The organism is Campylobacter concisus, from assembly GCF_002914195.1.
In the GTDB taxonomy this organism is placed as follows: domain Bacteria; phylum Campylobacterota; class Campylobacteria; order Campylobacterales; family Campylobacteraceae; genus Campylobacter_A; species Campylobacter_A concisus_M.
The window spans coordinates 403,701-519,043 of sequence record NZ_PPAU01000090.1 but is presented as its reverse complement, the minus strand read 5'-3'; the positions used below and the strand labels follow the sequence as shown (position 1 = coordinate 519,043).

Sequence of the window (115,343 nt, the reverse complement as noted above, 5' to 3'; positions counted from 1 at the left end):
AAGATGCCTAAATATTCAGTAAATACAAAAAAAATTAAAGAAGATAGGCAAAACAACGAATATGAAAGTAATATAAGTATAGAGATTAGACAATGAGACAAGACGTTTTAAGTAAAATAGATAAATATTTTGACGCAAAAAAACAAAGTGAAACAAATATAATTTTTTTGGGTTCAGCTTTAATTATTATTTATATTGTTTATATGCTTTGTTTTGATCCGTCGCAAGATTTTTATGATGAAAGATTTAATACGCATACTAAAATTAGCAATGATCTTTCAAGAACAAGAGATTATTTAATATCGACTAGCTCACCTAGTGGGGATAAAAATTTTAAAATAAATGAAGAGTCAAAAATACTTGAAACGCTTAAAGGCAAATATTCTAGCGTTTTAAAATTTAATGCTCATTTTGACTCAAAGCTAAAAGAACTATCGTTTTTATTATTTAACGATCAAAATTGGGCAAATTTCTTAGACAATATCGTATCTTTAGCGAAGCAAAATAATATAAAAATTTTAGAGTTAAAAAGTGATATAAAAGAGCCAAATTTCCAAAAAATTGAGCAAATTTTAAATATTGACTTGACATTTTTGGGAGGTTTTAAAGATATGCTTTCATATATAAATGGCCTTGAAGAATCAAAGCTAGTGGTTGATCTTCATAAAATGGATGTAAATTCTACCCAAAAAGAGCTTGGCGCTAAGATCTCAATATCTGTTTGGGGGATGAAATACTAATGAAAATAAAAATTTTATTGGCTTTTTTATTTTTAAATATTACTTTTGCTAATCAGCTTCAAGAGGAAATGGACTCTTATGATAAAATTTTTGAAAAAATAAAGGAAAAAAGAAGCGGTCTTAGTGATATTGAGCTTTCGAGCATAAAAAATCCTTTTAAACAAGAACCTATCAAGACGATAACAGATCAAAATTCATCAATTATCACCCAAGCTTCAAAAGGACTTAGTTTAAAAGCAATTTTATTAAACAAAGCAAATATTGATTCCAAATGGTATGCTGTCGGTGATATTGTTAATGGTTACAAAATAGCCAACATTACTAGAAACAGTGTTTTTTTAGTAAAAGGCGATGAAAAACAAGAGCTAATTTTAAAAAATGGAAGTAAAAATGTTGAGATTAAAATTAAATAAAATATTAATAATAGGTGCACTCATTTGCTTAAATATGAATTATGCTAGTGCTAATGAGAGTAGTTGTTTAAGCAAGAATTTTAATATGAAAATTTCAGATGACGTTGCACTAGTAGATGTGTTAAATCAGCTTTCAGAGATGTGTAACTTCAGTATTGTTGCAAAGGACACTTACAGCAAAACAGAGCTAAAAGATAAAGTTTTTGGCGTTAATATCAGAAATATGAGTCTTAGCGAAGTTTTTGACCTACTTTTAAGTGAGAAAAATTTAAGCTACGAGTTTTCAAATAATGTATTAAAAATTTCATCTTTAAAAACTCAAATTTTTAAACTAGATTATATAACTTCTATTAGAGAAGGAACTGCTGTCACCCAAGCTTCAGTGGATGCTACTCCATCTGAAATTTCTAGTGGTTCAAGTAGTAGCGATAATTCCCAAGATGATAGTTCTCAAGGCTCAAGCAACCTTATAAAAACTACTGAGAGGTTTGACTTTTGGGAAAAACTAGATGCTGAGCTTAAAGCTATTTTAAATAATAGTAGCGAACATATCACAGCGCCTGATCCTATCATAAATCAAAACGCAGGCCTTATCACTGTTACGGCCACTCCTTCTCAACTTAAGCGAGTCGAAAAATATATAGATGAAATGCAAAAAAGACTAAAAAAACAAGTAATTATTGATGTTTCTATTATTTCAGTTGAATTAAATAATGAATATAAGCAAGGTGTTGATTGGAGTAAATTTGAACTTGGGTTTAATACATACATTGGTAATTCAAGAAATAATCCGAGCTCAAGTGCAACTTGGACAAATAAAGGCAATAGCCTAAGTGATGGATTTGGCCGTACATTAAATATTGCAGCTAATTTAAATTTTAGCCTTGATGGAATGATAAATTTTCTTGAAACAAACGGAAAGACAAAGGTTATATCAAGTCCAAAAGTAACAACACTTAATAATCAGCAAGCTCTAATTTCAGTTGGTGATAACATAAACTACCGTGTTCAACAAAAGACTGACAATGGAAACAGCAATAGCGATAGGTTGACAACCACTTACAAACAATACTCTGTTTTTATAGGCATATTATTAAATTTACTACCAGAAGTTTCTGATAACAACAAAATCATGCTTCGAATCAATCCATCGCTTAGTAACTTTAAATATGCTGAAGACGACACAAGACAAAATGCGTTAAGAGAGATTGCTCCAGATACAGTACAAAAGAAACTCTCAACTGTCGTTCAAGTTGATAGCGGTGATACTATTATTCTTGGTGGATTAATAGGCCAGACAAAGGGTAAAAATAATACTTCTGTACCTCTTCTTTCTGATATCCCACTTATAGGCGGTGTCTTTAAAAGTACAAGAGACAATATAAAAACAACAGAGCTTATCTTTGTCATCACTCCTCATGTAGTTGATTTTGACAAAAAAAAGCCACTTAATCAATCATTAAAAGACTTAGGTTTTTCTAAAACGATCTATGAATAACAAGAATATTTATACAGATATAAAAGATATCTTTATCAACGAAGATGAAGTAGCTGATTTTGTTAATTTAGATAATTCAATCACTTGTTACAATAAGATCGTCTCGGCTCTAAAAAAGCCATTAAAGCTTATACTTTTTTATGGCAAGCCTGGTAGTGGAAAGACCTTTTTGCTAAACAAGATAGCCTCTGATCTTCAAAAGGATAAAAAATTAATTTTTTTCCCACATCCTTTTTTTAGCGAGGCTACATTTATAGAAGCTCTTTGTGAAGATATATACGGAAATAAACTTGATAATATAAATAATTTTGAAAGTTTTGTCGCACACTACTCAAAAGAATTTAAAAATAAAGATGAAATTTTACAAAACCAAATAGTCGTTATCCTGGATGAAGCACAACTTTATCCTACTGAATTGATCGAAAAAATAAGGCTAATGGCCGATACAAGATTATTTAAATTTCTATTTACGATTCATAAAACTGAAAATGAAGATGTGTTAGCAAAGGACTATTTTCAAACTAGAATTTGGGAGAGTATAGAGCTTGGAAGTGCAAACACGAATGAAATCATAGTCTATTTGCAAAGAAAAATAGGACAAAAGGGCTACGATAAATACCTAAATTTTCAGAAAAAAGACTATGACAAAGCCTATGAGCTTTGTTGTGGAAATCTACGCACACTAAATAAAATTATGTATAAATTTTATGAAATTTGTGAATATTACGAACAAAATCAGCCATCAAAATTAAGTAGCGAGGACGCAAATATTAAAATTTTGACAATGTCTGCACTTGATACAGGAATAATTCATGCTTGAATTACAAGAAATTCAAAGGCTAGAAAAGCTTTATGAAGAGTACGAAAAAAAGAATAAAAATAGCTTTTTAAAATTATTATCACATAAAAAGCTAGGTCTTTTGATAATTACGATCTTGCTAATTGCTTTTATCTTTGGTACTTTTTTATTTTTCTCAAATACTAAAAACAAAAAAGAAACAACCAATATTCCAACTTTGGTTGAGAAAAATTTGACAATACAAACAGATATAAAAGAAAAGAACATAACCTTTGCTGAAACCAATATCAGCAAAAATATTTTAGAAGATGGCAAACAAAAAAGCGAGCAGGCAAAAGAGAGATTTGAATCAGATAAAAAACAAGATGAGCTTGCTGAGAAAATAGCTAAAAAGCTAGAACAATCCATAAAACTAAATGAAGATAATAAAGAGCAGGCACCAGATAAAAAACAAAGAAGTGGTGGCGGTTGGTTAAAGCTAAATTTACCAACTGAAAATGAAAATATACAAAATGGGCAGCCTCTACCAAATGAAGAGATAATAGAATTAGAACCAAAGGCAAAGCCAAAAATTGATATTCAAATTTCAAGTGAAAACAATGAAATTTCTATGCTAAAAGAAGATTTTAATAAAAATAAAAATCCAGAAATCGCCCTTAAAATAGCAAGAAAATGCTATCAAGATAAAAGATATAGTGACACTATAAAATGGGCACTATCGGCAAATAATTTAGATAGTAGCATTGAGGAGTCTTGGGTCATGTTTGCTAAGGCAAAATATATGCTAAAACAAAAAGATGACGCATTGCGTGCATTAGAAGAATATAATAAAAATAAAAATAAGCCCGAGATAAATGAGCTAATAAATAAGATAAAAAGTGATACGTTGTGAAATTTTTGCTTGTTATATTTTTATCATTAAATGCCTTTGCGCTTGGGATGGCTGATATTAAAAGTTATTTTGAAAAAGCTGAATATCCTAAAATTTGTAATCAAAAAATACAAGATCTTTTAAAAGATTCACAAAATGAAGAATTTCTTAATATCTTTGGCATATCTTGCTTAAAAACAAATGATATAGATAGGCTCGCTATTCCAGCAAGCAAGCTATCAAAAACACAAAGCTCAAGAGAGAATGCAGCATATTTTGCAGATATATTGCTTAAAAAAAAGTTACTGCTTCATGCTATCTTGGATGGGGCTGATATAAGCTATATTAGGCTTCCAAAAAGCGATTATATTCTTTCATTTATATTTGATAAATTTGTCAAAAAAGAATACGTTGAGGAGCTTGGCGTATTTATTTTTGAAGAGCCAAATTCAGATACAAGATATGAGCTTAGTGCAATAGTTGGCTCAAATTTTGCAAAAATGATTTTAAAAATTTTTAAAAATGACGATCTTACTTCGCAGATTGAGTATAGATAAAGAGAAGAGATGAATAATTTAGAAAATTTAACGCTTAAAACATTAGAGCAACTTAATAAACTAAATGATGAGCAAATTTTAAAGATTATAGAGATAAAAAAAATAAATGAAAAAAGTCTTTTGGCTATTTTGCTTGAAGAAAATATGCTAGAAGAAGAGATTTTTTTTGAAATTCTATCTGATATTTATAGAAGAGGACACACTGACATTGATGAAATTTCAACTAGCCTTCAGATAGATCAAAAGCGCTTCATTCAATATGTATGCGATAAATTTAAAATCACTTTTTTTGATCTTGATGATATAGATATCGACTACCGTATCAGTGAAAAATTAAGCACCTCGCAGCTAAAATCATATAACGCCATCCCTGTAAAAGAAGATGAGATAAGCGTTTATGTAGCTTTTAAAAATCCTTTTGATGTGATCATTCAAGATAAAGTTCAAAATTTATTTAACAGAAAGCTATTAAAAGTAGCTTGCGCCGATCCAGCCCAGATAGAAAAATATATAAACAAAATAGCTCTTAATGAAAGCATAAAGGACGTTATTACAGAGATTAGAAAAGAGCTTTCAAGCTCTAGCAGCCAAGGACAAAGCACAGAAAGCTCTGGAATTTTAAAGCTAATTGAGATAATTTTAAAAACATCTATTCAAAGCAGAGCGAGCGATATTCACATCGAGCCAACCGAGACAAACTGCATCGTAAGAAGCAGGATAGATGGCATGCTAAGCGAGACATTTATATTTGATAAAGATATCTATCCGCCGATGGTAAGCCGTATGAAGCTACTTTCAAATATGGATATCGCGGAGCGTCGCCGCCCACAAGATGGTAGATTTTCAGCTCAAATTTTAGATAAAGAGTACGATTTTCGTATCTCTACACTACCTATTTTAAACGGCGAAAGCATAGTTTTAAGAATTTTGGACAAATCAAAGGTTATCATAAACATTGAAGACCTTGGTATGCATCCAGATAACTTTGCTAAATTTAAAAAGAGTATGAAAGCGCCTTATGGCATTATCCTAGTTACTGGTCCGACAGGATCAGGAAAAACGACTACACTTTACGGTGCATTAAATGATATAAAAAGTGTAAAAACTAAGATTATTACCGTTGAAGATCCGGTCGAGTATCAGCTAAATATGATCCAACAAGTACATGTCAATGAAAAGGCTGGGCTTACTTTTATCTCGGCTCTTCGCTCTATTTTAAGACAAGATCCAGACATTATTATGATAGGTGAGATCAGAGATCAAGAGACACTTAGGATCGCAATTCAAGCAGCACTAACTGGCCACTTGGTTTTTTCTACACTTCATACAAATGATGCTATTAGCGCTCTACCTCGTATGGTTGATATGGGTATTGAGCCATATCTAGTAAGTGGTGCACTAGTTTGCATAGAGGCTCAAAGGCTTGTAAGAAAGCTTTGTCCGTATTGCAAACAAAAAGTCACGCTATCTCAAAAAGCTCTTGATGAGATTAAGAAATTTCTTCCTGAAGATTATCAATTTTATAAAAGCGTAGGTTGCCAACACTGCTCACAGACTGGATATCTAGGGCGTGAAATGATAAGCGAAATATTGTCTATCAGTGATCATATAGCAAGTATCGTAGCAAATAACGCTTCAAAAGAAGAGCTTAAAAAGGCCGCCTATGACGAAGGCTTTATAGATATGTTCCACGATGGCGTTATACGCGCAGCAAATGGTGTAACAACCATCGAAGAAGTATATAGAGTTGCCAAGATATGAAATTTTACGAAATAGAATATATAAAAGATGGCAAACGCCAAAAGATGAGCCTAAAGGCCAATAGCAAAAATGATGTAAAAAATCGTGCAAATATTCAAGGCATGATAGTAAAGATAAAAGAAACTCAGGTCTCAAGTATCAACAATGATTTTTTGGACTTGCAAGAAAAATTTAACAAATTTTTCTCTTCTTCGAAAGTAAAAATTCCAGCTCTAGTCGCTACCATAAGGCAACTTAGCGTTATGACTAATGCTGGTATATCAATACATGATGGCATAAAAGAGACAGCAAATGCTACCGAGGATAAAAGGCTAAAAACAATATTTCAAACACTAGATGAAGACCTAAATCAAGGTGCAAGTTTAACTCAAAGTATAGAAAATTTTCAAGAAGAGCTAGGCGATGTCAGTGTCGCTATGATAAGGCTTGGAGAGAGTACTGGTAATATGGCTGATGCATTATCAAAGCTAGCTTCTATCTTGCAAGAAGTCTGGGATAACCAGCAAAAATTTAAAAAAGCCATAAGGTATCCAATAACCGTAATATGCTCTATAATTTTGGCTTTTATTGTGCTTATGACATCAGTTGTTCCACAATTTCGAGAAATTTTTAGCCAGCTTAATGCCGACCTACCACTTCCTACTAAAATTTTACTAAACATTGAATACATAATGAGCAATTATGGTGTATATATAATAGTTGTTCTTGTCGTATTTGCTTTTTTGCTAAAAAGGCAATATTCAAATGATGAAAATTTTAGGGATAAGGTCGATAAATATCTACTAAAAGTCTATCTTGTGGGCAAAATAATATTTTTTGCAAATATGAGTAGATTTAATCTAATCTTTACAGAGCTTGTTCGCGCGGGACTTCCTATCGCTGATGCGCTAGATACTGCCGTTGTAACTGTTTCAAATCAAGACATAAGAAATAAGCTAACTGCTGTAAAAGTACTGGTTGGTCGTGGCATAAGCTTAACCGAGGCCTTTAGGCAAACTGGACTTTATGAGGGTATGCTTATACAGATGATAGGTGCTGGCGAACAAAGTGGTAGCTTAGATGACATGACACAAAAAGTTACTGATTATTATAGAGTGAAATTTAATGATATTATTGATAATATTTCAAACTATATTGAGCCGATACTACTAATATTTATCGCAGCTATGGTGCTTTTGCTCGCCCTTGGTATATTTATGCCAATGTGGGATATGGCAAAAGCTGTTAAAAATTAAATCAACATTTAAAGGAGTAAAATGCCTATAGAAAGAGAATATGGCGTTGATGAGAACGCATTTTTAGTTTCAAAAACAGATACAAAAGGAAGGATTACTTATTGCAACGAGCCTTTTTTAAATATCGTAGGAGTAAAACAAGGCGATCTCTTGGGAAAACCGCACAATATAATAAGGCACACTGATATGCCAAGAGTTATTTTCAAGCTACTTTGGGAACGCATACAAAATAAAGAGGAAATTTTTGCCTTTATTAAAAATAAAACTCTCAATGGTGGATTTTACTGGGTATTTGGCAATATCACAGCCTCGCTTGATCAGCAAGATAATATCGTTGGATACTATTCTGTTAGACGTAAGCCAAATGTAAAAGCAATAGAGATCATAAAACCACTTTATGCAAAATTACTTGAGCTAGAACGAGATGGCGGTATTGAAGCGTCTAAAAAATATTTATTTAAATTTTTGGAAGAAAAATCAACAAGCTATGATGAATTTATAAACAACTTACAAAGGTTCTAGATATGTTTAAGAAAAAATCAAATGCAATAAATGAGATTTTAAGTGTTGTCAAATCGGCAAGCAATGGCATACTAGAGCCTCGCATTGTAAATGTTGGAGAAAAGGACGAGATGTATGAAGTCGCCCTTGGCATAAATGATTTGCTAGATCAAGTTGAAGCGCTTCAACGTGAAATTTCAACCTCAGTCCAAGCTGCACAAAACTCAAAAACATATAGAAATATATTTGTAGAAGGGTTTAGGGGTTTATTTAAACGAAATGCCATATCTATGAGCAAGGGTGTCACAGGTATAAAAGACGGCCAAAAAAGCAAGGTTAGAGGTCTTCTATCAAGCGAGCTTGACAAACTTGGAAACGGTATAAATGGTATAAATTATGTAAGAGATGATCTAAATGAAAGTATCAAAAATTTAAGCCAAACAGCAACAGATGCTAAACAAACTGCACAAATAGCAAGAGAAAATATGTCAAATATCGTCGAACTTAGTCAAAACATGGGAGAGCTTGATGGTCTAGTACAAAGCTGCTCAAATGCTACTGGTATGCTAAGCACTAGGGCTTCTGAAATAAGCTCTGTTTTAAATTTAATAAAAGATATTGCCGATCAGACAAATCTACTTGCTCTTAACGCCGCCATTGAAGCTGCTCGTGCAGGAGAGCACGGACGTGGTTTTGCGGTAGTTGCTGATGAGGTAAGGAAGCTAGCTGAAAACACACAAAAAGCCGCAAGCGACATAGAAGTCAATATAAAAACACTTCAGCAAGAGGTAAATGATATCGATGAAAATTCTAAAAAAATCGATGAAATTTCTAAACTAACGACACAAAATGTAGAAAATTTCAAAAAGGTATTGAGCGAGTTTAATGCAAACGCACAAAATACTGCTCAAACATCAAAATATGTCGAAAATAAAACCTTTGCCATAATCGCAAAAATTTCGCAAATTGCCTACAAAACTAAAGTGTACTCTGATCTTATAAACGAACAAGGATACAGTGAGGAAATACGTAATTTAGCGCAAAGTCTGCTAGATTGGTATGAGAACGAGAGTATAAGCGAACACAAGCAAAATAAAAATTTTGATAAGTCAAAAGAGCTTACAGCATCGCTAAATAATGAAATCAAACTCTTGCTCGAGAAGTCAGCCTCTGGATACAACGAACAAAATTTGAATTATTTTGTTGATAAATCTAAGAAAATAGAAGATCTAAGCGAGCAAATTTTTACTTCATATAACGAAATTTTTAAAGATAAAAAATAAAGTAATAAATTATCTTTGATGTTTTTTGGGGTGGTCAAAAAATAACGCTTTTGCACTACCCTCTTTTAACTCACTAAATTTACATCCAAACTCAACGCAAAATATTCCAGAAGTTGGGATATTATCTATTGATGAATCGCTTAAATACTCGCAAATTTCAGTTATGCTTGGGTTGTGCGTGATGATAAAAATCTCATCCAAACTCTCATCTATATTTTTGACAAATTTTAAAAGATCTTCAAAGCTTATATCATAAAGCTCATCTATAAGATTGATCTCCTCTTTAAATTTTAAAGTTTTGGCGATAATCTTTGCCGTTTGTTCGCTTCTTTTAGCGCTGCTTGAAAAGATGGCTCCTGGCATCACATTATACATCTTTAGCCTATTTGCCATAAATTTAGCGTCTTCTTTGCCTTTTTGACTAAGCTCCCTTAAGGCATCTTTAGCTCCGTCCTTATTCTCATCAACCGCTTTTGAATGTCTTATGAAATAAATTTTACTCACTATCTCTCCTTTGAGAAATTCTTTATCAAGCAAAGCTCTTCTTTGCTAAATCCAGCTTTTAAGCGATCTTGTTCATTAATCTCTCTAACATTTTTAAATGAATTTGGATACAAACTTAAGATAATGTCAAAGTAGCTATTTTCGTCAATACCCTCTTTTTTACAAGCAAACTTAAACCACTTATCGCCTTTATAAACATGAGAGATTTCTTCTTTTAAGATGACTTTCAAGCACTCAATGAGCTCTTCATTTCCGCCCTCACCTTCAAGCCTTTTTATAATATAAGCGTTTGCATCAAGCCCATTTGCTTCCATATATCTTGGCAGTAGTGCCATACGGCTAGTTAGACTACTTGAAGTCTTTTGAAGTGCAACAAAAAGCCCATCATGCACACTTAGCTCGCCATATCTACCGCCTTGTTTTAAGAGCAAATTTTCTATCATGCAAAAGTGTCTAATCTCATCTTCAGCTACTTCTAGCCAGTCTTCATAAAATTCTCTTGGCAAATTTCTAAATCTATAACAAGCATCAAGTGCGATGTCAATAGCACTAAATTCAATATGAGCTACCGAATGGATAAAATTTAAATTTTTATCCTTTGGCTTTACTTTTTTGTTTAGCTCTTTCATACTAACTACTTCACAAAATTTTGCATAGCTAGGCGTTATTAGCTTATTTGGTTTAGAGCTTTCACAAAAATTTATATTAAAATCTCGTTTAAATTTCTCATAAAATAGCTCAAATTTTAGAAATTTAAGCCCGATCTCGCCTTCATTTAAAATTTCCCAAATTTCATCAAAAAAATTCATATTTTCTCTTTATTTAAATCTATATTTACGAATGTAAATTTATATAAATAATGCTTAAAATTTGAGCCTAGTATTTGTTTTAAAAGGTTTTTAGTAAAAATTTCTGATTTATTTTGCTTTGCCATATCCAGCAAATCTATTTGCTGCCAAGCAACTTGAGTTTGAACATCTTACAAGATAACTATTTATCTCTTGATTTCCTTTTAAATGCACGTTTTTTTGTTTTAGATTCATATAGCTATGAATTATCTTTCCGCCAGAATTATGTATAAATTTTACCGTCTCGTCGCCAAGAATAGCTGTAACTATGCCAACATGAGTGATATTTTTCTTATCTTTATTTTTTTGAACGCCCTTGCCAAGAGTATTTGAGAAAAATACAAGATCGCCTATTTTTGGATTTTTATGAGTAATTAAATTTTTACTTTCATAAAAATTATAGATCGCTTTTGACTTTCTACCGCCATTATCGTAGTAGCGATTTATTGTCTTTTCATCAAAATACATATTTTGATACTTTGCATTTACAATAGAAACAAATCCTGAACAATCACCGCCAGCTCTTGTATTTAGGTATTTTTTAAAAAAAGAACCAAATTTTTTATCTTCTCTATCATTATCTTCATCTATGATTTCACCAATCATTTGCTCACTAAAATCAACACTTGAAGTTATGGTCTGATTTGTTTCATTTTGCGGAGTTGTCGGTTGATTAGAGGTAAAAGAACAACCTGTAAAAAATATAATGCTAAGAATAAAAAAGATTTTTTTATTTATTGAATTTGACATATTTATATCCAAAATTTTAGTATTTGCAATTTTAACTTTTAAACGTAAATGAACCGGAAATAGTGCTTTGCTTTCTTTATTCTAAGTTAAAAAGCAATATAATATCGGCAAAAAACATATTTTCTTAAGGCAAAAAGCAATGATGCATTATTTAAAGATAAAAGGAAATGCAAAACTAAGTGGCGAAGTAAAAATAAGCGGTGCTAAAAATGCTGCTCTACCGATCATCGCCCTAACCTTACTTGCAAAAAAAAGTGTAAATTTAACAAATATCCCAAATGTCGCTGATATAAAAACGCTTTGCCAACTGCTAACTAATCTAGGAGCAAAGTGTGAATTTAAAGATGAAAACTCGCTAAGTATCGACACTAGCAGTGTAAATTCGACAACGGCAAACTACGACATTGTTAGAAAGATGCGCGCTTCTATCTTGACGCTTGGTCCGCTTCTAGCACGCTTTGGACACTGTGAAGTGAGCCTACCTGGAGGATGCGCGATCGGACAAAGACCTATTGACCTGCATCTAAATGCACTCGAAAAAATGGGAGCAAATATCGAAATAAAGCAAGGCTATGTCGTCGCAACAGCACCAAATGGCCTAAAAGGCGCAAAGATCGTTTTTGATAAGATCACCGTAACTGGCAGCGAAAATATCATCATGGCTGCAGCTCTAGCGCACGGTACGACAGAGCTTTTTAACGTAGCGCTTGAGCCTGAAGTGGTACAAATTTGTGAAATTTTGGCTAAGAGTGGCGTTAAAATAGAAGGCATCGGCACAAGTGAGCTAAAGATAACTGGAAGTGGCCAAAAATTGCTTGAAATTTGCGATATTGAAGTAATTCCTGATAGGATAGAAGCTGGCACTTATCTTTGTGCTGGAGCCATAACAAATAGCAAAATTTCAGTCACAAAGGCAAATGCTGCACACATGACGGCCATTTTGAATAAATTTGAAGAGATGGGCTTTGGTATAGAGATAGATGGCGACAAGATCACGATATTGCCAGCAAAAGAGATAAAACCAGTAGAGATAAGAACCACCGAGTATCCGGGCTTTCCAACAGATATGCAAGCTCAATTTATGGCGCTTTGCCTTGCGGCAAATGGCGTTAGCACGATAGATGAGAGGCTTTTTGAAAACCGTTTTATGCATGTTAGCGAGCTGGCTAGAATGGGAGCAGATATTAAATTAAATGGACACATCGCAAGCGTTTATGCGCCAGCTAAGCTAAATGCAGCCGATGTGATGGCGACAGATCTTAGAGCTAGCTCAGCGCTGATACTAGCTGCTCTTATAGCAAATGGTGAAAGCTTGGTACATAGAATTTATCACCTTGATAGAGGATATGAAAATTTAGAAGAGAAATTTCAAGGCCTTGGTGCAAATATTATTAGGCTTGAGGAGTAAAAATGCTGCTAAATGACGCATTAGATGCGCTTAAATCCAAATTTAAACTAAAAACAGATAGTGAAATTTTACCTATCAGCATGGCTCTTGGTAAAACATTGGCAAATGATGTAGTGGCGGTAAAAGACTTGCCCTGCTTTGATAACTCAGCTCTTGATGGCTTTGCTGTTAAATTTGATGAAAAAGATGAACCTTATAAGATCATCGCAAGTGCCTTTGCGGGCGATAAAGAGCAGCTAAGTATCGGCAAAAACGAGTGCGTGAAGATAATGACTGGTGCAAAGATGCCAAAGGGTGCTGACACGGTTATGAGAATAGAAGACTGCGTGGTTGAAGGAGAATATGTAAAAGCGCCAGCTAAGCTTAAAAAAGGCGAAGCTTACCGCTTTAAAGGCGAAGAGACAAAGGTTGGTGAAATTTTGCTAAAAAGTGGCGAAATTTTAAACACAAGAAGCGTGATGATGCTTGCAGCTCAAGGCATAAGCTTTATAGATGTGAAAAAGCAGCCTAGTGTTGGAATTTACTCAAGCGGAAATGAGATCATCGAACCTTGGCAAAGAGCTAGCGAGGATGAAATTTACAATGCAAACGCACTTGGTATAGCTGCACTTCTTAGCTCAATCAGCCAAAAAAGCTCATATCTTGGCATCATAAAAGATGAGTTAAATGCCGTAAAACAGGCATTTTTAAACGCTGCAAACTACGATATCGTTATCTGCTCTGGTGGGGCAAGCGCTGGGGAGGCTGACTTTATGAAGATAGCGCTAAGCGAGCTTGGGTACAACGAAATCTTCTCACACCTTGACATAAGACCTGGCAGACCTTGCAAGGCTTATGAAAAAGATGGCAAACTTATTTTTATCCTTCCTGGAAATCCAATGGCAGCTTATGTTTGCATGATGACGCTTGTTTTGCCTCTTTTAAGAGAGGATTGCTTTGTGATACAAAATGCTACAAATGCACAAAATTTAAAGGTAAAATCAGGCAGGATCAATGCAATTTTTGGAAATATTGAAAATAATAAATTTATAGCAACAAATGGTGGAAAATACGGCTCTGGCATGATAGATCATATTTTAAAAAGCACTTTTATGTTTTTAACTAGCCCAGATCAAAGCGAAATTTTGCAAAATAGTGAAATTTCTCTTATAAAACTTCCATAAAATCTTGACAAATGAAAAGCAATCTGATAGAATGCGGACTTCATTTTAACTGCGGGAATAGCTCAGGGGTAGAGCACAACCTTGCCAAGGTTGGGGTCGCGAGTTCGAATCTCGTTTCCCGCTCCATCTTTTTTATACTCTTTTTTTTATTTTCCACAAAACTTTTTGCAAATGAAGTCAACATCTATCCGATGTATTGCGTTCTAAATGATCAAATTTCACTTAGTACTTTTGGCTTTGAAAGCGAAGACAATGAAATTTTAAACCTAGAGGGCAAAAGAGCAGCCAAGATAGATAGCAAAAAACTCTATGAAATTCTAACAGCAAATTTTAAAACATATAGTGACAAAAGCGGTGGAAGCGTTGCTTTTGTAAAAAACTGCTCTATTATGGATGAGATTCAAATGCAATTTTTAAGATCAATTAGCGATGAATATCCTGGTATCAGCATAAGCGATCTTAGCATTAGCCCACAAAATAAGCTTCCAGCAAATTTCAAAGAACTCGTCCTAAAAAATATCTTTTTAAGCGATCAAAATAGTCAAAAAGGTACATTTAGAGCTTCATTTGAGGATGTTGATCTGAGCCTAAAAAGTATCTATTTTAAATTTAGCTTTAATGCTAAGATGCCAGCCTTCATAGCAATAAATTCAATGAATACAAACCACATTTTAAGCCTACTTGACTATCAGCCAACGATGATCGAGTTTGGCAAATGGCCAAAAGATGCACTTTCTAGCTCAAATAGCTTGGCTCTTATAACAAAAGTGCAGATAAAAAGCGGTGAAATTTTAACCAAGCGTCAGTTTAACGCCATCAGTTTAGTCAAAAAAGGTCAAATGCTAAATGCGGTTTTAAGCGAGGATGGAGTTAAAATAATAGCTGAAGTAAAGGCACTTGAGGATGGAAATTTAGGTGATATGATAAAAATAAGAACAAAAGATAATAAAATTTTGCAGGCCACAGTTTCAGGCAAAGATGAGGCAGTGATAAGATGAAAAAGATAGTATTTGCAGCCACTGGAGCAAGCGGGGCTGGACTCTTTTTAAAGCTTGTCAAGGCTGCCAAAGATAGTTGCGAGGCGCACGTCATAGTTAGTAAAAATGCCATGAAAGTTTTGGAGGCTGAAGAAAATTTGAAGTTAAATTTAAATGATCTTGGCGTGAAAATTTATGATGATCAAGACCTTAGCGCAGGCCCAGCGTCAGGCTCGTTTGGCACGGATGCGATGATCATAGCACCCTGCTCTACCAACACGCTAGCAAAGGTCGCAAATGGTATAAGTGACACGCTCATCACAAGGGCCGCAAGTGTCGCGCTAAAAGAGAGACAAACTCTAGTTTTAGGCGTTAGAGAGATGCCATTTTCTACTATTGCTCTTTCTCAGATGCAGCTTCTCTCATCTCTTGGAGTCATCATTGCTCCGCCAGTTTTGGGCTACTACGCAGGCATAAATAGTCTTCATGATATGGAAAATTTTATCATCGGCAAGTGGCTTGATGCTTTAAAAATCCAAAATAATCTTTACAAAAGGTGGCAAATTTGAAAAAATCTTGCATCTATCCAGGGACCTTTGACCCCATTACAAACGGCCATTTGGACGTTATCATAAGGGCTACAAAAATTTTTGACAAAGTGATCGTCGCAGTCGCAAAAAGTGACAGCAAACAGCCGATGTTCGCACATGAAAAGCGCATAGAGATGGCAAAAGAGGCAGTTTGTGAGCTAAAAAACGTAAGCGTTCTTGGCTTTGATAACTTGCTTGTTGATTTTGCTAAATCACACGGTATAAACACTGTGATCAGGGGGCTTCGAGCGGTTAGCGACTTTGAGTACGAGCTACAAATCGGCTATGCAAATGCTGCACTTTGGGACGAATTTGAGACGGTTTATCTTATGCCAAGCTTAAATAACGCCTTCATCTCAAGCTCGATCGTTCGCTCAGTCTTACGCCACGACGGCGACGTGAGCAACCTAGTGCCAGCAAAAATTCTTAAAAATTTAAAGGCATAAAATGTATGTTTTGTTTGAAGGCATTGACGGCGTTGGCAAGAGCACGCAGATAGAAATTTTAGCTTCTAAATTTAGTGATGCCATCGTCACAAAAGAGCCAGGTGGCACGCAGCTTGGTGAAAATTTACGTGAAATTTTACTAAACTCAAACATAAAAATAGGCAAAAGAGCTGAAATTTTACTCTTTTTAGCTGACAGAGCTGAGCATTTTGAAAAGCTGGTCGCTCCAAATTTAAGTAGGCTCATTTTAAGCGACAGAGGCTTTATCTCTGGCATCGCCTACGCTTTGGCAAATGATGAAAACTTAGATGAAAACGTGCTTTTAGAGCTTAATAAATTTGCACTAAATGATAAATTTGCAGATAAGATAGTCTTTTTTGAAGCAAGCCATGAGCTAATAAGCTCGCGCCTAAAAAATAGAGGTACAAGCGATAAGATCGAGGCTCGTGGGCTAGAGTATCTTTTAAAAGTGCAAAGCTTTATGAAGCAAATTCTCATCAAAAATGGCTTTGAAACGCTTTTTATAGACGCGTCTAAAAGCATAGAGCTAATTTCAAAAGAGATAGAAAATTTTATAAATTTTAAGTAAAATCACAAAAAAATAAAAAGGATAATGCGATGATAACGGCACTTCGTGGCATGAAAGATATGCTTCCAGCTCGCGCAAAACTTTACGCACAGATAATCAAAACCTGCGAGGAAGTCGCAAAAAACTACGGATATGAGCAAATTTTGACCCCGCACCTCGAGGAGACGGCGCTTTTTAAACGAAGTGTCGGCGAGAGCAGTGACATCGTGGGCAAAGAGATGTATCAGTTTGAAGATAAAGGCGGCAACGACGTTTGCTTGCGTCCAGAGGGCACAGCTGGCGTGGTTAGAGCATTTATCGAGGCAAAGCTTGACAGGGCAAATGTGACAAAACGTTGCTTTTATCATGGCTCGATGTTTCGCTACGAGCGCCCACAAAAAGGCCGCTTAAGGGAGTTTCACCAGTTTGGCTGTGAGTGCTTTGGCGAGGGCAGCGTCTATGAGGATGCGAGCATTATCTTGATGGTGAGCGAAATTTTTAACAGACTAAATATCAAAACAACCCTAAAGATAAACTCGCTTGGTGATGAGAGCTCGATGAAGTCTTACAAAGAAAAGCTTGTAAAATTTCTAGATGAAAACGACGACAAAATTTGCGAAGACTGCAAAAGACGCAAGCTTTTAAATCCTATCCGCGTGCTTGACTGCAAGGTCGAGAGCTGCCAAGAAATTTACAAAAATGCCCCAGTTATCACTGATAACTTAAGTGATGAGGCACAGGCTGATTTTGCAAAGCTGCAAGAAATTTTAACGGTAAATGGCGTTAAATTTGAGATAGACACTAAGCTAGTTCGTGGGCTGGACTACTACTGCAAGACGGCGTTTGAGTTTATTAGCAATGAGATTGGCTCACAAAGTGCAGTTGCCGGTGGTGGCAGATACGATAGGCTTGTAGAGTATCTTGGCGGTAGAGCCAGCTACGGCGTTGGATTTGCGATGGGCGTTGAGAGGATAATGGAAATTTTAGGTGAAGCTGAGGATGAGCGAGCTGGAATTTATCTTTGTGCGCTTGATGCGACGAATTTAGACTTTGTCTATGCGCTTGGCTCAAAGCTTCGCAAAAAATATCAGGTTGAAATTTCATATGAAGCTAAAAAACTTCAAAAACATCTGCAAAATGCCGACTCTAAAAAGGCAAAAATTTTCCTTTGTGTGGGTGAAAATGAAATGAAAGAGAATAAAATTTGGTATAAAAATTTAGAAACCAAAGATGAAAAAACGATAAATTTAGATGAGCTTGAAAAGGAGCTGGGATGAATGATTTTGGACTTAGCATTTGGGGCAATTCAAATTTTGTTATAGAAGATGGCAAAGTCTGTATAAATGCAGCCAGCAAACCAGCGATCATTGACATCGTAAAAGAGATAAGAGACGATGGATATAGAGGACCACTACTGCTTCGCTTTCCACACCTTATCCAAAAGCAGATCGAACAGATCCACGCAAGCTTTGCAAAGGCAAAGAAAGAATTTGCCTACAAAGGCAGCTTTAATGCTGTATTTCCACTTAAAGTCAATCAATATCCTGGCTTTGTAAAAAATTTAGTGCGCCTTGGCAAACCCTACAACTACGGCCTTGAAGCTGGTAGTAAGGCTGAGCTACTTTTAACAATGGCTTACAATAACGAAAAAGCTCCAATAACCGTAAATGGCTTTAAAGATAAAGAGATGATAAATATAGGCTTCATCGCCGCTGAAATGGGACATAACATCACGCTAACAATCGAGGGTTTAAACGAGCTTGAAGCGATAATCGCCATCGCAAAAGAGCGCTTTAAACCAAAACCAAAGATCGGACTTAGAGTAAGACTGCACTCGACAGGATCGGGACTTTGGGCAAAGAGTGGTGGCATACACTCTAAATTTGGCCTAACATCAACAGAGCTAATAGAAGCTGTAAAGATGCTAAAAAAGGCAAATTTACTCGAAAATTTCACGATGATACACTTTCACATCGGCTCCCAAATAAGCGAGATCCATCCGCTCAAAAAAGCACTCATCGAGGCTGGCAACATCTACGCTGAGCTTAGAAAAATGGGTGCCTCAAATTTAAAAGCGATAAATTTAGGTGGTGGCCTTGCGATCGAGTACTCGCAGTTTAAAGAAGAAAGCAGCAGAAACTATACACTAAACGAATATGCAAACGACGTTGTTTATATGCTCAAAACCATAAGCGAACAAAAAAAGGAGATCGAGCCAGATATTTTCATAGAGTCAGGTCGCTACATCGCCGCTTCTCATGCACTTTTGGTTGCTCCCGTGCTTGAGCTATTTTCTCAAGAATACACCGAAGAGAAGCTAAATTTAAAGAAAGATAATCCAAATTTGATAACCGAGCTAGTCGATCTTTATAAATCAATCAAACCTTCAAACGCCCTAGAATACTTGCACGACGCCATCCATCACACAGAGAGCGTTTTAACGCTTTTTGATCTAGGATATGTCGATCTGCAAGATAGATCAAATGCAGAGGTGCTTTTAAGGCTCATCAGCAAAAAAGCCGTTGTCATGCTTGGCAACAAGAGCAACTCAAGCGATCTGGCTAAAATTCAAAAAGAGGTTCAAGAGAGATACCTGCTAAATTTCTCAATCTTTCAAAGCTTACCAGACTTTTGGGGTCTAAAGCAAAATTTCCCTATCATGCCACTTGACAGGCTCGATGAGCGCCCTACCCTGCCGGCTTCGATCTGGGATATCACCTGCGATAGCGACGGCGAGATCAGCTATGATGACGAGAAAAACCCACTACTTTTGCACGACGTGGACGTGGAGAAGGAGGATTATTTCTTGGGATTTTTCCTAGTTGGCGCATATCAAGAGGTGATCGGTATGAAACACAACCTCTTTACCCACCCGACAGAAGCCACGATAGAGCTTTCAAATGATGGCTATAAGATCACAAATTTACTTGAGAGCCAGTCTATTTTAGACATTATGGAAGACATGGACTATGATATCTACGAGATCCAAGACACTCTAAACGAGCGCTTAGTGAAATCAACTTTGATAAACGAAACACAAAAGAAGCAAATTTTGGGCGAACTTTATCTATTTTTAAATGATAATAGCTACTTAAAGACAATCAACTAAAAAGGAAAATAATGCAACTAGCAAACAGAATGCAAACATTAAGCGAGTCAATAACGATCGCTATCAGCACAAAAGCCAAAGAGATGAAGACTGCTGGCATCGACGTGATCTCGCTTTCAGCTGGTGAGCCTGACTTTATGACTCCAAAAAAGATAAGAGAAACTGTAAAAAACGCACTTGATAACGATAGCAAAAGTGGCAAATATACGCCAGTGCCAGGCCTACCTGAGGTGATTGATGCCATTAGAGCAAAGCTAAAAAGAGATAACGGACTTGACTATAAAGCAAATCAAATCGTCACAAACATCGGCGCAAAGCACTCACTTTTTAATGTATTTCAAGCGCTTATCAACCCAGGCGATGAAGTCATCATCCCGTCTCCATACTGGGTGAGCTACCCTGAGATCGTTAAATTTTGTGGCGGCGTGCCTGTCTTTATCGAGGCAGACGAGAGCACAAATTTCAAAATCACAGCCGAGCAGCTAAAAAAAGCGATCACACCAAAAACCAAAGTCTTTTCGCTAAATCACCCTACAAACCCAACTGGAGCTGTATATACAAAAGATGAGATCGCGGCATTTGGTGAGGTTTTAAAAGGCACTGACATCATCATCACAAGCGATGAAATTTATGAAAAAGTGATCTACGGCAAAGAATTTCACGCAGTAGCCTCAGTAAGCGAGGATCTTTTTAAAAGAACGGTCACGATAAACGGACTAAGCAAGTGTGGTGCGATGCCTGGCTGGAGATTTGGCTATATAGCAAGCTCGATGGACTGGCTCATCGCTGGTATCAAAAAGCTTCAGAGCCAAAGCACAAGCAACATCAGTTCGATCGTGCAAATCGGCGCTATCCCGTCACTTCTTGGCGAAACTGACGACGATATCGAAAACATGAGAAAAGAGTACGAAAAAAGACGTGATGTGGCTGTAAAAATGATAAATGAGATCCCTGGGCTAAGCGTAGTTAAGCCTGATGGTGCGTTTTATCTATTTGTAAAATGTAAAGAGATAGATAGCAACTCACTTAGATTTTGTAAAAAGATGCTTGAAGAGGCAAATGTAGCCACTGTGCCAGGCGTGGGCTTTGGCATGGAGGGATACTTTAGAATTTCCTTTGCAACCGACATCGAGAGCATAAAAAGAGCGATTGAGAGGATTGCAAATTTTCTTAAAAGCTACAAAATTTAATGATCAAATTTACTATTAATGGCAAGATTTTCGAGCTCGAAAACGATATGAGTGTTTATGATTTTTTAGCTCAAAATGGTTATGAGCTTAAATTTATAGCCCTTGAGCGAGACGGAGAAATTTTGCCAAAAAAGCTTTGGCATGAGAGATTTATGAGCGAGGGCAAAGCTTACGAAATCGTCACTTTAGTAGGTGGCGGATGAGGAGAAAATGATAGAAATAGTACTAAATGGCACAAAATTTAATGTGCCAGTAAAAAGTCTTAGCGAGCTAAAAGAGCTTGCACTTGGCGATAAAGAGAGTGAAATTTATAAATTTTTAGAGAAATTTAATGCGACTGAGCCAGACATTTTTATAGTTGATGGCTTTGCTATAAAAGAAGATACCGAGTTACAAAATAGCTCAAATGTTGTTTTTATAAAACGTGGCGTGATGCCTGAGCGTGAAATTTTACGCTCGATGATCGCCTCAAGAAACAGCCCTGAGCTAAATTTAGCCCTAAGTAAAGCAGTTATCGGTGTGGCTGGACTTGGCGGACTTGGCTCAAATATCGCGTTAAGCCTTGCAAGAGTTGGCGTAAAAAAGCTAGTGCTTGCCGATTTTGATGTTGTTGAGCCAAGTAACCTAAACCGTCAGCAGTATTTCGTCCGCCACATCGGCATGCAAAAGACGCAGGCGCTAAAAGAGCTGATAAATGACGTCAATCCATTTGTTGAGGTCGAAACTCACGATATATTTTTAAATGAAAAAAACGTGGCTAGCGTCTTTGGTGAGTGCGAAATTTTATGCGAAGCCTTTGACAACGTCGCTGGCAAGGCGATGATACTAAACGAAGCTGGTGCTAGTCTAAAAGAGAAAAAGATCATCGGTGCCTCTGGTATGGCTGGATACTTTAGCTCAAATCTCATAAAAACCATAAAATTTGCCAAAAATGTCTATCTTTGTGGCGACCTCACAAACGAGGCAAAGATCGGTCAAGGGCTCATGGCGCCACGCGTTGCGATTTGCGCAAACCATGAGGCAAATTTAGCCATTAGACTGCTTATGGGCTTGGAGGCGTAAGTGCAAAGTGATAGTTTGATCCTTGGCGGCAAGGAGTTTCAAAGCCGCTTTATCCTTGGCTCTGGCAAGTATTCGCACGAGCTCATCGACTCAGCCGTAAACGAGGCTGGAGCACAAATTTTAACCCTCGCTCTTAGGCGCATAAACGAGAGCAAAGATCGAAATATACTTGACTTTGTCCCAAAAGGCGTGACACTTTTACCAAACACAAGTGGCGCTAGAAACGCTAAAGAGGCCGTTCGTATCGCCCAGCTTGCACGTGAGCTTGGGTGCGGCGAGCTTGTTAAGATAGAGATCATAACTGACTCTAAATTTCTCTTTCCAGACAACGCTGAAACGATAAAAGCTTGCGAAGCCTTGGCAAATGATGGCTTTGTGCCAATGCCATATATGTTTCCAGATCTAAACGCCGCAAGAGCAATGCTAAGTGCAGGAGCAAGCTGCATAATGCCTCTAGCTGCGCCCATTGGCTCTAACCAAGGGCTAGTTTTTAAAGACATCATCGAGATTTTGATAAACGAGCTTGATACGCAGATCATAGTTGATGCTGGCATCGGTAGGCCCTCACAAGCGTGCGAAGCGATGGAGATGGGATCAGCTGCGATCATGACAAATACAGCTATCGCCTCATCTAAAAATATCCCGCTCATGGCAAGAGCCTTCAAAGAGGCGATCATCGCTGGTCGCAACGCCTATCTAGCAGGACTTGGCGCAAAGAGCAAAAGCGCAAACGCCTCATCGCCGCTCACTGGATTTTTAGACTGATGAAATTTACAAGAACTGATCACATGCAGCTGCTACCTCACATGGAGGATGTTGGCAGTGAGATCATGGATGAAATTTTAAAAGAGCGCACGAGCTACAAACCAGAAATTTATACCGAAGCAGACGTAAAAGCAGCTCTAAATGCAAAGCACTGCTCGCTTGAAAATTTAAAAGCCCTACTCTCGCCTGTTGCAGCGCCATTTTTAGAGCAAATAGCTCAGCTCGCTCAGGCAAAAACAAGGGCAAATTTTGGCTCAAACATCACGCTTTTTACCCCACTTTACATAGCAAACTACTGCGATAATCTCTGCGTTTATTGCGGTTTTAACGCTAAAAATAATATAAAAAGGGCAAAGCTAAGCGACGAGGAGATCACAAGAGAGCTAAGAGAAATTTCAAAGAGCGGCTTAGAAGAAATTTTGATCCTAACTGGCGAGAGCGAGACCAACTCAAGTGTCGTCTACATCGCAAACGCCTGCTCTTTGGCAAAGAAATTTTTTAAAGTCGTTGGGGTTGAAATTTACCCGCTAAACTCTGAGGACTATGCCCTGCTTCATAAAAGTGGCGCAGACTACGTGACCGTCTTCCAAGAGACCTACAATCCCACAAAATACGAGAAAATCCACCTTGGCGGCAATAAAAGAATTTTCCCATACCGATTAAACGCGCAAGAGCGAGCGCTTCTTGGAGGAATGAGAGGAGTCGGCTTTGCAGCACTTCTTGGTATAGATGACTTTAGACTTGACGCCTTTGCTACTGCACTGCATGCGAGCCTCATTCAAAAAAAGTATCCGCACGCCGAGATCTCATTTTCATGCCCAAGACTTCGCCCTATCATCAACAACAATCGCATTAATCCGCGTGACGTGGGCGAGCGTGAGCTTTTACAAGTGATCTGCGCTTATAGAATTTTCATGCCAACAGCCAGCATCACCATCTCAACCAGAGAAAAAGCGAAATTTCGCGATAACGCCGTAAAGATCGCCACAAATAAGATAAGTGCTGGCGTAAAAGTGAGCATCGGCGCTCACGGTGAAGAGAAAAAGGGTGACGAGCAGTTTGAGATAAGTGACGATAGAAGCGTGGATGAGATCAAGACTATGCTAAAAGCAAACGGCCTAGAGCCACTAATGAGCGAGTATGTCTATGTTTAAGATTCTCTGTGTGGCCGACTTTGAAAGCTATGATGGCGATGACTTTTTAAAGAGGATACAGCTACTTTGTAAGGCTGGTGTGGATGAAATTTTACTTCGTGCAAAGGGGCTTGGTGAAGCTGATTTTTACGATCTTGCCAGGGTTGTGGCTCAAATTTGCGAAAACTACTGCAAGAAATTTATCATTAATCAATTTTTTGACGTCGCTTGCAAGCTAAAGAGCGACTTTTGGCTCACTTCAGCACAACTTGATTTTTTTAAAAATCACGGCGTTTTTTTAGATGAATTTAGAAAAACAGCAAAAATTTACGCCCCAGCTCACGACCTAGAGCAGGCTAAAATTTCAGCCTCTATCGCTGACGTGCTCGTAGCTTCTCATATATTTACCACCTCTTGCAAGGAAGGCTTAGAACCAAAAGGGGTAAATTTTATAAACGAGCTAAAAAGTCTTGATAAAGAAATTTACGTACTTGGCGGACTAAATAGTAAAAACTACAAAGAGACTATAAAAGCTGGAGCAAGTGGCGTTTGTTTTATGAGCCTAGCAATGAACAGCGATATAGAGCTTATAAAAGAGATAGCAGAGAGCAAAAACGAGCAAATTTAGCTTATAATGATTAAATTTATATAAAATAATACATAAAATTTTACTAATTTTTCCAGTGATATAACCATTTTATATCGAGTATAAGCAGCGCTATAAGGTCTGGCAACACATATAGCAAAAGCAAGAGAGCATCAATAAACTAAAGAAGTAAACAGATGGTGAAAAAACAAACGCAGTTAAATATGGATATATAACCTGTAATAGTTCAAAATAAGCTAACACACAAAAAGCTAAATTTTAATAAAAAGCCACTGCCTATCCATAAAAGTAGTGGCTTTAAAATTAAACTGATTTAAGAAATTTTCTTTTGTTTTGGACGAAATACTTTCATAACATTTTCGTCAGTCTCGATAAACGCACCCTCAATCAAGTCAATGCAATACGGCACTGACGGAAATACCGGCTCCAAGCACTCTTTTATCGCTTTTGGTTGACCTGGTAAATTTATGATGAGCGCATGCCCTCTTATGCCTGCTACTTGGCGTGACAGGATCGCTGTTGGGACGTATTGCAGGCTTGCAGCTCTCATTAGCTCACCAAAGCCTGGCATCATCTTCTCGCAAACCGCCTCAGTAGCCTCTGGCGTAACGTCTCTCACCGCTGGTCCTGTACCGCCAGTAGTTAGCACAAGGTCGCAGCCAAGCACGTCCACCATGTGCACAAGCCTCTCTTTTATCAGCTCAAACTCATCTGGTATGACCTCGTAAAAATACTCACGCTCGCTCACTATCCAGCTATCAAGCACCTCTTTGATCGCTGGACCTGATTTGTCCTCGTATGTGCCTTCGCTTGCACGGTCAGAAAGGGTTAATATTCCTATTTTTGCTTTCACTTTTTCTCCTTTAATAGTTTTCGTTTAAAATTTTTGCCAGCGTCTCTTTATCTACGCTCTCGTACGCTAGCAGATATGAACTGATCTTTGCAATCTGCTCGTTTGTACCCTTTAAAAAAGACATAATCTCTTCTTTTGCTTGTTTTAAAATTTCTTCTACATCATTTGGATTAGGGACAAATGAACTTCCCATACCGTATTCATAAACCATTTTTGATGCGATCTCTTTGGCTAAATTTAGATCACTGCTCGAGTTTGAAAAAATATCATTCTCGTCTATTTCAAGCTTACACATGCCAGAGATTAATACTTTAATGCGAGATATCATCTGCGACTTTGACTCTATCTCTTGCTCGGTTGCCATAAAGCGGTCTTCAATGAGTGAAATTTTTTCAAATTTCACATCAAACCAGTAAGCACTAAGTGCTTTTGCACCTTGATAGACGGCTTGGATTTTTTTCTCACTCTCGCTGTAGCTTAAAACCTTTTTCTTGCCGAGTAAGACCTTGTTTAAAACAGCCTCAAAGTCTCTTATTTTTAGTATGCTCTCATTATTTCTTAGAGCATTTATGGCTGCTTCATTTACAAGTGTGCTAAGTGCTGCACCTGAAAAGCCAACGCTCATTCTAGCAATATCTTCGGCTGAAACATCGCATTTTTTATCTTTTAAATAGGTATTTAAAATAGCCACTCTGTCGTTGAAATCAGGCATCGAAAGAAAAATTCTCCTATCAAAACGACCCGATCTAAGTAGTGCCTCGTCGATCATTTCGATCCTATTTGTAGCAGCTATTACGATGACGCCCGAGTTATCTTCAAAGCCGTCCATCTCGGTTAATAGCTGATTTAGAGTGGCTTCTCGCTCGTCGTTTCTAGTGCCGCCCCTGCTCTTTCCAACAGCATCTATCTCATCGATAAAGATAATAGACGGAGCATATGATTTAGCTTTGCTAAAAAGCTCTCTTACTCTTTTTGCACCCATGCCAACATAAATTTGCACAAAACTAGCACCATTTTGGTAGAAAAATGGTACATTTGCCTCGCCTGCAACGGCCTTTGCCACAAGTGTCTTGCCAACACCTGGAGGACCTACCATTAGCACACCTTTTGGCATTTTGATACCAAAATTTCTGTATTTTTGTGGATTTTTCAAAAAGTCAACTATCTCACTAAGCTCGCTTTTGACCTCACTAATGCCAGCCACATCACTAAATCTAACATTTGAAATAACTGGCATCACATTTTGATTTAGCACGCTTTCTATCTCTAAAGCACTATCTTTTTTATTAAAAAGGCTCTCGTTTTTTTTGTTAATACTCCTAAAAATGTAAGCGTACCAAAGGATAAAACAAACAAAGATAATAAATCCCCAAACCATACCAGGAGTGATGTATTGCTTCGTCTTTTCAACAGGTACTTTTTTGATAAGTTCTTTTAAATCAACAGCCTCTTTGATAATAGAAAAGCGATTGTTTTGTGCATAAAGTATGACTTCATCACCGTCTATGACTGCTCTATCGACAAAATTTCCCTCCATGAGCTGCATATACTGAGAGTATGTGATATTTCGTGGCTCTTTGCTAACGGCAAAAAGTAACACACCTATTAAAGCAATGGCGGCGATTATTAGGATATTTTTTCTACTAAATTTAAATTTTTGCATAATTGGCATCTGGCTTAACTTCATATTCGCTTACCTCCACCCACTCTTTTGTTATATCTTTTTGGCTTAAAATTTTAGCTTTGTTGTAAAACTGATCAAAGCCCTCGTAAAACTCACCATTTTTTTGCTCGACTAAAATTTTCAAAGCCCCGTTATGTTTTTTTCTAAAATTTTCATTATTTTGCAAAGCTATGCCTTGTAAAATTTTTAGCCTACTTTTTGCCACATCACCGCTAACATCGCTTTTTAGCATAGCTGAGTGCGTATCACGCCTTGGCGAATAGACAAAAGCATGCAGATGCGTGATAGGAAATTTCTTAAAATTTTCCAAAGCCTCTGTCCATATCTCCTCGCTCTCACCAGGATGACCTACGATATAGTCCGTACCAAGTGCAAAGCCAAGTGAGCTAAGCTCATTAAAAAGCTCCAGGTCACTAAATGCATCATTGCGTCTTCGCATGATCTTTAACATCGCCTGACTCGTGTGCTGAAGTGCAATGTGAAGATGGCGCTCCAGCCACTCTTCTTTTAAAATTTCTCTAAAGCTCTCATCTATCTGGCTTGGCTCAATGCTTCCAAGCCGAATGCGTCTAATGCCAGAAATCTTTCCCAAATTTGCCAAAAGCCTACCAAGAGAGCTATTTGTATCTTTGCCGTAACTGCCTATATTTGTGCCAGTTAGTACGAGCTCATTATAGCCGTTTTGGGCTAAAATTCTTGCCTCTTTTAATATCATGGCCTCATCCATGCTTCTAGCCTTGCCACGAACCGAAGGAATGATGCAGTAGCTGCAGCTAAAGTTGCAGCCTTCTTGAATTTTTATAAAAGCCTTTGTGTGATTTTCATAATTTGTAACTATATTTTTATCGACTGAGTTTAAATTTCCAAGCTCAAAAAATGGCTTTTCTTGCTTTAAAAGCTCATTTAGATCGCTCTTTTTGCTAGCTCCTAGCACACCAAATATACCGCTATTAAATAGCTCTTTGCCCTTGCTAACCGCACCACACCCAGTCAGCACCACCTTCGCCCCACGCCTTTTTACGCCGTTTATGTAGTTTCTGACACCACTATCGGCAGAATTTGTAACAGTGCACGAGTTTATGACCACGATATCAGCGCTCTCTTCATCATTTGTGATCTCGTAGTCCTTGATGTAGCTTTTTAAAAGCTCAGTATCGTAGATATTTGTACGACACCCAAATGTTTTAAAAAATATCTTTTGCATTAAGAATTTTCGCTCTCTTGCTCGCTGTGAGCGGTATGGTCGCTTGGATTTTCTTTTTTGCCTATAAACATGGTTTGTGTTGGATAAGCGATCTTTATATCATCTTGAGCCAAAAATACTTCTATTATCTCAGCACTAATAGTACTTCTAAGAGCCAAAGTCGCATAAGAATTTGCCATATACCAACATGAGACATTTATACCATAAGGCTCAAAAAACGTATAAATTCTTGGCTCGACATTTGGATTTTTGATGCTATATTGGCTTCTTAATTTATTCATTTGACGTTTTGCGATATCTGTATAGCCTTTTGAGTATTTTTTAACGACATTTCTTGCTAGATACACAGCTTTTTTATGATTACTATCAAAGCTTATAACGATATCTATACCATCCCAAACGGTCTTCATGCCATAATGAGCATAGTTTGCGATGAGGTCAGTAAAGATATAGTTATTTGGAACAAAGATGATCCTACCTGCACGGCGATTCGTCTTATAAGTCGAGTAACTAACATCCTCAAAAACGGTCAGCCTAAGCAAAGAGATATCGATCACATCGCCCACAAATTCACTGCCATCATGAAGCACCCTTATCCTGTCACCCACATGTATAGAGCCGCCAAACATGATCACCATCCAGCCAAGCATACTCATAAACATATCTTTCATCGCAATGGCGATACCAGCTGAAGCAAAACCTAGCACGGTTACTAGATATGTGACGTTTTCGATATACGAAAAAAGTAAGATTATGATGATAACGGTGATATTTAAAACGTTTAAAAATTTATTGACTGTGTAAAATCTCTCATTGTCAGTAATCGTTCTTTTAACAATAAATTTAGCGATAAATGTTAGTCCGATCGTCAAAAGAATGATGATAGCTGTATAGCCCATACTTAAAAACTGAGCTTTTATGTCAGAGGTGGTTAAATTTATAGCCTCATCAGCTCTTTTTTCATAGACATTATAAGTTGTATCAGCGATCTGTTTTGCCGCTTTAAAGTCGCCTATTTCTTGTTTTACTAAGTTTAGGCTTTCCCTATTTTGTTCATTTTCTTCTATCAAATTTAGTCTATTTAGTAAATTTTCTTTTGTTTCAAGCTTTTCCAAAAGCGTATCAAGCTCTTTTATATGCCTTTGATACTCGATCTTATCGCTCTTTATCTTTTTGATATACGAAAAGCCAGATATAAGTGCAACAGGACTTGTTATCCTTGGTGGAGTATCCATTTCAGGAGCTGCTAACATATTTGAAAATGGCGTTTTTTCATACTCTTTTAGTAAATTTATCTGCTCTTTTAAGGTTTGGATTCTCTTTATGATATCGCTGCCTCTTCTTGAGCTTTTGTCCAGTTTCTTTAGTTCATTTTCATTTTTTTCAAGCTCATCAATAAGCCTTTGATAAGTGTTATAGTTAGCATACCTTGTGATCCAGATATTATTTTTTAGGGAGTTATCTAGATTTGAAATATCCTTTATAAGCTCGTTATTTTGTAAATTTTGCGAGCCATTTTGCTCAAGCGTAACGTTCTCCTCAGCATAAAGGGCAAAGCAAAAAAGTAGTAAAGCTATGATCTTTTTCATTTAAATTCTCTTAAAATTTTTAAAACGTCTTCTTTTTTGACGTCATTTTTGATGATCGCACTGCCGATTTTATCTGCAATGATGAAATTTATCTTATCATCTTTTGTCTTTTTATCCATAAAAAATGCCTCGTAAAATGCATATTTATTTTCTATTTTGTAGTTTACTGGAAGGCCAAATTTCACTAAAACCTGTTTGATATCCTCTGCTTCTGCCTCGCTCATGAGCCCTAGTTTTACACTTAAGCGATTTGCCATATTCATGCCTATTGCCACTGCCTCGCCATGTAAAAATTCTTTATAATTTGTCTCATTTTCTATAACGTGAGCAAAGGTATGTCCGTAGTTTAGGATGGCTCTTAGCCCCTTTTCTTTTTCATCTTGTTCAACCACTTTTGCTTTTAAAATTACCGACTTTTCAACTAGCTTGGCTAAATTTTCATCATCTAAATTTATGCTCTTTAGCCAATCAAACATCTCTTTGTCAAAAGTTATCGCCATTTTTAAAGCCTCAGCCACGCCAGCTGCAAATTCTCTCTTTGGCAACGTCTTTAAGAAATTTATCTCGCAAAAAACTGCCTTTGGCTGATAAAAAGAGCCTATTAAATTTTTGCCAAATTTGTTATTCACACCCGTTTTTCCACCCACACTAGCATCGACTTGCGCTAGAAGCGTAGTTGGGATATTTATGAAATTTATCCCTCTTTCATAGATGCTCGCCGCAAAGCCAGTCATATCGCTTATGACGCCACCACCAAAGGCGATTAACGTAGATGAGCGATCAAATTTACTCACAAAAAGCTGCTCTAAAATTTGCTCTACCGTTTCAAGGTTTTTATACTCTTCGCCGTCAGGCACACTTATGATAAATTTCTCATCGCACTTCAAAATACTAAGTAGCTTTTCAAGATGAAGCCCCGCTACTTTGGCGTTTGTAACGATGCCAACCTTGCCTTTTAGCTCTAGTCTTTCAAGCTCATTTATATAAATTTTATAGCTTGATGCTTTTTCTTTAAGATTTAAATTCATCTGCATTTTTACTCACTTACTGGCACAAAAAGCTGTGCATTTTGGCTTAGTTTTTTATAAAGCTTGTTTAAATTTGTCGATAAAAAGGCAAATGTCCCACCATTTGCCACGCTTTTAGTAAACATTACAAAATGAAGCAAATCTTTTGTATTTTTTAGTTTTACAAGCGGATTTTTTAGATTGTGATTTTCTATCTTTATGCGCTTAGAAAATAGCGCGCTAATGCTCTCAAAATGCTCTCTTAACGCCTCATCATCGCTGTGTTTATTATCAAAATAGTAAAATTTCATCTCCAAATCAAGCTGTGCACAGCAGTCAGTTATCACAGCTGATTGATTCTCCACTTCTTGACTTTGATCGCCTAGTATAACGCCCTCTTTTATATTTGAGAGTAAAATTTTACCTGTTTTTAGCACTGGAAGTTTTAGCTCATAAAATAGCTTTTTAAATTTAAAAAAGTATTTATTATCGCTTAAGATTAGACCGATATCGTGCTTTAAAACATCATGTTTTATAGATTTGTTATCACTATTAAAATAATCCATCAAAACGATGATATTTTTCTCTTTTATCGCTTTTAAAGTATCTAAATTTTCACCTAAAGTTGGATTTATCACTCTAAAAAAAAGGCGTTTATTATTTAGCTTTGAATGCAAATACAAGCTATCCTTTATGAGCTTGCTAACACGTTCTTTATCCATTGAGATCATATCGATCAGCACATAGATGTTGCTACCAAATGGACTTGGAAACTGCCCACTTTCACGCTTGATCGAGCGATAAACATTTTGAAGCACATTTGGATCACCAACGATTAGTAATATATCGCTTGGCTGTATCATTACATTTGGCTTTGGCAAGATGATCTCACTGCCTCGATATATGAGAGCTATTCGCCATTTTTTCTGAGCTACTGAGCTGATGTGACGATACATATAAGAGCTGCCTATTGGCACCTTAACCTCCATGATCTCGCCCTCACTAAGTCCGATATTATCAGCTAAAACCGGCAAATCTGGTAAATAGTCCATAAGCCTTGATGCTGCAATATCTCTGATATCAACCACGCTTAAGTGTTTATCGCTTGCAAATATTTCTTTACATTTTTCATCAAGCTCCCATGAGCTCATAAAAACGGTCTCGGTCTTTGTGCTGATCTGTCTTAAATTTTCATAAACAGCAATCGCCTCATTTTTATCATCGCAAACTATACAAAACTGACTAAAATAGCCATCGCTCACGCTTTTTAACTTTGAGAGGCTAGTTGGGTCAAACTGGTAAAATGTAAAATTTTCATAATTTGATTTTTGGCTGTAATCTTCGCTTGAAACAACGATATAGTGATGTAAATTTGATTTTGTTTCAAGTAGTCTGTTTAAAAAATTTCTTGCAAAAGTTCCATCTGCGATTATTAAAATTTTCTTCATCAATTCTCCGTATTTTAAAGCTCACATTATAACAAAAGGTCTTTAAAATAAGCTATTTTGGCTATAAATTTAGAAATTTACAGCCAAGAAAATTTAAGAGATTATTTCAGAGATTAGTGTGTCGATTGCTAAATTTGTAGCCTTGTTTATCGTATCAAAAATAGTACTTGAGCTTGGATCTGGGCAGAAAATTTCTTTTGTGATCATGCCTGATTTTAGTGAAGTGTTTGCATTAAATAGCTCATAAGCTAGCGAAACTTCGGCCTTGTCACCTCTTATTTGAAGAGAGATGATGCTTACTTTTAGTCTAAGATCTTTTGCATTTGGTGAAAATATCGGCTTAGCAGCACAGTTTGAATAAAGCCCTTTTACAAGTGATTTATAGACCATTTCGCTTGGCTCAGAGACAAATTTAGCATCGCTTAGGTATCTGATTTTATTATTTTCAGCCACAATCAAAATTTTTCTAGTATCAACCATGTCAAGAGCACTCACGTTTTCTATGAAGACATTTTTTAGCTCTTTTTGCTTGTTTTCAGCTGAGCACTCTTTGTTTGAATAGTGGATTTCATACATCGTAGCTTGCGGCACATCTGTCTTTAGTGAGCAACCAAGAAAGAAAAAAGCAGCCGCTATGTATATCAAATTTCTCATTTCTTATCTCCTTTGTCGTTTGAGACCGGATTTGTGAAGAAAAACTCGTAAGGATTATCTTCGAGTCTTTGAAGCGCACCTCTAAACTCCCGAAGCGTCTTGTCAAATCCATTTAAAAAATCACTCGCTTCTCTTAATAACGGCCCAACTGTATTTCTAAGGTCGTACTCGCCGTCTTTTGCTTTTGCGGTGATAAATTCTTGCAACGAATTATATCCAACAATAGCCGAATTTGCCGTTACAAAAACTTGATTTGCATTTGAAATTAGAGTGTTTAAATTTTTAGCAAGCTCTTTTGTGTCGGTTTTGTTTAAAGTATCTGTAAAATTTCTCACATTTTTAACGATACTATCAACCTCACTTAGTCCCTCTTCGTCTGTTAAAACTTGTGTAAATTTATCAATATTTTTAAGGACTGACTCTACGTGAGCAATATTTTCAGGTGAGAAAAAGTTATCGACTTTATCAAGTGTTTGATTTATCTTTAAAGTAATGTTTTCAGCGTTGTTTCCAAGCTTTGAAAAGAGGCTCTCTTCAAGCTGCAAGATAGGCTTTTGACCTGATGTAAAGTCTTTTGTGCCACGGCTTATATTTATACTAGCAACGCCGCTAATAGCCTGAACTTCTATACTTGCCACGCTATCGGCCTTTATCGGCAGATCTTCTCTAATTTTCATCGTGATGTTTATAAGAGCGTTTTTGTCATCGACAAAATTTATATCACTAACACTTCCAGCTGGCACACCGATAAATTTAACCGTAGAATCAACCTTCAATCCGCTTGGCAGCTCGCTCGTGTGGATGTAATACTCTTTAAAATCAACCTTTGTGTTATTTTTGCTAGTCATCCACCAGATAAATATGGCAAACGCTGTAAGGCAGGCTATGAAAAACATGCCAACAATGGTATAAGAATTTCTATTTTCCATCTACTTTTTCCTCATTTTAAATAGCTCTTCAAGCGGGTTGTTTTCAAGATGCTCAAGCTCTTTTATATCTCCCTCAAAGGCTATCTTTTTGTTATCTATTATCAAAAATCTATCCAAAATATCAAAAATGCTATCCGCATCATGCGTCACCATGACGACGGTCACGCCGATGCTATCACGAAGCTCTTTTATGAGCGCGTCCATCTGCCGCGAGCTAACAGGATCAAGACCGCTGTTTGGCTCATCTAAAAATAGCACCCTAGGACTTAGCACCAAGGCTCTTGCGAGTGCAGCACGCTTCTTCATACCGCCACTTAGCTCGCTTGGATAGAGCATTGATACCTCTTTTTTTAGCCCCACTTTTTGTATCCAAAACATCGCTATCTCATCGATCTGTCGCTTGTTAAATTTAGAGTACTCATGAAGCAAAACACCCACATTATCAAGTATCGTCATCGAGCTATAAAGCGCTCCAAACTGAAACATCGTCCCACTTTTTAGCTTTATCTCTTGCTGCTCTGCTTGACTACTTTTCCACATATTGACGCCATCAAAAAATATATCGCCCTTGTTTGGCTTTTTTAGATATATCATCGTCTTCATTAGTGTGGTTTTACCAGCGCCACTACCGCCTAAAAAGCCGTAAATTTCAGCCTCTTTGACGCTCCAGCTCACATTATCGTGCATTATCTTATCGCCATAACTTGTCGTTATGTTTTTTCCAACTATTATCTCGTTCATATCTTTAGCCACATAAAAATTATCGCAAAAAATGCATCAAGCGCGATGACCCAAAATATCGCATTTACAACACTAACAGTTGTCATCGCTCCAAGGCTTTGGGCGTTTTGACTAACACCAAATCCCCTCATGCAGCCAATGATCGCTATTACAGCGCCAAAAAACGGAGCTTTTATCATGCCAACAGCAAAGTGCCTAAGCTCGACCATCTCGCGAAATCTATTGAGATAGTCGCTAAAGCTGATATCAAGTATCGTTTGGCAAATGATCATCTGTCCTAAGATGCTTATCGCGTCAGCTATAAAGATAATGACAGGCACACAAAGAACCATCGCGATGATGCGTGGCAAGACCAAGAAGTTAAATGGCTCAAAGCCCATTGTCTTCATCGCATCTATTTCCTCAGTTAGCTTCATAGCGCCAATTTGAGCAGTAAAACTAGAAGCCGACCTACCTGCGATAACAATAGCTGCAATGAGCGGAGCTACTTCTCTAAGCGTTAGCATACCCATGATCTCAACTATAAATATACTTGCCCCAAAGCTTGCAAGCATCGCACTGCCAAGATATGCAAGCACGACGCCTATCAAAAAAGCGGTGAGCGAGACTATGAAAACGGCATTTACACCGCCATCTTTTATGTAGTTGCTAAATTCTCTAAACCTTAAATTTGCAGGATTAAGTAAAATTTTGATGCTTTTTATCAAAAACTCACCCAAAAACGAGCCAAACTCAACTAAATTTACAAAACCCTCGCAAATTTTCTCTCCCAAGCGTGAGAAAAAATTTAGGCTATTGTGCGGTGGCATGTAGTTAAAATCGATCTTCTCGTCATTTAGCAGCTCACCCATCGCCTTTATCTTGGCGTCATTTGTGATGATCTCAAATTTCTTGCCATTTAGCGTGTTTTTTAAAAGGATCAAAACAGCGTAATCAATGCTCTTTAGCTCGCTAAAGTCAAATTTAACATTGCCGTTAAGCTTTTGGATTTTTTTAAAAATGCTTTGTAAATTTTTAGCCTCTTTGTAGCTAAACTCACCTGCAAATTTTATGGTCGCAGTGCCGTTTGCTTCGGTAAAAACGATATCATTTCTCTTTTGCAAAAAGTTCCTTTGCCTTAAAATTTCTGGATTATATTATAAATTTTGTTAAAATAAAAAATCAAAAATTTTAAGGACTTAGATGAAATTTGAAGTTATAAAAAAAGATGGAAATGCAAGGCGTGGTATCATAACAACTGCCCATAGCGTTATACAAACGCCAGTTTTTATGCCAGTTGGCACGGTTGGTGCGGTTAAAAGCTTAGACGCCTTTGATATGAGTGAAATTTTAGACGCAAAGATAATCTTAGCAAACACTTACCACATGTATCTGCGCCCCGGAAGCAAGGTCGTGCGCGAGTTTGGCGGACTTCATGGATTTTCCAAATTTGAGCGCTCATTTTTAACTGATAGCGGCGGTTTTCAGGCATTCTCACTTAGATCAAACACCAAAAACGACGATGGTGGGATAAAATTTAAAAGCCACATCGACGGCAGTACGCACTATTTTACGCCAAGATCCGTCCTTGACACGCAGTACGATCTAGGCAGCGATATTATGATGATACTTGATGATTTGGTCGCCTTGCCTGCTGAGCCAAAAAGAATCGATCTAAGCATAAAGAGAACGATAAAATGGGCAAAAGAGGCGATTGATTATCATAAATTTATGCAAAGCAAGGGCGTTGGCTTACAGCAAAATATCTTTGGTATCGTTCAAGGAGGCACTGATTATGAGGCACGTAAATTTTGCGCCAAAGCTTTAAATGAGATGCCATTTGACGGCCTTGCCATAGGAGGTCTTAGCGTTGGCGAGAGCAATGAGGCGATGTATGACACAGTTGAGGCGGTTATGCCATTTATGGATGAGCTAAGACCGCGTTATCTAATGGGCGTTGGCACACCTGAAGATCTCGTGGAAAACGTGGAGCGAGGCGTTGATATGTTTGACTGCGTAATGCCAACAAGAAATGCAAGAAACGGCACGCTCTTTACTAGCTTTGGCAAGATAAATATAAAATCAGCCAAATTTATAAACGACCACGCGCCAATCGACCCACAGTGTCAGTGCTATACCTGCAAGCACTACTCCAGAGGCTACTTAAACCACCTTTTTAAGGCTAGAGAGCTAACGTTTTTTAGACTAGCAAGCCTTCACAACCTGCACTACTATCTAAATTTGATGAAAGAGATGAGAGAGGCGATAGAAAGAGGCGAATTTGCCAAATTTAAGAAAAATTTTTATGCTAAAAGGGTAAAAAATGAGCTATAAAAGTTCAGTTTGTGGATATTTTTATGGCGATGAATACGACTATATTTTGCTTGTTTCTTTCACGCAAAAACAAAGCTATAAATTTTTATTTAAAAATGGCAAAATTTACAAAGAAGACTTTGATCACGAATGCGATAAAAACGAGTTTGAAGCGGCTCTTAAAAAACTATGTAATGAATATGCAAACAAAATTTTAGAGCATCAAGATGAGCTAAATGAGTATGAAAAAATTTATGCTAGTCGAAAAAACTTTAATCAATTTATCAAAAGACACCACTTTTTAAAATACGAGATTAGAAAATTTCAAAATAAGATATCTCATTTTTATGAAACCCTTTCGATTTGTCAAAGCGAGCAACAAAATTTAAAAAATGAGCTTAAAAATAGTACTCATGAGGCAAATGTTTTTAGAACAATGGCCAATGAATATGCCTGCAGAATCGATGATATTTATACATTTATACAAAGTATAAAAAATGACAAAATCAATCAAAACATTTACATTTTGACAATGATATCGGCTGTAATGCTACCACTAAATCTAATAACTGGCTTTTTTGGTATGAATACACAAGGCTTACCATTCAATGAAACCAAAAATGCTACTATGATAGTTGTATCAATAATGTTTGGAGTAATTCTTTGTTGTGTTATTTTTTTATTTTGGTATACAAATAAGAAGAAGTAGAAAATAAATAAATTTAGTATATAAGGTATCTGAAACTTTATATAGAAATTTTTTATATATTTTAAATTTTTATAGCCTAGCGGTAAAAACAATAAAAATAAATAGATATTTTAATATTAAAAAACAAAAAAAATTAAAAAAATTAAATTTAAAAAGAAGATTAAAAGTCCTGAATAGACTTCAGGACAGATAGTAGAATTATTTTCTAAGTTCGCGGATTTTAGCAGCTTTACCACGAAGGTCACGTAGATAGAATAATTTAGCTCTTCTAATACGACCTTTTCTAAGAACTTTTATCTCTTCAATTGAGTCACTAAAGATTGGAAAAATTCTCTCAACACCAACACTGTTAGCACCAATTTTTCTAATGATAAATGTTTCGCCGGTACCGCTACCACGTCTAGCTATACAAATACCTTCAAAATTTTGAATTCTAGTTTTATCGCCTTCGTGAATACGAGTAGCAACACGCAATGTATCTCCTGCACGGAAGTCAGGAATATTTTTACTAGCAATTTGAGCATTTTCAAATGCTTCAATGTATTTATTTCTCATGTTTTTCCTTATTTATGTGGCTTAAGCTTTTGATATAAATCAGGGCGAAAGAACCTTGTTTTGCAGTGAGCCATCTTATTTTTTAAAGTGTGGATTTTAGCATGGTTACCCTTTAAAAACTCTGAAACCACAAAGATTGATCTAAAATTATCAGGCTTTGTAAAAGATGGGGCCTCAAGCAAATTATCCTCAAAACTCTCAACTTCAAGGCTCATATCGTTTCCTAAAACTCCAAGTACATTTCTTGATATTGCATCACTCATACAAAGCGCAGGAAGCTCTCCACCAGTTAAAACAAAATCGCCTATGCAAAAAACTTCGTCCGCCCAAAGCTCAACAACTCGTTCATCAAGGCCTTCATATCTACTACAAACAAAACAAATATGATCTTTTTTAGAGAGCCTCTTTGCGTCATTTTGATTAAATTTTTTACCAGCTGGCGTTAAAAATATCACATGAGCATTTTTATCTTTTTCTTTTAGAAATTTGATCGACTCATCCAAAGGCTGTGGAAACATCAAAAGCCCTGCTCCACCTCCGATCATATAATCATCAACTTTATTATGCCTATCTTTAGTAAAATTTCTTGGATTTATAAAATCAATTTCAATAAATTTATTACCAATTGCACGTTTTAAAATAGAATCACAAAAATAAGGTTTAACTAAATTTTCAAAAAGTGTAATAAACGTAAATTTCATGAATTTTCTAAAATAGCTCTAGCACCTTTTACCAAAATCTCTTCATTGTCTAAATTTACACTTATAATAAAATGCTCTAAGTATGGAATGTAAAAATTCTTTGGTTTACCACCTAAGGTAAGCTCTTCATCAGTTTTTATGTATAAAAGTGAATTTGCAAAATTATCTTGGATATCTTCTACAATACCCAAAATTTCACCATTTTCTATAACTTTTAAGCCAATAATATCAAACTGAAAAAATTCATTTTTTTTTAATTTGCAGTTTTTTCTAGTGAGCTCTTTTGTGGTGTATATAGTTATATTTACAAGCGTTTTAGCAAGGTCTAAGTCATCAAAATTTTCAAACAACACCAGCCCTTTTTGTCTATTGTAGTCTTTTATGGTCAGCTGATCATTGTTTTTATCAAAAAAGGTTGCACCTTTTTTAAACTGTTCTGGGAAGTCGCTCTTATTGTGAAGCTTTAAGTAGCCCTTTAAACCAACACATCTTCCGATGGTAGCGACTTCAACAATATCACTATTCAATAGCTTTTACCGTTACTCTATAACTTGTATTATCTTTAGCTTTACAACCAATAATAACGGTCTTTATAGCGTTTATCATTTTGCCGTCTTTGCCGATAAGCTTTCCAGTATCAACCTTATCGGCACTTATAATGATCTCGACAAAATTTTCACCAAGTTCCTGACGATCAACACTTACTTTATCAGGAAAATCAGCAATCAACTTGGCATATTCGTATAAAAAATTTTTAACCATTATTTTGTAATTTGTGCAACTCTGTCGCTAAGTTTAGCACCGACGCTTTTCCAGTAATCCAATCTCTCTTTATTAAAATTTATAACATTTGGTTCAACCATAGGATTGTAATAACCAATGCTCTCTATCCAACCGCTATCGCGTCTTTTTCTGCTATCTGTAACAACTATACGATAAAAAGGTCTTTTTTTACGTCCCATTCTTGTTAGTCTTACTACTGTTGCCATATTATATTCTCCTCTTGTTTTTAAATAAAGCTTAAATTTAGATAACAAATATCCAAATTTAAGCCCTTTTATCAAACAGGTCTTTTTAAATTTACTTGAGAAAGCATATTTGCAAGTCCTTTTGCTCCACCTTTTCCTGAAAATTTCTTAGCAAGTTTTGAGGCATTTTCAAACTGCTTTAAAAATCGATTTACCTCTACCTGAGAAAGCCCAGAGCCAGTCGCTAAACGTCTTTTTCTACTATTGTTTAAAAGGTCTGGATTTTCACGCTCTTTTTGTGTCATAGAGTTTATCATAGCCTTAATATGCAAAATTTCTTTTGAATTATCAAGGTCTATATCTTTTATTTGATTTGCAATATTTGAAAGTCCAGGTATCATCCCCATCAAAGACTTCATGCTGCCAAGCTTTTTAACGCTTTCCATTTGATCTAAAAAGTCGTTAAAGTTAAACTGACCTTTTTTTATCTTTTGATTTAGGCGTTTTGCCTCTTTTTCATCAATTATAGTCGATGTTTTCTCAACCAAAGTAGCTAAGTCACCCTCGCCCATTATACGACTTACGATGCGGTCTGGTATAAAGCTCTCAATGTCAGCTACTTTTTCGCCAGTACCGACAAATCTAAGTGGGATATTTAGCTGTTTTGCGATACTAATAGCTACGCCACCCTTTGAATCAGAGTCAAATTTAGAAAGAATAACTCCAGAAATTCCTAAAATTTCATTAAAACTTGCAGCTGTTTTGACAGCGTCTTGACCACTCATAGCGTCAGCTACGTAGAAAATTTCATGTGGATTTATCGCATTTTTTACATCTTTTATCTCTTGCATCAACTTTTCATCGATCGCGAGACGACCGGCAGTATCCACTAAAAGCACATCATAAAGCCCACTTTTTGCTTTTTCTAATGCTTCTTTTGCTACTTTTATAGGATTGTTTTCATTTTCTATATAAAAAAGATCGATCTCGTTTGCAACGCAGAGCTGTCTTAGCTGCTCAACCGCTGCTAATCTTTGCAAGTCACAAGCCGCAACTAAAACTTTTTTCTTTCTTAGCTTTAGATAGTTTGCAAGCTTGATAGTTGTCGTTGTTTTACCGCTACCTTGTAAACCAGCCATCAAAACAATAGTCGGTGCAACTGGTGCATAGACAAAGCCTTGGTTGCCAGGAGCTGTTAAAATAGTCGTTAAATTTAACTTGATCGCATCTAAGAAATTCTTTTGACCAACACCAGTTTGCTTTAGTTCGCTTTCGATAGATGCAAGTAGATCTTTAGTGACTTTGTGATGGACATCAGCTTTTAAAAGAGCTTTTTTAAGCACGTCAAGTGCGTTTTTTAGAGCTTTTTCGTCATCTACAAAACGTATCTTACTAACGGCTAATCTAAAAGACTCGCTAATTTGTTCGAACACTAATCACCTTTCTAAGTTGTTATTAAAGGGCGTATATTACTAAATAATTTCTTTATTGCTCTTTAAATTTCAAATTTATTAGATAGCTCAAATCCAAGAGAGTTAAATTCTTTTGGGATCGGCGCCTTAAATTTATAGTTTAAAAGAGCGATAGAATAGGCATGCAAAAACATTCTATTTGCCCTATTTTTGCCGTATTTTTCATCGCCAACGATAGGTAAATTTAAACTAGCCAAATGCACTCTTATCTGATGCGTCCTGCCTGTTTTTATGGCAACTTTTACCAGCGTTTTTTTACCCACAACCATGAGCGGTGAAATTTCGCTGATCGCCTCTTTGCCATCTTTTGAGATCTTTGAAATGGCGCCATTTTTATTTTTTATCGTTAAGATCGGCTCATTTACGACCACTTCCTCGCTCATGACGCCCCTAACTGCGGCCACATAAATTTTCTCAACCTTCATCTTTTTAAATTCATTTATAGCAAGCGCCGCAAATTCATCATTTTTTACAAGAAGCAACACGCCGCTTGTATCCTTATCGAGTCTGTGAAGGAGTGGAAATTTATACATTTGGCTGATTTTTTCGCTAGTTATGGCAGCTGGTTTACTAATGGCTATTAAATTTTCATCTTCAAAGATAACACTTGGCTTTGGCATCTCTTCGACGTTAAATTTAGTATTTTCACTCATCAAAGCACGAGCTATCATCACCTTTTGCCCTTTGGCATAGACTAGGCCACTGTCGATTAGCTCCTTTGCCTCGTTGTTTGAGATATTTTTTTGTTTGGCTAAAATTTTATACGCTTTTTCTTCACCCATAAAGTGCTCCTTATGTCTTTTATGATCGCATCAGCGCTTGCTTGCACGGCTATTCTGCTCTTTTTGGCGCCACTATCTATTATACCGCCTATCTCGCTAGCCTTTGCGATATAGATGTTTTCAACTAGGCTAAATAACGCCTTTTGGTTAAATATAAACTCTCCGCTAATTACCACTGGATTAAATTGCGCACACTCGATTGGATTATGCCCACCGATATTTGGCACAAAACTGCCTCCAAGCACGACTATGTCGCTAATAGCATAGACATTTACAAGCTCGCCTAAAGTATCAAGCAAATTTACTTTAGCATCAAATTTATGCGTTTGACTAAATTTAGCAAAGCTAAAATCACGCTTTTTAGCATACTCGCTTGCAAGCTTTCCAACCTCTGCAAATCTCTCAGGATGGCGTGGCGCGATGATTAATAGATCGTTTTCTTTTAAATTTAAATTTTCTAAAATCATCTCTTCTTCGCCAGCATGCGTGCTTGCTAGCACTATCACTCTAGCTTTTGGCTTTTCATAAATTTTACTCACACTTGGCAAAAACGCAGCTTTTATGTTGCCAACGACCTGGGTTTCACCTGCTCCAAGTGACTTTAGCCTCTCTTTATCAAGCTCACTTTGGGCGTAAATTTTATCTATGAATTTAAAAAGATATCTGTAAAAAAAGCCAAATTTTAAGTAGCTTTTGTAGCTTCTATCTGAAATTCTCGCATTTATTAATATCACACGGCTGCCTTTTAGCTTTGCCATGAAAACTAGCATAAGCCAAAGCTCAGCCTCAAAAATAACTAAAATTTTGCTCTTTTTTAGCCAAAACGGCAAAAAAATTTCAAATGGCAAAAATCTCGTGTTAGAGCAAATTTTACTTGCCGCTTCAAAGCCTGTATTTGTCACCACACTTATGGCTTTACTATCAAATTTTTGTATCAAAGGTTTGAGTGCTTGCACCTCGCCAAATGAGCAAGCGTGAAAATGCACATCTGCATCTTGAAATTTAGGATTATTAAAGAGGAAAAAACGTGCTGGAATCGACTTATGATACTTTTTTTCAAAACTTAAAATAAATAGAAAGATAGCCCCAAATATATAGAGTATTGAGGCTAGAAAGTAATATATTATTATCACGAAATATGTTATTGCTCTTGTTTGTATAAAATTCTGCCACAATGCGGACATGTAACGATATCTTCGCCCTTGATAACAGCAGAAAAAGTTTTGTCATTTATCTGCATAAAGCAACCATAGCAAGCTTGCTTTTTAACAGGCACAACAGCTGTATTGTGAGCCCATTTTCTTATCTTTTCATAAAATGCGAGAATTTTTTGATTCATTGCAGCAACAAGCTTATCTTTTTTCGCATAGACCTCTTTGCGTTCTTTTTCAATACTTTCAAGCTCAGATGAAGCATTACTTTTTATCTTTTCTAAATTTCCTTCAAGCTCGGCTTTTTTGGTATTTAGCTCATCCTTTTGACTGTTTTTACTATCTATTAGTTTTTCAAGTCTAGCTATCTCTTCATTTGCTGCTTCAAGTTGCTCTTTTGCAATATCTTCTTCAAGGCTTAGAGCTTTTATCTCCTTTTCACTTTTTGCACTTGAACTTTTTTTAGCTACATCTTTTATCTTTGCACTAAACTCAGCAATATGGGCATTTGTGCCTGATTTTTGAGTCTTTAGATCACTCATTTCTTCATCTAGTTTTGCTACATCAGCTGATATAGTGTCACACTCTTCTTCTATGCTTTTATAGGCTTTCTCGACTTCTTGTATGCGTGGCGTAAAACCATCTATTTGTCTATCAAGATCAGACAATTCAACTAATTGTTGTAAATATTTATTCATAATGTTTCCTTTTTTGTTAGCAATATGTAAATGGATTTTTAGAATTGCTTATTATAACTTCAATTTTTAGATTTTGCAAATACTTTGCCAAAAAATCACTAAAATAACGCTCACTCTCATAGTGGTTTATGTCTATCAAATTTAGGCCATTTTCCTTTGCGTAAAAAGCTTGGTGATACTTTATATCACCTGTTAAAAAGGCATCTGCCCTGACATCTTGGATGAGATCTGCGCCGCTTCCAGTGCAGATACAAATTTTAGAAATTTCATATTTTGCATGAACCGCTCTTAAATTTTCTAGCCCAAGTTTTTCTTTTACAAATTTGCAAAGCTCGCTAAATTTCATCTTCACATCAGCATAGATCAAAAAGCCATCTTTGCTTGAAATTTCAAGCCCCAAAATCTGCGTCACAAATTTTTCATTTAAAAAAGCAAGATCAGCATTTGTGTGAAGCGAGATGAGCGAGATATTTTTTATCATCATCTCTCTTATGAGCGAGCTTGGATAAAAATTGTAGTCTAAGCTCTTTAACCCCTTAAAAATGAGCGGATGGTGGGTGATGATCAGCGAGTTTGGCAAGACATTTTGCAAAAGCTCGCTATCTAGATCAAGGCTTAGATAAATTCGCTCAAATTCGCTGTCAAATGAGCCAACTTGCAGGCCGCTATTGTCCCAGGACTCTTGGCTCACAAAGGGGCAAATTTCATCTAAAATTTTATAAATTTCAGCTATTTTCATCAAATTTTACTTTTCTTCCAAACTCTCTTTGTAGGTAAGTGCACACTCTTTTGCAAGCTCACGAATTTTTAAGATGTAGTCTTGCCTTTGTGTTACACTTATCGCTCCACGTGCATCAAGGACATTAAAAGTATGTGCCGCTAGCATGCAGTAGTCATACGCTGGCAGTGAAATTTTAGCCTCTAAACAGCGTTTACACTCGCCAAATGCATTTTCAAACTGATTAAAAAGCATATCAACATTTGCCACTTCAAAGTTATATTTACTCCACTCGTACTCGCCTTGTTTGTGTACGTCAGCATAGGTTACTATATTACCATTAGAGTCATCCCAAACGATGTCGTAGACACTATTTACGTCTTGGAGATACATAGCTAAACGTTCAAGGCCGTATGTTATCTCACCGGAGATCAGCTCGCATGCGATGCCGCCCACTTGCTGAAAATAGGTAAACTGCGTCACCTCCATGCCGTCTAGCCAGACCTCCCAGCCAAGCCCCCAAGCACCAAGTGTAGGGCTCTCCCAGTTGTCTTCGACAAAGCGGATGTCGTGATTTTTCAAATTTAGACCAAGCCTTTCAAGGCTTTTTAGATAAAGCTCTTGGATATTTTCTGGGCTTGGTTTTATGAGTACTTGAAACTGATAATAAGCGCCTAGGCGGTTTGGGTTTTCGCCGTATCTGCCATCAGTAGGACGGCGGCTTGGAGCTACGTATGCAGTCGCCCAGGGCTTTGGCCCAAGGCTTCTTAAAAATGTTGCTTGGTGATATGTGCCCGCACCAGCTGGCATGTCGTATGGCTGAAGTATAACGCAACCTTGCTCTTGCCAATAGTTTTGAAGGGTTAATATTATTTGTGAAAATGTCATTGCTTTCCTTTTAAAATTTTACTTTACATAGTGTATAACTGCACCAGGTCCTAGCGGTAGATCAAAAATGTACCAAAACGACATTAGCGCTGTCCAAGAAATTAAAAATGCAACCGTATAAGGAAGCATAATAGAAACAACTGATCCGATTTTTAACTCTTTATTGTATTTTTGCATAAAAGCTACTATCAAAACAAAAAATGGCATCAAAGGCGTTATGATATTTGTAGTGGAGTCGCCTATTCTAAAAGCAGCCTGTGTAAGCTCTGGTGAGAGTCCAAGATTCATAAACATTGGTACAAAAATCGGAGCCATCATCGCCCACTTTGCAGAATCAACAGCTATAAATAAATTTATAAAAGCGATCAAGAAAATAAAAACCATGATAAGACTAAGTCCAGTTAATCCGACCTCTTTTAGAAAAATAGAACCTTTTATAGAAAGCACTAGCCCAATATTTGAGGTATTAAAAAGATATGTAAACTGGGCTGCAAAAAATATCAAAACCAAAAATCCTGATAGCTCAGAAATAGATTGCTCCATAAATTTTATGGCATCATTACTGTTTTTTATGGTCCTAGCGCCTACACCGTAAGCTACGCCTACCACTATAAAAAGCAACATCATAAAAACAACAATAGAATGCATAAAAGTAGACTTCATAAAGCTTTCATTGCCTTTTGCTCCAAATAAAGAGCCTGAAGGTAAAATAGCCACAAGCAATAAAATTACAAAAACAATCAATGCTATTAGCGAAAATTTTAAGCCACGTTTTTGCTCTGCACTTATCTCACTATGCTCCTGTAAGCTAAAATCACCCAAAAAATCAAATTTACCAAGCCTAGGCTCTACGATTTTATCTGTTACAAACCAGCCAACAAATACGATCAAAAATGTCGAAGCTATCATAAAGTACCAATTTGCAGTTGCTAATACTACATAATCTGGATTTAACACGCTAGCTGCTTGCATAGAAAATGCCGCAAACATCGGGTCATTTGTGCCGATTAATAAATTTGCCGACCAGCCACCGCTAACACCAGCAAAAGCAGCAGCTAGTCCAGCAATTGGATGGCGACCAAATCCAGCAAATAAAATAGCTCCAAGTGGGATTAGCACAACATAGCCAACCGAGGAAGCAACATTTGACATTACACCAAGAAAAATAACGATTGGAGTTACCCATATTTTGGAAGATTTTAAGGCAATCTTTGTCATAAGTGCTGATAAAAGTCCAGACTTGTCTGCAATACCAATACCTAGAATAATCGCAAAGACTACTCCCAAAGGATAAAAATTAGTAAAATTTTTAAGTACAGACAAAACAAAAGATCTAAGACTATCAGCAGAAAGCAAATTTATAACATTTGCATTAAGCTGTGATATTTGTCCGTCTTTGATAGCCTGATAGCTTACGCCAACGCCCATCTTTTCTAACACAAACGATATTATTATCGTAATAATCGAAAGATAGATAAAAAGCATAGTTGGATTTGGTAATTTGTTACCAAAATTTTCGATAAAACTCAAAATTGAACTATTGTTTTTTTTATTCATTTTTTCTAACCTAAAATAGATATAAAAATTTTTATCTCATCGCTGCCGTAAAACTCAAAATCCGTTTCGTAGGCTCTTTTTAGCTCGCTACTTTCAAAATATCTCCAAATTTTACCCCAAAATTTTGCAATATTTTGTGGCTCTCTTGCAAAACTAAAAACGGCATATTTGCCACTTTTTATCTCTAAAATTTTATCACTTTTGTGGCTTGATCTTGTGCCGATGAAGTTATCGTAATGTCCATCAAAATCGCTTTCATAGTTGCAGTAAACGCTATAAATTTCACTCTTGCCATCATAGTATTCACTCATAAATTTAGACCATAGAGCTGGAATTTTACCCTTGACGCCTATCTCATCTTCATTTTTAGTGCGAGTTTTTACTCCGTAAATTTCAAAGCTATCCTCTAAATTTATAATCTTCATAAACTACTTTTGCCCGTTAAAATTTTCAACCGCTTGGTTCCACATGAGCTTGTATTTTCGTTTTAAAAATTCAACTTCATCTTGTGAAATTTTAAGCTGTTTTGTAAGAGTTTCTACCGTTTTTCTATCTTCGTCATAGAGCTCTTGCATAGAAATGAGAGCCTCTTTTAAAAATTTATTCTCATTTCTTAAGGTCCCAAGGGTCTCATCTTTTGCGTCAAGCACCTTTTCATGTAAATTTAATATCGTTCCAATCGTCTTTTCAACAAAGCTGATACCATCTTGGCTTTGCGGCTGCAAGGATAAATTTTGCGAAACACTAGGCACCACGCTCATCGTTCCTTCGCTCGCTTCTATCAAAATTTCTCCATTTTCCTCTTTGGTTTTCAAAACGCCACGATTTATCATATCTTCGATAACTTCACGCTCCAAGTGCACAAGTTTGCAAAATTCATCAACACCAAGATAGGTCTGCACCGCTTCTCCTTTTTACAGTATCACTTCAACCTTTGAAGAGTCTTCCTCTAAAGCCTTTATTTTCACCTCTCTGTCAGCTTTTAGAGCACTTGCTAGCCCCTCATCTTCAAGTGCTAAAATTTGCACCGCCAAATAGGCTGCATTTATCGCTCCAGCTTTTCCGATAGCTAAGGTCGCCACTGGCATACCACTTGGCATTTGTACCGTTGAGTAAAGTGCATCAACGCCGCTTAGAGCTGAGCCAGCCATTGGTATGCCGATCACTGGTTTTGTTGTATTTGCGGCGATCGCTCCGGCTAGGTGAGCCGCCATACCAGCAGCTGCGATGAAGACTTTTGCGCCTTTTTTCTCAGCATTTGCGACGTACTCGCTCGTTCTTTTTGGGCTTCTGTGAGCTGAGCTGATTATCAGTTCATATTTTACGTCAAATTTTTCAAGAGTCTTTGCCGCCTCACTAACTATCTCATAGTCACTCTTACTTCCCATTATAATAGAAACAAATTTCATATCTTCTCCCTTAAAAAACTAAATTTTGGCAGCTTAACGCCGAGGTTTATCTCATTTTCATTGCCGCTGTGAATTTCACTCATAACCTTGCCTTTTTTGGTAATGAGCTGCTTAAATTTGATAAATTTCTTGCCATCTTGTGAATAAACCTTTGAGATTTCATTCTCGCTACCATCTATATGTGAGCCGGTAGGAGCCACGATCTCATAGCTATTGCCTGGAAAAATTTTATATTTACACTTAAAAAACTCGCCATCTTCGCTTATTGCATTTACCTGATGTGTGCCCTCTTCTAGGCTGCTAACGTGATTTTGCGTATCGGCTCGTTCATAAGGCCTATGTACCAAATATCCATCCGTAAAGCCGCGATTTTTTAGCGTATTTATCTCATTTTCATAAATTTGTACGTCAAATTTATCATCCATGGCATCATCTATCGCCATTTTGTAGGCTCTTGCTGTGCAGGCTGCATAGTACTCGCTCTTTGTGCGACCTTCTATTTTTAGGCTATCTATTACGCCACTATCAACGATCTCTTTGATGTGAGAGATGAGGCAAAGATCCTTTGAGTTCATAATATGAGTGCCGTTTTCATCCTCTTCTAAGCGAAAAAGCACACCACTCTCTTCGTTTTTAGCGTAAAGTTCATACTTAAACCTACAGTCATTGGCACAGCTGCCGCGATTTGACATACGTCCGCTTTGCACTGAGCTTACTAAGCACCTACCAGAGTAGGCAAAGCACATCGAGCCATGTACAAAAATTTCAATGTCAAGAGTTGGAATTTCTTCTTTTATCTTTATGACATCTTTCAAGTTCATCTCGCGTGCTACGACGATACGTTTTGCGCCCATATCGTGATAAATTTTTGCATCAAGCACATTCATAACGTTTGCCTGAGTTGAGAGATGTATCTCGATATCAGGAGCGATGGCTTTTGCTAGACTCATAACGCCTGGAGTTGCGATGATAAAGGCATCTGGCTTCATTGCCGAGATAGTCTGCAAGTGCCTTTTTAGTGGCTCAATCTGAGAGTTAAAAGGAAAAGCATTTATGGTCGCATAAAATTTCTTTCCCTTTGCATGCGTGTAGTCTATCGCCTCTTTAAATGTTTCAAGATTAAATTCCCTGGCTGATCTAGTTCTTAGTGAAAAGCTCGCCACCGAGCCGTAAACAGCGTCGGCTCCATACTCAAGGGCGATTTTAAGTTTTGTTAAATTTCCAGCTGGAGATAAAAGCTCAGGCCTTTTTAGCACTATTTTTTACCTAAACTTTCTATCAAGGCTTCGATATCGTCGTTGCTGACAAGATTTTCAGTCGTTGTATCACCAGCGATGTGAACAGCAGAGCTAACACGCTTATCATCGTCGATTTTACCTTCAAACAAGGTATTCATATATTTACTTAGCGCTCTCATAACGTTGATAACACGCTCTATCTTTTGTCTATGGATGTCTTGATACTGCATCATATCCATAGCCATCATTATCTCATCTTGTCCCATTTGTAAATTTCCGATGATATTATCGATCGTGCCAAGAAGTGAGTTGTTTTTCTCCAAAGCCTCACTAAATGCAGCAATATTTGGAAATTTCTCACTTAGCGTCGTAAATAGCTCGATATTTGAGTTTATTGTGTCTTTTAGGCTATTTGAATCACTCTCAGCGTCCATAAAAAAGTTATTTATCGTCTCAAGCTTATCAAACATCTGAGTAGCTTTTTCTTCGCTATCTCTTGTTACGTCATCAAGCTGATGAACCATTTTGTGGTCTTCCGTTGGTGGTGGCGGTGGCCAAACGCCATCTGCACTCACTCTATAATTTTCCGCATTCTTTGAATTACTTTCTAATTTTGACTGTGGCTCATCTTTAGTATCGATTGCTTCTGCAACTTCTGTTACCTCGTCCGTATCCTCTTTGACGTCCGCAACCTCTTGGCCAGAATCTTCTTTAGTATTATCTAACTCATCATCTAGTCCACCTGCCATAAGTGCGTCAAGTTCCTCTTGGGTCATAAAAGCTCCTAATAAAATTTGGCTTGATTATATAGGATTTAAATAAAAAGTAAGTTTAAAGGCAATGCTTTTATCTTTAAATTTATAAATTTTTAGATAGCATTTTTAAAAATAAACGACCTTAAAAGGCTAAAAATGACCGTCGATCTTCACAACCACACGCCACTTTGCAAACACGCAGTTGGCAAGCCAAGAGAGTATGTACAAAACGCAATAAAAGCTGGCACAAAATACTTTGGCTTTAGCGATCACGCGCCGATGAACTACGATGAAGCTTACAGAATGAGATTTGATGAAATGCAAGGCTATGAAGATGAAATTTTACGTTTAAGAGATGAATTTAGCGGTGAGATAGAAATTTTACTTGGCTATGAGATGGATTTTTTAGATGGATTTATGGATGAGCGAGTTTTTGCTAGAAAGGTTGATTATCTAATAGGCTCTGTGCATTTTTTTAATGGCTGGGCATTTGACAATCCAGAATTTATCGGTGGCTACGATGGCAAAGACTTAGATCAAATTTGGCAAGAATATTTTGATCATGTAGAAAGATCAGCCAAGCTTGGAAAATTTGACATAATGGGGCATATTGATCTACTCAAAATTTTTAAATTTTTACCCAAAAAAGATATTAGAATTTTAGCGCGTGATGCGATCAATGCGATAAAGGAGGCGAATTTAGTAGTTGAGATAAATGCAGCTGGCTTTAGAAAGCCTATCGGTGAGCAATATCCAAGCGTAAATTTACTAGAGCTTATAGCCGAAAAAGATATAGCTATCACTTTTGGCTCAGATGCTCACACAAAAGAAGATATCGGTAAAAATGGTGAAATTTGCGAGCAAATAGCTAGAGATTTAGGTTATTCAAAATGTGCTATTTTTAAAAATAGAGATAGAGAATTAGTAAAATTTTAGATTGGGTTCAAATAAAATATAAATTTAATCTTAAATATTAGGTTTTATGATAGAATACGAAAAATTTAAAAATTAAAAGGAGAAAAAAGTGGGAAAATTCGTCCAAAATATAGATCATTTTTTTGATTTTTGTAAAGAAAATGAAGTCAAATTTGTAGATTTTAGATTTACTGATTTAGGTGGTGCTTGGCACAGCATTAGCTACAATATAAAAGCTGTTACGAAAGAAAATTTTATAAATGGCATTCCAATGGACGCTAGCTCTATGCATGGCTGGCAACCAATCGATAAGAGCGACATGATAATGAAGCCAGAAGCTACAACTGCATTTTTAGACCCATTTACTTCTGATATTACAGTTGTTGTTTTTTGCGATATTTACGACATTTACAAGGGTCAAATTTATGAGAAATGCCCTCGCTCAATAGCCAAAAGAGCAATGCGGTACGTAAAAGATAGCGGTCTTGGTGACGAGGCGTATTTTGGCCCTGAGAATGAATTTTTTGTCTTTGACAACGTCAAAATCATTGATAGCCCAAACTGTGCGATGTATCAAGTAGATAGCGAAGAAGGCGAGTGGAACGATGCTGCAGACTTCAAAGATAGCTACAACACAGGTCACCGCCCACGCAGAAAAGGCGGTTACTTGATGACTCAGCCAATCGACAGCATGGTAGATCTAAGAGCCGAGATGATGCAGGTTTTAGAGCAAGTTGGCCTTGAAGTCTTTTTAGGACACCACGAAGTCGCTCAAGGACAAGGTGAGATCGGTGTAAAATTTGGTAACTTAGTCGAAGCCGCCGATAATGTCCAAATTTATAAATACGTCGTTCGCATGGTTGCTCACCTAAACGGCAAGACAGTTACATTTATGCCAAAACCACTTTATGGCGATAACGGAAGCGGCATGCACGTTCATCAATCAGTCTGGAAAGATGGTAAAAATTTATTCTATAAAGAGGGCAACTACGCAAATTTAAGTGACTTTGCAAGGCACTACATCGGCGGCGTTTTAAAACACGCAAGGAGCGTTGCAGCCTTCACAAACCCAAGCACAAACAGCTACAAACGCCTAATCCCAGGCTTTGAAGCGCCATCTATCCTCACTTACTCTAGCCAAAACCGCTCAGCGAGCATCCGCATACCTTACGGCGCTGGCGAGAAGTCAGTTAGAGCTGAGATGAGATTTCCAGATAGCACAGCAAACCCTTATCTAGCCTTTTCAGCGATGTTAATGGCAGGACTTGACGGCGTTAAGCACAAATATGAGCCAGTTGGTCCTATGGATGAAAATTTATTTAAACTTCATCTTGATGAGATCAGAGAGCGTGGCATCGAGCAGCTTCCACACACACTTCGCGGTAGCTTAGAAGCACTAATTCGCGATAATGAATACTTAAAACCAATAATGACCGATCTTTTCATAGATACCTATCAACACTTTAAATTTGAAACTCAAGTTTGGCCTTACGAAGCGCGCCCAACCGCTTATGAGTTTAAAACTTGCTTCTCTTGCTAAAACGCAATCTCCAAGCTCATTTTGGGCTTGGAGACTTTTTTAATCAAATTTAAAACATAAAATCTCCGTCGTACATATCAATGCATCTTACATTGATAATATATAAATTTTTAATACATATAAAAATACAAAATATTTAGCGTAAAATTTTATGTATTTTATCTATACTTTGGTAAAAAGTAAACTAAAAGCGATTAGAAGCATAATAATCCCAACAAAAATTTCTAAAATTTTCCATGAAAATTCTTTTGCAAAAACTGGAGCGAGAACTCTTGCTCCATATCCTAAAGAAAAGAAGAAAAATAGCGATGCAAGACTAGCACCGATGCCAAAAATTATATTTTCATCTCCAAATTTTGTTGAAATAGATCCTATTAAAAGCATCGTATCAAGATAGACGTGAGGATTTAGCCAAGTAAAAGCAAGCGTCAAAAGCACTATTTTGCTAAATTTGGACTCGTGTTGCGCACTAGGAAGAAGGCTTTTGGGATTTTTAAATGCACCATACAAACTCTTTAGACTATAGACAAATAAAAAGATAAAGCCACCATATATGGCAACCTGTTTAAAAAACTCAAATTTTTGTAGCACTTTTGCAAAACCAAAAACTCCAGCAAATATAAGCAAGGCATCACTAAATGCGCATATTAAGCAAACTGAAAAAACATGTTCCTTTTTTTATACCCTGCTTCAAAACAAATGCATTTTACGCGCCGATAGCCAATATTAAAGATAAACTTGTAAAAAATCCACTCCAAAATGCAGACATTTTCATCCTTTTTAAATTACCAATTATCTAAAATTTAACTAAATGCAACCTAAAAACATAAAAATTTTAACCCAATTTAAAGATATAAATAATCATAAATTTATGCCTTTTTTTATAAAATCCTTGAACTTTATAAAAAGGATACCGCATTGCAAGCACTAGCTTTAAAATATCGCCCTAAAAATTTTGATGAACTTATCGGTCAAGAAGCCGTTAGTAAAAGTCTTATACACGCACTTGACGAGGGTCGCATAAGCCACGCATATCTATTTTCTGGGCTTAGAGGCAGTGGAAAAACTTCAAGTGCTAGGATATTTTCAAAAGCTTTAGTGTGCGAAAAAGGACCTACTTCAAAACCATGTGAAGTATGCCCACAATGCATAATGGCAAATGAGTCAAGACATATGGACATCATCGAAATGGACGCTGCTAGCCACAGAAAGATAGATGATATAAGAGAGCTAATAGAGCAAACAAAATATGCTCCAGCAATGGCAAGATATAAAATTTTTATAATCGATGAAGTGCATATGCTAACTAAAGAGGCATTTAACGCTCTTTTAAAAACGCTTGAAGAGCCACCAAGCTATGTAAAATTTATCCTAGCGACGACTGATCCATTAAAACTCCCAACAACGGTGCTTTCAAGAACGCAGCATTTTAGGTTTAAGCAAATAAGCAGATACAGCATCATTAAACATCTTGAGTTTATTTTAAGCAAAGAAGGCATTAGCTACGAAAAAGAGGCACTTGAAATTTTAGCAAGAAGTGGCGGAGGATCGTTAAGAGATACTTTGACACTTCTTGATCAAGCTATCATTTACGGGGCAAATAATGTCACGGCAAATGGCGTAGCATCGATGTTAGGACTTCTTGATCCAGAAAAGATCGAAGAGATAATAGCTCATGTTTTAAATCACGATAAAAATGCGATCAGAGTGCTTGTAAGCGAGCTTGAAAGCTACGATCCTGAGATGATAATAGATGAAATTTTGGCAAATTTAAAGCAAAAATTTATAGAAAACGACTCAAAAATTTCACTACTTGTTTATGAGAGATTTTTTAGGATTTTGGCACAAGCTAAAGGTATGCTAAATGTAAGTAGTGACAATGGCTTTGTGCTAATGCTAATGCTTTTTATGATGATAGAAGCGCTAAATTTACAAGATATTGATGATGCTATAAATGAAGTGATCTCAAAAAATAGTGAAAATTCCACTCAAATCACAGAAGTCATCACTCAAAAAAGCCAAGTAGCTCCTACTAAAATGCAAGGTCCATACGAACTCTTCTTAACAAAAATTTATGATAGAAATTACGATCTTGGCGAGTTTTTTAAAGAATTTGTAGAATTTAGCTTCTTTAATAACAATGAACTTGGACTGATAGTAAATGCAAAAGATGAAAATCTTGAATATTTTAAGAAAAATTGGAAAATTTTAAATGAGATATTGCATACGCTTTTTGGACAAAATGCGAAAATAGTAAATGCAAAGAGTGATGAGCAAAAAGTACAAACTAAGACGCCTAAAGCCTCTTTAGAAAATAATGAAAAAAGCGAACTAGACGAGCTTGATGAGGAAATTTCAAGACTAAATGCAAATAATGTTGAAACTAAAAATGAGCCAAAAGCAGAGATAAAAGGCGAGCTGCAAAACGAGAAAAATAACTTTGCTTTGATGCTAAATAAAGAGCCAAAAACGCCAGAAGAGCTTCAAAGACAAAGAGAACAAGGGGTTCTAAAAGAGGCCAATAGACTTTTTGGCGAGCCAACGATTGAGAGCTAAATTTTATCTTTATTAGATTTTGCTCTTTTTTTTAGGGCTTCTTTTTTGCGAAGCTCTAGCTCATAAGCTTCATTTAGTGCATCTTCATCGTCCAAATTTGCTCCGTCTAAAAATTTTCGGTAGTCTTCAAATTGCTTATTTTTTATCCCCCAAAGCACGCCAAAAAGCAAAAATGCTCCCATCAAAACTGAGATAAAAACTAGCATCGCAAGTGTCGCACTATCCATTATTTTTCCTTAAATTTTCTAACAATATAAAGTGAGTTTAAGATAACACTTAGCGAGCTAAGCGACATAAAAAGTGCAGCAAATAGCGGAATGACATAGCCACACACAGCAAATGGCAGAGCAAGAACATTATAAAGAAGACAAAAGAGCAAATTTTGCTTTATCGTTTTGTAAGTAAATTTTGAGATTTTTATGGCCTTTGCTAGACTTTTTAAACTATTATCAAGTAGCACTACATCGCTTCTTTCTAGGCTTATTGCCGCCCCGCTTCCCATACAAATGGCAACATGAGCAAGGCTAAGCGCTGCTGCATCATTTATGCCATCTCCTACCATTAGAACCTTTTTGCCCTGCTCTTTTAGTTCGCTTATAAATTTAGCTTTCGTTTCAGGCAACATCTCTGCTCTAAACTCACTCACGCCAAGCTCATCTGCCACATTTTTTACCACTTTTTGCACGTCGCCACTTAAGATACACACTTTCATGCCAGCGCTCTTTAGCTCGTCTATCAAGGTCTTTGCTTCGGGCTTTACACTATCTTTTAGGTAAAATTTCGCCACTAACTCACCATTAAGCCCCACAAAAAAGCTCACATTTTCTTCAGCTTCATCAAAGCTAATACCATTTTCAACTAAAAATCGCTTGCTTCCTGCATAAAATTTTTTACCCGAAATTTCAGCCTCAACACCCTTTGCCACGCTTAAATTTGTATTTTTAAGCTCTATTTTCCTTGCACCTTTTTGCTTTAGAAATTTAGCCACTGCCACGCTTATTTGATGATTTGATATAAGAGCTAGCGAATAAATTTCATCTAAACTTATGCTCTCTTTTATGAAAAAATCACTAACTTTAAATTCTGCCTTTGTAAGCGTGCCAGTCTTATCAAATACCGCTACATCGCACTTTGCAAGGCTTTCAAAAAATTTAGCCTCCTTAAAAAGCACTCTATTTTTAAAGGCCACACCAAGGGCACAGACACTACTAACTGGCGTGGCAAGCGCAAGCGCACAAGGGCAAGCGATCACGATGACGCTAACAGCCGTGACAATAGCTTCTGAAAAGCCAAATTTAAAGTACCAAAACCAAAATGTAAAAAATGCCAAAGTTAGCACGCTAAGAGAAAATTTAGAAGCGATTTTATTGACTACTAGCTCGATATTTGGCTTTTTTAGCTCTGCAGTTTGGAGCAAATTTATAAGCTGATTTAGATAAGAATTTTTAAAAATTTCCTTTGCTTCATAGATGATTTGTCCATTTTGGCAAATGACACCACTTTTCACCTCTTGCCCCACTCCCAAGGTCACAGGCAGGCTCTCTCCAGTTAGACTTGAGCTATCCACACTTGCCTCACCACTAAGCACCGCTCCATCAAGTAGCGCCCTCTCGCCTGATCTAAGCACGATCTTTTCGCCCAAATTTAGATCTCTTGGCTCTTTTAAAACATCCTTACCATCTTCTAAAACGCACACTTTTGCAAGCAGCATATCATTTAAGAAATTTGAAGTCTCAAGTGCCTTTTTCTTACCCAAAATTTCTAAAAATTTACCGATAAAAACAAAGGTGATAATCATTGCAACCGAGTCAAAATAGCTCTCGCCACTCCTCGTAAACATCGCAAAAATGGAGTAGATATAGGTTATGCTAGCTCCGGTGATAACGAGCAAATCCATATTTGGCGAAGCGTTTTTAATGGCTATCTTTGCTCCTTTGAAAAACTCGCTACCAGTATAAAAAAGTACAGGCGTTGCTAATACAAACTGCGCAAAGCTTAAAATATCTTTTATATCGCCTCTTATGCCACTAAAATACCCGCTATATTGAGCAATAGCTAGCCACATAATATTCATCGTAGCAAAGATACCAACTAGCGCTTTTGTGTAAAAATTTCTTCTTTTCTTAGCTAGCTCATCCTCTTTTTGACTCGTAGCATAGGGCTTTGGGACGTAGCCAACGGCATAAATTTTTTCAATTATTTGCTCTATTAAAAGCTCTTGCTCATCAAAAACAATGACCGCCTTTTGATTAAGCGAGTTGATATTTACCTCCAAGACGCCAGGCAAGCTAAAAAGTGCCTTTTCAAGTAGCCAGATGCAAGCTGAGCAAGTGATACCATCGATTAAAAATGAAATTTGACTAAAGTCGCCCTCTTTTGTCACAAGCTCGCTAAAATTTGCCGCTAAATTTTTGATATTTACACCGTTGCTTGCCGGTGTAAGTGTATTTTTACCAAGACGCTCATAAAACTCACTAAGCCCATTTTCATTTAAAATTTCATAAACACCTTTGCAACCAACACAGCAAAATTTAAGTCCGCTTTCATTTGAGATCATCACGTTTTCATCAAATTTTAATCTACAATGAGCACATCTACTTTGTGGCATTTTTACTTTCTTTTATCTAAAATTTTTACCAATATTATTGCATCACATGCCTATTACACGCCATATAAATTTATGGTAGGCAAACTGCAAAAATAGGCACAAATTTCTTATTTTGTTACCGTTATAAAATGGCGAGATTATAGCAAATCAACCATTTTTGAGCAAAAATTTTATTTTATACCATTTCTTGACAACAAAGTTTTATTTTTATAAAATGCCAAAACTTTCAAAAACTTCTTTTTGAAACTTAGAAATTCTGCAAAATTATCCCCGCATTTAAAGAGGAAATATGGAAAATAACCAAACCGAGCAAAGTGCTGCTCAAAGCACAAAAACTACAAAAAAACACCAAGTATCAAGAACACACATACCAGTAGACGGACACAAGATCGAAGAGCTAAGAACGCTTAGTTTAGATGAGCTAGTGCAGATCGCAAATAGCGTTGGTGTCGAAAATCCACGCGAATTTCGTAGGCAGGATTTGATATTTGAGATACTAAAAACCCAGACAAAACAAGGCGGCTTTATACTATTTACTGGAATTTTAGAGATCACAAACGAGGGCTACGGCTTTTTAAGAGCTGTTGATGCGAATTTAAGCGACAGCTCAAACGACGCTTATGTTTCAAACTCTCAAATCCGTAAATTTGCACTTCGTGTGGGCGACATCATCACCGGCCAAGTAAGAGAGCCAAAAGATCAGGAAAAATACTACGCTCTTTTAAAGATAGAAGCGGTAAACTACATGCCTCTAGCGGATGCAAAAGAGAGGCCACTCTTTGACAACCTAACCCCACTTTTCCCAACTGAAAAGCTAAATTTAGAATATGATCCGATGAAGCTAACGGGACGTGTGCTTGATCTTTTTACGCCTATCGGTAAAGGTCAGCGTGGCCTCATCGTCGCACCTCCAAGAAGCGGTAAAACTGAGCTTATGAAAGAGCTAGCTCACGGCATCGCCAAAAATCACCCAGAAGCCCAGCTCATGGTGCTTTTGGTCGATGAAAGACCAGAAGAGGTTACCGATATGCAGCGCTGCGTAAAAGGCGAGGTGTTTAGCTCGACATTTGACCTACCAGCGCTTAACCACGTCCGCGTGGCAGAGCTTGTCATAGAAAAGGCAAAACGTCTAGTTGAGATGGGCAAAGACGTCATTATATTGCTTGATAGCATAACCCGTCTAGCACGCGCCTACAACACAGTGACCCCACCAAGTGGCAAGGTACTAACAGGCGGCGTGGATGCAAACGCACTTCACAAGCCAAAACGCTTCTTTGGCGCAGCTAGAAATATCGAGCACGGCGGCTCACTAACCATCATCGCGACAGCACTTATCGACACTGGCTCACGCATGGATGAAGTAATATTTGAAGAATTTAAAGGTACTGGAAACAGCGAGATCGTGCTAGATCGCAACATCTCAGACCGCAGAATTTACCCAGCTATCAACGTACTAAAATCAGGCACCAGAAAAGAAGAGCTACTTCAAAAACCTGACGAGCTTCAAAAAATTTGGGCTATCCGCTCTGCGATTGCTACAATGGACGATGTCGAAGCACTTAAATTCTTATACGCAAAAATGTTAAAAACAAAAGACAACAAAGAGCTTCTCTCTATCCTAAACGAGTAAATTTACTGAGCTTGAAGCGCTTGCTTTGAGCTCAAATTTTTTCACCTAAAATATCCAGCTAAAAATATCTTAGAAATTTTGAATTTTCTAACTCTTGCTATTATAAAAGAGATTACAATTTTTAAACGATTATTTACTAAATTTTTCTATGTCTTGATTGATCAAATTTTCATATTCACAAAGCTCGTTGCAAGTCTTTTTGCTCTGCTCTATAAGCTCATCAAATTTAAATCCAAGCATCACAATACGATAAAGGTTTGGCTTGTGTTTTCGCCAATTGTAAAGTGTTGCGACATCAACGTCTAAATGATAAGCCATATCACGTTTTGTCATCTTAGCCACTTTACACTCCTTTTTTCGAGTGATTTTATAAATTTTATTCTGATAAGAAAACAATTGAATTATTTTATGTTTTTTATATATTTAATTGAATATTTAAACTTTATTTAATCCAATAAAATTTAGAATACCAGCCAAACATTTTTAAAATAAGGAGTAAAAATGAAAAATGTAGTTTTAAAAGTTGCTTTAGGATTAAGCCTGGCTAGTGCTACTGCTTTAGCACAAGGAGCATTCATTGGGATCGAAGGAGATTACTCTTTTAATTCAAAATTAACAGCAAAAAGCGACAATGACACAACAAAAGTGAAAAAAGCTCAACCAGGTATTGGGCTAAAAGCTGGCTATGATTTTGACGTAGCTAGAGTTTATGGAGCTTACATATATGACTTTCAAGCCAAAAAATCACTTGGTGATGAAGATGGCACAGTAGTAAAATGGAAAACACATAAATTTATAGTTGGAGCAGACTACACTCCAAGCGTAGCAAAAGATCTTAAATTAATTCTTGGTGGCTACACTGGCTACTCAAAGCTTAAAATGGATGTATTTGACACTCATGATGGCTCGGAAAAAGCTAATACAAATGGCTGGATACTAGGTGCAAGAATTGGTGCTGAATACTCTATCAACGAAAATAATGCGGTTGAGTTTGGTCTAAAAGCAGATAGAACAAAATATAGCTCTATAGCAAAATATGATAATGCAAAAATAAAAGAGACAAACGTTGGTCTTTATATGGGATATACATATAAATTTTAATCGCTCACAAGCTCAAATTTCAAAGCAAATTTGAGCTTTTAGCCAACTACTATACTTTAAAATAAGCTATAAATTTACCAGCTTTTCTAAATTCTCGCCGTCCAAACGATAATTTCTCCACTCAAGTGATTGATTTTTAGCACCCAAGCTTTCATAAAATTTAATGCTTGGCTCATTCCAGTTTAGGCAGCACCACTCAAGCCTTTTTAAATTTTCATCCTTACAAATTTGAGCTAAAAATTTAAAAAATGCCTTGCCGACACCTTGATTTCTAAACTCTTTTTTGACGTAAATGTCCTCAAGATAGATCCCGCCAAGCCCCAAAAATGTAGAAAATGTGTAAAAATAGATAGCATATCCTATCACCCTACCCTCGCTTTCGCAGACAATGGCTTTTGCGTGATTTTTATTAAAGATAGAGTCTGCAAAAATTTCATTTGTAAAAGTGACTTGATCGCTCATCTTTTCATAGCTTGCAAGCTCTCTTACAAGCTCGCAGATCACGTCTATATCGCCCTCAGTCGCTTTTCTTATTTGAAATTTCATTAGTTATCACCAAAAAGAGCTTTTAGATCTTTAACCATTTCGCCATTTTCGCCACTGCTGCTAGTTTTTGAGCCAAGCTCATTTAGCTCGATCTCATAGCCAGTTAGCATGCTTGCTAGGCGGATATTTATGCCGTTTTTACCGATCGCCTTGCTCTTTTGCTCGCTCGCAAGCGTTACAATTGCCTTATTTTCTTCAATCTTTACAGATGTGATGATCGCAGGTGCCATAGCGCGAGCTACCAAGATCGCTGGCTCTGTGGTGTATTCGATCGCGTCGATACTCTCACCGTGAAGCTCTTTACTTACAGCATTTATCCTAACGCCCTTTGTGCCAACAGTTGCACCGACCGGATCAATGTTTGGAGTGGTTGAAATGAGCGCTACTTTAGCTCTTTCGCCAGGAATTCTCGCACTTCCTTGAATTATGATGCCACCATCTTTTATCTCAGGCACTTCAGAAGTCAGCAGTGCTTCAAGAAATTTTGGTGAAGTTCTTGAAAGCTCTACCTTTATGCCTAAATTTTTATCTGTAAAAACTTTTCTAATGACAGCTTTTACGACGTCTCCTACTTTAAATTTCTCGCCTTTTATACGGTTTTTACGTGGTAAAACAGCGCGAAGCTCGTCAATTTCAATAAATGTATTTTCATCATTATCGACTCTGACAACTGGCCCAAAGACCATGTGACCGCTCATCTCATTATATTTTTGTAAAATTTTCTCTTCAACTAGGCGCTGGATATGATATTCAAGCTCCTTATGAAGTGTTTGGGCTGCGGTTCTTCCAAGGTTATCAAGGCTTAGCTCATATGTGAGCTCATCTCCGATCTCTACGCCACCATCTATCTTTTTAGCCTCTTTTAAGCTTAAAAAATGCTCATTATCCTCTTCAAGCCTCTCATCGTCGTTTGCTACGATTGAAATTTTTTGATAAAGCTTTAAATTTTTATTTGCATCGATACTCACATCATACTCATAATTTTCGCCATAAACTCTTTTTGCAGTATTTATCAAGGCTCTTATAACGCGCTCTTTTACATCTTCTATCTCTAAATTTTTCTCATTTGCAATTGACTCGATGATATCTGAAATTCTTTCCATTTTTTCTCCATTGTAACGATAAATTTCGGGGATTTTTCGTGAAGTTTTGAAATTATACATAAGCCATACTTTTAATAACTTTAAGCTTATTATTAACTTTTATTTAATCCTTTTTTTATGATGTTTTGGATATATTGACCGATTAAAATTTAAGATTTTGAAAGGATTAAAAATGGAGCTAAAACTTGCAAGAGCTGAATTAGACGCAAAACCAAAAACGATTTCGCTAGAAAAAATAGAGGCAGCTGTCGAAAAAGAGGGTCAGAAAATTTTCTATTTTGATAAAGAAAACACACACAAACAGCTAATCGCCTTAGTCGAGCATTTTGAAGAAAAAGGGCTAAGTGTTTATCACAGAACCGTAAAATACGGACTTGATGATAGCGACTACATGTATGAAGTGCATATACTTTAATGAGTAAAAAACTCTTTATCCAAACTTTAGGCTGTGCTATGAATGTTCGTGACAGCGAGCATATCATAGCCGAGCTCTCACAAAAAGAAGACTACTCCTTAACACAAAACATCGAAGAAGCTGATTTAATCCTTATAAATACCTGCTCAGTTCGTGAAAAGCCAGTCCATAAGCTCTTTAGCGAGGTCGGAGCCTTTGAAAAAGCCAAAAAAAGAGGTGCAAAGATAGGCGTTTGTGGCTGCACTGCAAGCCATTTGGGTAGTGAAATTTTTAAGCGCGCACCTTATGTTGATTTTGTCCTTGGCGCAAGAAATGTTAGCAAGATCACAAAGGCGGTAAATACGCCTAAATTTATCTCAACCGACATCAACCACGACGAGAGCGAATATGCATTTGGCGAATTTAGAGGCTCGCCATACAAAAGCCACATCAATATCTCGATCGGTTGCGATAAAAAATGCACCTACTGCATCGTCCCACACACCAGAGGCGATGAAATTTCTATCCCTTCAAGCCTCATCCTAAAAGAGGTAGAAAAGGCTGCAAAAAGCGGTGCAAAAGAGATATTTTTACTAGGACAAAATGTCAATAACTACGGTAAAAGATTTTCAGGCGTGCAAGAAAATATCGATTTTAGCGATCTTTTAGTAAAGATAAGCGAGATAGATGGCGTTGAGAGGATAAGATTTACAAGTCCGCACCCACTTCATATGGATGATAAATTTCTTGAAATTTTCACCAATAATTCTAAAATTTGCAAGTCTATGCACATGCCGCTTCAAAGCGGAAATACCAAAGTTTTGCGCGAGATGAAGCGCGGATACACAAAAGAGTGGTTTTTAGACCGCGCGCTAAGACTTAGAAAGATGTGCCCGGACGTGAGCATCTCAACTGATATCATCGTCGCATTTCCGGGCGAGAGTGATAGCGAGTTTGAAGACACAATGGACGTGCTTGAACAAGTTAGATTTGAGCAAATTTTTAGCTTTAAGTATTCGCCTCGTCCTCTTACAAAGGCAGCTACTTTTACAAATCAAATAGATGATAAAATCGCTTCAGCAAGGCTCACGCGCCTGCAAAATCGCCACAATGAAATTTTAGACGAGATCGTGGCGGCACAAAAAGATAAAATTTTTGATGTATATTTTGAAGAGCTAAGGGCAAACGGCGGCGTTGCTGGGCGAAGTTTTAACAACTTTTTAGTTCAAGTCGATGGTAGCGAAGAGCTTCTTGGCACTACACAAAAAATTAAGATCACAAACCCAAAACGAATGGTTTTGTATGGCGAGCTGCAAATTTAAAAACGTCTTTGAAAAGGTCGCCCTAAGCGTTGGCGTCTTTTTCATCTATATTTTGATGTGGCTCATTTTTCTAACCTGCAAAAAGAGTTACACTCCAAATTTCTTACCACAAAATGGTTGTGTAGTCGTCTTTTGGCACGGCAGACTTAGCTTTATGAGCTTTGCTTACAGGCGCTGGTGGAGCAGTCAAAACAGAAAACAAGGCAAGGTGATAATCAGCGATCACAAGGATGGCGAGTTAATCACTAGAATAATCAAATTTTTTGGTATCGGCACCATTAGAGGCAGTAGCTCAAAAGGCGGCGCAAGAGCACTGATAGAAGCTTTAAGAGAGATAAAGCAAGACCACGACGTCATCATCACGCCAGATGGCCCAAGAGGGCCAAGGCACAGCGTGGCAGATGGAGCTGCGGTGATCGCACAAAAGTCATCTTGTGAAATTTATGCTCTAAATTTCGAAGCAAACTCGTTTTGGGAGTTTAAAAGCTGGGATAAGATGATACTTCCAAAGCCATTTTCGACTATAAAATTTAGCCTCTCAGCTCCTTTTAGTGTGGAAAATTTGGAGCAAAAAGATGCAAAAGAAAAGATACAAAACGAACTTTGGCAGGCCTCGCAAAACGATGGTGGTAAGAGCGTGGAGCAAAACCAAGAGGACTTTAGAGCAAATTTAGAAATTTGGTGGAAAAAATATGCGCATAAAAATCCGCAAATAAGCGACGAGATAAGAGAAATTTTGGACGAAATTTATGAAAAATAAACTATCTATCTTTATAGCCATCTTTCTAATTATTTTATTTGGACTATTTTTTTACAGCGGCAACTCCTATAAGCTCGCTCTTGAAGCAAAATTTTTATACGAAAACAAAGAATATGAAAAAGCCTTGAATTTAAGCCAAAAAGCACTTGATATAGATATTTATAACAAAATGGCAAATACTGTGCTAAACCAAAGTAAGGCTGCTATCAAATTTAGCTCATACATAAAAAATGGCAAAGAGTATCTTGAGCGTATCAAAAAAATGAGCCAAAGTAGCGTCAGCAAGGCTGATAGCGAACGCATTAAGATGATGTGTGATGTGATGATAGAGGATTTTGACGACCTTAAAAACTCGGCCCTACTTGATAATGAACTAAAAAATGAAGCTTTAAACACAAAAGAGATTTTCGTTAAGCTTAAAAACGAGCTGTTTTAAACTTATTTAATCCCTTTTTAGCTACCATAACGAAAATTATGCACTAAATTTAGGAGATTTATGTCTTTTAGCGTCAAAAAGCTTTTTTCTAACCTTTTTTTAAGCGTCGTGTTGGAGGGCAATGAGTGCATATTCTTCGGTCAGGTCTTTAGAAATGGTAAACTTTTAAAAACCATAAACGCTAAATTTACAGATATAAATATCGATAATATCGATGAAAAAATCATAAAATACATAGAAGAGCAAGAAAAAACATATTTTGGTGTGTATGTTTCAGTTTTTTTTAATGACGACTCGCAAGGCGCGCTTCCTAGCACTAGCTTTGATGAATATAAAAAATTTAATATAAATACTAAAAATCTTACAAGCCTTATCATGCAGGATAGCTGGAGTATTTATGCAAATTTAAATGCTATAAAAAAATATAAAAATTTATTTGGGCAAGATAGTGTAGATCTCATCTACTCACCTATTGCCCTACTCTTTCACGAGCTTTTAAAACGCGGAATTTCTCCAAAAACTACACTTTATCTTTATATCCATGCACATTCGTTTACGCTTGCGATCTTTAAAGATAAACAAATGAAGTTATCTACTTTTTTAAATATGTCTGGCATTGAAGAAACCAATCAGGAAGCTGAAAGCCTAAAAGAAGAAGATATAACAGATATTGACAACTTAATCATTAAAGAAGAAAATGACGCAACCTCACTTGATGATTTTAAAAGTTTAGATGATTTTTTAAGTGATGATAAGCCAAAAGAATTTGAAGATCTAAATTATGAACTAAATATGCCAGTTTCTACAAATGTAGAAAAATCCGTTGCTATTTTTGGGTATGACATGAAGATGTTTGATTACATCGTAAAGGCTGTAAAAGAATTTTACGAAAATCCTCTCTACGGCGGTGATTTTATTGAGCAAATAATTGTTTTTGAAAACACAAAAACAAGTGCAACCTTTTTACAATATCTGCAATCTGAGCTTTTAGTGGAGACTTCGGTGTATCCAGTGAATACAAATCATATTATGAATGAAATCATGCAAGAAGAGATAATATTATGAGATTTAGCTTTATTGCTCCAGAACCAAGACCACTTATATCTATCTTTAGCAAAATTTGGCTAAGCCTTATAAGCTTTGTGTTTGTAGCTCTTTTGGCAACAAATTTCTTTATACTCTATAAAAATTATTCAAGTGAAAAAAATATAATTTTTTTATCAAATGAGCAAAAAGAACTTAGTCAAAAAATAGTCACAACAGATGAAATTTCAGCTAAACTAGCTGTACAAATAGAATCTGCAAATGATATTTTCACATCAAATTCTATTCTCAAGCAAAGCTTGCACAATCTTTTTGACCTAGTGCCTGACAGCATAACGCTTGAAGAGGTTTTTATGGATAAAAACTCACTCATCATTCGTGGTATAACGCCGACAAAAGATGTATTTAATCAGCTTCTAGCTTCACCTTTAAGATCTATTTTTACAACTTCAAATACCAGCTTTTATCAAAGCAAAAACGGCTGGTATGGCTTTATAAGCACAAATAAAATTGATAATTCTGAGGGATATAATGAGTAAAAAAGATACGAGCTTAGAAAAAATAGATCCCGTCAAGCTTTTACTTTTTATATTTGCTTTTATCATAGTTTGTTTCATTATGATATTTGGTTTTATAGTGCCAAATATAAAAGAATTTAAAAGCCTAACTAGACAAAATTATTCACAGACCTCATCTTATACAAAAGTAAAAAATGAATTTGAAGCTAAATTTAAAGCCCTTGAAGCAACTAAACAAAAAGACGGAGCTATCATTTCAGCTTTTGATACTAAATTTGATAAAGATAAATTTATAGAATTTGCCTCTAAATTTTTCAGTGAAGTAAGCCTTAGCAAGATAGAAGAAGGCGATAATAACGCTAGTGAGAAATTTTTTAGATTTCGCCTAAATGTAACTAGCTCCCTAAGGACACCACAAAAATTTTATGACTTTTTAGATGCGCTTAGCAGCTATGACAGTATCGTAAAGACAGAATTTCCTATCGTCATGAAAGGCGAAAAGGATAAAATCCATACTACTTTTAATATAAAAGTTTTTGGATTGAAGTAAAATTTTAGATTTCATTTAATAAAATGCTACAAATAGATAACATTTCTCTCAAGTTCTTAGTTATAGAAATTATATTTTTATAGACATGAATTTATGTATTTCATCAGTATTGATATAAGCTCAACATCTACAAAAGCAGCAATACTAGATAATCAAGATAATTTTTGTGATCTATTTTTGTTATAAAGTAGTTTTAGTGCCATAAAAATAGTACGCGATATAAAAGAAATTTTAGAACAAAAAGGCTATCAATATGCCTCAATCACAGCTACTGGGTATGGAAGAGCAAGTGTAGAAGCGGATGTAGTAGTTTTTAAAAGCTGTACAGAAACTACAAATTTTAAAAATAATATAAGCGCACAAGGTAACCTTGTAGAAAATATCGCCAAACGTTACTTAAAGACGCCCCTCTTCTGTAATGTACAAAAACAACTCAAGATCTGATATTATTAAAAATTTGTAGATGAATGTAAAACAGATGGTGCAATAGACATCGTTTTAAGTGGCTGTTACGCTTATGCAATAGAAACAAACAAGATAAAAGAAGTCAGCAAAGAAGCTGGTGTAAGCTATATGAGTCTTGAAACTGACTACTCCAAACAAGATGTATGTTGGCCAGATCCGCACACGTTTGAAGGTATTCTTAGAATTTCTCGATTAAAACATAAAATTTTAAAAGGCTCAAAAAGAGCCTTTGTTGATTTATTGCGAATTTTTAGAATGGTATTTTGCTAGTATTACTTTTTATCCACACATTTGCCAAGCTGGCAGGCTCTTTTATAAAGTGTCTCTGCTTTTGCTTCATCGCCGCTTAGCTTTGCAAGCAAAAAGCACGACTGAGCGTATTCAAGCTCGCAGCTCTTTGCCAAAAGCCTTAGCACTCTAGTCTCAGCCTTAGTTCTATCTATCTTATGTGTCTTTAAATTTTCGCTTTCGATGTAGGATTTTAGCCCCATAGCCTCATTATAGCAGCCAACGCCATCGCCACTATCACAAGCTAGTTTATAAAGTTTTAGAGCTTTTTCCATATCTTTTTGCTCATCAATCAGCCCTTGCTCATAAATTTGACCCAAATTTGAGCAAGCCGTCGCAAGCCCAGCATTGCAAGCTTTTTCGTAGTAGCCTTTTGCTTTTACGAAGTCTTTTTCATTGCTAAAATTTACGGCTAAATTATTGCAGTCGATGCTATTTCCGCTCTCGCAGTTTTGCACCATCTTCTCTTTTTCAAGCTCAAGACGCTCTGCCCTCGCCTCTTCATCACTTTGCCAAAAGCCAAAGCTTACCATCTTTTGCCACGACCAGCAACCACTAAGCATAAAGCCCATGGCCAAAACAAGACTAAAATTTAAGACCTTTTTCACTTACATTCCCAGCTTTGTGCCTAGTCTTTTCATCTGAGGGCATGCCTTGCTTAGCCCACGAAAGCAAGCGACTTTATAAATTCCATAAGCCCTTTTTTCATCTTTATTGACACCAAGACCAAGCTCATACATCGCTCCGATATTGGCACAACTTGGCAAATCGCCAGCATTGCATGCATTTGTATAAGCTTGCATTGCTAAGTAATAATCTCGCTTAACGATTTCACCCTTTCTGTAAGCATTGCCTAAATGATAGCAAGCTTGCATGCCTCCGCCATTGCAGCTTTCTTTATAAATTGAAATTGCTTTTTTTGGATTTTTTTTAACTCCGAGTCCAAGCTCATAAAGAGTGCCCAAATTTGCACAACCGACTTGTACTTTAGCATCGCAAGCTTTTTGATAATTTATTAAAGCATTTTCATATTCTTTTAAAAGCTCGTAATTTACACCCAAATCGTTGCAAGCTTCCGCATCGCCTTCTTCGCATTTTGGTATTAAAATTTCGATCGCATTTCTTGAAATTTGCTCTTTATTTTGCACTATTTTTTCATCCTTTGGTTGCTGCCACGAATCATCTTGTTTTTGTCCTACACCAATCACATTTAAGCAGCCAGTGAAAAATAAAGCCGATAAAAGCAATAAATATTTTTTCATTCTTTTCCTTTTAAAATTGTCCAAATAAGTCATTTAGTGCTTCACTGATGCTTGGATGAGTGAAAATTTGATTTTTAAAGAAATTTGCGTTTGCTTTTAAATTCATAGCAATTGCGATTTCATTTATCAGCTCATTTGCATAGATGCAGTGAAAGCTAGCACCTAAAATTTCGCCACTTTGTGCATCAACAATAGCTTTTAGCATACCTATATCGTGATTTAGTACTTTTGCGCCTGGTACTGTTGCCATACTAAGCTTTAGCTCTTTAAAATTTAGCCCAAGCTTGCTAGCTTCTTTTGCATTTACTCCAACTCTTGCTAGTGGAGTATCGGTAAACAGCACATTTGCATGAATGCTTCTATTTTTAGTATTTCTCTTTTTATCACCAAAAATTTGTGAATAAACTATCCTAAAATCATCCAAGCTCGTATAAGTAAAAAGCTCTCCGCCGCGCACGTCGCCTACCGCATAGATATTTGGCACATTTGTTTGAAGGTTTTCATTTGTCTTTATAAAGCCTTTTTCATTTAGCTCAACTCCAGCAGCTTTTAAATTTAAATCATCTACATTTGCTACTCTGCCAAGTGCGATCAAAAATGCATCAGCTCTAAGGCATCTTTGCTCGCCATTTTGCTTGAAATTTAATATATTTTCTTTAATGCACTCTATCTCGCAACCCTCTAAAATTTCAACACCTTGGACTCTAAGAGCCTCTTTTACGCTATTAGCTATATCATCATCTTCGTTTTTAAGTAGTTTTGAACGTCCTACAATAGTCACTTTTGAGCCAAAATTTGCAAACATCGATGCAAACTCTATACCGATAAAACCGCTACCGATAATGACGAAATGCTTTGGTAAATTTTTTAGATCAAGCAAAGTTTGGCTTGAAAATACATTTGAGCTTACAACCTCAAAAGGAGTACCTGCCTCTTTTGAGCCACTATTTATGATGATAAAGTCGCCCTCTATTATCTTTTTCTCACCACTTGGCGTTGTTACAAGGACACTATTTTCGCTAACGAATGAGCCAACACCATCGATCACATCGATATTTTCTTTATCATTTAGCATTGCATAGTTTTTAGCATTCAAGGCCGAGATTAGCTTATTTTTATTTTCCACGCTAAGCGTGTAATATTCGCTTTCAACGCTATTATTTACAAATTTTGCCTCTTTAGCGGCTGTTATTAAGCGTTTGGTTGGTATGCAGCCAACATTTATGCAAGTACCTCCATACATCTTTGGCGATCTCTCTACAAGAGCTACTTTTTTACCAAGTGCGGCAGCTTTAACCGCTAGCGTTTTGCCAGCTTTTCCAAAACCAATAATTACAATATCATATTTCATTTTTAGTCCCTTATCTTTCCCATTAAATAGTAAGTTGTTTCATTTATCTTTTTTAGCTCCATTTTATATTTATTAGCCCAGTTTTTTATGATCTCATCAACTCGCTCTTTTATTTCATTAACGGTAGCTACATTTTTTATCTTTAGTCTATCTTCACTTCCACTCATCGCCACAAAACAAAGGTGCGGCTTTAAATGATCATTTAGTTCAATTATGCTCTTTGGTAAAAGACCATCAGTATTGTTTAAAATTCTACACATTTGAGCAGTGGTCGTTTCATTGACGTTATAGCCAAGCTGGATTAAAAGTGCATTATGATCCATATCGTTCCTTTTGCTTAAAATTTGCGGACATTATAAGATAAAATTGGATAAAATCGCCTAAATTTTCAAGGACAAATATGAAAAAATTTATCATTTTTGTATTTAGTATTTTGCTATTTTGGGGATGTTCGTTAGATCAAATTTCACAAAATTTTGGCCTTAGCGAGCCACCACTTGATCCAGAGGTCGAGCAAATAGCAGACGCCATCTATCTATACAATGAAGGCAACTATCCAAAAGCTTGCAAGAGATTTTATGATTATGCAAAAGATGGAAATGTGCTTGCCATGCAACAAACTGGTGCATGTTTTCGTGACGGCAAAGGCTTTAGTAAAGATATTTTAAGAGCACTTTTTTGGTTTGAAACAGCTGGCAGATACGGCAACATAGACGGATTAAGAAGTGCCGGATATATCTACGAGTACGGCCTTGGTGTAAACAAAAATTTAGAAAAAGCAATATATTTTTACGAAAAAGCTACAAGCCTTAGCTCAAGCGAGGCCAGCTACGATCTAGGGCTTATCTATCTAGGCAAAAATGACTATAAAAAAGCAAGAATTTATCTTGATGAGGCTTGCTTTAGAGGCAAAGAAGAAGCGTGCATGAAGCTAAAAGAGATGAAATTTTAGCTCTCATCTCTTTTTATAAATTTACTACGCCTCAGCCTTTTGAGCGATCAAGACGCCCTCTATCATCTTTTTAATATCGCCATCAAGTATCGCATCAGTTTGTGAGTATGCCTCACCACTGCGGTTATCTTTTACCTGCTGATATGGGAAAAGCACATATGATCTTATCTGATGCCCCCAGCCGATCTCGCTCTTTTCTACGCTGTTGCTCGCCTCTTGCTGCTTCATCAGCTCAAGCTCGTAAAGGCGCGACTTTAACATCTTCATCGCTGTGGCTCTGTTTTTGTGCTGGCTGCGGTCGTTTTGACACTGCACGACGATGCCAGTTGGTATGTGCGTGATGCGGATGGCAGATTCTGTTTTATTTACGTGCTGACCGCCTGCGCCACTAGCTCTATAAGTGTCTATTTTTAGATCTTTCTCTTCGATCTCGATCTCTATATCATCATCTACTTCAGGGCTTACCATGACGCTAGAAAAGCTCGTGTGGCGGCGTCCTGCACTATCAAATGGGCTTGTACGAACGAGCCTGTGGATGCCATTTTCTGCCTTGAAGTAGCCATAAGCATTTTCACCTTTTACTATAAAGCTCACGTCTTTTAGTCCAGCCTCATCACCCTCTTGAAAGTCAAGAGTCTCGACCTTAAAGCCCTCGCGCTCGCAAAATCTAAGATACATCCTATAAAGCATACTCGCCCAGTCGTTACTCTCAGTGCCACCAGCTCCAGGATGGATCGATACGATCGCGTTTTTGCCATCATCTTCGCCACTTAAAAGCATAGAAATTTCAAGATTTACTATCTTTTCATCTAAATTTTTAGCGTCATCAAAAAGAGAATTTATAGTCTCTTCGTCATTTTCAGAATTTGCTAGCTCAAAGAGCTCCTTTGCATCACTTACTGCCTGATTAGCATCGTTAAATTTTGCAAGCATATTTGAAATTTTTGTTTTTTCTTTATTTAGCGCCCCTGCTTTAGCGATATCTTGCCAAAAATCAGGGTCTTGCTCGGTGGCCTCGATCTCTTTTAGCCTAGCCTTTATCTCGTCAGGCTTTACGATAGAGCCTATGTTTTCAACTTTTGTTTGTAGCTTCTTTAAAAGCTCGTTGTATTCGTAACTATCCAAGTTTTTCTCCAAAAATTTTTGCCGATTTTAGCCAAAAGTTGCTTACATTTTTAAATTTACGCCCTTTTAATCCTTTTTTGTTACAATGCCAAGTTAAAATTTCAAACAAAAAGAGTCAAAATGCAAATCATAAGAACTATAAAAGAACTTGAAAATTTCGTCTCTAGCACAAGCGCAAAGATCGGTTTTGTGCCAACCATGGGCGCACTTCATGATGGACACGTTAGCCTTATCAAAAAATGCGTGAGCGAAAATGAGATAAGTATCGTCTCAACATTCGTTAATCCAACACAATTTTTACCAGGCGAAGATCTGGACAAATACCCAAGAAATGAGCAAAACGACATTAAAATTTGTGAGCAAAATGGCGTTAGTGCTATTTTTATCCCAGATGCTAACGAGCTTTACTTTGAAGATGAACCTCTAATCGTCGCTCCAAAGAAATTTTCAGCCATCTTAGAGGGCAAAACTAGGCCAGGACACTTTGATGGCGTACTAAGGGTGCTAAACAAGCTATTTCGCCTAACTCGTGCAAATAGCGTTTACATGGGCAAAAAAGATACACAACAATTAATCATCGTGCAAAACATGATAAAGACATTTTTTCTTAATACCAGCCTAGTGGCTTGCGATATCGTTAGAGAGCCAGACGGCTTAGCACTTTCAAGTAGAAATGTCTATATCTGCGACGAAGATAAATGTAATGCTCTAAGGCTTTCAAGATCGCTAAATAAAGCACAAAATTTGATCCAAAACGGCGAAGAAGACGCGAGCGAGATCAAAACAAAGATGCTTGAAGTGCTAGAGCCGTTAAAGGTTGATTATGTCGCTATTACGGATAGAAATTTAAATGAAATTTCCAAAATAGAAAAAAATAACACCATCATTTTAGTGGCAGCTTATGTTGGCAAAACTAGGCTAATAGATAATATCTGGATATAAAAATGCCAAAACTTCACTTAATTTCACTTGGCTGTAACAAAAATTTAGTTGATTCAGAAATAATGCTTGGTAGATTGCAAAACTACGACATTACGGATGATATCAGTGACGCTGACGTCATCATCGTAAATACCTGCGGCTTTATCAAATCCGCCAAAGAAGAGAGCATACAAACCATACTTGAGATGCACGAAGCTCGTAAAAATGGCTCTTTGCTAGTAGTAACTGGCTGTCTTATGCAGCGCTACAAAGATGAGCTTATGAAAGAGCTACCAGAGGTCGATCTCTTTACCGGCGTGGCTGACTACGATAAGATCGATGAGATCATCTTGAAAAAGCAAAATTTATTTAGCCCGCAAACTTATCTGCAAGCAAATGAAGAGCGTGTGATAACTGGCTCAAACTACCACGCCTACATCAAAATTTCAGAGGGCTGTAACCAAAAATGCAGTTTTTGTGCCATTCCAACTTTTAAAGGCAAACTAAAATCACGCTCACTTGAAAACATCGTAAATGAGGTCAAAAATTTAGTCAAAAAAGGCTACTACGACTTTAGCTTTTTATCCCAAGACTCAAGCTCATATATGCGCGATCACGGTATTAGCGACGGGCTTATAAATTTAATAGATGAGATAGAAAAGATAAAAGGCGTAAGGAGTGCTAGGATACTTTACCTCTACCCAAGCACGACCAGCAAGGAGCTAATTGAACGTATCATCGCTTCGCCTGTCTTTCACAACTACTTTGACATGCCGATTCAGCACATCAACGAAAATATGCTAAAGATAATGAAGCGTGGAAGTGGCGCTAAAAAGATAAAAGAGCTTTTAAATTTGATGAGAAATGCCAAGAATTCATTCTTACGAACTGGTGTCATCGTGGGTCATCCAGGAGAGAGTGAGGAGGATTTTGAGGAGCTTTGTAAATTTTTAGAAGAATTTAAATTTGATAGAATTTCAGCCTTTGCCTACTCAAAAGAAGAAGATACGGCATCTTTTGAAATGGAGCAAATCCCAGCCAAAATCATTTCAAAAAGACTAAATAAAATAGAAAAAATCACCAAAAAATCGATAAATGAGAGCTTGCAAAAAGAGATTGGCAAGCAAATTTATGCTTCTCTTGAGGGCGAGAGTAGCGAGGGTGAGATGTTTTACGCAGCCAAAAAAGACATCTGGGATAAAGATATAGACGGAGAAATTTTAATAAACGAAAGTGACGTAAAAGAGCTTGAGATAGGCTCACTCTATCTTTGTGAAGCAAGCGATGTGGTCGATCAAAAACTAGTCGCACGAATCATCAAAAAAGTAAAATGATAAGCAAAAATGTGCGAGAAAGACTAGGCTCAGGTGCAAATCTACTAGCCTTCTCGCACGGTATAGACAGCACTGCACTTTTTTACATTTTAGAAGAGGTTGGGATCAAATTTGATCTAGCGATGGTTGATTACAATGTTCGAGAGCAAAGTAAAAGCGAGATAAAAAGCGCAAAAGAGCTCGCAGATAAATTTGGTAAAAAAATTTATACTAAAAGCGTTTTTTTAGATAAGTCAAATTTTGAAAAAAACGCGCGCGAGGTAAGATATGAGTTTTTTGGAGAAATTTGCCAAAAATTTGGCTACGAAAATTTAATCATAGCGCATCAGTTTGATGATAAATTTGAGTGGTTCTTGATGCAGCTTAGTAAGGGCGCTGGACTAAAAGAGCTCTTTGGCATGAGCGAGCTTGAAAAGAGAAAGTACTTCTGGCTAGTTAGGCCGCTTTTAAATTTACGCAAAAAAGAGCTTCAAAGCTATCTTGATGAGAGAAATTTACACTATTTTATCGATGATACAAATTTAAAAGGCGAGTTTAAAAGAAGCTTCATGAGGCTAAATTTTAGTGAGCCATTTTTGGATAGATATTTTAGTGGCGTACAAAAGAGCTTTGAGTTTTTGGAAGCTGATAGACAAATTTTAATGCCAAATATCACAAAAATAAGTGATAAAATTTTTATTATAAAAAATGATAGTAATGCGATACGAGGCGTTGATATGGCGGCAAAAGAGCTAAACGTGCTTCTAAGCAAAGCTCAAAAAGATGAGCTAAGCACAAATTTAGCAAAGCAAACAAGCGTGGTGCTAAGTGGTAAGATCGCCGTCGGATATGCAGATACTTACCTTCTAGTAACTCCATTTTGTAAAACCATAATGCCAAATTTTTTTAAAGAGAAGGCTAGAATTTTAAAAATTCCAGCTATAAATAGAGGCTATCTTTTTGCTATAAATTTTGATTTATCAAAATTAAATTCTAATAAATATTGAAAGATTTGGCTTTTGCCTGAAATACTCAAAGCAAAAGCCAAGATTAATTAAAATAAGCTATTTACGCTTTCATTGTGATATACACGGCGTATCACTTCTCCAAATAAAGAAGCCGCACTTAGCACTTTTATGCAAGGAAGCTCCTCAGCTAGAGGGATCGTATCTGTTACTACTAGCTCATCCAAAAAGCCTAGTCTTAGCCTATCGTAAGCTGGTCCACTAAGAACTGGGTGTGTACAAAAAGCCATAACGCTAGTTGCGCCACGCTCTTTAAAAATTTCAGCTGCCTTTACGATCGTGCCAGCCGTATCGATCATATCATCGACCAAGATCACGTCTTTGCCATTTACGTCACCGATTATATTCATCACTTCGCTCTCATTTGCTTTTTCGCGGCGCTTATCAACAATAACCATGTCAAGATTTAAATTTTTAGCTAAAGCTCTAGCACGAGCAACACCGCCTACATCTGGGCTTGCAACGATTGGATTTGGTAAATTTTTAGCTCTTACATAATCATTAAAAATGATGCTACCATAAAGGTTATCAACCGGAATATCAAAAAATCCTTGAATTTGCCCTGCATGAAGATCCATAGTGACGACCCTGTCGATGCCTGCTGTTTGCATCATGTTTGCCACTAGTTTTGCAGTGATCGGCACTCTAGGAGCTGCTTTTCTATCTTGTCTAGCGTAGCCAAAATAAGGTACGATCGCTGTAATAGAGCTTGCGCTACTACGTTTTAGAGCGTCGGTTAGGATTAATAGCTCCATCAAATTTATATTTGCAGGAGCACATGTTGGCTGGATAACAAAAACATCTTTCCCACGCACACTCTCGCCGATCTGCACGCTGATCTCGCCATCGCTAAATCTTTTTATACTTGCCTCGCTAAGTGGAAGCGACAGATATTGTGAAATTTTCTTTGAAAGCTCGATATTTGCTGTGCCTGAGAAAATTTTATAGCCTCTCATAATGGTGACCTTTTTAGTGATTTTTATATTGGGATTTTATCAAAACGAGCTTTAATTTAAATTTATTATTTCAGATATTTTTTTAGAGTTAAAAAACTTATAAGGGTCTATACCGACCCTTGGTTAATTTTTATCTCCACAATCAAAAATTTGTGCTTTTATTCTATAAGATGCTGCAAACTGACTACCTCTAGGGCAAATATCAAGATTTTGTCCATAGTAGCAAAGCGGTAATTCATTTACAATATAAAGTACAACTCTTTTGCGAAGTCCAACGATCTCAATTGCCTCATTTTTTAGATCATTCATTGCGCCTTGTCTAAGCCCTTCAATAGTTGGATTCATTCTGCCATTTGCCTCGTCACTTCCCTCTGCTTCGCCTAAAACTTTACAGTTATAAGGTGTAGAATTTACCATTGCTATGCCTTTTGAATCTGGCAATAATGGCTTTGGCGTAAATTGTGGCGCTACACAACCAGAAAATAAAAATAAGATAGTGCAAAAAACTATCAAATTTGAAATTTTCATTTAACCTCCTTAAATAAATTTTGGCATTATTCTATTTAAAAAAAAAAAAAAAACGCAAGGTAAATTTTAAAAAATTATAAGTTAATCTAAAAAATTTATTCATTAACCTTACAGCATTACAATTACAAACATGTTTAAAGCTTATAGAATTTATGATTTTATCAAAGATGATAGTTTGGATATGAAGGCGGCTTTTGTTGATAGACTCTATCCAAGAGGCATAAGAAAAGAGATATTTTCAAATTTCCTTTGGTTAAAAGATATCACACCAAGCACTGCTTTAAGAGAGTGGTTTCATGAAGATAGAGAAGCTAGATTTGATGAGTTTTGTGAGAAATTTGAGCTCGAGCTTGATAATGAAAAAGCGCAATCTTGCTTTAAAATGCTAAAGAAACTAGAAAAAGAGCATGGCGATATAGCACTTCTAACAGCTAGCAAAGATATAAATCTTTGCCATATCGTTGTGTTATTAAAAATTTTAAATAAGTAGTTTGCCCGCCTATTTTGCAAGAGTGCCAAGCACCTTTTCAAACTGCACACCATACCATGCACGACTCTTATCTTTTAGCGTGACTTTAATGCTACTAAGCACAAAGTTTGCTGCCTTTTTGATGGCATTTTGCATGCTTTCGTCATTTATGAGTGAGCCAAAAAGCACAGAAGCAAATATATCTCCGGTTCCACTCGTGTGAAATGGCAAAAACTCGTGAAAATACTCTACTTTCTCTTTTGTCTTTGCGTCGTAAGCTATGATGCCACATTCATTTTGCTTGTATCTAATACCCTTTAACACAATCTTTCTAGCTCCAAAGCTAGCTAAGCCTTCAAGCAACTCTAAAATATAATCTTGCGTATAGTCACTACCAAAAAACGGCATCCCGCACATAAAGCTTGCTTCAGTTATATTTGGCGTGATGACGTGAGCCTTTGTGCAAAGATCACGCATTTTCATAACAAATTTTTCATCAAATCCGTGATAGAGCTTGCCATTGTCGCCCATGCAAGGATCTACAAGTATTAGTGGAGTAGAGTCATTAAACTCATTAAAAATTTTCTCTATCAGCTCAAGCTGACTAAAGCTGCCTAAAAACCCAGTATAAATTCCATCAAATGCGATATTTTCTTTGTGCCATACTTGTGTTATCTCATCAAATTCATCAGTCAGATCACGAAATGTGAAATTTTTAAAGCCAGTATGGGTCGAAAGTAGCGCAGTAGGCAATATACATGCTTCGATGCCTTGAGCGCTAATTATCGGAAGTGCGACAGTAAGGGAGCATTTGCCAACGCACGAGATGTCTTGTATTGTAAGGATTCTTTTCATTTATGCTCTTAGTTTGTAAAATTTTACTCCAGCAACATCTGCTAGATAAACCACATCTTGTTGCAAGAATTTTGCTAGAGTTTGCTTTGAAGAGTCAGAAAAATTCTCTTCAACATTTGCGATAGTTTGCGGACGACGCCTTAGCATTTCTAGAATTTCATCCTCACTAAAGTTATACTTTTGCTCTATTTTGTGAGCCTTAGCTATATTAACCGGTACGCCACTTATCTGCTTGGCTAGCTCCTCTAGTTTTTTGGCGTCTACACCCTTTACATTATAAGCTGGTGGGCGATCTATCGTGCCAATATCCACTCGGTGCGGAGCTATCTCATTTATCGCTGCATTGAGTGCTATAAATTCCTCTTCTTTGTCGTTAAATCCAGCCACAACCAAAATTTCAAGCACAAGTTCGCCCTTAAATTCCTTGCAAAATTTAGCCATCGCTTTTATAAGCTCATTTACTTCTATGCCACTTTTGTTGCGGTCTATCTTTTTAAATGTGCTTTGCACCGCGCTATCAAGGCTAAATTTCACTATATCAAGCCCTTGCAAGGCTTCACAAATTTTTGGGTCACACACGCCTGAGCCATTACTCAAAATAAGTGTTTTTGCGCTACCTTTTAGCTCATTTACTTTTGCTATCAGCTCTTTTAAGTGCGGGTAAAGAGTTGGTTCGCCATTTGCTGTAAGCGTGATGACGTCGATGTTTTGATAAGTTTTTAAAGCTTCTTTTAAATCGCTTATGATCTCGTCAACACTTGGCGGATTTTCTATCGCATTGACTACTTTAGCGCCACTTAGCTCACAATAAACACAGTCAAAATTACATGATTTTTGTTTAGGACTTAGATCTATGCCAAGGCTCATACCAAAACGGCGAGAATTTATCGGTCCAAAGACGATGCAAGGCTTGTTACCTTGCACTTTTTGTCTGTACCTGTTTTATAAAATATTTTGCATTCTCAACTGGCACATCAGGCAAAATTCCATGCCCAAGGTTGAAAATATGTGGCGCGCCTTTCATCGTGCTTAAAATTTTATCTATGCCCTCATCTATCGCCTTTTTGCTATAAAGCCTTGTTGGCTCCATATTGCCTTGAAGGACGTATCTTGGGCTAAGTTTTTCTTTCGCTAGCTCGATCGGCGTGCTCCAGTCGACGCCAAAAACGTCAAATTTACCTGAAATTTTATCCAGATAGCCACTTATTCCTTTTGGGAAAACAATGACTGGAATTTCTGGAAATTCAGCCTTGACGCTATCAACTATTTTATTAATGTAGTTAAATCCAAACTCAAAATAAGCCTGCTCTTCAAGCGCGGCTGCCCAGCTGTCAAAAATTTGCACCGCATTTACGCCTGCTCTTATCTGCTCTTTGACGTAAAGGATGAGAGCTTGCGTCACTTTTTCTAAAATTTGATGCAAAAATTCTGGATTTTGATAGAGCATTTTTTTGCAGACCGCATAAGTTTTACTGCCACCACCCTCGATCATGTATGTAGCTATCGTCCAAGGTGCGCCGCAAAAGCCAATGAGCGCCTTATCTTTGGCTAAATTTTCTCTTGTAAGCTTGATCGTGTCATAGACGTATGCTAAATTTTTAGTCGATTTTTCGATACTTAGCACGTCAAGTGCAGCTTTATCACGCAAAGGCTCTGTAAAAACTGGACCCTCGCCCTTTTCAAAACATAGATCCATACCCATTTCAAGAGGCACAACAAGGATGTCGCTAAATAAAATCGCCGCATCAACGCCTAGAATTTCAACTGGTTGAAGCGTGACTTCGCTAGCCTTTTTGTAGTCTTTGCAAAGTGACAAAAAATCCCCTGCTTGCGCGCGTACTCGCATATACTCTGGCAAATATCTACCAGCTTGGCGCATCATCCAAACAGGCGTATAAGGGGTAGGTTTTTTAAGACAAGCGTCTATAAAAATCATTAAATTTCCTTTAAATTTTTAAAGGGATATTACCTAAAAATAGCTAAAGAAAAGATGTAGGAGAAATTTTAAGCGTAAAAACGCTTAAAATTTTAGTGATCTCCCTTGTGAAGGAAGTAAAGTCCAAGGCAAAGTGCAAGGATAGAAGACGCAAGATAGGCCATCTCAAGCGGAGTTGTGAAGTTTGCGTGAAGCACCCTTTGGAAGAAATTTACGATTAAGACCATGACGATCACTTTGCCAAGCTTATCTTTTAGCTCATCAAGAGAGTGAACCTCTAAGACTTTGCTCTGCTTTGACTGCTTTAACTGTGTGATCTCTGAGATGAAAAGCTCGTAAATTCCGAAGCTAAATATATAAAGAACAAGCGCCATCAAGTATAGATCGATCGCTCCAACTATCTCACCAACGACTTCTGAGTGGAAATTTTCAACGTGAAAATCTGCGGCGAAGAAATATCTATAAACCTCTAAAAGCACCTTGCCAACATCATAACTTGCGATGATGAAAAGCACGATCGCACCTAAAAGTCCAAAAACTACTGGAAAAAGTGTAAAGCTGTTGCTAGCAAGCAAAATTTTTTCAAATATCTTACGCAATAAAAATCCTTCTTATTTACTCTTGCATCGCAATCCACTTTTGCGCGATCCTGACGGCATTTGTCGCAGCCCCTACGCGGATCTGATCGGCACTACACCAAAGATGAAGCACATTAGGTCTGTAATTATCAACTCTGATCCTACCGACATAAGTCTCGTTTGTATCGCTTGAGATAGTAGGCATCGGATACTCTTTTTTAGCTGGATTATCGACTACGACGACGCTTGGAGCTTTGCTTAAAATTTCTCTTGCTGCATCAGCACTTACATCTTTATCAAAGTGGATGGTGATCGCCTCAGAGTGGCTCCTAAGCACTGGCACACGCACGCAGGTAGCGCTAACCTCTATATCTTTGTGAAGAATTTTTTGCGTTTCATTGACCATTTTCATCTCTTCTTTTGTGTAGTCATTGTCCAAAAAGACATCGATGTGAGGGATCACATTTAGTGCTAGGCGGTGCGCAAATACCTTTGGCTCACACTCATCAAGCTTAAACTCAAAGAATTTTTGCATCTGAATGACAAGCTCTTCCATGCCCTCTTTGCCAGCACCGCTTGCTGCTTGGTATGTAGAAACATCAACTCTATTGATACTAAAAGCGTCATTTAGTGGTTTTAAAATTTGCACCATTTGGATAGTCGAGCAGTTTGGATTTGCGATGATACCGCGATTTTTCCACATAGCAATGTCGCTTGGATTACACTCTGGTACAACAAGAGGAATGTCTTTATCCATCCTAAAATGGCTGGTGTTATCGATGACTACTGCGCCACTATCAGCTGCAAATTTGGCAAATTTCTCTGAGACTGAACCGCCCGCACTAAAAAAAGCAATATCTATCTCATACTCGCTAAAAACCTTCTCGGTTAGCTCTTTTACCTTGTAATATTTGCCATTAAATTCGATCTCGTTACCAGCACTTTTTGCGCTAGCAAGCGGCAAAAGCTCTCCAACTGGGAAATCAACCTCTTCCATAACTCTAAAAAGCTCTTCGCCGACCGCTCCAGTAGCACCAACGACAGCTACGTTAAATTTTCTCATCTGCTCTCCTTATCTTTTTTAATTTTCGTAATTTTACTTAAATTTATGGCTATTTTTTGCTTCTGGCTTGTAAAAATAGATCTTTTGGTAAAATTTCATCGCCCTCGCTTAGTATCGCTGCACGCTGCACGACTGAGATGAGTTCCCTTACGTTGCCTGGGTAGTCGTAGCCCAAAAGCTCCTCTTTGGCTGCTTTTGAGAAATTTTTAGCCTCAAAGCCATACTCTTTGCAGCATTTATCCAAAGCATCCTGCGCGATAGGCAAAATTTCATCCTTTCGCTCGCGAAGCGGCGGGATGAAAAGTGGGATCGTGTTTAGGCGGTAGAAAAGATCCTCTCTAAATCTACCCTCCCTCATAGCAAGCTCTAAATTTGCATTCGTAGCGCAGATGATGCGAACGTCTATCTTTTCGCTCTTTGTAGCGCCAAGCCTTGTTATCTCGCGCTCCTGCAAGGCACGAAGCAATTTTGGCTGTAAATTTATAGGCATCTCGCCGATCTCATCTAAAAATAGCGTTCCGCCATTTGCCAGCTCAAACTGCCCTTTTTTTGTGGTCGCTGCGTCGGTAAAGGCACCTTTTTCAAAGCCAAAAAGCTCACTTTCTATCAAATTTTCAGGGATCGCAGCCATATTTAAAGCAACAAATGCCGCATCTTTTCTTGGTGAGTTTGCGTGGATAAATTTAGCAAAGACCTCCTTGCCAACGCCGCTTTCGCCACTAAGCATTATTGAAGCGTCAGTTCTTGCAGCTTTTAGCGCGATATTTTGCGTGGCTTCAAGCGCTTTTGAAGTGGCTAAAAAGCCGTTATTTTCACTTTTGCTTTCAACTTTTTTTATGCTTTTTGGAGTTTTTTGTTTTAGCGCCTCTACCCTTTTTATCGCCTCATATAGCGTTGAGACGTCAAATGGCTTTGTTAAAAAGTCCTTCACGCCGAGCCTAACGCTCTCGATCGCCTTATTAAGTGTGGCGTTTCCAGTCATTATGATGACGTCAAATTTGCCGTTTAACTCTTTAATGAACTCAAGTCCGTCCATCTTTGGCATGTTTATGTCGGTGATTATTAGATCAGTGTCGTCGCTTAGCTTTTTTAGAGCCTCAACTGCGCTCTTGTAACTCTTGATGTTTAGCTCTTCATACTCGCCAAGTGCGATCTCAAGCGACTTTCGCATATTGATGTCATCTTCTACTATGACGATATTCATTTGATCTCTTTTTCATTGAAGTGTGCCGATGATAGCGGATTTTGGCTTAAATTCCACCATAAATCTAACTGGCAAAATTTTCAAATTTGAAGCGTTTGTGACCTGTGCATTTTTGACATTAAGCTCATTTTTTATCATCACTTTTTTTAAAGCAAAGCAGTCAAAAATTTCATCTTTGTGTAAATTTAAAAAGCCAAGAGTTGTGGTATTTTCATCTTTAAAAGCATCTATCTGGCAAAGAAATTTTGGTTTTGGATTTGGCGAGAGGGTCATCGCCTTTGAAAATGAAATTTCTTCAAAGGCAACTATTTGATTTTTCGTATCTACCTTTGCCCAGAAGATAAACTCCTCTAGGCAAAAGGCGAAATTTAAAAGTATCGTTAGTAAGAAAAGACTTCTCGCCACTTATCTTCGTCTATCTTAAGCTCCATATTTACCTTATAAAGCCCGTCTTTGAAATTTTCATTCACGATCCTTGCATTTTTTACAAGACCTTGAACCTTTGAAGTGATAGATGAATCATTTAACATCGCGTCTCTTACGGTGTCTTCAGCGTTAATCTTTACGCCATAAAGCTTACCAGCAAGCTGAGAATAAGCATCAGCCATCGCTGCTCTTTTTGCAAGAGTGACCGACTGAGCGTATGAGAGCGAATTTAGCGGAGCTATGCCCTCGCCTGTGGCTCTAAAAGTGGTCTCTCTTGGAGCGCTATCATATATCATCTTCTCTTTTTTCATCACCTCTCTAAGATCGTCTTTATCGACCTTTTGGATGACTACGTTGCGGTTTGATGTGCTAGTTGGCTCGCCCATAAAGCCATTAAATGAGCAACCGCCAAAAACAGCGATCATCAAAGCAAAAGATAAAATTTTAACCTTCATAAACAACCTTTTTTATGCTTTTATTTAAAATTTAATAGCAAAATTTATTCCAAAAGCCCCATATCTTCGCTTGGTGCTTCGTCCTCGTCCTCGCCATCATCTGCCTTAGGGCATCTTGCGATACTTACGACATCATCGCCATCGACATTTACGACGATCACACCACTTGTGTTACGTCCTGCTTTGCGGATGCTTTGCATATCGACTCTTATCATCTTACCACTTGATGTTAGAGCCATAAGATCTTGCTCTTCATCAACCATCACAACGCCCACAAGATCGCCTGTTCTACTTGTTAGCTTCATGCAGATGACGCCTTTGCCGCCGCGGTTTGTCAAGCGGTACTCATCAGCGGTTGTGCGCTTGCCGATACCTTTTTGAGATATGCTTAAAATTTCTTGATCATTGCTTTCAATTACTGCTGCACCTACGACCTCATCGCCTGGCTCTTTAAATTTAATGCCAGTTACGCCGCGTGCAGTTCTTCCCATTTGGCGAACTTTGCTGATCTTAAATTTAAGACACATACCCTTTTTGGTAACGACAAATAGCATTGTCTCATCGCTTGAGTTTGCATCCTCTTCGGCATTTACATTATCTTCGTCGATCTCGTTTTGAAGCTCTTCAACTTCAAGCACCTCTGTCTCAACGCTTAGCTCATTTTCTGGGTCAGTTACTGGCATATCATCGTATGTTTGAGCGATGAGCGCAGTTACTAGCTCGTCGTTCTCATCAAGACTTATCGCTCTTACACCAACTGAGCGAATGTTTTTAAACTCACTTAAATTTGTGCGTTTTACGATGCCATTTTTAGTAAAGAATGCTAGCGATTTGCTCTCGTCAAAGTCAGTCGTTGGGATGATCGCTTTGATCTTCTCATCAGGCTGCAACTGGATCAAATTTACAACTGCCTTGCCCTTTGCTGTGCGGCTTCCCTCTGGGATCTTATAGACTTTTAGCCAATATAGCTGTCCGCGGTCAGTCACAAACATAAGCGTATCGTGAGTATTTGAAGTAAAGAAACTCTCTATAAAATCGTCATCATATGTCGTGACCGCTACTTTGCCCTTGCCACCGCGTTTTTGCTTCTCGTACTGCTTGCTTGGCACACGCTTGATGTAGCCGCGGTGAGTTATGGTTACAACCATATTTTCATTTGGTATGAGGTCTTCAATGTCGATATCATCGTAGTCATCAACGATCTCAGTCACTCTTGGTACTTTAAATTTATTTTTGATCTCAAGAAGCTCTTCTTTGATCAAATTCTCAAGCAGTGTCTCGCTCTTTAAAATTTCATCAAGTCTTGCGATCTCAGCCATAAGCTCGGCTAGCTCGGCCTCTAGTTTTTCTCTCTCTAGGCCTGTAAGCTTACTTAGACGCATATCAAGGATAGCGTTTGCTTGAAGCTCTGAGAGGTTAAATTTACTCATCAAGCCTTCTCTAGCAACCGCTGTATCAGCACTATTTCTAATAAGCTCTATCACCTCGTCGATATTATCAAGTGCGATCTTTAGACCCTCTAAAATATGGGCTCTTGCGCGCGCTTTTTCAAGCTCAAATATCGTTCTTCTAATGATGACCGTTTTTCTGTGATTTAGAAATAGCTTAAGTAGTTCGATAAGGTTAAATACTTTTGGCTCTTTGTTATTAATAGCAAGCATAATAACACCAAAAGTGCTTTCCATTGTAGTTGATTTAAAGAGATTATTTAGCACGATATCGCTCATAGCGTCGCGTTTTAGCTCGATGACTACGCGGATGCCGTCTTTATCAGACTCATCTCTAACCTCGCTAATACCCTCTATCTGCTTATCTTTTACTAGCTCAGCGATCTGCTCGATAAGCCTTGCTTTATTTGTTTGATATGGTAGCTCGTCGATGACGATGACGTCTTTGTTTGGCTTTTTTTCTATGTGAGTTTTGGCTCTTAGTTTGACCCTGCCACGACCTGTGCGGTAGGCCTCTATGATGCCTTTTTTACCAAAGATGATACCACCAGTTGGAAAGTCTGGACCTTTTATAAATTCCATTACCTCTTCAAGTGTAGCCTCTTTGTTTTCAAGAAGTAGTAAAAGACCGTCTATTAGCTCGTCAAGGCTGTGTGGTGGGATATTTGTCGCCATACCGACAGCAATACCGCTTGAGCCGTTTAATAATAAATTTGGCACACGGCTAGGCAAAACATCTGGCTCAACCTCTCTATCGTCGTAGTTTGGTACAAAATCAACCGTGTCTTTGTCGATATCTTTTAAAAGCTCTTCAGTAAGCATGGTCATTCTAGCTTCGGTATAACGCATCGCAGCTGCGCTGTCGCCGTCAATCGAGCCAAAGTTTCCTTGTCCATCAACGACTGGATAACGCATAGAAAATTTCTGAGCCATACGAACAAGTGCGTCATAAACCGCTGTGTCGCCATGTGGGTGGTACTTACCGATAACCTCACCGACGATACGAGCTGACTTCATATAAGCACTTCTGCTGCCAACGCCGAGGTTATCCATAGCGTATAAAATTCTTCTATGAACTGGCTTTAGTCCGTCTCTAGCGTCAGGCAAAGCACGTCCGACGATGACGCTCATAGAGTAGTCAAGATAGCTATTTTTTATAGAATCTTCGATATCAACTGAAGCGATATCTTGAGTTAATTCAAGTAGATTGTCTTTCATATTTATCCTTAAATTTAGCTTGTGGGATTTTAGCTAAAAATTGATAAAAACTTGCTAAATAGCAAATCAGCGACTTTGGCAATAGTGCGATAAAAATTTTAGTCTAAAATTTTTACTATCTGCTCTTTTTTAAGAATAAAATCATAGCTAAAAGCATCAACCACGATTCCAGCGTAACTACTCTCTTTTAGCATCGCAAGATACTCTTTTAGCCCTATCTCAATGCTCTCTTGCTCGCTATCGTTTCGCCAAAGCTTCATCGCTTCTTTGCTTGTAAATGCTGGAAAATAGCTAAGCTTCTCGCCTTCATCTTCAAGCAGGATAAATTTGATATTTGAGCCCTCTTCTTCATAAGCCACACCACCATCAGGCTTTGCGAGCGCTTGGTTTAAAAGCACCGGAGCGAAAAAGCTAGCCTTTTTTAAAGCCGCTATCAAATTTACCTCATTTTGCTGGCAAGGATCACTTAAAAATTTATCCATCGCTTCTTGCATTTTAGCTCCTAAAAGCCTCATCTACTGCCTGGCAGATCGTGTGTATGAAAAAGATATGCGACTCTTGAATTCTTGCTGTATCGCTTGAGCTAACGACTAAATTTAGATCACAATCCTCATTCATAGCGCCACCTCCTTTGCCGCTAAGCCCAAGTACCGATACGCCCATTTTCTTAGCACTTTTTATAGCTTCAAGGACGTTTTTGCTGTTGCCACTCGTTGAGATCGCCACGAGTAAGTCGCCAGACTGCGCTAAAGCCTCAAACTGACGTGAAAAGACATAGTCAAAGCCGTAGTCGTTGCCAATGGCCGTAAGTGCCGAAGTGTCGGTAGTTAGCGCGATACCGGGTAGTGGCTGGCGCTCACTTTTATATCTGCCAGTTAGCTCGGCCGCAAAGTGCTGCGCGTCCGCCGCAGAGCCGCCGTTGCCACATATCAGCACCTTTTTGCCATTTTTTAGCGTATCAGCTACCATCTGGCAAGCACGCTCTAAGCTATCCAGCAAATTTACATGCTCGCTAAAGATCTTTTGGTGAGCCTCGAGCTCATTTTTTATCATTGTTTTTAGCATCTTTTATCCTTTTTATTATTCCTGTCGTGCTTTTGCCCTCGACAAAATCAATCAGCCTGACCTCTTTTACGATATCGCTGCCAACGACCTCTTTGTCCTTGTAATCAGCCCCTTTTACAAGCACGTCGGGCTTTATCTTTGTTATCAAATTTAATGGCGTATCCTCATCAAATATCACGACGTAATCGACAAATCCTAGCCCGCTTAGCACGCAGGCTCTATCATCTTGCGAATTTATAGGCCTCGCCTCCCCTTTTAGCCTCTTAACTGAAGCGTCCGAGTTTAGCCCAACGACCAAAAGATCGCCAAGCTCTCTTGCTCGCGCTAGGTATTTTACGTGCCCAGCGTGTAAGATATCAAAGCAGCCATTTGTGAAAACGACCTTTTTTTTATCTTTTTGGCTCAAAATTTCTTCTAACTCCTCAACACTTTTAAGCTTGTGTTCGAAATTTGCTCCAAATGAGCTATTTAACAGCTGTTCGATCTCGCTAAAGCTAGCCGTTGCGCTGCCGATCTTAGCCACTACAACGGCTGCTGCGAGATTTGCTATCTTTATCGCCTCTTTTATATCAGCCCCATTTGCTAGCATGTAGCCAAGTGTAGCAAGCACCGTATCTCCAGCGCCAGTGACGTCAAAGACCTCTTTTGCCTTAGCAGCAAAGATGTGTAGCTTGTCGTCATAAAGCGCGATACCCTCTTCTGATATCGTGATGATCGAATAGGTCAAATTTAGCTCGTCTTTTAGCTGCTTTATCGCCTTTTCAAGCTCGGCTTTGTCTTTTATCTTTAAATTTGTAGCCTCGCTCGCCTCTTTTTTATTTGGCGTTAGAAGGGTCGCATTTTTGTATTTTGAGTAGTCGCTGCCTTTTGGGTCTATGAGCACTGGGATATTTAGCCTCACGCACTCGTTTATGATCTCTTGACAAACCTTTTTGCTAAGCACACCTTTGCCGTAGTCGCTTAACAAGACAGCCTTGAAATTTGCAAGGTTTTCTTTTACTTTTAAGATGAGCTCATCTTCTAAATTTATCTTGACAACGCTCTCTTTATCTATCCTGACAACTTGCTGGTGCGATGCCATGATACGGCTTTTTATCGAGCTTTCACGCCCTTTTTCAGTAAGGATCAGCTCATCTTTTACATTTAGCTCAGCAAGCTTCTCTTTTATCTTCTTGCCAGCATCGTCATCTCCTAAGACGCTAGCCACGCTCACGTTCGCACCAAGAGAAAGGAGATTTCTCACCACATTGCCAGCGCCACCAAGCGTGTAGTTTTCGTTATTTATCTTTACAACCTGCACTGGTGCTTCAGGCGAGATGCGCTCGCAGCTGCCCCATATGTAGTGATCTAACATGAGATCGCCGACGACTAAAATTTTAACTCTCTTAGCCATTTATCTCTTCCTTATAAATTCTCTTTATCTCTGGCAAGTAGTCTTTGATTGCCTCTTCTAAGCTCCACATAGCACTAAAGCCAAATGCCTCTCTAGCTGGGGCCACGTCAGCCTCGGTGTGAAACTGATATGAGCCGATAAATGGGTTTTTTATGTATTCGTTGCCTAAATTTACACCGATCTCACGCTGTAAGATGTCAGCTATATCTTGAAAGCTTCTAGCCTTACCAGTAGCTGCGTTGTAGACGCCACTTGGCGCGTCAAGTGCTTTTATGTTTGCGTCAATGATATCTTTTATGTAAACAAAGTCTCTTTTGATCTGGTCGCTGCCCTCAAAGAGTCTTGGGGTCTTGCCAGCTAAAATTTGCAGACCAAACTGAAGCACCATCGAGGCGGTTTTGTTTTTGAAAAACTCGCCCTTGCCAAAAACGTTAAAATATCTTAGTCCAACCACGCTCACGCCACACTTTGCGTAAATTTTATTGATATTATCCATGCTTAGTTTGCTAAAGCCATAGACGTTATTTGGCGCTTCGCACTCGCCAACGGTTTGTGGGCTCTTTGCGTTGCCATAAGTCGCCCCTGAGCTTGCATAGATCATCTTTGCGCCCAAACTCTCGCAGATATCAAGCAAATTTACAAAGGCATTTACATTGGTTTTTATTAGCTCATCTTGCTCTTTTACGGTCGTATCTGAGATCGCTGCCTCGTGGTAGATGACGTCTGGAGCAAAGCCTTTTATCTTTTCAAGCGTGCTATGATCGTTGATGTCGCCAGCGTAAATTTCACCCTTAAATCCAAGTAAATTTTTAAAATGGCCAAAGCTTTTTAGGTTGCCGTTGCTAAATATCTCGTCGTTTCTAAATTTATCCACGACAAGCACGTGAGCATCTTTAAAATTTTCGTCAAAATAATGTGCCAGCGCCGAGCCGATAAAGCCAGCGCCGCCAGTTATAACTATCTTTTTTCCGTTTAAATTCATAGTGATTTTTCCTTTTTTAGCTTATTTAAAACATCTCTTACATCTTTAAAATTTATCCCATCAAGTAAGAAATTTCTACCCACACCCGCTCTTTTACCAGCCTCGACGTCGCTTGGTTTATCGCCTATCATGAGCGAGTTTTCAAGGTTTAAATTAAACTCTTTGCAAGCATCAAGTATCATCTTTGGATTTGGCTTTCTGCAGGTACATTTTTGCTCTGGAGCGTGTGGGCAAAAATAGACTTTGGTGATGAAAATTTGCTCTTTTTTAAAGCTTTCAAGCATAAATTTGTTTAGAGCGTCAAACTGCTCCTGCGTGTAGTAGCCTCTGCCGATGCCTGATTGATTTGTCACAACAAAGAGTTTATAGCCAGCATCGCTAAATTCTCTCAATGCGTCAAAAATGCCATTGATAAATTTAAAATCTTTTATCTCGTAAACATATCCAGCATCTTCGTTTATTACGCCGTCTCGATCTAGAAAAAGTGCTTTAATAGGCTCATTTTTATTCATTTGGTGATTATAGCCAAAATATTTTAACTAGCTTCTTGCGAATTTACCTTTTTGTACTATAATGCATAAACTTTTTTTACAAAGGATGAAAAATGAAAAAATTACTAATTGTTTCTAGCGTTGCGGCTCTACTTTCAACTGCTGCCTTTGCTGCAGATGGTGCTGCTATCTACAAAAAATGCATCGCCTGTCATGGTGCAAAAGCTGAAAAAATGTTCAATAATAAAGTTCCAGCTTTAACATCTCTTGATGCAGCAGCTATCGAAGAGGCACTAAAGGGTTATAAAACAGGAGCAAATAAATTTGGTCTTGGCGCTATGATGAAACCAATCGCTACTCCAATGAGCGACGAAGATGCAAAAGCAGTAGCTGAATACATCCAAACTTTAAAATAATAATTAGGGGCATTCGCCCCTCCTGCATTTTTAAATTTATACTAATAATCCATAAAACATATAGTAGATAGGAATTTCTCTTTTTATATTTAAAAGTTATGAAACCTTTTTTTACTAATCTTTCTTTTTACATATTAAAACAAAACTATTCTAGTCTTCAAAGCCATAAAACAACGCTTAGAGATAGCTAAGAGCGTAAGTAAAATAGAGGCTCGTAAACTCTTTACTGAAACAAAAGACGACCAAGTGCTTCGTATGACATACTACTGGGTATCTCAAGGGGCTTATGATAACTGCAAAGACCTACCCTTAAACAAGTGCCCCATAACTCATCTAAACCACGATATAGCAAATCGTATGTGGTGGGCTGTAAGAAACCATCTATGATATAAGGGAGAAAACAACACTCACGGATTATACGTATTACGCCATACAGTGGCTTCTAGGTTAGTGAGCTTGAAGGGATTTAATGCTCATAAACTGATGGCTTTTATGGGTCATACAGATATCAAAAGTAGCTTACACTACGTTCATCTCAATGTTGATGATATACGTGATGGCACGGGGGTTGGCGTTTAGTTTTTAAATGATAAAGATACGAGGTATTTGGTTGCGGAGGACGGATTTGAACCGCCGACCTTCGGGTTATGAGCCCGACGAGCTACCACTGCTCTACTCCGCGATAAGTATTATTTTGGATTTAAAAAGTGGATGGGGTAAGAGGATTCGAACCTCTGAATGACTGGACCAAAACCAGTTGCCTTACCGCTTGGCGATACCCCAATGTTTTTAAGAGTTGTAATTATATAGATTTTAATGTGCTTTGTCAAGACTTTTTAGAATTTTAATAAAAATTAAAATTCTAAAATTAAAATAATTTATGACTTTAGCTATAAAATTTCTCTTTGTCCTTTTGCATTCACTGGACTTAAAACACCCATTTTCTCCATTTGCTCTATTATGTTTGCAGCTTTGTTGTACCCTATTTTTAAACGCCTTTGCAGATAACTGATCGACGTTTTTTGCTCACTTAAAATGATCTCTTTGGCCTCTTCGTAAAGTTCATCAAGTTCATCTTCTCCTAGAGGACCAGCAGCCACGCTTCCGCTTGTACCTTCTTCTACTAAAAATTTCTCGTCATAAACTACATCTTGTTGCTCTTTTAAGAAATTTACAACCGTTTCTATCTCTTTTTCGCTAGCAAATGGTGCATGTAACCTTATCACACCAGGGCTTCCTGGAGGTGTAAATAACATATCTCCTCGTCCAAGCAAGCTTTCAGCTCCCATTTGATCCAAGATGACCTTACTATCGATTCTCTGCCCTACTCTATAGCTTATCCTACTTGGCAAATTTGCCTTTATAAGGCCAGTCACGACATCAACGCTTGGGCGCTGGGTTGCCACTATCAAGTGTATACCACTAGCTCTTGCCATCTGTGCTAGACGGCCGATATAAAGCTCCACATCCTTGCCACTAGTCATCATGAGATCAGCAAGCTCGTCAATGATCACAACGATGTACGGGAACTGCTCTCCGCCCTCCTCTTTCATCTTTTCATTGTAGCTCTCTATATTTTTCGTACGAGTTTGGCTCATTATCTTATATCTTCGCTCCATCTCAGCGACCATATTGGCAAGTGCAGTGATCGCCTTTTTAGCCTCTGTAATAACCGGCGTCAAAAGGTGTGGGATGTCGTTATATATGCTAAATTCAAGCATTTTTGGATCGATCATCATTAGACGCAAAGTTTGCGGGCTATTTCTATAAAGTAAGCTTAAAAGCATCGCGTTTATACCCACACTCTTACCTGATCCCGTTGTGCCTGCGATTAGCAAATGAGGTAGTTTTTTAAGGTCAGTCACAAAAGGGGCACCGACGATATCTTTGCCAAGTGCCATAGTTAGCGGGCTACTTGCATTTTTAAAGACTTCGCTCTCTAAAATTTCTTTTAGATAGATTGTTTCTAAATTTTGATTTGGCACCTCGATGCCTACGACATCTTTGCCAGGGATCGGCGCTTGAATACGGATAGTTTGAGCTTTTAGTGCCATCGCTAGATCATCTTGAAGTGTTAAAATTTTACTTACCTTGATATGCGGAGCTGGGCGAAACTCAAATGTCGTGACGATAGGCCCAGTATAAGTTCTAACCACATCACCGTCTATTTTAAACTTACGGAGTTTATCAAGCAAATTAGAAATTTGCTGATCGATTTCAGTTTCATTGACACTGTGCGAGCGTTTTGGCGGATCGTTTAAAAATTTAAGCGGTGGCAAGACAAAATTCTTTGGCTTTTCCACATTTCCTCGCTCTATTTGATCAAGCAACTTCTTGTTTTCAGCCACTTCGTTTAAAATTTCAACTCCGTTTATAGTTGAGGCTCTGCTCTCTTTTTCTGACTCAGGCTCTAGCTCTTCATCTAAATTCTGCTCATCATCATTTAGTACCTGAGCTTCTATAAGTTCTTCTTCTTTTATATCATTATTCTTTTGTTTTTTGCGTTCGATTTTTGGAAGTTGTTTTTGTTTTATCTCTTTTAAATTTCTCTCTTCATGGACTTTTATCTCTTTATCTACAAAAGCCTTTCTTAAAACAATGATAAAATTTTCCCTAAAAGCAAGCCCAAGTGAGATAATAAACATCATAAGTATAGCAACCGCAGTGCCGATAGAGCCGATCACCTCTTTTAAGGCACTAACTATAAAATTTCCAATTATACCGCCATTTATGCTCGAAGCACTCAAGGCTTGAAACATCAAAAAAGCTACAAAAAAGAGGAAAATCCCTACTAAAAACTGTGCAAAATCAAAATCAAATTTCTTAAAATTTTTATAGACAAAATAGCCCAAAATGATCAATAAAAATGGATAAACATACGCTATAAGTCCAAAATACTTGATATTTAAAAAACCAAGGCTTTGTCCAAGCGAGCCAACAAAATCAGCAGTTGGAGCAGCTGTAGCGATACCAAAGTATATAAAAATGCAAACAAAAATTGTAAATAAGATATGTCGTAAAATTTTAGATCCTTTATAAAAAAGGCTTATTATAGCACGCTTGAGTTTAATTTTAAAAAATCAGCAAGCTAGGTGACCTGCTGATTTAAATTTTAATTTAAATAATTTAGCAAGCTTAGTTGATTTATCTTTGCGCTTGCTTGTAGGGTTGCTTGATAAGATAGTGAAAGCTGCGTAAATTTTAGATATGACTCCGCATAGTCTGCGTCAATTACATCATTTTTAACAGTTTGCACATTCACTTTCATTACTTCGGCTCGCTCTTTTGTAGCTGTTAAAAGTTTTGATTGAGAGCCGATCTTTGTAAGCTCTTTATTTGCATGATCTATTAAATGATCAAGCCTTTGTAATGCGCCTTGCATGCCGGTATTTCGTGGGTCATTGCTATTTGCATCAGCTCTATAATATCCCTTTCTAACAGCTTCGATCATATTATCAAGGTCTTGAAAAACGCTCGTACTTGGCTCATCAATAGTTAAGGCATTATTTTCATTAAAGCTAAAGACAGAGCCTTTTCCTTGAGGGTGGCCAGCATTACCAGCCGTATCTCTACCAGTGCTATCTCCATCAAATTTATCACTATTTTTTGCATCATGCATAGTTACTTCTATGTTTGTTACTGATTTTGTCTTATCAGTTAAAACCATTCTGCCCTTATCATCTAAAGTTGTCTCTACTGCACCTTTAGTTTTTGATAGAGCTTCTTTATATGCATTATAGTTTTGATCTCTTTTTACTTTTTCTATATCTGTATCAAAATTTGCATTTTCTGCATGTGGAGGATTTGGGATATTATCACTTGCTGCCATAGCAACTATATCCATGAGCTGCCTATAAGTAAAATCACTAGCGTAAGTTCTGTAACTTCCAAACTCATCTGAGTTATAGACTGTTAAATTTCTAGTTGGAGAAGGCGTACCACCTGGTGGTGTAGATGTTATTTCAAATTGCACTGGAGTATTTGTACCCCCTGCTGTACCCATTTTTACTTTTATGTCATATTTTGTACCAGTGATTGACTTTACTTGTAAATTTATCTCTTGGTTGTCGATATTAAAAAGCTCTCTCTTTCTAGCATCGACATCTTTTGGATATAAATTTCTATCGTAGCTCTCTTTTGTACCAGAAACTTCGCTTAGCTTTGTCTGATCTGTTGCATATTCGCCCGTTCTTCTAGCTACTTGCGGTAAATTTGCTATTAGCTCGTTATCCTTTCTCTCAAATCTAACCTTATCATAGTCAAATGCATTTGTCGCATTTCCATCTTTATCAGTATATTTGCTCTTTACAAATTCAGTGATATGAACCGTTTTTGGAACGTTATTTGCCATTGTTTCAAGATCTTCAAGAGAATTTACTGCATCAAGTGCGTTGTTTTGAGCGATTGCACCGCGATTTGGTGCTACTGATGTGGCTGCAACCATATGAAAGTCAATAGTTTGATTACCTTTAGTAAGATCTTTTATATTAAATTGTCCATCGTTATTTATACTTACATCAACAACTTTTGTTGTTTTTGTATTGCCAAATTCCATGCCGATTTTTTCCATAAGTCCAGCCATTGTTGTATTTGCACTCATCTTAAATTTGCTAGTAAATGTCGTGCCATCTGGCTTTTTGCCTTGCATGAAAAAATACGTATCTGGAAAATTTACATTTGAATTATCTAAAAAATCATAATCTGGATTTATTGTTCCATTGTAAGAGCCATCATTTCTAACCACTGAATCACTAGCGTAATTTAGCCCAATCATATTTTTTATCTTGCTGTTATCGTTTAGAAATTTTGGCGCATAAGAGATGTCGGTTCTAGTTTGATCAGCTAAACGAACATTTGTGGTCAAAATTTTACTGTAATCACCGTCTTTTCCTAAAAATAGATCATATCCTGGGATATTATAAGGAAGCTCAACCTGAGCGCCAGCTGATGTCTTCATATAATCACGGTTGCCTTGATATTTTCCTGCACCATCTATTGGCTTTGTATCAACAGCGCTTCCAGAAAACAAAAACTGCCCATTAACCGAAGTATTTGCAATATTCACAAGGTGATTTTTTATACCTTGAAGATCATTTGCTAAAGCCTCTAGCGATGTCTTACTATGCACGCTGCTAGCTGCCTGGACTACTTTTGTCTTAAAATTTTCAAGCTGTTTTTCAAACTCTTGCAATGCATTATCTGTATTTTTTGAGAAATTTACAGATTTACCAGTGGCATCAACTACTTGAGTGAGAGTAGTCGCTTCATAATCAAGCCTCATCGCATCATTATAAGTCGCAGCACCATCGTATGGATCTTGAATTTTCAAACCATTTGAGAGCTGCTTGTAGCTTTTATTTACACCAGTCATATTTTTTTGGTAGTCATGCAAAGTCTGACTAAAACGTAGTTGGTTTGTTATTCTCATAATTTTTCCTAAATTTTTTATTCACTCTAAGCAAAAATGATTCCGCTTGTTTTTATATCGGTAAAAATTTGATTTTTTTTAGCATAAAAAGTTTATTGTATAATCCAACAAAAATTTATATATAAAATTAGGTAAGAAAAATGGCATTAAAAATTCTCTTTTCTCCAAGCGAAAGCAAAATTTCTCTAAATACGAATAATAAATTTAATGGCAAGGATTTGATATTTCCAGAACTTTTTGACAAAAGAGTTGAAAATTTAAACAGATATGATGAGTTTTTAAAAAACGCAAATTTAGACGAGATAAAAAAGCTTTTTGGGCTAAAAGAGCTTGAAGAGAGCAAGCAGCTGCGAGAAAGCCTATCTCAAAAAGGCAGCATAAAAGCTATTTTAAGGTATGATGGCGTAGCTTATAAGCGTCTAAACTATCGTGGTTTAGACAATGAGGCACAAAAATATATAGATAATAATGTTTTAATATTTTCAAATTTATTTGGGCCTATCTTAGCAAAAGATGAGATACCAGAATACAAACTAAAGCAAGGTGAAAAGCTAGGTGGCTTTGAAATTTCAAAATTTTATGAAAAAAAATTTAGTAAAGCGGTTGATGAATTTTTACAAAATGATGAAATTTTAGACCTTAGAGCTAAGTTTTATGAAAAATTTTACACTATAAAAAAGGAATACATAACTTTTTGTTTTGTAAAAAATAAAAAAATAGTGAGTCATCACACAAAAGCATATAGAGGCGAAGTCTTGCGTCAGATAGCAAATAAGCTTATAAAAAATAAAGATGAACTAATGAGCTTAAATTTTAAAAATTTAAAGCTTATTGATATGAAAAAGATTGGTCTAAAGACCGAGCTTATGTTTGAAATTTGCGAGTAAATTTTTAAAAAAATTGCATTTTTTGTTAAAAAAACGTAAAAAAGAGCTAAATTTGGGGAAAAAGTATTGTATTTTTTTTTAAAAGAGTGTAATATAGCCACATAACTTCTTAAAAGGATGGTTCATGAAAAAAGCTGAATTTATTCAAGCTGTTGCCGATAAGGCTGGTCTTTCAAAAAAAGATACTCTAAAAGTTGTTGATGCTACTTTGGAGACAATCCAAGCAGTTCTTGAAAAAGGCGATACAATTAGCTTTATAGGCTTTGGTACTTTCGGTACTGCTGACAGAGCTGCAAGAAAAGCTAGAGTTCCAGGAACTAAAAAAGTTATCGACGTTCCTGCTAGCAAAGCAGTTAAATTCAAAGTTGGCAAAAAACTTAAAGAAGCAGTTGCTGCTGGTGCTGCTAAAAAAGGTAAAAAGAAATAATTTTCTTTTTCGGGGAGCAACTCTCCCCTTTTTTCCTCTCATACAAAAATTAATTTTCAATCTTAACTTTAGCCCGAGTGGTGAAACTGGTAGACGCGCCAGACTCAAAATCTGGTAAGGGCAACCTTGTGTCGGTTCGAGTCCGACCTCGGGCACCATTTATCCCGAAATCTCAAGTTTAAAAAGCCTGACGAAATTCCCTAATAGACGCATATAACAAATAAAAAAGGTAATGTCAATACATCTAATCCGATAATTATCGCATTAGGTGAAAATACCTCTTTTTACGGTTATTTTTGTATAGATTTGTATAGCTAGTCAACATCTTATAATTAATCTGAATAGGCGAAAACCTATATCTTTTTTTAAGGATGTTTGCTATGGCAAAAACAAAAAACTCTATTATGACTTTTAAACAAGTCGATGAGTGGATTTTAAGGCAAGATACGGGCGGTAAAAACTACACCGTCCGTTATTCAATCCCCGGCTATCCAAAATTTAAATTGGAAGTCTCCCCAAAAGGCAAGAAAGTTATTCGCTTTTACTCTCCGCAAAACGGAAAAGCCGTGTTCGTGAAAATCGGGGAAATACCGTATATAACCTTTGAAGCTGCGTTTAAAAAAGGCGCTAGCTATGTCAATCAAGAGGAAGAGCCGCGAAACGCTCGAACCTTTAGAGAGGTTTGGACGGAGTTTATAAAGAAAAACCCGCTTAGGTTTAAAAACAAAACTATCCATAGTTATAAAGTTCGAACAAATAAACATATCCTAAACACGAGTCTTGCGGATATGGATATCTCCGATATTTCCGTAAGCGATCTTAAACTTCAAATTTTTAACGTCTGCGAGCATATTCCTGCAACTAATGTGAAGCTCTTTTATGTCATCGACAACGTCCTTAAATTTGCGAAAAAAAATAATTGGATCGCCGAAAACGTCCTTGAAACCTACAAATTCAATAACGATTACGAGGTACCGAACAAGAAAAATACCGAACATCACCCAAAAATAGTTAATCCGCAAGATTTGAAAAAATTTCTCGAAAATATTTGCTTAACGCCTAAAATAGCCCTAAAGAAAAGAATTTTAGTTCTTTTTGGCCTTGAGACTGCTTTGCGTAGTATGAATATTTTTGGGTTACGGTGGGATGATATCGATTGGGATAAAAAGCTCGTAAAGTTTGATAAGTCAAGAATGAAGGGCGAGTTAAAAACCGAAAAAAGCCGTCAAGATTTTATACTTCCGCTGAGCGGTACTATGATTGAACTTTTGACATATTTGAAAAAGCTTGAAAAATCAAACGGTAAGGGGCTAGTTTTTGACGGCGTTGCCGACCAAGTCATCAATTATTTATTAAAAAAGATGGCAAATATCACAAAGCATGGCTTGCGAGGAAGTTTTAAAACCTTTGCTATGAAGCAGATGGTAAATCATGGAATCCCAAACTATATTATCGAAATGTATATGAGCCATATTCCTAGCATGAACGACGTAGAGGCTGCATATACCGATTTGCGATATGACGATATCGAGATTCAAGATATGCTGCGAGAGCTCGCGGAGTGGTGGGATCGTTATCTACTCTCGTTGTTTAATTTTAAAGAAGTCTTGCTAGGGGTTGAATGTAATGATGACTGATTGTTTTGGGGGGCAGATTTTGGAGCCTTGCCCCTCACATAAAAAATACAATGTAATAATATCCAAAAGTCGCTTAAATCCTAATAAAATCGGGGCTTTGTATGGCGACTATCGATAGAAAATTTTTAAGCATAGATAACGGCGAAGTGATCGGTGATGAGCTTCTTGCTCGCTCTAGCATTGGTCGAGAAGTCCGACTGCGAACCGTGGATATCTCGAAAACTCTCGAAAAAATCGGCTTTACGGCTCTTGGTATCGCCGTAACCCTGCATAATTCTGGCATTCACCGCCGTGGCGCTTGCGGCCGCATGAGTGCCGTCGAAGCTGCTCGAGCTCTCGAAAAATATCTAAAGACATTTATCGAGAAAACGCTAAAGCAATATCCGATCTTTGTCAGTTACGTATTCGAAGCCCATCGGGGCGGTATGCCGCACATTCACGCCATGGTTTTTTGCTTGCCGCTACATTGTCAAAAAATTGCGGCTATTTTAGAGCGGTATTTGTCGCGCAAAGCCGTAACCGTCGATGTTTTAAGCCCCGAGTATCTATTCAAAGAGGGCACGGGCGAGTGGAATTTGCAGGCGAAAACAGCGCAAATCCTCGGTTATGATGTTTCGAAGCTACTCCGCAAAACTGTGAGTGAGTACGAGGGGGACAAAAAGAAAACCTATAGATGCGATAAAATTAAGGGCTTACAGGATTGCAAAATTTTACACAGCATGCAAAATTTTCAGCTAGCAAAGAAGTACCCGAATGCATATATTGAGCTCGATATATTTATGAATCAGCTTTTAGAAGCTTGGAATAGCACCTTTGGAACTAAGAAAAATCGCGCAAAGATGTCCTCTGAAATGTCGCCTGAAAACAGAGCGCCATATATTTTGGAGAAGGTCGTCATATTCCCGTCGAGCATTAAAAGAAATCGCAAGCCCAAAAAGACGAGTAAAAAAGAAAACGCAAAACCTCTTGATCTAGATTTGCGGGCAAAAAATGGCGATCGATATCATGCCTGCAACTGCCGGGTTTTTCTCTCTGAACGGCAACTAAAAGCCCTAAAAATTGCAGCACGGCAACAAAAGAACAAAGCGGGGTTAATTCACTTAATCCGCTTGCTTTTTTCGAACTATCAAAACGGCTTAATGCCTGCATTGTCGCCGTCGCGTGCGGCTTCGTATTTAAACTTTGTCCTTGAACGGCAACGGGCACAAGAAAAAGAGGCTCGCGCAAACCGCAAGCTCGCGCGTGAGTATGGCGCGGAAAGCATAGATTGGCTTTATAACTATCACTTGCACCGCGATATTTTCGGCGAAATAAAAGTCGAAGTCCACGAGACTTGGCATACGGAACTTTGGTCGCGGGGGCTTATGTCTGATATTTCTAGCAAAACTCGTGATTCTCTAATTGAAGAGCTGCTCGATACCGAGGAATATTTTGATCTAAGCCTAGATGAAAAAAAGGCAAAAATGGCCGAGCTATTTCCGAAGCGAGAACGCACGGCAATTTTAGAAAAATCGCCGTTAAAAATAAATGAAAGCGAGCCGCAAAAAAAGCCCGAGCCTTGCCTCTTTGCGCCTGCTGAATTGATCCCGACCGTTAGTAGCAATTTTTAATCACTTCTGATCTATCATGTTTTTAATTAAACTAAACAAAAGGAGGCCTTAAATGGCAAACGATTTTATTGCAAATGTTGCTCAAACGCAGAGCCAAAAAACCGCTCAACCGCAAGAGCAAAAACCTGCGGAACAAAAAGAGAAAAAAGAGCTAAGTCCTCGAGGGAAGCTCGTTAAAGAACTAAATGCTCTTGTTCTGAAAATAAAAGGCATTGACAAACGCGAAGCCAAAGCGAAAAACGCTTTGGAAGCTGCGAAAAGCGCTTTGACGAAAATCGAGGAAGAGCGTGCTGAAGTTGAGGCGCTTGCGAAAAAGTTCGAGCTCGCGAACTCTGCTTCTGTTTAAACCCCCTTGCGGGCGAACGTTTAGCTATACCCTCGCGGTATAGCGATTAGTGAGCTCACTAATCGCATAAAGCGACGTTCGTTTTTTAAAGGGGTGCAAGACCCCTTTAAAAAAATAATACAAGTATACCCAAAGGAAGTTTAAAAAATGGACAATAATGCTAAATCTTGCTTTCGCATTGATCCGATGAAATCGGAGTTCGCATATTGGCACGATTTTCGGCAAGGTTTTCAAGCCTCAAACGTTCAAGGCGAAAGGACAAAGGATAATGAATATTCTTGCACCTTTGCGGAAGCTCGGGCTAGGGCTAAGCAAATGAAAGACGAAGCTGACGCTGCCTATCGAGCGCGAACGGGGAGAGCGCCTAGCTACAATGCCGAATCTATCTATTGGGAAGCTACGGTGAATTTGCGTGATTTTCACACTCGCGAGGATGTCGAAAAGGTAGTTAAAATTTTAGAAAAAAGGCTCGGCTATCGAACCGTTTTTTGGACTCGGCATCGCGATGAGGGTCATCTAGCCACCGACGATGAGATGGATGAGTTAGGGCTCTCATCTGGCGATCAAAGGCCTTTTATCCTAAACGATCACGTTCATATCGCTATGTTTTCTCTGGATGAAGGCGGGAACTCTCTACATCGTCGAAATTTTGGAAAGCCTAACCTTATCAGTCAAATTCAGACGGAAATCGCGCAAGCCCTCGGCATGGAGCGCGGCATCAGTAAAAAAATCACGAAGCGAACGCATCTCAGCCCTCGTCAATATCGTCAAGCTATGAGCCTGCAGGAGCCTCTGCAAGTCAAGCTTGGAGAAGCCAAAAAAGATTTGGCTGAGGCAAAAAAACAAATAAAAGAGCTAGAGAGGCAACTCAAAGAAGCGAATAAACAAGCCCGCGCCGAGCTACAGCAACAAGGGGGCAAGCGCGAGGATTATGCGGCTTTGGAGCAAGAAAACCGATTGCTTAAAAATGAGCTAGCTGAGCTTAAAAAAATGCCTGCCGATGTGAATGTCGATGACGAGATGGCTAAGATTGTAGAAAGAATTCAAAAAATCAAAAACTCGAAGCGGGTTGTTACTGAGGCCGAGACTGAATTTGCTAATTTAAAAAACAGCTTTGGTATCTTGGATCGGGATAAGGTATATGCATTTGTATCAGAAGCCGTCGCTTTGGGTTATGCCGCGCATGAGCAGATACGAAGCTATATGCCCGTCTTAAATGACGTTGAACGTTATAAGGCGGAAGCTGCGCAAGCTACGAATCTTAAAGACAACAAGATTGCTAAGGCGTTTTTTGGTGGCATTGTTTCAAAGCCTGATGTAGATGTCGACGCTATCAAGAAAGAAAATGAGGGGTTGCTGAAAACTCTTGATAGCCTCCAAAAACAAAACGAGCTACTGCAAAAGACTTTAAAGGATACTGTGGGGCTTGTCAAACAAAAGGACGCTCAGATTGCCGAACTGCAAAAGAATCAAGAGGGTTTTGGTGTTACCGCTAACGATCACTTTTACCTCGGTCAAGCTACGCTATTGTCTGAATTGATTAATAGCAAAAAGCTCTGCATTGAGCCAAAGGGTCACTCTCTCTTACTTGGGCTTGATAGTATTATTTCAGGAGAGTATCCTCCTGCCAACTTCGAGGGAATAAAAAGCGGCCTTCTTAGCTATGTTCCGCGAATAAGTCAGCCTGAAAACGGGTTAAGCCTTTAGCCTCTGACCCCTCGCGCGCGTCTGGGAATACGGCGTTTGCGCGAGTTTTTGCCGTTTTCTTAATAATATATATAGATATATATGCAAAACCAAGAAAGCATAAAAAGTCCATCTCTTTATATCCCCTTTTTATCCTTGGAAAAAGACGCCGGGGGTATGGGGGACAAGTCCCCCATAGATGTGTTATTCGGCGACCTCTCCCCAAAGAGAGGGCGACGCCTAAAAGTGGAAAGAGAAAAACAAATTTGTATTTTTTTTACGCTTCGCCGATTTTCTCGCCTATCTCAAAAATGCGGCTACGCTTGACCGAGGTATGCATTTAAAAAATAAATAAAAATAATTTTTTGCATGAGTTTAAATTTGACTTTTAAAGCAAATTAGTATAGAATGCGTTTTTAAGAATTTGACGAAACTATGCATGTATCGGCAATTAGTCAAGGCAAAAATTAATTTGACCTCGGGCACCATTATACTCCTAAATACTTTCTAAATTTATCCGATATTATCTGCAACATCTTTAAAAAGGATTTTAGATGAATATTGCACCTTTAAAATATAACTTTACAAATTTAAAAGATTTAGAAAACCCTACAGATATGCTCCATGCCTTTAAAGACAAACAAGGTTTAGAGATAAATAACGAACAAATTTCAAATTTAAAAGAAAGTATCAAAGCAAGCAAAGTTATAAATATCACTGATGCCGAGATCAAAGAGCAAAACAGACACAAAATCCTACAAAAAGTAGAAGAAATTTTAAATAACTACTCAAAAAATCTCATCTACAGTAACAATAAAATTTACTCCGACGAGCTTTCTAGAGGTTATAATTTTAGTGAAAATTCCTACTTTAAAAATATAAAAGCTTCAGATAGCAGCAGCATGCTATCTACACTAAAAAGTAGATACTTAGAAAATACAAAATTTAAAAATTTAAACGATTACGCTTATTCAAACACTCTAAAAACAAAATATGGCGAAGTAGAAGTATTTTTAGATATTTACGGCGATAACGATAAACTTGGCACTACAAAATTAGAAAATAATAGCTATCTTTTTAGCTTTGATAGCAACAATGACGGCGTGCTAGATCAAAAAGATATACTCTTTGATAAGCTAAAAGTAAGGGGCTATTACAAAGACGGAAATGAAAAAATAGCAAATTTAAGCGATGTGATGCCAAGGGTTGATCTTAGGCAGTTTATCAGCACAAATGTCATAAATCACAACCAAATAGAAAGAGAAGAGCTAAATCGTAAAGCAACGATCACAAACAATCCCGATCTTTACGTGGATACAAAAGATATTGATTATAGACACTCTTACTACGCCTCAGATCCAAATACTTTGTTCGCTGCAGAAAACAGATATGAAAAGATAGAGAAAAATGATATAAATAATTTCTTTAAAAAATATGCCCAAAATGATGGCTGGGTCGATCTAAGACACAATAATATCTTTGGCAAAGATAGCTCTTTTAAAAATTTTGCCTATCTTAAAGTGGGTTTTGATGATACTGCAAGGCTAAGCGAGTTTAATCCGATCATTGAGCCAAGCAAAGAGCACAAAAAAGATGAAAATTTCTCATATACAAAATTTCAAAAAGATAGTTTTATGAAATTTTATAAAGATTATAACACTGAGTTTGATGCATACAACAAGATGATAGAAAATCTTGGCAATAATTTAAAGAAATTTGATGAAAGTGCAGACTCTTATATATCAAAGCTTGAAAAGACAAAATCAGCCAAAATGATCGCGATGGAAAATGAATTTAAACAAGCAACTGGACTTGAGTTTAGTATCTCAAATTTAAAAAAGGTAAAAAAGGCTTTTATAACAAATGAAGCCACAGCTGCCGCATCTTTGCAAGATAGCGATAGCGTCATAGCTATGAAGCTAAACAAAGATGGCACCATAAGGCTAAAATTTGATAGTGGTAGAGAGATAGACGTAAAAGAGCTTTATAACGATACTGGCAAGCTAAATACATCAAGTGAGCTAAAAACTAGCATAAATTTAGAGGCAAAAGATATGAATAATGTACAGCTAAATAGCTTGGATTTTAAAGACATTGGCTTCATGCAAGGTGATAAAATCGTAAGCCTAAAAGATGCTGGAGCGATCGCTATTGCCAATCTATCTAATAAATTTGAGAGTAAATTTTTAATCAGTCTAAATAATGGCAAAAGCATATCTACAAGAGAAATTTATAATATCAGCTATCTTGAGAATGATTTAAAGAGTAAAGAAAAGATAGATGAGAGAGATAAATTTTATAAAAAAGTTGATATTAAGGCATAAATTTTGAGAGCAAATTTTAAAAAAGGTTTATTGTAATTTAATCTTATGGGTCCTATAATCAATTTTCCGTAAAAATTTAGATTTATAAAGAGAATGCTATGAACTTTACTCCACTTTTTGCAATTTTTTTCATAATCGCAACTGGTTTTTTTGCTAAAAAAGTCGGCATTGTTGAGCAAAAGCACTCAATCCCATTTGTGGATTTTGTCCTTTGTTTTGCAATGCCTGCGCTAATCTTTGACAAAATTTATCACGTAAACGTCGATGTTTCGCTTATAAATACAATTTTAATTGGCTTTGGCTCAACAGCTATCAGTGCTGTCATGGCATTGGTACTTGGCAAGATCTTTAAATTTACCAAAGTAACAACTGTTAGTATGGTCATGCTAAGCCTTTTTGGTAATACCCTATTTGTCGGTATGCCTGTCATTCAGGGCTTCTTTGGCGATGCGATGGTAAATGAAGTCATCTTTTACGATCAAATAGCCACTGGTATCCCTCTTTCGATCCTTGGGCCACTCATCCTCTCTTTTGCTGCACCAGAGAAGGTTTCTCTATTTCAAAATACGATGAAAATTTTAAAATTTCCACCATTTATCGCGCTTATTATGGCTCTTATCTTAAAAGAAGTCCCTTTGCCAGAATTTATCTTTGCACCACTTAGGATGTTTGAAGGCAGCGTCACTCCAGTAGCACTTTTTGCTATCGGTGTTGGATTAAATTTCAATAGCATCACAAGCACATATAAGGGCGTTAGCGTCGTGCTTTTATGTAAGATGATCTTGCCAGCGATCGTATTTTTTATCGTCTTAAAAATTTCAGGTATCCAGATGAGCAAAACTTGGGTCGTTGGTCTCTTTCAATGTGCGATGCCAACATCAGCCCTTGCAAGTGCGATGGTCATAAAAGCTGGACTTGATAGCTCTCTGGCCATATCCTCAGTGGCCATAGGCGTGCTTTTTTCATTTATCACGCTTCCAGTTATATATTTTGTATTTGCGTAAATTCACACTCACTTAACACTAAAGAGATAGTATTTCATCATATTTCATTTAAAGGAGACGTTATGAAGAAATTACTACTAGTTGCACTTGGTGCTATGTTTATGTTTGGTGGTCTTGCAAATGCTACTGAAATGATGAAAAAAGATGACATGGGCAAAGACGAGATGATGAAGAAAGAGCAGATGATGAAAGATGACATGGCTAAAAAACCCATGGTAAAAAAAGATGAGATGAAAAAAGACGACATGGGCATGAAAGATGAAATGAAAAAAGACGACATGGGCATGAAAGATGAAATGAAGAAAGACGACATGGGCATGAAAAAAGACGAAATGAAAAAAGGTATGTAAAGGTGCTTGATGGTTAGAATTTTGCTCGTTGAAGATGATGAAATTTTACTTGATCTCATCAGTGAGTATCTAGTCGAAAATGGCTATGAGGTAACCACTTCAAATAATGCCAAAGAAGCGCTTGATCTCGCCTACGAGCAAAATTTCGACCTGCTTATACTTGACGTCAAACTCCCGCAAGGAGATGGCTTTTCACTTCTTTCTTCCTTAAGAGAGCTAGGTGTTAGCGCACCTAGCATCTTTACCACCTCGCTAAATACTATTGACGATCTTGAAAAAGGCTACAAAAGTGGCTGCGACGACTATCTAAAAAAGCCATTTGAGCTAAAAGAGCTGCTTATCCGTATACAGGCGCTTCTAAAGAGAAATTTCTCTCATCACAGTGGCGATGCGATCAAAATTTCAAGCGAGTTTAGCTTTCATCCGCAGAGCAAGACGCTAAGCAAAGGTGGCAAAAATGTAAATATCTCAAGTAAAGAGAGCGACCTACTCGCGCTATTTTTGCAAAATAAAGGCAAAATTTTAACCAAAGATGAAATTTTTAATAAAATTTGGAAATTTGACGAGGAGCCAAGCGAGCTTAGCCTTCGTGTCTATATCAAAAATTTACGCCAAATTTTAGGCAAAGATGCCATTTTAAATAGGCGTGGGGACGGCTATGTCTATGTCTGAAAAGACGCAAATTTTATTTAAAATTTTATCCCTTTATCTTGTTAGCACTGTGATATTTTTAGGATATTTTTTCATACACGACTATAAAAACAAAAAAGAAGCGCTCATTTTAAACGAGGTGAAGTCTTTAAAAGAGATAAAAATGGGCATTTACATGAAAGCTAGAATGAATGGACTTGACTCAATTTCAAGTCTAACAAAAGAAAAAGGCGTGCATGCTTGCATCGTGCTAAAAAATGGTGAGAAAATTTACAAAGACTTTGACTGCCAAAAGATAGACAAAAGCAAAAATGTAAATTTGATCGGCGGCAAGGTCGCGATATTTGAAAAGATCCAGTACATGGAGGACAACACCACAGACGAACTCTCGTACGCAGATATTTTTCTAGTTGGCAAAGATATCAAGGCTGAAATTTTATCTTTACAAATTTCAACCACGCTAAAGGCGCTCTTTTTCTTTTTTGCCCTGCTCTTTGTCGCCTTTTACCTCGCAAAACTGAGCCTAAGACCGCTTTATGAAAAGATAGATACACTAAACCGCTTTATAAAAGACTCAACACACGAGATAAACACACCTCTAAGCGTCATCTCCATGAGCATAGAAACAGCCGATCTTGACAACCTAAATGAGAGAAATTTAAAGCGTTTTAACAATATCAGCCTTGCCGCAAAGAGCCTAAATAACATTTATGACGCGCTCGTTCATCTAAGCTTTAACCTAGATAAGCCTAGCAAAAAAGAGCTCATAGATCTAAATTTACTAACCACACAAAGACTGAACTATTTCTCACCATTTTTTGCCAAACGCGGACTTGAGATAGATACTAGCCTAAAGCCAAGCCTTATAAATGCAGATCTTGGGGATGTGAGCAAAATTTTAGACAACCTTCTTAGCAACGCCTCCAAATACGCAGCGCCAAATTCAAAGGTTAGCATCGTTTTAGAGCCAAATTTCTTTAGCATAAGTAACACCGGTCGAGGCATAAGCAAAGAGGATCAGATGAAAATTTTTGATCGCTACACGAGATTTAACGACGATCAAGGCGGCTTTGGCATAGGGCTAAATTTGGTAAAAGAGTGCTGCAAGAAAAATGATATCGTCGTAAAATGCCAAAGCAAACTTGATGGCGAGACTACGTTTTTGCTCTCTTGGCAGAGTTAAATTTTAAAATAATCCTACTCTAAATAATAAAATTTATTAAAAAAGATAATTTATGTCCAAAATTTATTTTTGATAAATTTTATTAATATTATAATCCTTTTACAAAATCTTAATCAAGGAGAAAAGTATGAAACTACTAGAAAAATATGGGCTTTTCATAAATGGTGAGTGGCGCGACGCAAAAGACGGCGCTACACTTGATGCAAAAAATCCAGCAAACGGCGAGCACCTTGCAAAGATCGCTGATGCTACCGAAGAAGATGTAAATGACGCAGTTCGTGCTGCACGTGAGGCTTTTAAGAAATTTAAACATACCACAGTTAGCGAGCGTGCAAAGCTACTAAACAAGATCGCTGATATCATCGATGAAAACAAAGAGCACTTGGCAAAAGTCGAGAGCATGGATAATGGCAAGCCGATCCGCGAGACGCTAAATGTCGATATTCCTTTTGCAGCAGAGCATTTTAGGTACTTTGCTGGCGTTATCATGGGCGAAGAAGGTAGCGCAAATGTCCTTGACGAGAAGCAGCTCTCTATCGTTTTGCGTGAGCCAATAGGTGTTGTGGGTCAGATCGTACCTTGGAATTTTCCATTTTTAATGGCAGCTTGGAAGCTAGCTCCAGTGATTGCAGCAGGCGATGCGAGCGTATTTAAGCCTTCAAGCGAGACAAGTCTAAGCGTGCTTGAGCTATTTAGGCTGATAGATAAAATTTTGCCAAAAGGCCTTATAAACATCATAACTGGCAAAGGTAGCAAAAGCGGCGAGTGGATTAAAAATCATCCAGGCCTTGATAAGCTAGCATTTACTGGTTCAACCGAGATCGGCCGCGATATCGCCATAGCTGCTGCTCGCCGTATCATCCCAGCTACACTTGAGCTTGGCGGCAAGAGCGCAAATATCTTCTTTAGCGACGCAAATTTAGACAAAGCGCTTGATGGCCTTCAGCTTGGCATTTTGTTTAACCAAGGTCAAGTTTGCTGCGCAGGTTCAAGAATTTTCGTAGAAGAGAGCTTTTACGACAAATTTATAGAGGCTGCGGTGAAGAAATTTAGTACCATAAAAGTTGGCGATCCGTTAGATCCTAGCACTCAAATGGGCTCACAAATCAATAAAAAACAAGCTGAGCAAATTCTAAACTACGTCGAGATCGGCAAAAAAGAAGGTGCAAAAGTAGCAGTCGGAGGCAAAGCTTACACTGCAAATGGTTGCGACAAGGGTGCATTTGTCGAGCCAACGCTGCTAGTTGATGTGACAAACGATATGAGAGTGGCTCAAGAAGAAATTTTTGGACCAGTTGGCGTTGTCATCAAATTTAAAGATGAAGCCGAGCTTATCAAAATGGTAAATGACAGCGAATATGGCCTAGGTGGCGGAATTTTCACGCAAGACATCACAAAAGCACTTCGCGTTGCAAGGTCTATGGAAACTGGCAGGGTATGGATCAACACCTACAACCAAATCCCAGCAGGTAGCCCATTTGGTGGATATAAAAACTCAGGTATCGGCCGCGAAACACACAAGATCATACTTGAGCACTACACTCAAATGAAAAACATCATGATTGACCTAACCGGTAAGGTTAGCGGCTTTTACGCACAATGATTTTAGGGAGCTTAGGCTCCCTTCTACTTTAAATTCCTTAAATTTTAAATATCTTTTACTAGGTTTTAACTTTATATATCGCTAGCATTACGCCAATATAGTACAGCTATACAAAAGTGTTTTCTTAACACTACATTTTTAAGCTTAATAGACTAAAATTTGGCACAAAGGAGAAAAATTGAGCGAGCAAATTTATATCATAGGCGATGTGCACGGCTGTTTTAATACACTTTTAGAGCTTATCAAGCAGTTTCCAGACAAAGAAAAATCACAAATTTGCTTTGTCGGAGATGTGATAGATCGGGGGCTTTTTAGTTGCGATGTAGTCGAGCTTATCATGCAAAACAACTATAAAATGGTAATGGGAAACCACGAAAGAAGGTTACTAAGCAATAAATATGAATTTTTAAACAACCAAGCACCGTTTGACACGAGTTGGTTTTTCAATAATGGTGGCGTGGCGACATATGGATCATACCTAGCTCAAAGCCTAAATTTTAAACAAAGACACATAGAATTTTTAGAGAGTAGTCCAGTATATTTAGAGTTTAAAGACCACAAAAACCAAAATGGCGAGCATTTGGTCGTCTCTCACTCGGCTGTTGGTAAATTTTGGGGTTTAAGAGATGATGATAGCTCAAGAGATGAGTTTAGAAGGCATGTACTATCAGGCAGAGGCGATATGATGCAAGTTGAAGGCATATTTAATGTCTACGGACACACGCCAGTTCGTGAGGCTAAGCTCTATACAAATAGCGCCAATATCGATACAGGATGTGTTTTTAATGAAGAAGGATATGACAAGCTAAGTGCCTTAGAATTTCCATCGATGAAAATTTATACGCAAAAAAATGTTGAAAATTTTAATAAACAAGGATAAAAATGTGGTTTTCTAAAAAGAGCTCTAGCTTTGCAAGCAGAGTTGATAAATTTTGGAGCGAGTTTGGCAAAAATTTAGACGCCATCAAACAAAATTTAGAAGATAAAAATTTTGAAGCTGCAAGCAAAATGACCGAAGAAGCGCTAAATTTATGTTTAGTTGATCCAACTTTTATGATAGGCCTTATTGATGGAAAGATCGATCTAGTACTCACTCCAGAAGGACTAAAGCACAGGCTTTTGTGGCTTAAATTTATAAAATCGCGCATGCCAAAAGAGTATGAGGCAAAGCTTACTTGCACACTTGGCAAACCACGTGCACCACGAAACGTCGCTACTATACAAATGTATGGCGTAAGCGTTGATGCAAATGAAATCATGGTCTATGCAAATTTTAACGACAAAAGCGTAGATATGTGCCTATATAACGAGACTCTAAGTAAGCTTAAAAGCGAAGATGAAAATAAGGCATATACATTATCACTCATACTTTGTGACAACGTAGTTGGTGAGATGATCATGATAAATATGCTTGGAGAGTTTGAAATAATAGACAAGCCAAGAGAAAAAGGCGTACCACTGATCGACTTTGCCGATCTTATAGATGAAAAATTTGGTAAAGAAGCCTCAAACGAGCCGCTTAAGAATTTTATAGTCTATGAGCTAGAACCTCGCTCAAACAAGCTACGTGACGACGTTTTCACAGGATATACATCTCTTAGCGAGCTACTAAACGAATACTACGACGGCGCAAGCGATACCTATAACGAAGCTTTTGAGCTTGGCATAAATTTTTGCTTTTTAGCCATATCTCACGGTGGTGACATACAGTTTGGCGTTGATAGCAAAAACAAAATTTCAGATGTGCTAAAAGAGAGTGAAATTTGCGAGATCATAGGTGAAGCAAATGGCGAGATGCGATCTTACATAGATCTTATCTGCTTTGACAAAGATGAGCTAGAGAAAAAGACTAAAGAATTTAGTAAAGAACTTGGCGTAAAGATAGAAATTTGCGAGTTTAAACGCTAATTTTACATAATATTCTACATAAAATAATACAAATCACGCCAGCTGGCACGAACTATTAAATTTATCTTTTAAATTTTGAGCTGTTTGAGAGATAAGCACAAAGCTTTAGCCCATATAAAAAGATGATCCACGATATATAGATCCAAACAAAAAAGAAAAGCACAGCCGAAAACGAGCCATAGACGCTTAGATAGGTTTTGTTATAAAGGACGTAGTAGACAAAGGCTGACTTACCAATATACCAAACAAGCGAGGCTGCAAACGAGCTAAAAAGTGCGCTTTTAAACTTTATCTCGTCATTTACTGAGATGAGGTATGTGATGCAAAATATTGCCCAGATGATGAGATATGGGAATATGCTTAAAAAATTTATCGAGTTTGTGATCACGTTTGAGTTTAGCATCTCTTGAATGAGGCTTGAAAGATAAAAACTACCAGCAAGACCAAGTGGCGCAAGCGTGATAAGCGTCCAATACGAGCTAAGTGCTGACCAAAATCCTCTAGCCTTACTTGCACGTGTCACTTTCAAAACTACATACTCGTAGTCGCTAAAAAACATAGCCGATGTAAATATCATCGCCACAAAGCCAACTAAGCCTAAATTTCCGCTATTTTGTAAGAAATTTTGCAAATAGTTTGAGATGATCTCTTGGTTACTTGGCAAAAGAGCCGAAAATATAAAGTCCTGAATCTTGGCGTAATAATCCTCAAAACTAGGCAGTTTTGTAAAGATAGAAAATGATATAAGAAGTATCGGAATGATCGATAAGATCGTGTGAAAACTAAGGCTTGAGGCGTAGTGAAAGAGCTCTTTGTCCTTAAGCGTTGGAAGTAAATTTAAAAACTCTTTTAAGCTTTGCTTACTTAAGGACAAACGGCTCATTTATCAGTTATCTTCTTCGAAAAGTTTTTCGTAGTGAGCGTCGTAGTTGTTGATGTGCTCGCTATTTAGCTTCCAAAATACAGTGTCTATGTCGCTAACTCTTGTATAAAATGGCAGCTGATAGTACTCAACCTCGCCACTTTTAAATTCTTTTAGCACTTTAAAGCTTTGGCAATCAGCAAAAACGCTTCTGCCATCCATCGCTACGAAAATTAGACCAGCTGCGCTTTGAGCACACATCTTTCTAAAGTCATCTCTGCTTGGATTTGGCTTGTATTCGTAGCTTAGATACGCTCCTATAATATCTGGGTGGATAAATATCATATTTGGAAACGCAGAAGTGATCTCTTCATAAATTTCTTTATTTGGCACAATGATTAATGAGCGATTATAAAGATAGTTTAGCACGACCATATCGCCATTTGCAGGTGCAATGCCTGGAAGTGGGAGCGCCTTTTGCTCAAGCAGATCAAACACCTCAAATCTAATCTTAGCAAAGCCAGAATTTTTTGAGATAACACTAACTCTTGCGATGATAGAGCTATCAGTATCAAATTTATGAAGTACGACACCACTTGAGCCGATTAAAATTTCTGGACTATCAACTATCGTCGCTGTGCCATCACTATCGACGCTAATTATAGGAGTTCTATACTCATTTAAGGAAAAATCAGCCCCAAAAGCAAAGCCAAAAACTAGCGATAAAATCACAAATATACGTTTCAAAAATATCTCCTAAGTTTAAATTTTTAGAGCGATTATAGCCTAAAATGCTTTATCTTTTGCAAAATTAAAGCAAGTTTTAGTTAAAATCCCACCAGCTTTTTAAAAGGATATTAATGCCTCGTATTTTTATAATTTTTGCAATATTATCTATAAATTTATACGCTATAAAGCCAAGTGTCGACGAGCTTAGCTGGCCAAATGGAAGTAACTTCTTAAATTTCTTAGAGACAAACAAAATCCCACTTTCACTTTACTATAACTTAGCAACCGAAGATCAAGAGCTAACAGAAGAGATCATCGCTGGCACAAAGTATCAAATTTATAAAGACGATAATGGCAATACCAAACAAGTACTAATCCCTGTTAGTGACGAGCTTCAAATGCATATTTTTAGAGATGACAATGATAAATTTAAGCTCGAATTTCTTCCCATCTCTTATCAAAGTGAGGATAAATTTTTAGCCTTAAAGGTGGACAAATCAGTCTCTGAAGACATTTTTGACTACACTGGCTCTGGCACGCTAGCTCTTGGCTTTAAAGAAATTTTTAAAGGAAGTGACATTGATTTTAAAAAGATAAATAAAGGCGATACGATTGCTATCGTTTATAATCAAAAAATACGTATGGGCCGCTCTTTTGGCACTCCAGAAATTTATGCTGCGATGATAGAAACAAAAAATAAACGATATGTTATGTATAAAT

General features: G+C 37.4%; 123 protein-coding genes and 4 tRNA genes (2 of these 127 cut by a window edge). 64 read left to right on the top strand and 63 right to left on the bottom strand.

Annotated features, from left to right (window positions below):
- The 11 genes in view from CYP28_RS04870 to CYP28_RS04820 are tightly spaced (at most 21 nt apart) and all read left to right on the top strand, a layout consistent with a single transcriptional unit that may run on beyond the window.
- Positions 1-96: the end of a C4-dicarboxylate ABC transporter gene (locus tag CYP28_RS04870; protein WP_103593294.1), read on the top strand. It extends 1,425 nt beyond the left edge of the window; only the last 96 of its 1,521 coding nucleotides appear in the window; its start codon lies off the left edge, out of view; the stop codon is at positions 94-96.
- Positions 93-740: a pilus assembly protein PilO gene (locus CYP28_RS04865; protein ID WP_103593293.1), complete on the top strand. Its 648-nt coding sequence runs from the start codon at positions 93-95 to the stop codon at positions 738-740. Before CYP28_RS04870 ends, CYP28_RS04865 begins: the two co-directional genes overlap by 4 nt.
- Positions 740-1,153: a hypothetical protein gene (locus tag CYP28_RS04860; RefSeq protein ID WP_180997964.1), complete on the top strand. Its 414-nt coding sequence runs from the start codon at positions 740-742 to the stop codon at positions 1,151-1,153. Before CYP28_RS04865 ends, CYP28_RS04860 begins: the two co-directional genes overlap by 1 nt.
- A complete protein-coding gene (gene mshL, locus CYP28_RS04855) occupies positions 1,131-2,651 on the top strand; it encodes a pilus (MSHA type) biogenesis protein MshL (protein WP_085657363.1) in 1,521 nt (506 codons plus the stop codon). The genes CYP28_RS04860 and mshL overlap by 23 nt, the downstream gene beginning before the upstream one ends.
- On the top strand, positions 2,644-3,471 hold the full coding sequence (locus CYP28_RS04850; protein ID WP_054196616.1) for an ATP-binding protein: 828 nt from the start codon (positions 2,644-2,646) through the stop codon (positions 3,469-3,471). The genes mshL and CYP28_RS04850 overlap by 8 nt, the downstream gene beginning before the upstream one ends.
- Positions 3,464-4,342 (top strand): transformation system protein, encoded by an 879-nt coding sequence (locus CYP28_RS04845; RefSeq protein ID WP_103593292.1) that lies wholly within the window; start codon positions 3,464-3,466, stop codon positions 4,340-4,342. The genes CYP28_RS04850 and CYP28_RS04845 overlap by 8 nt, the downstream gene beginning before the upstream one ends.
- Complete coding sequence (locus tag CYP28_RS04840; protein WP_103593291.1) at positions 4,339-4,878, top strand: hypothetical protein; 540 nt, start codon at positions 4,339-4,341, stop codon at positions 4,876-4,878. The genes CYP28_RS04845 and CYP28_RS04840 overlap by 4 nt, the downstream gene beginning before the upstream one ends.
- A 9-nt stretch (positions 4,879-4,887) precedes the next feature.
- The gene (locus CYP28_RS04835) at positions 4,888-6,639 is read left to right on the top strand and encodes a GspE/PulE family protein (protein ID WP_054196613.1); all 1,752 of its coding nucleotides are present in this window, start codon (positions 4,888-4,890) and stop codon (positions 6,637-6,639) included.
- Positions 6,636-7,874: a type II secretion system F family protein gene (locus tag CYP28_RS04830; RefSeq protein WP_103593290.1), complete on the top strand. Its 1,239-nt coding sequence runs from the start codon at positions 6,636-6,638 to the stop codon at positions 7,872-7,874. Before CYP28_RS04835 ends, CYP28_RS04830 begins: the two co-directional genes overlap by 4 nt.
- A 21-nt stretch (positions 7,875-7,895) precedes the next feature.
- A complete protein-coding gene (locus tag CYP28_RS04825) occupies positions 7,896-8,396 on the top strand; it encodes a PAS domain-containing protein (RefSeq protein WP_103593289.1) in 501 nt (166 codons plus the stop codon).
- Between the two features lie 2 nt (positions 8,397-8,398).
- On the top strand, positions 8,399-9,658 hold the full coding sequence (locus CYP28_RS04820; RefSeq protein WP_103593288.1) for a methyl-accepting chemotaxis protein: 1,260 nt from the start codon (positions 8,399-8,401) through the stop codon (positions 9,656-9,658).
- Positions 9,659-9,667: 9 nt separating this feature from the next.
- On the opposite strand, the gene CYP28_RS04815 is transcribed toward CYP28_RS04820, so the two are convergent.
- The 3 genes from CYP28_RS04815 to CYP28_RS04805 all read right to left on the bottom strand — a co-directional run bounded on the left by CYP28_RS04815 (position 9,668) and on the right by CYP28_RS04805 (position 11,760).
- Positions 9,668-10,162 carry a SixA phosphatase family protein gene (locus tag CYP28_RS04815; RefSeq protein WP_103593287.1) on the bottom strand — a complete coding sequence of 165 codons (495 nt, stop codon included), beginning with the start codon at positions 10,160-10,162 and terminating at the stop codon, positions 9,668-9,670.
- Entirely contained in the window at positions 10,162-10,971 is an 810-nt protein-coding gene (locus CYP28_RS04810; protein ID WP_103593286.1) for a ferritin-like domain-containing protein, read from the bottom strand. Before CYP28_RS04810 ends, CYP28_RS04815 begins: the two co-directional genes overlap by 1 nt.
- Positions 10,972-11,079: 108 nt before the next feature.
- Entirely contained in the window at positions 11,080-11,760 is a 681-nt protein-coding gene (locus CYP28_RS04805) for an NlpC/P60 family protein (RefSeq protein WP_103593285.1), read from the bottom strand.
- Between the two features lie 139 nt (positions 11,761-11,899).
- On the opposite strand from CYP28_RS04805, the gene murA reads away from it, so the two are divergent.
- From murA to CYP28_RS04730, 15 genes are all read left to right on the top strand, one after another.
- Positions 11,900-13,168, top strand: coding sequence for a UDP-N-acetylglucosamine 1-carboxyvinyltransferase (murA, locus tag CYP28_RS04800; protein ID WP_103593284.1), 1,269 nt, complete (start codon positions 11,900-11,902; stop codon positions 13,166-13,168).
- A gap of 2 nt (positions 13,169-13,170) precedes the next feature.
- The gene (locus tag CYP28_RS04795; RefSeq protein WP_103593283.1) at positions 13,171-14,331 is read left to right on the top strand and encodes a molybdopterin molybdotransferase MoeA; all 1,161 of its coding nucleotides are present in this window, start codon (positions 13,171-13,173) and stop codon (positions 14,329-14,331) included.
- Positions 14,332-14,382: 51 nt separating this feature from the next.
- Positions 14,383-14,457: transfer RNA gene (locus CYP28_RS04790), tRNA-Gly, on the top strand.
- Between the two features lie 65 nt (positions 14,458-14,522).
- Entirely contained in the window at positions 14,523-15,329 is an 807-nt protein-coding gene (flgA, locus tag CYP28_RS04785) for a flagellar basal body P-ring formation chaperone FlgA (protein ID WP_103593282.1), read from the top strand.
- Complete coding sequence (locus tag CYP28_RS04780; RefSeq protein ID WP_103593281.1) at positions 15,326-15,877, top strand: UbiX family flavin prenyltransferase; 552 nt, start codon at positions 15,326-15,328, stop codon at positions 15,875-15,877. Before flgA ends, CYP28_RS04780 begins: the two co-directional genes overlap by 4 nt.
- Positions 15,874-16,344 (top strand): pantetheine-phosphate adenylyltransferase, encoded by a 471-nt coding sequence (coaD, locus tag CYP28_RS04775; RefSeq protein WP_012001782.1) that lies wholly within the window; start codon positions 15,874-15,876, stop codon positions 16,342-16,344. Before CYP28_RS04780 ends, coaD begins: the two co-directional genes overlap by 4 nt.
- 1 nt (position 16,345) lies before the next feature.
- Positions 16,346-16,933 (top strand): dTMP kinase, encoded by a 588-nt coding sequence (tmk, locus tag CYP28_RS04770; protein ID WP_103593280.1) that lies wholly within the window; start codon positions 16,346-16,348, stop codon positions 16,931-16,933.
- 29 nt (positions 16,934-16,962) lie between these two features.
- The gene (hisS, locus tag CYP28_RS04765) at positions 16,963-18,189 is read left to right on the top strand and encodes a histidine--tRNA ligase (RefSeq protein WP_103593279.1); all 1,227 of its coding nucleotides are present in this window, start codon (positions 16,963-16,965) and stop codon (positions 18,187-18,189) included.
- Positions 18,186-20,021, top strand: a complete 1,836-nt coding sequence (gene speA / locus CYP28_RS04760; protein ID WP_103593278.1) for a biosynthetic arginine decarboxylase — start codon at positions 18,186-18,188, stop codon at positions 20,019-20,021. Before hisS ends, speA begins: the two co-directional genes overlap by 4 nt.
- Before the next feature lie 11 nt (positions 20,022-20,032).
- Positions 20,033-21,211: a pyridoxal phosphate-dependent aminotransferase gene (locus CYP28_RS04755; RefSeq protein WP_103593277.1), complete on the top strand. Its 1,179-nt coding sequence runs from the start codon at positions 20,033-20,035 to the stop codon at positions 21,209-21,211.
- On the top strand, positions 21,211-21,414 hold the full coding sequence (gene thiS / locus CYP28_RS04750) for a sulfur carrier protein ThiS (protein ID WP_103593276.1): 204 nt from the start codon (positions 21,211-21,213) through the stop codon (positions 21,412-21,414). Before CYP28_RS04755 ends, thiS begins: the two co-directional genes overlap by 1 nt.
- A 7-nt stretch (positions 21,415-21,421) precedes the next feature.
- Complete coding sequence (thiF, locus tag CYP28_RS04745; protein WP_103593275.1) at positions 21,422-22,273, top strand: sulfur carrier protein ThiS adenylyltransferase ThiF; 852 nt, start codon at positions 21,422-21,424, stop codon at positions 22,271-22,273.
- Entirely contained in the window at positions 22,274-23,038 is a 765-nt protein-coding gene (locus tag CYP28_RS04740) for a thiazole synthase (RefSeq protein WP_103593274.1), read from the top strand.
- Positions 23,038-24,192, top strand: a complete 1,155-nt coding sequence (gene thiH / locus CYP28_RS04735) for a 2-iminoacetate synthase ThiH (RefSeq protein WP_103593273.1) — start codon at positions 23,038-23,040, stop codon at positions 24,190-24,192. Before CYP28_RS04740 ends, thiH begins: the two co-directional genes overlap by 1 nt.
- Positions 24,185-24,799, top strand: a complete 615-nt coding sequence (locus CYP28_RS04730) for a thiamine phosphate synthase (RefSeq protein WP_103593369.1) — start codon at positions 24,185-24,187, stop codon at positions 24,797-24,799. Before thiH ends, CYP28_RS04730 begins: the two co-directional genes overlap by 8 nt.
- Before the next feature lie 292 nt (positions 24,800-25,091).
- On the opposite strand, the gene mog is transcribed toward CYP28_RS04730, so the two are convergent.
- The 10 genes from mog to CYP28_RS04680 form a co-directional block, all read right to left on the bottom strand.
- Positions 25,092-25,631, bottom strand: a complete 540-nt coding sequence (gene mog / locus CYP28_RS04725; RefSeq protein WP_103593272.1) for a molybdopterin adenylyltransferase — start codon at positions 25,629-25,631, stop codon at positions 25,092-25,094.
- Between the two features lie 10 nt (positions 25,632-25,641).
- The gene (locus tag CYP28_RS04720) at positions 25,642-27,318 is read right to left on the bottom strand and encodes an ATP-dependent metallopeptidase FtsH/Yme1/Tma family protein (RefSeq protein ID WP_430516119.1); all 1,677 of its coding nucleotides are present in this window, start codon (positions 27,316-27,318) and stop codon (positions 25,642-25,644) included.
- Complete coding sequence (gene mtaB, locus CYP28_RS04715) at positions 27,281-28,519, bottom strand: tRNA (N(6)-L-threonylcarbamoyladenosine(37)-C(2))-methylthiotransferase MtaB (protein ID WP_103593271.1); 1,239 nt, start codon at positions 28,517-28,519, stop codon at positions 27,281-27,283. The genes CYP28_RS04720 and mtaB overlap by 38 nt, the downstream gene beginning before the upstream one ends.
- Complete coding sequence (locus CYP28_RS04710) at positions 28,519-30,108, bottom strand: mechanosensitive ion channel domain-containing protein (protein ID WP_103593270.1); 1,590 nt, start codon at positions 30,106-30,108, stop codon at positions 28,519-28,521. Before CYP28_RS04710 ends, mtaB begins: the two co-directional genes overlap by 1 nt.
- Positions 30,105-31,142 (bottom strand): 3-dehydroquinate synthase, encoded by a 1,038-nt coding sequence (gene aroB / locus CYP28_RS04705; protein WP_103593269.1) that lies wholly within the window; start codon positions 31,140-31,142, stop codon positions 30,105-30,107. The genes CYP28_RS04710 and aroB overlap by 4 nt, the downstream gene beginning before the upstream one ends.
- 2 nt (positions 31,143-31,144) lie before the next feature.
- Positions 31,145-32,563: a COG3400 family protein gene (locus CYP28_RS04700; protein WP_103593268.1), complete on the bottom strand. Its 1,419-nt coding sequence runs from the start codon at positions 32,561-32,563 to the stop codon at positions 31,145-31,147.
- Between the two features lie 93 nt (positions 32,564-32,656).
- Complete coding sequence (locus CYP28_RS04695; RefSeq protein WP_103593267.1) at positions 32,657-33,217, bottom strand: ABC-type transport auxiliary lipoprotein family protein; 561 nt, start codon at positions 33,215-33,217, stop codon at positions 32,657-32,659.
- Positions 33,214-34,146 (bottom strand): MlaD family protein, encoded by a 933-nt coding sequence (locus tag CYP28_RS04690; RefSeq protein ID WP_103593266.1) that lies wholly within the window; start codon positions 34,144-34,146, stop codon positions 33,214-33,216. Before CYP28_RS04690 ends, CYP28_RS04695 begins: the two co-directional genes overlap by 4 nt.
- Positions 34,147-34,887 carry an ABC transporter ATP-binding protein gene (locus tag CYP28_RS04685; protein WP_103560348.1) on the bottom strand — a complete coding sequence of 247 codons (741 nt, stop codon included), beginning with the start codon at positions 34,885-34,887 and terminating at the stop codon, positions 34,147-34,149. It lies immediately after the preceding gene.
- A complete protein-coding gene (locus tag CYP28_RS04680; RefSeq protein WP_103593265.1) occupies positions 34,884-35,990 on the bottom strand; it encodes an MlaE family ABC transporter permease in 1,107 nt (368 codons plus the stop codon). Before CYP28_RS04680 ends, CYP28_RS04685 begins: the two co-directional genes overlap by 4 nt.
- 79 nt (positions 35,991-36,069) lie before the next feature.
- Between CYP28_RS04680 and tgt the strand changes: the two genes are divergently transcribed.
- Positions 36,070-37,200, top strand: coding sequence for a tRNA guanosine(34) transglycosylase Tgt (tgt, locus tag CYP28_RS04675; RefSeq protein ID WP_103560346.1), 1,131 nt, complete (start codon positions 36,070-36,072; stop codon positions 37,198-37,200).
- Entirely contained in the window at positions 37,190-37,888 is a 699-nt protein-coding gene (locus CYP28_RS04670; protein WP_103593264.1) for a CorA family divalent cation transporter, read from the top strand. Before tgt ends, CYP28_RS04670 begins: the two co-directional genes overlap by 11 nt.
- Positions 37,889-38,086: 198 nt before the next feature.
- On the opposite strand, the gene rplS is transcribed toward CYP28_RS04670, so the two are convergent.
- The 17 genes from rplS to CYP28_RS04585 all read right to left on the bottom strand — a co-directional run bounded on the left by rplS (position 38,087) and on the right by CYP28_RS04585 (position 50,801).
- Complete coding sequence (gene rplS / locus CYP28_RS04665) at positions 38,087-38,443, bottom strand: 50S ribosomal protein L19 (protein WP_103580335.1); 357 nt, start codon at positions 38,441-38,443, stop codon at positions 38,087-38,089.
- 8 nt (positions 38,444-38,451) lie between these two features.
- Positions 38,452-39,144, bottom strand: coding sequence for a tRNA (guanosine(37)-N1)-methyltransferase TrmD (gene trmD / locus CYP28_RS04660; protein WP_103593263.1), 693 nt, complete (start codon positions 39,142-39,144; stop codon positions 38,452-38,454).
- Positions 39,141-39,671 (bottom strand): ribosome maturation factor RimM, encoded by a 531-nt coding sequence (gene rimM, locus CYP28_RS04655; protein ID WP_103593262.1) that lies wholly within the window; start codon positions 39,669-39,671, stop codon positions 39,141-39,143. Before rimM ends, trmD begins: the two co-directional genes overlap by 4 nt.
- A complete protein-coding gene (locus tag CYP28_RS04650) occupies positions 39,664-39,906 on the bottom strand; it encodes a KH domain-containing protein (RefSeq protein WP_103593261.1) in 243 nt (80 codons plus the stop codon). The genes rimM and CYP28_RS04650 overlap by 8 nt, the downstream gene beginning before the upstream one ends.
- Positions 39,906-40,133 carry a 30S ribosomal protein S16 gene (rpsP, locus tag CYP28_RS04645; protein ID WP_009293992.1) on the bottom strand — a complete coding sequence of 76 codons (228 nt, stop codon included), beginning with the start codon at positions 40,131-40,133 and terminating at the stop codon, positions 39,906-39,908. The genes CYP28_RS04650 and rpsP overlap by 1 nt, the downstream gene beginning before the upstream one ends.
- A gap of 71 nt (positions 40,134-40,204) precedes the next feature.
- Positions 40,205-41,545 carry a signal recognition particle protein gene (gene ffh / locus CYP28_RS04640; protein WP_103593260.1) on the bottom strand — a complete coding sequence of 447 codons (1,341 nt, stop codon included), beginning with the start codon at positions 41,543-41,545 and terminating at the stop codon, positions 40,205-40,207.
- 62 nt (positions 41,546-41,607) lie between these two features.
- A complete protein-coding gene (locus tag CYP28_RS04635; RefSeq protein WP_103593259.1) occupies positions 41,608-42,366 on the bottom strand; it encodes an RluA family pseudouridine synthase in 759 nt (252 codons plus the stop codon).
- On the bottom strand, positions 42,336-43,499 hold the full coding sequence (waaA, locus tag CYP28_RS04630; RefSeq protein WP_103593367.1) for a lipid IV(A) 3-deoxy-D-manno-octulosonic acid transferase: 1,164 nt from the start codon (positions 43,497-43,499) through the stop codon (positions 42,336-42,338). The genes CYP28_RS04635 and waaA overlap by 31 nt, the downstream gene beginning before the upstream one ends.
- An 8-nt stretch (positions 43,500-43,507) precedes the next feature.
- On the bottom strand, positions 43,508-44,215 hold the full coding sequence (locus tag CYP28_RS04625) for a zinc ribbon domain-containing protein (RefSeq protein WP_103593258.1): 708 nt from the start codon (positions 44,213-44,215) through the stop codon (positions 43,508-43,510).
- 16 nt (positions 44,216-44,231) lie between these two features.
- Positions 44,232-44,954, bottom strand: coding sequence for a Nif3-like dinuclear metal center hexameric protein (locus CYP28_RS04620; RefSeq protein WP_103593257.1), 723 nt, complete (start codon positions 44,952-44,954; stop codon positions 44,232-44,234).
- 6 nt (positions 44,955-44,960) lie between these two features.
- Positions 44,961-45,821, bottom strand: coding sequence for a glycine--tRNA ligase subunit alpha (gene glyQ, locus CYP28_RS04615; protein WP_103593256.1), 861 nt, complete (start codon positions 45,819-45,821; stop codon positions 44,961-44,963).
- 18 nt (positions 45,822-45,839) lie between these two features.
- On the bottom strand, positions 45,840-47,378 hold the full coding sequence (locus tag CYP28_RS04610; protein ID WP_103593255.1) for an AbgT family transporter: 1,539 nt from the start codon (positions 47,376-47,378) through the stop codon (positions 45,840-45,842).
- A gap of 5 nt (positions 47,379-47,383) precedes the next feature.
- Complete coding sequence (locus CYP28_RS04605) at positions 47,384-47,803, bottom strand: GyrI-like domain-containing protein (RefSeq protein WP_103593254.1); 420 nt, start codon at positions 47,801-47,803, stop codon at positions 47,384-47,386.
- Positions 47,804-47,806: 3 nt separating this feature from the next.
- Complete coding sequence (locus CYP28_RS04600; RefSeq protein ID WP_103593253.1) at positions 47,807-48,280, bottom strand: DUF3972 domain-containing protein; 474 nt, start codon at positions 48,278-48,280, stop codon at positions 47,807-47,809.
- A 12-nt stretch (positions 48,281-48,292) separates the two neighbouring features.
- Positions 48,293-48,787, bottom strand: a complete 495-nt coding sequence (gene purE, locus CYP28_RS04595) for a 5-(carboxyamino)imidazole ribonucleotide mutase (RefSeq protein WP_103593252.1) — start codon at positions 48,785-48,787, stop codon at positions 48,293-48,295.
- Positions 48,784-50,043, bottom strand: coding sequence for a peptidase U32 family protein (locus CYP28_RS04590; protein WP_103593251.1), 1,260 nt, complete (start codon positions 50,041-50,043; stop codon positions 48,784-48,786). The genes purE and CYP28_RS04590 overlap by 4 nt, the downstream gene beginning before the upstream one ends.
- Positions 50,043-50,801, bottom strand: coding sequence for a chemotaxis protein (locus tag CYP28_RS04585; protein ID WP_103593250.1), 759 nt, complete (start codon positions 50,799-50,801; stop codon positions 50,043-50,045). Before CYP28_RS04585 ends, CYP28_RS04590 begins: the two co-directional genes overlap by 1 nt.
- A 135-nt stretch (positions 50,802-50,936) precedes the next feature.
- On the opposite strand from CYP28_RS04585, the gene CYP28_RS04580 reads away from it, so the two are divergent.
- Together CYP28_RS04580 and glnA are read left to right on the top strand one after the other, a co-directional pair.
- A complete protein-coding gene (locus CYP28_RS04580) occupies positions 50,937-51,716 on the top strand; it encodes a histidinol-phosphatase (protein WP_103593249.1) in 780 nt (259 codons plus the stop codon).
- An 88-nt stretch (positions 51,717-51,804) separates the two neighbouring features.
- A complete protein-coding gene (glnA, locus tag CYP28_RS04575) occupies positions 51,805-53,235 on the top strand; it encodes a type I glutamate--ammonia ligase (protein ID WP_103593248.1) in 1,431 nt (476 codons plus the stop codon).
- Between the two features lie 162 nt (positions 53,236-53,397).
- On the opposite strand, the gene CYP28_RS04570 is transcribed toward glnA, so the two are convergent.
- Positions 53,398-53,862, bottom strand: coding sequence for a LysE/ArgO family amino acid transporter (locus CYP28_RS04570; protein ID WP_343219157.1), 465 nt, complete (start codon positions 53,860-53,862; stop codon positions 53,398-53,400).
- A gap of 291 nt (positions 53,863-54,153) precedes the next feature.
- Here CYP28_RS04570 and CYP28_RS04565 point away from each other — a divergent pair, with 291 nt between their 5' ends.
- A complete protein-coding gene (locus CYP28_RS04565; RefSeq protein ID WP_103593247.1) occupies positions 54,154-55,791 on the top strand; it encodes a DNA polymerase III subunit gamma/tau in 1,638 nt (545 codons plus the stop codon).
- Here the strand turns inward: CYP28_RS04565 and ccoS are convergent.
- Together ccoS and CYP28_RS04555 are read right to left on the bottom strand one after the other, a co-directional pair.
- Complete coding sequence (gene ccoS / locus CYP28_RS04560) at positions 55,788-56,018, bottom strand: cbb3-type cytochrome oxidase assembly protein CcoS (protein ID WP_087578757.1); 231 nt, start codon at positions 56,016-56,018, stop codon at positions 55,788-55,790. The genes CYP28_RS04565 and ccoS overlap by 4 nt on opposite strands.
- Positions 56,018-58,399 (bottom strand): heavy metal translocating P-type ATPase, encoded by a 2,382-nt coding sequence (locus tag CYP28_RS04555; RefSeq protein ID WP_103593246.1) that lies wholly within the window; start codon positions 58,397-58,399, stop codon positions 56,018-56,020. The genes ccoS and CYP28_RS04555 overlap by 1 nt, the downstream gene beginning before the upstream one ends.
- Before the next feature lie 289 nt (positions 58,400-58,688).
- On the opposite strand from CYP28_RS04555, the gene rho reads away from it, so the two are divergent.
- Positions 58,689-60,029 (top strand): transcription termination factor Rho, encoded by a 1,341-nt coding sequence (rho, locus tag CYP28_RS04550; RefSeq protein WP_103593245.1) that lies wholly within the window; start codon positions 58,689-58,691, stop codon positions 60,027-60,029.
- Between the two features lie 129 nt (positions 60,030-60,158).
- Here rho and CYP28_RS04545 read toward each other — a convergent pair whose 3' ends face one another.
- Positions 60,159-60,371 carry a transcriptional regulator gene (locus CYP28_RS04545; RefSeq protein ID WP_002941953.1) on the bottom strand — a complete coding sequence of 71 codons (213 nt, stop codon included), beginning with the start codon at positions 60,369-60,371 and terminating at the stop codon, positions 60,159-60,161.
- A 159-nt stretch (positions 60,372-60,530) separates the two neighbouring features.
- Here CYP28_RS04545 and CYP28_RS04540 point away from each other — a divergent pair, with 159 nt between their 5' ends.
- On the top strand, positions 60,531-61,130 hold the full coding sequence (locus CYP28_RS04540) for an outer membrane beta-barrel protein (protein ID WP_103593244.1): 600 nt from the start codon (positions 60,531-60,533) through the stop codon (positions 61,128-61,130).
- A 66-nt stretch (positions 61,131-61,196) separates the two neighbouring features.
- Here the strand turns inward: CYP28_RS04540 and CYP28_RS04535 are convergent, their stop codons facing one another.
- Entirely contained in the window at positions 61,197-61,676 is a 480-nt protein-coding gene (locus tag CYP28_RS04535; protein ID WP_103593243.1) for a GNAT family N-acetyltransferase, read from the bottom strand.
- Positions 61,676-62,779, bottom strand: a complete 1,104-nt coding sequence (gene nusA / locus CYP28_RS04530) for a transcription termination factor NusA (protein WP_103593242.1) — start codon at positions 62,777-62,779, stop codon at positions 61,676-61,678. Before nusA ends, CYP28_RS04535 begins: the two co-directional genes overlap by 1 nt.
- Positions 62,780-62,951: 172 nt before the next feature.
- Here nusA and CYP28_RS04525 point away from each other — a divergent pair, with 172 nt between their 5' ends.
- The 8 genes from CYP28_RS04525 (at position 62,952) to CYP28_RS10895 (ending at position 68,538) form a co-directional block, all read left to right on the top strand.
- Positions 62,952-63,194: an HP0268 family nuclease gene (locus CYP28_RS04525; RefSeq protein WP_002941786.1), complete on the top strand. Its 243-nt coding sequence runs from the start codon at positions 62,952-62,954 to the stop codon at positions 63,192-63,194.
- A complete protein-coding gene (gene miaB / locus CYP28_RS04520) occupies positions 63,194-64,495 on the top strand; it encodes a tRNA (N6-isopentenyl adenosine(37)-C2)-methylthiotransferase MiaB (RefSeq protein WP_103593241.1) in 1,302 nt (433 codons plus the stop codon). Before CYP28_RS04525 ends, miaB begins: the two co-directional genes overlap by 1 nt.
- Positions 64,476-65,255, top strand: coding sequence for a lysophospholipid acyltransferase family protein (locus tag CYP28_RS04515; RefSeq protein ID WP_103593240.1), 780 nt, complete (start codon positions 64,476-64,478; stop codon positions 65,253-65,255). Before miaB ends, CYP28_RS04515 begins: the two co-directional genes overlap by 20 nt.
- Positions 65,245-65,691, top strand: coding sequence for a hypothetical protein (locus CYP28_RS04510; RefSeq protein ID WP_103593239.1), 447 nt, complete (start codon positions 65,245-65,247; stop codon positions 65,689-65,691). The genes CYP28_RS04515 and CYP28_RS04510 overlap by 11 nt, the downstream gene beginning before the upstream one ends.
- Positions 65,692-65,751: 60 nt before the next feature.
- Positions 65,752-66,756, top strand: a complete 1,005-nt coding sequence (locus CYP28_RS04505; protein WP_103593238.1) for a hypothetical protein — start codon at positions 65,752-65,754, stop codon at positions 66,754-66,756.
- Positions 66,753-67,274, top strand: a complete 522-nt coding sequence (locus CYP28_RS04500; protein WP_103593237.1) for a hypothetical protein — start codon at positions 66,753-66,755, stop codon at positions 67,272-67,274. The genes CYP28_RS04505 and CYP28_RS04500 overlap by 4 nt, the downstream gene beginning before the upstream one ends.
- The gene (locus CYP28_RS04495; RefSeq protein ID WP_103593236.1) at positions 67,267-67,803 is read left to right on the top strand and encodes a hypothetical protein; all 537 of its coding nucleotides are present in this window, start codon (positions 67,267-67,269) and stop codon (positions 67,801-67,803) included. Before CYP28_RS04500 ends, CYP28_RS04495 begins: the two co-directional genes overlap by 8 nt.
- A gap of 486 nt (positions 67,804-68,289) precedes the next feature.
- Positions 68,290-68,538, top strand: a complete 249-nt coding sequence (locus CYP28_RS10895) for a hypothetical protein (protein WP_430516121.1) — start codon at positions 68,290-68,292, stop codon at positions 68,536-68,538.
- A gap of 2 nt (positions 68,539-68,540) precedes the next feature.
- On the opposite strand, the gene CYP28_RS04490 is transcribed toward CYP28_RS10895, so the two are convergent.
- Genes CYP28_RS04490 through CYP28_RS04475 form a run of 4 tightly spaced genes read right to left on the bottom strand, consistent with a single transcriptional unit; the run spans position 68,541 to position 71,492 of the window.
- The gene (locus tag CYP28_RS04490; RefSeq protein ID WP_103593235.1) at positions 68,541-69,164 is read right to left on the bottom strand and encodes a tetratricopeptide repeat protein; all 624 of its coding nucleotides are present in this window, start codon (positions 69,162-69,164) and stop codon (positions 68,541-68,543) included.
- On the bottom strand, positions 69,165-69,818 hold the full coding sequence (locus CYP28_RS04485; RefSeq protein WP_087576970.1) for a tetratricopeptide repeat protein: 654 nt from the start codon (positions 69,816-69,818) through the stop codon (positions 69,165-69,167).
- A gap of 10 nt (positions 69,819-69,828) precedes the next feature.
- Positions 69,829-71,169, bottom strand: a complete 1,341-nt coding sequence (locus tag CYP28_RS04480) for a dihydrolipoyl dehydrogenase family protein (protein WP_103593234.1) — start codon at positions 71,167-71,169, stop codon at positions 69,829-69,831.
- 2 nt (positions 71,170-71,171) lie between these two features.
- Positions 71,172-71,492: a type II secretion system protein gene (locus tag CYP28_RS04475; RefSeq protein ID WP_087585814.1), complete on the bottom strand. Its 321-nt coding sequence runs from the start codon at positions 71,490-71,492 to the stop codon at positions 71,172-71,174.
- A 77-nt stretch (positions 71,493-71,569) separates the two neighbouring features.
- Between CYP28_RS04475 and CYP28_RS04465 the strand changes: the two genes are divergently transcribed.
- The gene (locus CYP28_RS04465) at positions 71,570-72,121 is read left to right on the top strand and encodes a tetratricopeptide repeat protein (RefSeq protein WP_103593232.1); all 552 of its coding nucleotides are present in this window, start codon (positions 71,570-71,572) and stop codon (positions 72,119-72,121) included.
- A 24-nt stretch (positions 72,122-72,145) separates the two neighbouring features.
- On the opposite strand, the gene prfB is transcribed toward CYP28_RS04465, so the two are convergent.
- Positions 72,146-73,246, bottom strand: a complete 1,101-nt coding sequence (gene prfB / locus CYP28_RS04460) for a peptide chain release factor 2 (RefSeq protein ID WP_103593231.1) — start codon at positions 73,244-73,246, stop codon at positions 72,146-72,148.
- A gap of 120 nt (positions 73,247-73,366) precedes the next feature.
- Between prfB and panC the strand changes: the two genes are divergently transcribed.
- The 3 genes from panC to tilS are packed head-to-tail and all read left to right on the top strand — an operon-like array spanning position 73,367 to position 76,487.
- Positions 73,367-74,188 carry a pantoate--beta-alanine ligase gene (gene panC / locus CYP28_RS04455; RefSeq protein WP_103593230.1) on the top strand — a complete coding sequence of 274 codons (822 nt, stop codon included), beginning with the start codon at positions 73,367-73,369 and terminating at the stop codon, positions 74,186-74,188.
- 2 nt (positions 74,189-74,190) lie between these two features.
- Positions 74,191-75,501: a 30S ribosomal protein S12 methylthiotransferase RimO gene (rimO, locus tag CYP28_RS04450; RefSeq protein ID WP_103593229.1), complete on the top strand. Its 1,311-nt coding sequence runs from the start codon at positions 74,191-74,193 to the stop codon at positions 75,499-75,501.
- Positions 75,498-76,487 carry a tRNA lysidine(34) synthetase TilS gene (gene tilS, locus CYP28_RS04445; protein ID WP_103593228.1) on the top strand — a complete coding sequence of 330 codons (990 nt, stop codon included), beginning with the start codon at positions 75,498-75,500 and terminating at the stop codon, positions 76,485-76,487. Before rimO ends, tilS begins: the two co-directional genes overlap by 4 nt.
- A 47-nt stretch (positions 76,488-76,534) precedes the next feature.
- Here the strand turns inward: tilS and CYP28_RS04440 are convergent, their stop codons facing one another.
- Together CYP28_RS04440 and CYP28_RS04435 are read right to left on the bottom strand one after the other, a co-directional pair.
- Complete coding sequence (locus tag CYP28_RS04440) at positions 76,535-77,461, bottom strand: ribose-phosphate pyrophosphokinase (protein ID WP_103593227.1); 927 nt, start codon at positions 77,459-77,461, stop codon at positions 76,535-76,537.
- A gap of 123 nt (positions 77,462-77,584) precedes the next feature.
- Entirely contained in the window at positions 77,585-77,989 is a 405-nt protein-coding gene (locus tag CYP28_RS04435) for a hypothetical protein (protein ID WP_103593226.1), read from the bottom strand.
- 130 nt (positions 77,990-78,119) lie between these two features.
- Between CYP28_RS04435 and CYP28_RS04430 the strand changes: the two genes are divergently transcribed.
- A complete protein-coding gene (locus CYP28_RS04430; protein WP_087579994.1) occupies positions 78,120-78,479 on the top strand; it encodes a DUF488 domain-containing protein in 360 nt (119 codons plus the stop codon).
- A 9-nt stretch (positions 78,480-78,488) separates the two neighbouring features.
- On the opposite strand, the gene CYP28_RS04425 is transcribed toward CYP28_RS04430, so the two are convergent.
- The 14 genes from CYP28_RS04425 to gmhB all read right to left on the bottom strand — a co-directional run bounded on the left by CYP28_RS04425 (position 78,489) and on the right by gmhB (position 91,593).
- Complete coding sequence (locus CYP28_RS04425; RefSeq protein ID WP_103593225.1) at positions 78,489-79,313, bottom strand: pyridoxamine kinase; 825 nt, start codon at positions 79,311-79,313, stop codon at positions 78,489-78,491.
- Positions 79,314-80,180 carry a radical SAM protein gene (locus tag CYP28_RS04420; RefSeq protein WP_103593366.1) on the bottom strand — a complete coding sequence of 289 codons (867 nt, stop codon included), beginning with the start codon at positions 80,178-80,180 and terminating at the stop codon, positions 79,314-79,316. It abuts the gene before it with no gap.
- Between the two features lie 46 nt (positions 80,181-80,226).
- Positions 80,227-81,249 carry a uroporphyrinogen decarboxylase gene (gene hemE, locus CYP28_RS04415; RefSeq protein ID WP_103593224.1) on the bottom strand — a complete coding sequence of 341 codons (1,023 nt, stop codon included), beginning with the start codon at positions 81,247-81,249 and terminating at the stop codon, positions 80,227-80,229.
- 92 nt (positions 81,250-81,341) lie between these two features.
- The gene (locus tag CYP28_RS04410; RefSeq protein WP_103593223.1) at positions 81,342-81,848 is read right to left on the bottom strand and encodes a YqhA family protein; all 507 of its coding nucleotides are present in this window, start codon (positions 81,846-81,848) and stop codon (positions 81,342-81,344) included.
- A 16-nt stretch (positions 81,849-81,864) separates the two neighbouring features.
- A complete protein-coding gene (locus CYP28_RS04405; protein ID WP_103593222.1) occupies positions 81,865-82,890 on the bottom strand; it encodes an aspartate-semialdehyde dehydrogenase in 1,026 nt (341 codons plus the stop codon).
- Between the two features lie 49 nt (positions 82,891-82,939).
- Complete coding sequence (locus CYP28_RS04400) at positions 82,940-84,094, bottom strand: sigma-54-dependent transcriptional regulator (RefSeq protein ID WP_103593221.1); 1,155 nt, start codon at positions 84,092-84,094, stop codon at positions 82,940-82,942.
- A gap of 12 nt (positions 84,095-84,106) precedes the next feature.
- Positions 84,107-84,499, bottom strand: a complete 393-nt coding sequence (locus CYP28_RS04395) for a hypothetical protein (RefSeq protein ID WP_087578732.1) — start codon at positions 84,497-84,499, stop codon at positions 84,107-84,109.
- The gene (locus tag CYP28_RS04390; protein WP_021090035.1) at positions 84,475-84,975 is read right to left on the bottom strand and encodes an LPP20 family lipoprotein; all 501 of its coding nucleotides are present in this window, start codon (positions 84,973-84,975) and stop codon (positions 84,475-84,477) included. Before CYP28_RS04390 ends, CYP28_RS04395 begins: the two co-directional genes overlap by 25 nt.
- Positions 84,976-85,019: 44 nt before the next feature.
- On the bottom strand, positions 85,020-87,641 hold the full coding sequence (gyrA, locus tag CYP28_RS04385; protein WP_103593220.1) for a DNA gyrase subunit A: 2,622 nt from the start codon (positions 87,639-87,641) through the stop codon (positions 85,020-85,022).
- Between the two features lie 98 nt (positions 87,642-87,739).
- Positions 87,740-88,135 carry an SseB family protein gene (locus CYP28_RS04380; protein ID WP_103593219.1) on the bottom strand — a complete coding sequence of 132 codons (396 nt, stop codon included), beginning with the start codon at positions 88,133-88,135 and terminating at the stop codon, positions 87,740-87,742.
- 1 nt (position 88,136) lies between these two features.
- On the bottom strand, positions 88,137-88,706 hold the full coding sequence (gmhA, locus tag CYP28_RS04375; RefSeq protein WP_103593218.1) for a D-sedoheptulose 7-phosphate isomerase: 570 nt from the start codon (positions 88,704-88,706) through the stop codon (positions 88,137-88,139).
- Positions 88,681-90,099: a D-glycero-beta-D-manno-heptose-7-phosphate kinase gene (gene rfaE1 / locus CYP28_RS04370; protein WP_103593217.1), complete on the bottom strand. Its 1,419-nt coding sequence runs from the start codon at positions 90,097-90,099 to the stop codon at positions 88,681-88,683. Before rfaE1 ends, gmhA begins: the two co-directional genes overlap by 26 nt.
- Entirely contained in the window at positions 90,092-91,081 is a 990-nt protein-coding gene (gene rfaD / locus CYP28_RS04365) for an ADP-glyceromanno-heptose 6-epimerase (RefSeq protein WP_103593216.1), read from the bottom strand. The genes rfaE1 and rfaD overlap by 8 nt, the downstream gene beginning before the upstream one ends.
- The gene (gmhB, locus tag CYP28_RS04360) at positions 91,078-91,593 is read right to left on the bottom strand and encodes a D-glycero-beta-D-manno-heptose 1,7-bisphosphate 7-phosphatase (RefSeq protein ID WP_103593215.1); all 516 of its coding nucleotides are present in this window, start codon (positions 91,591-91,593) and stop codon (positions 91,078-91,080) included. The genes rfaD and gmhB overlap by 4 nt, the downstream gene beginning before the upstream one ends.
- A gap of 92 nt (positions 91,594-91,685) precedes the next feature.
- Between gmhB and CYP28_RS04355 the strand changes: the two genes are divergently transcribed.
- Positions 91,686-91,988: a c-type cytochrome gene (locus CYP28_RS04355; protein WP_072594134.1), complete on the top strand. Its 303-nt coding sequence runs from the start codon at positions 91,686-91,688 to the stop codon at positions 91,986-91,988.
- 456 nt (positions 91,989-92,444) lie between these two features.
- Positions 92,445-92,567 (top strand): hypothetical protein, encoded by a 123-nt coding sequence (locus CYP28_RS10600; RefSeq protein WP_258032509.1) that lies wholly within the window; start codon positions 92,445-92,447, stop codon positions 92,565-92,567.
- Positions 92,568-92,595: 28 nt separating this feature from the next.
- On the opposite strand, the gene CYP28_RS04350 is transcribed toward CYP28_RS10600, so the two are convergent.
- From CYP28_RS04350 to CYP28_RS04335, 4 genes are all read right to left on the bottom strand, one after another.
- Positions 92,596-92,670, bottom strand: a tRNA-Met gene (locus tag CYP28_RS04350).
- A gap of 26 nt (positions 92,671-92,696) precedes the next feature.
- Positions 92,697-92,771: transfer RNA gene (locus CYP28_RS04345), tRNA-Gln, on the bottom strand.
- Between the two features lie 107 nt (positions 92,772-92,878).
- Positions 92,879-94,957, bottom strand: coding sequence for a DNA translocase FtsK 4TM domain-containing protein (locus CYP28_RS04340; protein WP_430516120.1), 2,079 nt, complete (start codon positions 94,955-94,957; stop codon positions 92,879-92,881).
- Between the two features lie 143 nt (positions 94,958-95,100).
- Positions 95,101-97,416 (bottom strand): flagellin, encoded by a 2,316-nt coding sequence (locus CYP28_RS04335; RefSeq protein ID WP_103593213.1) that lies wholly within the window; start codon positions 97,414-97,416, stop codon positions 95,101-95,103.
- Between the two features lie 140 nt (positions 97,417-97,556).
- Between CYP28_RS04335 and CYP28_RS04330 the strand changes: the two genes are divergently transcribed.
- The 15 genes from CYP28_RS04330 to CYP28_RS04260 all read left to right on the top strand — a co-directional run bounded on the left by CYP28_RS04330 (position 97,557) and on the right by CYP28_RS04260 (position 113,032).
- On the top strand, positions 97,557-98,303 hold the full coding sequence (locus CYP28_RS04330; protein WP_084041434.1) for a YaaA family protein: 747 nt from the start codon (positions 97,557-97,559) through the stop codon (positions 98,301-98,303).
- 124 nt (positions 98,304-98,427) lie between these two features.
- Positions 98,428-98,730 carry an HU family DNA-binding protein gene (locus CYP28_RS04325; protein WP_012001719.1) on the top strand — a complete coding sequence of 101 codons (303 nt, stop codon included), beginning with the start codon at positions 98,428-98,430 and terminating at the stop codon, positions 98,728-98,730.
- Between the two features lie 71 nt (positions 98,731-98,801).
- Positions 98,802-98,888: transfer RNA gene (locus CYP28_RS04320), tRNA-Leu, on the top strand.
- A 222-nt stretch (positions 98,889-99,110) separates the two neighbouring features.
- Positions 99,111-100,367 (top strand): tyrosine-type recombinase/integrase, encoded by a 1,257-nt coding sequence (locus tag CYP28_RS04315; RefSeq protein WP_180997960.1) that lies wholly within the window; start codon positions 99,111-99,113, stop codon positions 100,365-100,367.
- Positions 100,368-100,468: 101 nt separating this feature from the next.
- Positions 100,469-101,977 carry a hypothetical protein gene (locus CYP28_RS04310; protein ID WP_103593211.1) on the top strand — a complete coding sequence of 503 codons (1,509 nt, stop codon included), beginning with the start codon at positions 100,469-100,471 and terminating at the stop codon, positions 101,975-101,977.
- A 52-nt stretch (positions 101,978-102,029) separates the two neighbouring features.
- A complete protein-coding gene (locus CYP28_RS04305; protein ID WP_103593210.1) occupies positions 102,030-102,323 on the top strand; it encodes a hypothetical protein in 294 nt (97 codons plus the stop codon).
- A 147-nt stretch (positions 102,324-102,470) separates the two neighbouring features.
- Complete coding sequence (locus CYP28_RS04300) at positions 102,471-104,030, top strand: mobilization protein (protein ID WP_103593209.1); 1,560 nt, start codon at positions 102,471-102,473, stop codon at positions 104,028-104,030.
- Between the two features lie 533 nt (positions 104,031-104,563).
- Complete coding sequence (locus CYP28_RS04295; protein ID WP_103593208.1) at positions 104,564-106,333, top strand: response regulator; 1,770 nt, start codon at positions 104,564-104,566, stop codon at positions 106,331-106,333.
- A gap of 98 nt (positions 106,334-106,431) precedes the next feature.
- Positions 106,432-107,337 carry an AEC family transporter gene (locus CYP28_RS04290; RefSeq protein ID WP_084041437.1) on the top strand — a complete coding sequence of 302 codons (906 nt, stop codon included), beginning with the start codon at positions 106,432-106,434 and terminating at the stop codon, positions 107,335-107,337.
- Positions 107,338-107,399: 62 nt separating this feature from the next.
- Positions 107,400-107,687 carry a pyruvate kinase gene (locus CYP28_RS04285; RefSeq protein WP_084041438.1) on the top strand — a complete coding sequence of 96 codons (288 nt, stop codon included), beginning with the start codon at positions 107,400-107,402 and terminating at the stop codon, positions 107,685-107,687.
- A gap of 9 nt (positions 107,688-107,696) precedes the next feature.
- Positions 107,697-108,359 (top strand): response regulator transcription factor, encoded by a 663-nt coding sequence (locus CYP28_RS04280; protein ID WP_103593207.1) that lies wholly within the window; start codon positions 107,697-107,699, stop codon positions 108,357-108,359.
- Complete coding sequence (locus tag CYP28_RS04275) at positions 108,352-109,521, top strand: sensor histidine kinase (RefSeq protein ID WP_103593206.1); 1,170 nt, start codon at positions 108,352-108,354, stop codon at positions 109,519-109,521. The genes CYP28_RS04280 and CYP28_RS04275 overlap by 8 nt, the downstream gene beginning before the upstream one ends.
- Before the next feature lie 127 nt (positions 109,522-109,648).
- A complete protein-coding gene (locus tag CYP28_RS04270; protein WP_084108132.1) occupies positions 109,649-111,124 on the top strand; it encodes an aldehyde dehydrogenase family protein in 1,476 nt (491 codons plus the stop codon).
- Positions 111,125-111,302: 178 nt separating this feature from the next.
- The gene (locus CYP28_RS04265; RefSeq protein ID WP_103593205.1) at positions 111,303-112,004 is read left to right on the top strand and encodes a metallophosphoesterase; all 702 of its coding nucleotides are present in this window, start codon (positions 111,303-111,305) and stop codon (positions 112,002-112,004) included.
- Positions 112,005-112,006: 2 nt separating this feature from the next.
- Positions 112,007-113,032: a hypothetical protein gene (locus tag CYP28_RS04260; RefSeq protein ID WP_103593204.1), complete on the top strand. Its 1,026-nt coding sequence runs from the start codon at positions 112,007-112,009 to the stop codon at positions 113,030-113,032.
- 61 nt (positions 113,033-113,093) lie between these two features.
- On the opposite strand, the gene CYP28_RS04255 is transcribed toward CYP28_RS04260, so the two are convergent.
- The gene (locus CYP28_RS04255; RefSeq protein ID WP_103593203.1) at positions 113,094-113,915 is read right to left on the bottom strand and encodes a YihY family inner membrane protein; all 822 of its coding nucleotides are present in this window, start codon (positions 113,913-113,915) and stop codon (positions 113,094-113,096) included.
- Between the two features lie 3 nt (positions 113,916-113,918).
- On the bottom strand, positions 113,919-114,641 hold the full coding sequence (locus CYP28_RS04250) for a plasminogen-binding N-terminal domain-containing protein (RefSeq protein ID WP_021090557.1): 723 nt from the start codon (positions 114,639-114,641) through the stop codon (positions 113,919-113,921).
- A 113-nt stretch (positions 114,642-114,754) separates the two neighbouring features.
- On the opposite strand from CYP28_RS04250, the gene CYP28_RS04245 reads away from it, so the two are divergent.
- Positions 114,755-115,343 carry the 5' portion of a peptidoglycan DD-metalloendopeptidase family protein gene (locus CYP28_RS04245; protein WP_103593202.1) on the top strand. The gene runs 581 nt beyond the window's last position, so the window shows 589 of its 1,170 coding nt (coding positions 1-589); the start codon lies at positions 114,755-114,757; its stop codon lies beyond the right edge, outside the window.

Excerpts from the sequence above, each read along its gene's own strand:
- CYP28_RS04730 (WP_103593369.1), top strand. The coding sequence starts at position 24,185 with ATGTTTAAGATTCTCTGTGTGGCCGACTTTGAAAGCTATGATGGCGAT.
- CYP28_RS04670 (WP_103593264.1), top strand. The coding sequence starts at position 37,190 with ATGAGCTATAAAAGTTCAGTTTGTGGATATTTTTATGGCGATGAATAC.
- gyrA (WP_103593220.1), bottom strand. The coding sequence starts at position 87,641 with ATGAAAGACAATCTACTTGAATTAACTCAAGATATCGCTTCAGTTGAT.
- rfaE1 (WP_103593217.1), bottom strand. The coding sequence starts at position 90,099 with ATGGCTAAGAGAGTTAAAATTTTAGTCGTCGGCGATCTCATGTTAGAT.
- CYP28_RS04440 (WP_103593227.1), bottom strand. The coding sequence starts at position 77,461 with ATGAGAGGCTATAAAATTTTCTCAGGCACAGCAAATATCGAGCTTTCA.
- tilS (WP_103593228.1), top strand. The coding sequence starts at position 75,498 with ATGATAAGCAAAAATGTGCGAGAAAGACTAGGCTCAGGTGCAAATCTA.
- murA (WP_103593284.1), top strand. The coding sequence starts at position 11,900 with ATGATGCATTATTTAAAGATAAAAGGAAATGCAAAACTAAGTGGCGAA.
- CYP28_RS04420 (WP_103593366.1), bottom strand. The coding sequence starts at position 80,180 with ATGAGCCTTGGCATAGATCTAAGTCCTAAACAAAAATCATGTAATTTT.
- CYP28_RS04835 (WP_054196613.1), top strand. The coding sequence starts at position 4,888 with ATGAATAATTTAGAAAATTTAACGCTTAAAACATTAGAGCAACTTAAT.
- rpsP (WP_009293992.1), bottom strand. The coding sequence starts at position 40,133 with ATGGCAACAGTAGTAAGACTAACAAGAATGGGACGTAAAAAAAGACCT.
- CYP28_RS04285 (WP_084041438.1), top strand. The coding sequence starts at position 107,400 with ATGAAGAAATTACTACTAGTTGCACTTGGTGCTATGTTTATGTTTGGT.
- CYP28_RS04810 (WP_103593286.1), bottom strand. The coding sequence starts at position 10,971 with ATGAATTTTTTTGATGAAATTTGGGAAATTTTAAATGAAGGCGAGATC.
- rimO (WP_103593229.1), top strand. The coding sequence starts at position 74,191 with ATGCCAAAACTTCACTTAATTTCACTTGGCTGTAACAAAAATTTAGTT.
- CYP28_RS04690 (WP_103593266.1), bottom strand. The coding sequence starts at position 34,146 with ATGGAAAATAGAAATTCTTATACCATTGTTGGCATGTTTTTCATAGCC.
- CYP28_RS04430 (WP_087579994.1), top strand. The coding sequence starts at position 78,120 with ATGTTTAAAGCTTATAGAATTTATGATTTTATCAAAGATGATAGTTTG.
- thiH (WP_103593273.1), top strand. The coding sequence starts at position 23,038 with ATGAAATTTACAAGAACTGATCACATGCAGCTGCTACCTCACATGGAG.
- gmhA (WP_103593218.1), bottom strand. The coding sequence starts at position 88,706 with ATGCTAAAAACAATGATAAAAAATGAGCTCGAGGCTCACCAAAAGATC.
- ccoS (WP_087578757.1), bottom strand. The coding sequence starts at position 56,018 with ATGGATAGTGCGACACTTGCGATGCTAGTTTTTATCTCAGTTTTGATG.
- thiF (WP_103593275.1), top strand. The coding sequence starts at position 21,422 with ATGATAGAAATAGTACTAAATGGCACAAAATTTAATGTGCCAGTAAAA.
- CYP28_RS04605 (WP_103593254.1), bottom strand. The coding sequence starts at position 47,803 with ATGAAGATTATAAATTTAGAGGATAGCTTTGAAATTTACGGAGTAAAA.
- CYP28_RS04500 (WP_103593237.1), top strand. The coding sequence starts at position 66,753 with ATGAGATTTAGCTTTATTGCTCCAGAACCAAGACCACTTATATCTATC.
- tmk (WP_103593280.1), top strand. The coding sequence starts at position 16,346 with ATGTATGTTTTGTTTGAAGGCATTGACGGCGTTGGCAAGAGCACGCAG.
- CYP28_RS04515 (WP_103593240.1), top strand. The coding sequence starts at position 64,476 with ATGGCGAGCTGCAAATTTAAAAACGTCTTTGAAAAGGTCGCCCTAAGC.
- CYP28_RS04795 (WP_103593283.1), top strand. The coding sequence starts at position 13,171 with ATGCTGCTAAATGACGCATTAGATGCGCTTAAATCCAAATTTAAACTA.
- CYP28_RS04700 (WP_103593268.1), bottom strand. The coding sequence starts at position 32,563 with ATGAAGAAAATTTTAATAATCGCAGATGGAACTTTTGCAAGAAATTTT.
- CYP28_RS04850 (WP_054196616.1), top strand. The coding sequence starts at position 2,644 with ATGAATAACAAGAATATTTATACAGATATAAAAGATATCTTTATCAAC.
- CYP28_RS04555 (WP_103593246.1), bottom strand. The coding sequence starts at position 58,399 with ATGCCACAAAGTAGATGTGCTCATTGTAGATTAAAATTTGATGAAAAC.
- flgA (WP_103593282.1), top strand. The coding sequence starts at position 14,523 with ATGTATTGCGTTCTAAATGATCAAATTTCACTTAGTACTTTTGGCTTT.
- CYP28_RS04295 (WP_103593208.1), top strand. The coding sequence starts at position 104,564 with ATGAATATTGCACCTTTAAAATATAACTTTACAAATTTAAAAGATTTA.
- CYP28_RS04335 (WP_103593213.1), bottom strand. The coding sequence starts at position 97,416 with ATGAGAATAACAAACCAACTACGTTTTAGTCAGACTTTGCATGACTAC.
- CYP28_RS04255 (WP_103593203.1), bottom strand. The coding sequence starts at position 113,915 with ATGAGCCGTTTGTCCTTAAGTAAGCAAAGCTTAAAAGAGTTTTTAAAT.
- CYP28_RS04290 (WP_084041437.1), top strand. The coding sequence starts at position 106,432 with ATGAACTTTACTCCACTTTTTGCAATTTTTTTCATAATCGCAACTGGT.
- aroB (WP_103593269.1), bottom strand. The coding sequence starts at position 31,142 with ATGCAGATGAATTTAAATCTTAAAGAAAAAGCATCAAGCTATAAAATT.
- thiS (WP_103593276.1), top strand. The coding sequence starts at position 21,211 with ATGATCAAATTTACTATTAATGGCAAGATTTTCGAGCTCGAAAACGAT.
- miaB (WP_103593241.1), top strand. The coding sequence starts at position 63,194 with ATGAGTAAAAAACTCTTTATCCAAACTTTAGGCTGTGCTATGAATGTT.
- purE (WP_103593252.1), bottom strand. The coding sequence starts at position 48,787 with ATGAAATTTGTTTCTATTATAATGGGAAGTAAGAGTGACTATGAGATA.
- CYP28_RS04275 (WP_103593206.1), top strand. The coding sequence starts at position 108,352 with ATGTCTGAAAAGACGCAAATTTTATTTAAAATTTTATCCCTTTATCTT.
- CYP28_RS04535 (WP_103593243.1), bottom strand. The coding sequence starts at position 61,676 with ATGAAATTTCAAATAAGAAAAGCGACTGAGGGCGATATAGACGTGATC.
- CYP28_RS04480 (WP_103593234.1), bottom strand. The coding sequence starts at position 71,169 with ATGAAATATGATATTGTAATTATTGGTTTTGGAAAAGCTGGCAAAACG.
- CYP28_RS04525 (WP_002941786.1), top strand. The coding sequence starts at position 62,952 with ATGGAGCTAAAACTTGCAAGAGCTGAATTAGACGCAAAACCAAAAACG.
- CYP28_RS04280 (WP_103593207.1), top strand. The coding sequence starts at position 107,697 with ATGGTTAGAATTTTGCTCGTTGAAGATGATGAAATTTTACTTGATCTC.
- CYP28_RS04475 (WP_087585814.1), bottom strand. The coding sequence starts at position 71,492 with ATGGATCATAATGCACTTTTAATCCAGCTTGGCTATAACGTCAATGAA.
- CYP28_RS04625 (WP_103593258.1), bottom strand. The coding sequence starts at position 44,215 with ATGAATAAATATTTACAACAATTAGTTGAATTGTCTGATCTTGATAGA.
- panC (WP_103593230.1), top strand. The coding sequence starts at position 73,367 with ATGCAAATCATAAGAACTATAAAAGAACTTGAAAATTTCGTCTCTAGC.
- CYP28_RS04585 (WP_103593250.1), bottom strand. The coding sequence starts at position 50,801 with ATGACCCAAGAGGAACTTGACGCACTTATGGCAGGTGGACTAGATGAT.
- CYP28_RS04820 (WP_103593288.1), top strand. The coding sequence starts at position 8,399 with ATGTTTAAGAAAAAATCAAATGCAATAAATGAGATTTTAAGTGTTGTC.
- CYP28_RS04355 (WP_072594134.1), top strand. The coding sequence starts at position 91,686 with ATGAAAAAATTACTAATTGTTTCTAGCGTTGCGGCTCTACTTTCAACT.
- trmD (WP_103593263.1), bottom strand. The coding sequence starts at position 39,144 with ATGAAATTTACGTTTATTACACTTTTTGAAAATTTAGTTAAACCTTAT.
- CYP28_RS04720 (WP_430516119.1), bottom strand. The coding sequence starts at position 27,318 with ATGAAGTTAAGCCAGATGCCAATTATGCAAAAATTTAAATTTAGTAGA.
- CYP28_RS04830 (WP_103593290.1), top strand. The coding sequence starts at position 6,636 with ATGAAATTTTACGAAATAGAATATATAAAAGATGGCAAACGCCAAAAG.
- CYP28_RS04270 (WP_084108132.1), top strand. The coding sequence starts at position 109,649 with ATGAAACTACTAGAAAAATATGGGCTTTTCATAAATGGTGAGTGGCGC.
- CYP28_RS04650 (WP_103593261.1), bottom strand. The coding sequence starts at position 39,906 with ATGGTTAAAAATTTTTTATACGAATATGCCAAGTTGATTGCTGATTTT.
- CYP28_RS04620 (WP_103593257.1), bottom strand. The coding sequence starts at position 44,954 with ATGAAAATAGCTGAAATTTATAAAATTTTAGATGAAATTTGCCCCTTT.
- CYP28_RS04405 (WP_103593222.1), bottom strand. The coding sequence starts at position 82,890 with ATGAGAAAATTTAACGTAGCTGTCGTTGGTGCTACTGGAGCGGTCGGC.
- CYP28_RS04305 (WP_103593210.1), top strand. The coding sequence starts at position 102,030 with ATGGCAAACGATTTTATTGCAAATGTTGCTCAAACGCAGAGCCAAAAA.
- rplS (WP_103580335.1), bottom strand. The coding sequence starts at position 38,443 with ATGAGAAATAAATACATTGAAGCATTTGAAAATGCTCAAATTGCTAGT.
- CYP28_RS04780 (WP_103593281.1), top strand. The coding sequence starts at position 15,326 with ATGAAAAAGATAGTATTTGCAGCCACTGGAGCAAGCGGGGCTGGACTC.
- glyQ (WP_103593256.1), bottom strand. The coding sequence starts at position 45,821 with ATGACATTTTCACAAATAATATTAACCCTTCAAAACTATTGGCAAGAG.
- CYP28_RS04325 (WP_012001719.1), top strand. The coding sequence starts at position 98,428 with ATGAAAAAAGCTGAATTTATTCAAGCTGTTGCCGATAAGGCTGGTCTT.
- gmhB (WP_103593215.1), bottom strand. The coding sequence starts at position 91,593 with ATGAATAAAAATGAGCCTATTAAAGCACTTTTTCTAGATCGAGACGGC.
- rfaD (WP_103593216.1), bottom strand. The coding sequence starts at position 91,081 with ATGAATTTAAACGGAAAAAAGATAGTTATAACTGGCGGCGCTGGCTTT.
- CYP28_RS04860 (WP_180997964.1), top strand. The coding sequence starts at position 740 with ATGAAAATAAAAATTTTATTGGCTTTTTTATTTTTAAATATTACTTTT.
- CYP28_RS04315 (WP_180997960.1), top strand. The coding sequence starts at position 99,111 with ATGGCAAAAACAAAAAACTCTATTATGACTTTTAAACAAGTCGATGAG.
- CYP28_RS04310 (WP_103593211.1), top strand. The coding sequence starts at position 100,469 with ATGGCGACTATCGATAGAAAATTTTTAAGCATAGATAACGGCGAAGTG.
- CYP28_RS04695 (WP_103593267.1), bottom strand. The coding sequence starts at position 33,217 with ATGAGAAATTTGATATACATAGCGGCTGCTTTTTTCTTTCTTGGTTGC.
- hemE (WP_103593224.1), bottom strand. The coding sequence starts at position 81,249 with ATGATTTTTATAGACGCTTGTCTTAAAAAACCTACCCCTTATACGCCT.
- CYP28_RS04435 (WP_103593226.1), bottom strand. The coding sequence starts at position 77,989 with ATGAAAATTTCAAATTTGATAGTTTTTTGCACTATCTTATTTTTATTT.
- CYP28_RS04635 (WP_103593259.1), bottom strand. The coding sequence starts at position 42,366 with ATGGGTGAAGAAAAAGCGTATAAAATTTTAGCCAAACAAAAAAATATC.
- CYP28_RS04400 (WP_103593221.1), bottom strand. The coding sequence starts at position 84,094 with ATGAATATCGTCATAGTAGAAGATGACATCAATATGCGAAAGTCGCTT.
- CYP28_RS04425 (WP_103593225.1), bottom strand. The coding sequence starts at position 79,313 with ATGAAAAGAATCCTTACAATACAAGACATCTCGTGCGTTGGCAAATGC.
- CYP28_RS04510 (WP_103593239.1), top strand. The coding sequence starts at position 65,245 with ATGAAAAATAAACTATCTATCTTTATAGCCATCTTTCTAATTATTTTA.
- CYP28_RS04505 (WP_103593238.1), top strand. The coding sequence starts at position 65,752 with ATGTCTTTTAGCGTCAAAAAGCTTTTTTCTAACCTTTTTTTAAGCGTC.
- CYP28_RS04865 (WP_103593293.1), top strand. The coding sequence starts at position 93 with ATGAGACAAGACGTTTTAAGTAAAATAGATAAATATTTTGACGCAAAA.
- CYP28_RS04330 (WP_084041434.1), top strand. The coding sequence starts at position 97,557 with ATGGCATTAAAAATTCTCTTTTCTCCAAGCGAAAGCAAAATTTCTCTA.
- CYP28_RS04540 (WP_103593244.1), top strand. The coding sequence starts at position 60,531 with ATGAAAAATGTAGTTTTAAAAGTTGCTTTAGGATTAAGCCTGGCTAGT.
- CYP28_RS04260 (WP_103593204.1), top strand. The coding sequence starts at position 112,007 with ATGTGGTTTTCTAAAAAGAGCTCTAGCTTTGCAAGCAGAGTTGATAAA.
- CYP28_RS04300 (WP_103593209.1), top strand. The coding sequence starts at position 102,471 with ATGGACAATAATGCTAAATCTTGCTTTCGCATTGATCCGATGAAATCG.
- mshL (WP_085657363.1), top strand. The coding sequence starts at position 1,131 with ATGTTGAGATTAAAATTAAATAAAATATTAATAATAGGTGCACTCATT.
- hisS (WP_103593279.1), top strand. The coding sequence starts at position 16,963 with ATGATAACGGCACTTCGTGGCATGAAAGATATGCTTCCAGCTCGCGCA.
- nusA (WP_103593242.1), bottom strand. The coding sequence starts at position 62,779 with ATGGAAAGAATTTCAGATATCATCGAGTCAATTGCAAATGAGAAAAAT.
- CYP28_RS04465 (WP_103593232.1), top strand. The coding sequence starts at position 71,570 with ATGAAAAAATTTATCATTTTTGTATTTAGTATTTTGCTATTTTGGGGA.
- CYP28_RS04755 (WP_103593277.1), top strand. The coding sequence starts at position 20,033 with ATGCAACTAGCAAACAGAATGCAAACATTAAGCGAGTCAATAACGATC.
- rho (WP_103593245.1), top strand. The coding sequence starts at position 58,689 with ATGGAAAATAACCAAACCGAGCAAAGTGCTGCTCAAAGCACAAAAACT.
- CYP28_RS04580 (WP_103593249.1), top strand. The coding sequence starts at position 50,937 with ATGACCGTCGATCTTCACAACCACACGCCACTTTGCAAACACGCAGTT.
- CYP28_RS04825 (WP_103593289.1), top strand. The coding sequence starts at position 7,896 with ATGCCTATAGAAAGAGAATATGGCGTTGATGAGAACGCATTTTTAGTT.
- CYP28_RS04380 (WP_103593219.1), bottom strand. The coding sequence starts at position 88,135 with ATGCAAGAAGCGATGGATAAATTTTTAAGTGATCCTTGCCAGCAAAAT.
- CYP28_RS04390 (WP_021090035.1), bottom strand. The coding sequence starts at position 84,975 with ATGAAGGTTAAAATTTTATCTTTTGCTTTGATGATCGCTGTTTTTGGC.
- CYP28_RS04485 (WP_087576970.1), bottom strand. The coding sequence starts at position 69,818 with ATGAAAAAATATTTATTGCTTTTATCGGCTTTATTTTTCACTGGCTGC.
- CYP28_RS04710 (WP_103593270.1), bottom strand. The coding sequence starts at position 30,108 with ATGAAAAAGATCATAGCTTTACTACTTTTTTGCTTTGCCCTTTATGCT.
- CYP28_RS04495 (WP_103593236.1), top strand. The coding sequence starts at position 67,267 with ATGAGTAAAAAAGATACGAGCTTAGAAAAAATAGATCCCGTCAAGCTT.
- CYP28_RS04685 (WP_103560348.1), bottom strand. The coding sequence starts at position 34,887 with ATGAACGAGATAATAGTTGGAAAAAACATAACGACAAGTTATGGCGAT.
- CYP28_RS04845 (WP_103593292.1), top strand. The coding sequence starts at position 3,464 with ATGCTTGAATTACAAGAAATTCAAAGGCTAGAAAAGCTTTATGAAGAG.
- tgt (WP_103560346.1), top strand. The coding sequence starts at position 36,070 with ATGAAATTTGAAGTTATAAAAAAAGATGGAAATGCAAGGCGTGGTATC.
- CYP28_RS04805 (WP_103593285.1), bottom strand. The coding sequence starts at position 11,760 with ATGTCAAATTCAATAAATAAAAAAATCTTTTTTATTCTTAGCATTATA.
- speA (WP_103593278.1), top strand. The coding sequence starts at position 18,186 with ATGAATGATTTTGGACTTAGCATTTGGGGCAATTCAAATTTTGTTATA.
- CYP28_RS04610 (WP_103593255.1), bottom strand. The coding sequence starts at position 47,378 with ATGAATAAAAAAAACAATAGTTCAATTTTGAGTTTTATCGAAAATTTT.
- mtaB (WP_103593271.1), bottom strand. The coding sequence starts at position 28,519 with ATGCAAAAGATATTTTTTAAAACATTTGGGTGTCGTACAAATATCTAC.